This window comes from Bacteroidales bacterium, assembly GCA_016707785.1.
In the GTDB taxonomy this organism is placed as follows: domain Bacteria; phylum Bacteroidota; class Bacteroidia; order Bacteroidales; family UBA4417; genus UBA4417.
Genome location: JADJGZ010000060.1, coordinates 1 through 115,343, shown reverse-complemented (window position 1 = coordinate 115,343; position 115,343 = coordinate 1). Strand labels below are relative to the sequence as shown.

At 41.0% G+C, this 115,343-nt stretch carries 89 protein-coding genes and 4 pseudogenes (1 of these 93 running past the window's edge); 35 read left to right on the top strand and 58 right to left on the bottom strand.

Going from position 1 to position 115,343, the window contains the following annotated elements:
- Both IPH84_20260 and IPH84_20255 read left to right on the top strand, forming a co-directional pair.
- A protein-coding gene (locus tag IPH84_20260; protein ID MBK7175492.1) for a rhodanese-like domain-containing protein crosses the window boundary here: on the top strand, positions 1–136 show its 3' end. 416 nt of this gene lie to the left of the window's left edge; the window shows 136 of its 552 coding nt (coding positions 417–552); its start codon lies off the left edge, out of view; its stop codon occupies positions 134–136.
- Between the two features lie 85 nt (positions 137–221).
- Positions 222–866 (top strand): rhodanese-like domain-containing protein, encoded by a 645-nt coding sequence (locus IPH84_20255; GenBank protein MBK7175491.1) that lies wholly within the window; start codon positions 222–224, stop codon positions 864–866.
- A 24-nt stretch (positions 867–890) separates the two neighbouring features.
- On the opposite strand, the gene IPH84_20250 is transcribed toward IPH84_20255, so the two are convergent.
- The 8 genes and pseudogenes from IPH84_20250 to IPH84_20215 form a co-directional block, all read right to left on the bottom strand.
- Positions 891–1,739, bottom strand: coding sequence for a GntR family transcriptional regulator (locus IPH84_20250; GenBank protein MBK7175490.1), 849 nt, complete (start codon positions 1,737–1,739; stop codon positions 891–893).
- 62 nt (positions 1,740–1,801) lie between these two features.
- Positions 1,802–2,581, bottom strand: a complete 780-nt coding sequence (locus IPH84_20245; GenBank protein MBK7175489.1) for an SDR family oxidoreductase — start codon at positions 2,579–2,581, stop codon at positions 1,802–1,804.
- 109 nt (positions 2,582–2,690) lie between these two features.
- Positions 2,691–4,007: pseudogene (locus IPH84_20240) on the bottom strand (alpha-L-fucosidase).
- Positions 4,004–5,533, bottom strand: coding sequence for a response regulator (locus IPH84_20235; GenBank protein ID MBK7175488.1), 1,530 nt, complete (start codon positions 5,531–5,533; stop codon positions 4,004–4,006). Before IPH84_20235 ends, IPH84_20240 begins: the two are co-directional and overlap by 4 nt.
- A 218-nt stretch (positions 5,534–5,751) precedes the next feature.
- Positions 5,752–8,427 (bottom strand): PAS domain S-box protein, encoded by a 2,676-nt coding sequence (locus IPH84_20230; protein MBK7175487.1) that lies wholly within the window; start codon positions 8,425–8,427, stop codon positions 5,752–5,754.
- Between the two features lie 166 nt (positions 8,428–8,593).
- Positions 8,594–9,703 (bottom strand): DUF1624 domain-containing protein, encoded by a 1,110-nt coding sequence (locus tag IPH84_20225; GenBank protein MBK7175486.1) that lies wholly within the window; start codon positions 9,701–9,703, stop codon positions 8,594–8,596.
- A gap of 75 nt (positions 9,704–9,778) precedes the next feature.
- The gene (locus tag IPH84_20220) at positions 9,779–11,047 is read right to left on the bottom strand and encodes a PKD domain-containing protein (GenBank protein MBK7175485.1); all 1,269 of its coding nucleotides are present in this window, start codon (positions 11,045–11,047) and stop codon (positions 9,779–9,781) included.
- Positions 11,048–11,197: 150 nt separating this feature from the next.
- On the bottom strand, positions 11,198–13,108 hold the full coding sequence (locus IPH84_20215) for a hypothetical protein (GenBank protein ID MBK7175484.1): 1,911 nt from the start codon (positions 13,106–13,108) through the stop codon (positions 11,198–11,200).
- Positions 13,109–13,239: 131 nt separating this feature from the next.
- Between IPH84_20215 and tatC the strand changes: the two genes are divergently transcribed.
- The 3 genes from tatC (at position 13,240) to IPH84_20200 (ending at position 15,746) form a co-directional block, all read left to right on the top strand.
- Positions 13,240–14,073 (top strand): twin-arginine translocase subunit TatC, encoded by an 834-nt coding sequence (tatC, locus tag IPH84_20210; GenBank protein MBK7175483.1) that lies wholly within the window; start codon positions 13,240–13,242, stop codon positions 14,071–14,073.
- A 178-nt stretch (positions 14,074–14,251) separates the two neighbouring features.
- Positions 14,252–14,755 (top strand): PspC domain-containing protein, encoded by a 504-nt coding sequence (locus tag IPH84_20205; protein MBK7175482.1) that lies wholly within the window; start codon positions 14,252–14,254, stop codon positions 14,753–14,755.
- Between the two features lie 79 nt (positions 14,756–14,834).
- Complete coding sequence (locus IPH84_20200; GenBank protein MBK7175481.1) at positions 14,835–15,746, top strand: hypothetical protein; 912 nt, start codon at positions 14,835–14,837, stop codon at positions 15,744–15,746.
- Between the two features lie 33 nt (positions 15,747–15,779).
- Here IPH84_20200 and IPH84_20195 read toward each other — a convergent pair whose 3' ends face one another.
- Genes IPH84_20195 through IPH84_20180 form a run of 4 tightly spaced genes read right to left on the bottom strand, consistent with a single transcriptional unit; the run spans position 15,780 to position 18,742 of the window.
- Positions 15,780–16,553 (bottom strand): alpha/beta fold hydrolase, encoded by a 774-nt coding sequence (locus tag IPH84_20195; protein ID MBK7175480.1) that lies wholly within the window; start codon positions 16,551–16,553, stop codon positions 15,780–15,782.
- Positions 16,550–17,425, bottom strand: coding sequence for an ATP/GTP-binding protein (locus IPH84_20190; GenBank protein ID MBK7175479.1), 876 nt, complete (start codon positions 17,423–17,425; stop codon positions 16,550–16,552). The genes IPH84_20195 and IPH84_20190 overlap by 4 nt, the downstream gene beginning before the upstream one ends.
- Positions 17,426–17,432: 7 nt before the next feature.
- The gene (locus tag IPH84_20185) at positions 17,433–18,029 is read right to left on the bottom strand and encodes a toxin-antitoxin system YwqK family antitoxin (GenBank protein MBK7175478.1); all 597 of its coding nucleotides are present in this window, start codon (positions 18,027–18,029) and stop codon (positions 17,433–17,435) included.
- Entirely contained in the window at positions 18,029–18,742 is a 714-nt protein-coding gene (locus tag IPH84_20180; protein ID MBK7175477.1) for a pyridoxine 5'-phosphate synthase, read from the bottom strand. The genes IPH84_20185 and IPH84_20180 overlap by 1 nt, the downstream gene beginning before the upstream one ends.
- A gap of 160 nt (positions 18,743–18,902) precedes the next feature.
- Here IPH84_20180 and IPH84_20175 point away from each other — a divergent pair, with 160 nt between their 5' ends.
- The 8 genes and pseudogenes from IPH84_20175 (at position 18,903) to IPH84_20140 (ending at position 27,581) form a co-directional block, all read left to right on the top strand.
- Positions 18,903–19,550 carry a CBS domain-containing protein gene (locus tag IPH84_20175; protein ID MBK7175476.1) on the top strand — a complete coding sequence of 216 codons (648 nt, stop codon included), beginning with the start codon at positions 18,903–18,905 and terminating at the stop codon, positions 19,548–19,550.
- A 7-nt stretch (positions 19,551–19,557) separates the two neighbouring features.
- Positions 19,558–20,997, top strand: coding sequence for a hypothetical protein (locus IPH84_20170; protein ID MBK7175475.1), 1,440 nt, complete (start codon positions 19,558–19,560; stop codon positions 20,995–20,997).
- Between the two features lie 18 nt (positions 20,998–21,015).
- Entirely contained in the window at positions 21,016–21,894 is an 879-nt protein-coding gene (locus IPH84_20165) for an NAD kinase (protein ID MBK7175474.1), read from the top strand.
- A 158-nt stretch (positions 21,895–22,052) separates the two neighbouring features.
- Complete coding sequence (locus IPH84_20160; protein ID MBK7175473.1) at positions 22,053–22,868, top strand: hypothetical protein; 816 nt, start codon at positions 22,053–22,055, stop codon at positions 22,866–22,868.
- An 82-nt stretch (positions 22,869–22,950) separates the two neighbouring features.
- Complete coding sequence (locus IPH84_20155) at positions 22,951–23,697, top strand: isoprenyl transferase (GenBank protein ID MBK7175472.1); 747 nt, start codon at positions 22,951–22,953, stop codon at positions 23,695–23,697.
- Entirely contained in the window at positions 23,694–26,327 is a 2,634-nt protein-coding gene (locus tag IPH84_20150; protein ID MBK7175471.1) for a BamA/TamA family outer membrane protein, read from the top strand. The genes IPH84_20155 and IPH84_20150 overlap by 4 nt, the downstream gene beginning before the upstream one ends.
- 81 nt (positions 26,328–26,408) lie before the next feature.
- A pseudogene (locus IPH84_20145) lies at positions 26,409–26,979 on the top strand (OmpH family outer membrane protein).
- An 86-nt stretch (positions 26,980–27,065) separates the two neighbouring features.
- A complete protein-coding gene (locus IPH84_20140; GenBank protein ID MBK7175470.1) occupies positions 27,066–27,581 on the top strand; it encodes an OmpH family outer membrane protein in 516 nt (171 codons plus the stop codon).
- A gap of 47 nt (positions 27,582–27,628) precedes the next feature.
- Here the strand turns inward: IPH84_20140 and IPH84_20135 are convergent, their stop codons facing one another.
- From IPH84_20135 to IPH84_20070, 14 genes are all read right to left on the bottom strand, one after another.
- Positions 27,629–28,303 carry a zinc metallopeptidase gene (locus IPH84_20135; protein MBK7175469.1) on the bottom strand — a complete coding sequence of 225 codons (675 nt, stop codon included), beginning with the start codon at positions 28,301–28,303 and terminating at the stop codon, positions 27,629–27,631.
- 81 nt (positions 28,304–28,384) lie between these two features.
- On the bottom strand, positions 28,385–28,921 hold the full coding sequence (locus IPH84_20130; GenBank protein MBK7175468.1) for a gamma carbonic anhydrase family protein: 537 nt from the start codon (positions 28,919–28,921) through the stop codon (positions 28,385–28,387).
- 52 nt (positions 28,922–28,973) lie between these two features.
- Positions 28,974–30,572, bottom strand: coding sequence for an L-aspartate oxidase (gene nadB / locus IPH84_20125; GenBank protein ID MBK7175467.1), 1,599 nt, complete (start codon positions 30,570–30,572; stop codon positions 28,974–28,976).
- A gap of 102 nt (positions 30,573–30,674) precedes the next feature.
- Positions 30,675–31,367: a tRNA/rRNA methyltransferase gene (locus tag IPH84_20120; GenBank protein ID MBK7175466.1), complete on the bottom strand. Its 693-nt coding sequence runs from the start codon at positions 31,365–31,367 to the stop codon at positions 30,675–30,677.
- Between the two features lie 416 nt (positions 31,368–31,783).
- Positions 31,784–32,560, bottom strand: a complete 777-nt coding sequence (locus tag IPH84_20115; GenBank protein ID MBK7175465.1) for a glycosyltransferase family 2 protein — start codon at positions 32,558–32,560, stop codon at positions 31,784–31,786.
- Positions 32,561–32,601: 41 nt separating this feature from the next.
- Positions 32,602–34,647: a hypothetical protein gene (locus IPH84_20110; GenBank protein ID MBK7175464.1), complete on the bottom strand. Its 2,046-nt coding sequence runs from the start codon at positions 34,645–34,647 to the stop codon at positions 32,602–32,604.
- Positions 34,648–34,789: 142 nt separating this feature from the next.
- The gene (locus tag IPH84_20105; protein MBK7175463.1) at positions 34,790–35,107 is read right to left on the bottom strand and encodes a hypothetical protein; all 318 of its coding nucleotides are present in this window, start codon (positions 35,105–35,107) and stop codon (positions 34,790–34,792) included.
- Positions 35,094–36,107, bottom strand: coding sequence for a hypothetical protein (locus IPH84_20100; GenBank protein MBK7175462.1), 1,014 nt, complete (start codon positions 36,105–36,107; stop codon positions 35,094–35,096). The genes IPH84_20105 and IPH84_20100 overlap by 14 nt, the downstream gene beginning before the upstream one ends.
- A 1-nt stretch (position 36,108) precedes the next feature.
- Positions 36,109–37,533, bottom strand: a complete 1,425-nt coding sequence (locus IPH84_20095) for an MBOAT family protein (GenBank protein ID MBK7175461.1) — start codon at positions 37,531–37,533, stop codon at positions 36,109–36,111.
- A gap of 82 nt (positions 37,534–37,615) precedes the next feature.
- Positions 37,616–38,656 carry a flippase-like domain-containing protein gene (locus IPH84_20090; protein ID MBK7175460.1) on the bottom strand — a complete coding sequence of 347 codons (1,041 nt, stop codon included), beginning with the start codon at positions 38,654–38,656 and terminating at the stop codon, positions 37,616–37,618.
- Complete coding sequence (locus IPH84_20085) at positions 38,653–39,981, bottom strand: Coenzyme F420 hydrogenase/dehydrogenase, beta subunit C-terminal domain (protein MBK7175459.1); 1,329 nt, start codon at positions 39,979–39,981, stop codon at positions 38,653–38,655. The genes IPH84_20090 and IPH84_20085 overlap by 4 nt, the downstream gene beginning before the upstream one ends.
- Entirely contained in the window at positions 39,962–40,693 is a 732-nt protein-coding gene (locus IPH84_20080) for a class I SAM-dependent methyltransferase (GenBank protein ID MBK7175458.1), read from the bottom strand. The genes IPH84_20085 and IPH84_20080 overlap by 20 nt, the downstream gene beginning before the upstream one ends.
- A 242-nt stretch (positions 40,694–40,935) precedes the next feature.
- Positions 40,936–41,802 carry a glycosyltransferase family 2 protein gene (locus IPH84_20075; GenBank protein ID MBK7175457.1) on the bottom strand — a complete coding sequence of 289 codons (867 nt, stop codon included), beginning with the start codon at positions 41,800–41,802 and terminating at the stop codon, positions 40,936–40,938.
- Between the two features lie 41 nt (positions 41,803–41,843).
- Positions 41,844–43,445: a hypothetical protein gene (locus IPH84_20070; protein ID MBK7175456.1), complete on the bottom strand. Its 1,602-nt coding sequence runs from the start codon at positions 43,443–43,445 to the stop codon at positions 41,844–41,846.
- Between the two features lie 357 nt (positions 43,446–43,802).
- On the opposite strand from IPH84_20070, the gene IPH84_20065 reads away from it, so the two are divergent.
- A complete protein-coding gene (locus tag IPH84_20065; GenBank protein ID MBK7175455.1) occupies positions 43,803–45,896 on the top strand; it encodes a glycosyltransferase in 2,094 nt (697 codons plus the stop codon).
- Here the strand turns inward: IPH84_20065 and IPH84_20060 are convergent.
- The 11 genes and pseudogenes from IPH84_20060 to IPH84_20010 all read right to left on the bottom strand — a co-directional run bounded on the left by IPH84_20060 (position 45,890) and on the right by IPH84_20010 (position 60,859).
- A pseudogene (locus tag IPH84_20060) lies at positions 45,890–48,218 on the bottom strand (transglycosylase domain-containing protein). The gene IPH84_20065 and the pseudogene IPH84_20060 sit on opposite strands and share 7 nt — an antisense overlap.
- Before the next feature lie 8 nt (positions 48,219–48,226).
- The gene (locus tag IPH84_20055) at positions 48,227–48,739 is read right to left on the bottom strand and encodes a gliding motility lipoprotein GldH (protein ID MBK7175454.1); all 513 of its coding nucleotides are present in this window, start codon (positions 48,737–48,739) and stop codon (positions 48,227–48,229) included.
- Between the two features lie 22 nt (positions 48,740–48,761).
- Complete coding sequence (locus tag IPH84_20050) at positions 48,762–49,838, bottom strand: hypothetical protein (GenBank protein ID MBK7175453.1); 1,077 nt, start codon at positions 49,836–49,838, stop codon at positions 48,762–48,764.
- A 149-nt stretch (positions 49,839–49,987) separates the two neighbouring features.
- A complete protein-coding gene (locus IPH84_20045) occupies positions 49,988–51,187 on the bottom strand; it encodes a DNA polymerase III subunit delta (GenBank protein ID MBK7175452.1) in 1,200 nt (399 codons plus the stop codon).
- Positions 51,188–51,261: 74 nt separating this feature from the next.
- Positions 51,262–51,732: a GNAT family N-acetyltransferase gene (locus IPH84_20040; GenBank protein ID MBK7175451.1), complete on the bottom strand. Its 471-nt coding sequence runs from the start codon at positions 51,730–51,732 to the stop codon at positions 51,262–51,264.
- 66 nt (positions 51,733–51,798) lie between these two features.
- Positions 51,799–55,842 carry a T9SS type A sorting domain-containing protein gene (locus IPH84_20035; protein ID MBK7175450.1) on the bottom strand — a complete coding sequence of 1,348 codons (4,044 nt, stop codon included), beginning with the start codon at positions 55,840–55,842 and terminating at the stop codon, positions 51,799–51,801.
- Positions 55,843–55,969: 127 nt separating this feature from the next.
- Positions 55,970–56,494, bottom strand: a complete 525-nt coding sequence (locus IPH84_20030; protein ID MBK7175449.1) for a hypothetical protein — start codon at positions 56,492–56,494, stop codon at positions 55,970–55,972.
- 144 nt (positions 56,495–56,638) lie between these two features.
- Positions 56,639–57,415 carry a succinate dehydrogenase/fumarate reductase iron-sulfur subunit gene (locus IPH84_20025; GenBank protein ID MBK7175448.1) on the bottom strand — a complete coding sequence of 259 codons (777 nt, stop codon included), beginning with the start codon at positions 57,413–57,415 and terminating at the stop codon, positions 56,639–56,641.
- 160 nt (positions 57,416–57,575) lie between these two features.
- Positions 57,576–57,949 (bottom strand): annotated as a pseudogene (locus tag IPH84_20020) (four helix bundle protein).
- 241 nt (positions 57,950–58,190) lie between these two features.
- A complete protein-coding gene (locus IPH84_20015) occupies positions 58,191–60,131 on the bottom strand; it encodes a fumarate reductase/succinate dehydrogenase flavoprotein subunit (GenBank protein ID MBK7175447.1) in 1,941 nt (646 codons plus the stop codon).
- Positions 60,132–60,193: 62 nt separating this feature from the next.
- A complete protein-coding gene (locus IPH84_20010; GenBank protein MBK7175446.1) occupies positions 60,194–60,859 on the bottom strand; it encodes a succinate dehydrogenase cytochrome b subunit in 666 nt (221 codons plus the stop codon).
- A gap of 224 nt (positions 60,860–61,083) precedes the next feature.
- On the opposite strand from IPH84_20010, the gene IPH84_20005 reads away from it, so the two are divergent.
- Entirely contained in the window at positions 61,084–62,382 is a 1,299-nt protein-coding gene (locus tag IPH84_20005; protein MBK7175445.1) for an aminopeptidase P family protein, read from the top strand.
- Here the strand turns inward: IPH84_20005 and IPH84_20000 are convergent.
- Positions 62,379–63,263, bottom strand: coding sequence for a T9SS type A sorting domain-containing protein (locus tag IPH84_20000; GenBank protein MBK7175444.1), 885 nt, complete (start codon positions 63,261–63,263; stop codon positions 62,379–62,381). The genes IPH84_20005 and IPH84_20000 overlap by 4 nt on opposite strands.
- A gap of 83 nt (positions 63,264–63,346) precedes the next feature.
- The gene (locus IPH84_19995) at positions 63,347–63,664 is read right to left on the bottom strand and encodes a hypothetical protein (protein ID MBK7175443.1); all 318 of its coding nucleotides are present in this window, start codon (positions 63,662–63,664) and stop codon (positions 63,347–63,349) included.
- A 324-nt stretch (positions 63,665–63,988) separates the two neighbouring features.
- Here IPH84_19995 and IPH84_19990 point away from each other — a divergent pair, with 324 nt between their 5' ends.
- Positions 63,989–65,377, top strand: coding sequence for an aminopeptidase P family protein (locus IPH84_19990; protein ID MBK7175442.1), 1,389 nt, complete (start codon positions 63,989–63,991; stop codon positions 65,375–65,377).
- Between the two features lie 109 nt (positions 65,378–65,486).
- Positions 65,487–66,278, top strand: a complete 792-nt coding sequence (locus IPH84_19985; protein ID MBK7175441.1) for an alpha/beta hydrolase — start codon at positions 65,487–65,489, stop codon at positions 66,276–66,278.
- Positions 66,279–66,417: 139 nt separating this feature from the next.
- Here IPH84_19985 and IPH84_19980 read toward each other — a convergent pair whose 3' ends face one another.
- The 4 genes from IPH84_19980 to IPH84_19965 all read right to left on the bottom strand — a co-directional run bounded on the left by IPH84_19980 (position 66,418) and on the right by IPH84_19965 (position 69,754).
- The gene (locus tag IPH84_19980; protein MBK7175440.1) at positions 66,418–67,257 is read right to left on the bottom strand and encodes a transposase; all 840 of its coding nucleotides are present in this window, start codon (positions 67,255–67,257) and stop codon (positions 66,418–66,420) included.
- Between the two features lie 317 nt (positions 67,258–67,574).
- Positions 67,575–68,162: a nicotinate-nucleotide adenylyltransferase gene (locus IPH84_19975; GenBank protein MBK7175439.1), complete on the bottom strand. Its 588-nt coding sequence runs from the start codon at positions 68,160–68,162 to the stop codon at positions 67,575–67,577.
- A 132-nt stretch (positions 68,163–68,294) separates the two neighbouring features.
- Positions 68,295–68,867: a guanylate kinase gene (gene gmk / locus IPH84_19970; GenBank protein MBK7175438.1), complete on the bottom strand. Its 573-nt coding sequence runs from the start codon at positions 68,865–68,867 to the stop codon at positions 68,295–68,297.
- Positions 68,867–69,754, bottom strand: a complete 888-nt coding sequence (locus IPH84_19965) for a YicC family protein (protein ID MBK7175437.1) — start codon at positions 69,752–69,754, stop codon at positions 68,867–68,869. The genes gmk and IPH84_19965 overlap by 1 nt, the downstream gene beginning before the upstream one ends.
- Positions 69,755–70,183: 429 nt before the next feature.
- Between IPH84_19965 and IPH84_19960 the strand changes: the two genes are divergently transcribed.
- The 3 genes from IPH84_19960 to odhB all read left to right on the top strand — a co-directional run bounded on the left by IPH84_19960 (position 70,184) and on the right by odhB (position 75,743).
- Entirely contained in the window at positions 70,184–71,197 is a 1,014-nt protein-coding gene (locus IPH84_19960; protein ID MBK7175436.1) for a phosphatidylserine/phosphatidylglycerophosphate/cardiolipin synthase family protein, read from the top strand.
- 428 nt (positions 71,198–71,625) lie between these two features.
- Positions 71,626–74,412 carry a 2-oxoglutarate dehydrogenase E1 component gene (locus IPH84_19955; GenBank protein MBK7175435.1) on the top strand — a complete coding sequence of 929 codons (2,787 nt, stop codon included), beginning with the start codon at positions 71,626–71,628 and terminating at the stop codon, positions 74,410–74,412.
- A gap of 56 nt (positions 74,413–74,468) precedes the next feature.
- Positions 74,469–75,743 carry a 2-oxoglutarate dehydrogenase complex dihydrolipoyllysine-residue succinyltransferase gene (gene odhB, locus IPH84_19950; GenBank protein MBK7175434.1) on the top strand — a complete coding sequence of 425 codons (1,275 nt, stop codon included), beginning with the start codon at positions 74,469–74,471 and terminating at the stop codon, positions 75,741–75,743.
- A gap of 431 nt (positions 75,744–76,174) precedes the next feature.
- On the opposite strand, the gene IPH84_19945 is transcribed toward odhB, so the two are convergent.
- The 3 genes from IPH84_19945 to pdxA form a co-directional block, all read right to left on the bottom strand.
- Positions 76,175–78,025: a hypothetical protein gene (locus tag IPH84_19945; GenBank protein MBK7175433.1), complete on the bottom strand. Its 1,851-nt coding sequence runs from the start codon at positions 78,023–78,025 to the stop codon at positions 76,175–76,177.
- Positions 78,026–78,314: 289 nt separating this feature from the next.
- On the bottom strand, positions 78,315–80,801 hold the full coding sequence (locus IPH84_19940; GenBank protein ID MBK7175432.1) for a bifunctional UDP-N-acetylmuramoyl-tripeptide:D-alanyl-D-alanine ligase/alanine racemase: 2,487 nt from the start codon (positions 80,799–80,801) through the stop codon (positions 78,315–78,317).
- Positions 80,802–80,832: 31 nt separating this feature from the next.
- Complete coding sequence (gene pdxA, locus IPH84_19935) at positions 80,833–81,906, bottom strand: 4-hydroxythreonine-4-phosphate dehydrogenase PdxA (GenBank protein ID MBK7175431.1); 1,074 nt, start codon at positions 81,904–81,906, stop codon at positions 80,833–80,835.
- 444 nt (positions 81,907–82,350) lie between these two features.
- On the opposite strand from pdxA, the gene IPH84_19930 reads away from it, so the two are divergent.
- Positions 82,351–83,211, top strand: a complete 861-nt coding sequence (locus IPH84_19930) for a metallophosphoesterase (GenBank protein ID MBK7175430.1) — start codon at positions 82,351–82,353, stop codon at positions 83,209–83,211.
- Positions 83,212–83,473: 262 nt separating this feature from the next.
- Here the strand turns inward: IPH84_19930 and IPH84_19925 are convergent, their stop codons facing one another.
- Together IPH84_19925 and IPH84_19920 are read right to left on the bottom strand one after the other, a co-directional pair.
- On the bottom strand, positions 83,474–83,710 hold the full coding sequence (locus IPH84_19925) for a hypothetical protein (GenBank protein ID MBK7175429.1): 237 nt from the start codon (positions 83,708–83,710) through the stop codon (positions 83,474–83,476).
- 404 nt (positions 83,711–84,114) lie between these two features.
- Positions 84,115–84,864 (bottom strand): hypothetical protein, encoded by a 750-nt coding sequence (locus IPH84_19920; protein MBK7175428.1) that lies wholly within the window; start codon positions 84,862–84,864, stop codon positions 84,115–84,117.
- 208 nt (positions 84,865–85,072) lie between these two features.
- Between IPH84_19920 and IPH84_19915 the strand changes: the two genes are divergently transcribed.
- A complete protein-coding gene (locus IPH84_19915) occupies positions 85,073–86,197 on the top strand; it encodes a PD40 domain-containing protein (GenBank protein ID MBK7175427.1) in 1,125 nt (374 codons plus the stop codon).
- A 634-nt stretch (positions 86,198–86,831) separates the two neighbouring features.
- Here the strand turns inward: IPH84_19915 and IPH84_19910 are convergent.
- Entirely contained in the window at positions 86,832–87,332 is a 501-nt protein-coding gene (locus tag IPH84_19910; GenBank protein MBK7175426.1) for a TIGR00645 family protein, read from the bottom strand.
- A 119-nt stretch (positions 87,333–87,451) separates the two neighbouring features.
- Positions 87,452–89,122, bottom strand: a complete 1,671-nt coding sequence (locus IPH84_19905; GenBank protein ID MBK7175425.1) for a putative transporter — start codon at positions 89,120–89,122, stop codon at positions 87,452–87,454.
- A gap of 147 nt (positions 89,123–89,269) precedes the next feature.
- On the opposite strand from IPH84_19905, the gene IPH84_19900 reads away from it, so the two are divergent.
- Entirely contained in the window at positions 89,270–89,983 is a 714-nt protein-coding gene (locus IPH84_19900) for an SH3-like domain-containing protein (GenBank protein MBK7175424.1), read from the top strand.
- A 144-nt stretch (positions 89,984–90,127) separates the two neighbouring features.
- Here the strand turns inward: IPH84_19900 and IPH84_19895 are convergent, their stop codons facing one another.
- Complete coding sequence (locus tag IPH84_19895) at positions 90,128–90,775, bottom strand: phosphoribosylanthranilate isomerase (protein MBK7175423.1); 648 nt, start codon at positions 90,773–90,775, stop codon at positions 90,128–90,130.
- A gap of 72 nt (positions 90,776–90,847) precedes the next feature.
- Positions 90,848–91,468, bottom strand: a complete 621-nt coding sequence (locus tag IPH84_19890; GenBank protein MBK7175422.1) for a hypothetical protein — start codon at positions 91,466–91,468, stop codon at positions 90,848–90,850.
- A 409-nt stretch (positions 91,469–91,877) separates the two neighbouring features.
- On the opposite strand from IPH84_19890, the gene IPH84_19885 reads away from it, so the two are divergent.
- From IPH84_19885 to IPH84_19870, 4 genes are all read left to right on the top strand, one after another.
- Positions 91,878–95,006, top strand: coding sequence for a VCBS repeat-containing protein (locus IPH84_19885; GenBank protein MBK7175421.1), 3,129 nt, complete (start codon positions 91,878–91,880; stop codon positions 95,004–95,006).
- 58 nt (positions 95,007–95,064) lie between these two features.
- Entirely contained in the window at positions 95,065–95,688 is a 624-nt protein-coding gene (locus IPH84_19880; protein ID MBK7175420.1) for a response regulator transcription factor, read from the top strand.
- 306 nt (positions 95,689–95,994) lie between these two features.
- Positions 95,995–98,022, top strand: a complete 2,028-nt coding sequence (locus tag IPH84_19875) for a hypothetical protein (protein MBK7175419.1) — start codon at positions 95,995–95,997, stop codon at positions 98,020–98,022.
- 97 nt (positions 98,023–98,119) lie between these two features.
- The gene (locus tag IPH84_19870; GenBank protein ID MBK7175418.1) at positions 98,120–98,515 is read left to right on the top strand and encodes a hypothetical protein; all 396 of its coding nucleotides are present in this window, start codon (positions 98,120–98,122) and stop codon (positions 98,513–98,515) included.
- A 291-nt stretch (positions 98,516–98,806) separates the two neighbouring features.
- Here the strand turns inward: IPH84_19870 and IPH84_19865 are convergent, their stop codons facing one another.
- Positions 98,807–99,409 (bottom strand): hypothetical protein, encoded by a 603-nt coding sequence (locus tag IPH84_19865; protein MBK7175417.1) that lies wholly within the window; start codon positions 99,407–99,409, stop codon positions 98,807–98,809.
- A 523-nt stretch (positions 99,410–99,932) separates the two neighbouring features.
- On the opposite strand from IPH84_19865, the gene IPH84_19860 reads away from it, so the two are divergent.
- The 4 genes from IPH84_19860 to IPH84_19845 are packed head-to-tail and all read left to right on the top strand — an operon-like array spanning position 99,933 to position 104,964.
- Complete coding sequence (locus IPH84_19860; GenBank protein ID MBK7175416.1) at positions 99,933–103,466, top strand: PAS domain-containing protein; 3,534 nt, start codon at positions 99,933–99,935, stop codon at positions 103,464–103,466.
- Positions 103,467–103,468: 2 nt separating this feature from the next.
- On the top strand, positions 103,469–103,909 hold the full coding sequence (locus IPH84_19855) for a response regulator (GenBank protein ID MBK7175415.1): 441 nt from the start codon (positions 103,469–103,471) through the stop codon (positions 103,907–103,909).
- 4 nt (positions 103,910–103,913) lie between these two features.
- Positions 103,914–104,537 (top strand): class I SAM-dependent methyltransferase, encoded by a 624-nt coding sequence (locus IPH84_19850; GenBank protein ID MBK7175414.1) that lies wholly within the window; start codon positions 103,914–103,916, stop codon positions 104,535–104,537.
- Between the two features lie 16 nt (positions 104,538–104,553).
- The gene (locus IPH84_19845) at positions 104,554–104,964 is read left to right on the top strand and encodes a DUF2809 domain-containing protein (GenBank protein MBK7175413.1); all 411 of its coding nucleotides are present in this window, start codon (positions 104,554–104,556) and stop codon (positions 104,962–104,964) included.
- A gap of 168 nt (positions 104,965–105,132) precedes the next feature.
- On the opposite strand, the gene IPH84_19840 is transcribed toward IPH84_19845, so the two are convergent.
- Positions 105,133–105,729 carry a YdeI/OmpD-associated family protein gene (locus IPH84_19840; protein ID MBK7175412.1) on the bottom strand — a complete coding sequence of 199 codons (597 nt, stop codon included), beginning with the start codon at positions 105,727–105,729 and terminating at the stop codon, positions 105,133–105,135.
- Positions 105,730–106,125: 396 nt separating this feature from the next.
- On the opposite strand from IPH84_19840, the gene IPH84_19835 reads away from it, so the two are divergent.
- The 4 genes from IPH84_19835 to IPH84_19820 all read left to right on the top strand — a co-directional run bounded on the left by IPH84_19835 (position 106,126) and on the right by IPH84_19820 (position 111,140).
- On the top strand, positions 106,126–106,737 hold the full coding sequence (locus tag IPH84_19835; protein MBK7175411.1) for a short chain dehydrogenase: 612 nt from the start codon (positions 106,126–106,128) through the stop codon (positions 106,735–106,737).
- Positions 106,738–106,859: 122 nt separating this feature from the next.
- The gene (locus IPH84_19830; GenBank protein ID MBK7175410.1) at positions 106,860–108,293 is read left to right on the top strand and encodes a TonB-dependent receptor plug domain-containing protein; all 1,434 of its coding nucleotides are present in this window, start codon (positions 106,860–106,862) and stop codon (positions 108,291–108,293) included.
- Between the two features lie 346 nt (positions 108,294–108,639).
- Complete coding sequence (locus tag IPH84_19825) at positions 108,640–108,918, top strand: TonB-dependent receptor (protein MBK7175409.1); 279 nt, start codon at positions 108,640–108,642, stop codon at positions 108,916–108,918.
- A 329-nt stretch (positions 108,919–109,247) separates the two neighbouring features.
- On the top strand, positions 109,248–111,140 hold the full coding sequence (locus tag IPH84_19820; protein ID MBK7175408.1) for an aminotransferase class V-fold PLP-dependent enzyme: 1,893 nt from the start codon (positions 109,248–109,250) through the stop codon (positions 111,138–111,140).
- Between the two features lie 838 nt (positions 111,141–111,978).
- On the opposite strand, the gene IPH84_19815 is transcribed toward IPH84_19820, so the two are convergent.
- The 4 genes from IPH84_19815 to IPH84_19800 all read right to left on the bottom strand — a co-directional run.
- Positions 111,979–112,263: a hypothetical protein gene (locus IPH84_19815; protein ID MBK7175407.1), complete on the bottom strand. Its 285-nt coding sequence runs from the start codon at positions 112,261–112,263 to the stop codon at positions 111,979–111,981.
- A 22-nt stretch (positions 112,264–112,285) separates the two neighbouring features.
- On the bottom strand, positions 112,286–112,990 hold the full coding sequence (locus tag IPH84_19810) for a hypothetical protein (protein ID MBK7175406.1): 705 nt from the start codon (positions 112,988–112,990) through the stop codon (positions 112,286–112,288).
- 165 nt (positions 112,991–113,155) lie between these two features.
- A complete protein-coding gene (locus tag IPH84_19805; GenBank protein ID MBK7175405.1) occupies positions 113,156–114,271 on the bottom strand; it encodes a hypothetical protein in 1,116 nt (371 codons plus the stop codon).
- Positions 114,272–114,757: 486 nt separating this feature from the next.
- A partial coding sequence (locus tag IPH84_19800; protein ID MBK7175404.1) for a hypothetical protein occupies positions 114,758–115,343 on the bottom strand: 586 nt, incomplete at its 5' end.

The window sequence follows — 115,343 nt, the reverse complement described above, 5'->3', positions numbered from 1 at the left end:
TCATTGGTTCGAGACCATTATCAAAGGAGTTGAGCCATCAGTTACTGCTTCATCAAAAGAGAACGACTTGTACACTTTCCGCCTTGCTGCCCGCCAATATTTCATTGGTGCACCAGCATCAGGAGGTGGTTGTTAAAATATTTCTGAACTTCCGCTTTTAACATTGAATCATCAAGCAACAATTTGTCTGCCCCATAATAGCTATTCAAAATTTGCAGAAAATGAAAAAGTTTATCAAGAAAAATGCTCTTTTCCTGTCAGCCCTGGTTGTAGTAATCATTATCATCCTGATTATTGCTATATCCAATCGTCCTTCGGTTACTTACAAAATGACAAAAGATAACCTGGCCGGCTTATTGAAAGATAGCAGCCAGCTTATATCACCGGTTGAATTGGATGCATTGTTGGAGCAAAAGAAAGGTACCCTGGTTATGGTCGATATTCGTTCGTTCGAAGAATATAGTAAAGGGCATATAAAGGAGTCAGTTAATATTCCTGTGATGAACCTGTTGGATAAAAACGCCCTTTCTTTCTTTGACGAATTATCTTCAAAAGGACAGGAAGCCATTTTATACGGAGATGACCAGCTTCAGGCTAATGGCCCCTGGTTATTATTAAAACAGGTAGGAGTGAAGAATGTTAAAATATTGCAGGGAGGTTATCAGCTATACAAATTACTACCTCTTAACGATTCTCTTACAAGCCTTACTAAACACTTGGTCTGGGTAGAGAGGTCAATCATAGATACCTCGGCTCTGCGCAAAAAAACAACATTGGTTTCTTTACCGGTAGCTGGTAAACCAAAAGCAGAGAAGGAAAAAGTAATCCCGGTTAAAAAGGAGGAATCAGGTGGCGGTGGCTGCTAGACCCTGGTCTTATTATTCAGAAATTTAACTTTCCGTTGAGGGTTCAATTTTACTGATTCCGTTGTTACCGATACTGATCATCTTCATTTTATAAAGTGCACCTATTGCTTGTTTGAAGCTTTTCTTGCTCATTCCTAATGCTTTATAAATATCCTCAGCAGGGCTTTTGTCAGTTAATGGCAGGAAGCCTTCCTGCTCTTCCAAAGCGGTGAGGAGCACTTTCGACATACCATCAATTTTATCATAACCTTCCTTATGCAGCCGAAGGTCAATTTTACCATCAGGCCTGATCTTATGAATAAAAGCTTTCAGTTCCTGACCTTTTCTGAGGGTTTGAAAGACCTCATTTTTATATAATATTCCCTCATGCCTGTTAAAAATTACTGCCTTGTATCCAAGTTCTGATATTGCAGTAATCATTATTTCAACTTCATCTCCGGGGAGGTAATTTATGGGTTCATGGTTCAGAAATTGTCCCAGTTTTGCTGAAGCTGCTATCCTGTCAGTTTCTGCATCAATATAAATAAAGACCACATACGACTTACCTTCTTCCATGGGTTGTTTCTGCTCCCGAAAGGGTACTAACAGATCTTTCGGAAGCCCCCAATCAAGGAAGGCTCCAATCGGATTTACAGAGGCCACATTCAGATAGGCAAATTGACCAACCGTGGCATAAGGTTGTTCAGTTGTAGCGATGAGGCGGTCCTCTGAATCAAGGTAAATGAAGACTTCTATTTCCTGCCCAATCTTCAGATTTTCCGGAGCGTATCTGAGTGGTAAAAGAATATCGCCTTCAGGCTGGCCATCCAGATAAAAACCGAATTCTACCTTGCGAAGTACCTTCAGTGTATTGTATTTCCCTATTTGTGTCATAATCCTGTAGAAAGTACTGCAAAAGTACTCTTTTGTTTAACAGGCGAAAGAAGTTCAGTAGATTAGGCCTTTTCTGATGCCCACCTCACCATTGCAGGGACCAGTGATCGGGGCATGATGCGACCGGAAAACACCATTAATTTATTCATCCAGCCATGAATGGCAACAGTCCTTCCACTCATCATCGCCTGGTATCCATACTCAGCGACTTCTTTTGATGTGGGCAGTTTCTTCCCTTTAACGAGTTTCGATTCAGTTATATCAGCCGTTGCCTGGAATCCGGACGCTGTAGGGCCCGGACAAAGTGCTGTTACTGTGATCCCCGATCCCTTTAATTCATTTGATAAGGCTTCGGAGAATGAAAGTACATATGCTTTTGTTGCATAATACACTGCCATAAGCGGACCTGGGAAAAAGGAGGCGGTTGAAGCCACATTCATAATTCTACCAGTCCTTCTCAACGACATAGATTTGGCAAATTCTTTAGATAAATAAGTGAGAGCGGTCATATTCAGATTAATCATCTGTAATTCCTTCTCCCAATCTGTTTGAGTGAATAGACCAAAATCACCAAACCCTGCATTGTTAATCAATATATCAATAGTAAGGTTCTTTCCTAAGGTCGTTTTAACAACCATCATTGCTTCTTCAATATTTGAAAGATCCGCCTCAATAACAAGGCAGCTGATTTTATGCTTTGTCTCCAGCTGTAATTTTATTTCTTCGAGTTTCTGGAGGCTTCGGGCGACCAAAATCAAGTCGTAATTATTCTCAGCCAGGATACAGGCAAGTTCATACCCTATTCCTCCAGAAGCACCGGTTACTAATGCAAGTTTTTTCATTCTAAATGTTGTTTGAAAATTGTATCTGAATATTCAACATGTCTATAGCTCCTTTGTTAGCAGCCAGTCTGTTAAAAGATGATAAAATCCGGAATTAAGATTGAAAGACTCATCCAGGTAAAATTACCTGGAGGTTGTGAGAGGTCAATTTTCCTTTCAGAAGAACTGCGACTACTGTTACTTCTTCATCCAGGGATTCTTCAGGAAGATCAATATATAAAATACCAGGCACCTCGCTCCAATAGCTCTTCATCATCACTTCTGTCTTCAGTTTGGTGCCATTCCCCACAACCCACACCCTGTTGACCGGGTTTTTCAGGCCCTTTATCATCAGGGGCCATTAGGTTTATTAGTGATAAATAAATAGAGTGTTGTACTGTCTTTGGATAAAGCAGTCGGGCCATAGAAATAATCTTTCGGTATTCCCGCCTGTGTTCCGTAAATAGCTTCAGCATGTTTCTTTGTCCATCTGCCAAGTGCTTTGAGAATGGCTACCTGTTCGGAGGGAATAGTTCCATCAGGTTTCGGACCAATATCGAGTAGCAGGTTTCCACCCATGCTGATACAATCTGTAAAGATCCGGATCACCTGGTTGGAGGATTTGTAATTCTTATCATTGGGTTGAAATCCCCAGGAATCATTCATGGTCATGCACAATTCCCAATAGGGTTCATTTGGGGATGTAAGCGGCACTCCCTGCTCAGGTGTTGCATAGTCGCCATACCCATTAATCCTGGAATTCACAATTACTCCGGGCATCCATTCATTAATGAGGTTTCTCATTTCCTTCGATTTCCATTCATCGGCATTATAATCCCAGTCGCCATCAAACCAAAGCAGGTCGGGTTTATAAGCAGCCAATTCATGAATTTGATTTTTCCTGAATTCCAAAAAACGATTCCAGCGAATCGGGTCATTTTCGTATCTCGACTGGTTATTCAGGAACTTGGGGTAATCAGGATGTGACCAGTCGAGCATGGAAAAATACAGACCATTTTTGATTCCCTGTTTACGAAGGGCATCACAGAAAGGTTTCACCAGGTCTTTAGCGGCAGGTGTTTTCTTAATGACATTCAGATCACTTTGTTTAGTGTCGAAAAGAGCCACCCCCGTCATGATGTTTTGTCGTAAGAACCGCATACCTGGCACCGCTTTCCTTAATGAGGGAAGCCCAGGATTCAGGGTCATATTTAGAAGCAGTGAATCCTTTGGTCTGCTTCATGTATTCCTCATAGGGGAGGTAGCGATTATAGAAGGACCAGGATTCATCCACTCCTTTCACGGAATATATACCCCAATGTATGAATACACCTAATCGTGCTTCGGCGAACCATTTCATCCTGGCCTCTTTTTCTGCTTCTGTTTCTTGTCCTAAAATAATTAGTGGGAAGAAGATGATCAGAATCAGGAAAGAGCAGGTTTTCATTTTATCAGGGAGGTTTCTTCTTGTTTCAGGTGAGATTTTAGAAGGTCCATGAATTCATTGATGATAATGGGCTTTGCTATATATCCATCACATCCGCATTCGAAGGCTTTCAGCTTATCAGATTCCCGCGCATAAGCTGTTTGCATTATAATTGGTAAATGGGGAAATTGCTGCTTAATTATCCTGGAGGCTTCATAACCATCCATAACAGGCATTTTTACATCCATTAAAACCAGGTCAATGTCCGGGTTGGATTTACATGCATGAACCGCTTCAGCCCCATTCATTACCCTGATAAGGTTAAAATTCTGGTTGGCTAGAAGCTGATCCAATAGCATGAAATTCAAGTCTTCATCTTCAGCGATCAATAAATTCTTAGGTGCTTCAAAATTAAGAAAATTATCATTTTCTTTTTGTGTCTCTTTATGATGGCCGTTTCTAGCCAATTCAAAAGGAAGGGTAAAATAGAAAATAGAACCTTGACCGGGAGCTGATTTTAGCCAGATCTTACCTCCTAATAACTCAACATAAGCTTTTGAGATAGAAAGGCCAAGTCCAGTGCCTCCAAATTGCCGTGCAATAGTACTGTCAGCTTGTCTGAAACGGTCAAATATTTCAGTATGCATATGGGAGGGAATTCCAATTCCGGAATCTTCCACGAAGAATTCAATGCTGTGATCCTTAAGTGTATATCCAAAGGAAACATGACCATTCTTAGTGAATTTCATTGCATTCCCAATGAGGTTTGACATAACCTGTATCAGTTTCGTTTCATCTGTCTCCAGATTAATGTCAGAATCTGGTAAAGGTGTTTGACAATTCAGTTTCAAATTCTGACTGACTGCCTTAATTTCGAACTGGTTCTCCAGATTCCTCAGCATCTGGTTAATATTGACCTTGCTGGTCTTTATGGTCTCCTGGCCAGCTTCTATAGTAGCAATATTAATAATATCAGTTATAATGGAAAGCAGGTGATTGCTTGCGTTACAGATAATTTCTGTGAAATATTTCCGCTTATCTTCTGATAGTGTAGGATCATTCAGGAATCCGGAGAACCCGATAATGGCATTCATAGGAGTCCGGATTTCATGTGAAATATTGTTCAGGAAGGCTGTTTTCAGGCGGTCATTTTCTTCTGCCTTATTCTTAGCTCCTATGAGGGCTTCTTCCACCATCTTCCGCTCTGTAATATCCAGTAAGGTGCCAATCATTTTGGTAGCTTCACCGGATTCGTCAAAGGTTAGCTCTCCTTTTCCCCATACCCATCGTTCAACTCCATCATTTACCCTGATTATTTTATACTCTTTATTGAATTCAGATCTTTTTCCAAGTACTTCTTCAATCAGATAGTTTTGTATCTCATCTTTATGATCGGGATGAGTGAAATCAAGCCATGAGCGCAAAGTTTTAGGGGTTTGTGCATCAATTCCAAGGATTTCATCCAATACTTCGGAAGAACTCCATATATCATTAATGATATCAATGCTGAACGAGCCGATCCTGCCAACGCGCTGACTTTCACTCAACCAATACTGGCGTTCCCTGAGTAGTTCTTCTGCTTTTCTCCTATCCGTGACATTTCTTGAAACCTCCGCCTTATAAGGTGATAAACTTGCTATTTCTCATTCTTTTTATGCAATTCATACCGACTTACCCAGTTGCTTCTACCCAAACGGTTGAACCGTCTTTGCATGGTTGTTCGAGTAAAAGACTGTAATTTTCGAAACGTTCACCATTTTCAATTTTAGAAATAGCATCTTTTAAGAATTTCATTTGCTCTTCCTGCAGTTTCAGGTGTGAGGGATTCTGTAGAGGACTGCGCCATTGCTTCTTCGGCTGTATAACCCCTGAGGCGGGTAATGGATGGACTCATATAGGTATTCTTCCCATAAATATCCATTGTCCAGATTACATCAGATGCATTTTCAGCCAAAATCCTGAACTTCTCTTCACTTTTTTGCAGTGCTTGTTCAATGATTTTCCGGTTGGTAACATCTCTTCCAATTACCAGTAAACCGGCTCTGTTCCCATATTCATCAAATGAAGGAACTTTAATTACGTCAAAAGTTAATTCAGTGCCATCAGGGCGAGGGATTACTTCATCACCCCTCATTTGCTCTCCCTTCAGCCAGGTAATTTCATCTGATTTTTCGCAATTCAATAGGGCTTCTTTATAGAAATCATTGTATTCAGCCAGTTCGGAATCTTTCTTCCCCCTGTAGTCTACATCAGCTAATTCGAATAATTCAAGATCAAAGGAATTGGCTTCTAACCATCGTCCTTCTCCATCTTTAAAACAAACAATGTCCGGCATGGAGTTAATGAGTGTCCGGAGAGATTTCTCCCTTTCCCTCAGTTTTTCTTCAACCTGTTTGCGGACTGTTATATCGCGCATATGAACAAGAAGAAGGCTTTTATCCCCCATTAATACTTTGGTGAGATTGATGTCAACGGTAAACAGCTCTCCATTCACCCGGCGATGAACCCATTCAAATTGGTGACTCCCTTTCTCATAGGCGTTTTTAACCAATTCAATTGATTTTTCTAAGGAAGCTTGTCCATCAGGCTGGAATTCCGGGGATATTTGAGAAGGACTATATGCTCTAAATTGTTCTTTTGTTTCTAATCCAAGGATTTTTAAAGTAGCTTCATTACAGTCTACAAAATTCAGGTTTTCATCCAGTAATTGAATCGGGTCAGCAGCATTCTCATATAGGAGTCTGAATTTTTCCTCACTTTTCCTTACTATTTCCTCGGTATTCTTACGCTCAGTGATATCACGATGAGTGCCACGGAGCTCAAGTTTTCCGGTTTCCTCATTTAAATAGGCATATGCAGTGATTTCAGCCCAGATAAAGGTTCCATCCTTACAGGGTTGTTTAATTACCTGGGTATGATAAGTGCCTGTATTCTCTATACCTGATGAACAATCATTAATGATTTTCAACATATCCTTCTGCAGCTTTTCCCTGTACTCAGGGGCTACCATGGCATCCATGGTTACTCCCATAATTTCATCGGAAGAAAACCCTACCATACGCTTGGCAGACGGGCTGATATACTTGAATCGCAGGGTTTCAGGATCTAGAATCCAAACCACATCCTTCATGTTTTCAGTGAGCGTACAATATAAATCTGCACTTCTGCGCACCGAAATTTCTGCTTCCTTTCTCCTGGTAATATCCTGGATATAAAACACAAAGTACTCTTTCCTTTGAATTGAGCTATGAATCATTCCAGTAGAAACAGATGCCCAGATATCAGATCCATTCTGATGCCGGTACTTCTGTTCATTATTTGAATGCTGAATCTCTCCGGATGCCAGCCGTTGAAGTAATTCCATTCCATCTTTCCTATCTTCAGGATGAAGAATGTCCTGAAAATTGAGATTCATTAAGTCTTCCTTTGTATACCCCCAGAGATCACAAACTGCATTATTAACAAACATAAATTGACCTTCAAGAGTCATCATACAAACTCCGATGATGGCATTTTCTGAAGCTATCCTGAATAATTCTTCACTTTCAGCCAGCGCAGCCTGTGCTTGTTTACGGGCTGTGATATCTACAAAGGATACATATACATGCTTGAGTGTATTAAGACTATCAGGCCTGACAGATAATTTCAGGATCACATCCTTGTGCTCCCAATTAAAAGTCGATATAGGGATTTCGCATTCAAAGTAAGTTTTTCCTTCTGCAAGTGCAATAATTTCTTCTTTGAATGAAGGCCAGGATTCATCCAGAAATCCTGTCATTATATCATTTAAGATCTCATCTTTTGTTGTAGTATTGAAGAAACGAAGACTCTCGGCATTTATGTCAACTATCTTAATTAACGATGAACAACGAACAATTTCTTCAGGGTGTTTATCAAAATATGCACGATAATCTGTGATTCCTTGTTTCTTGATTTCGTCAAGCAATTCTTTAACTAAAGAAAAATCCTCTTCAAAAATTGGGACAGCTGAGTTTTCAAATAGTGACCTGTATCGTGATTCACTTTGTACAAGAATGGCCTCATAAGCTTCTTTCTCCCTGATAAGCGTTTTCTTTTCAATTGCCCCTTTAATAGCTTCACAAAGACGTTTTAGATTTTGTTTGATAATATAATCATCAGCACCGGATTTCATGCATTCTACAGCCGTTTCTTCATTCACTGAGCCGGTTACGAGAATAAAAGGAACGTTAGGAGCCAGTTCTTGCTGAATCCTCAATGCCTGCATACCATCGAATTCAGGTAATGCATAATCAGAAAGGATTATATCAGGATTAAATTCTCCAATAGCACGAATGAAATCCTCTCTTGTTTCCACCACAAGTTCTGTGAATTCTATTCCACATTTTTTTATCTCCCTGATAATGAGTTCACTGTCAGTCGTGGAGTCTTCAATCATTAAAATACGTAATATTGATACCATCTGGAAGATTTAGGATGAGAATACCAATAATTAATAGACTAAGAGTTAAAAAGTTATATGACTTTCCTGAAGATATTACCTGTAATTTATAAAAGTATAAACTACTGAGAAATAAGGCAAGTGAAAAAGCTTGTTCTGGAAAGAAGAAATACTTGTAAAATAATGATTATAGCTTAATAATGAGTTTCTTTCGATAGAGGATTGTAGCAATCCCTGCCCAAAAACCGGTATAAATCAAAGCCCAGATTAAGGACGCATTCAAAGGATGAAGTCCAATATTGCATAAACCTTTGAAAACCCATGTGTTAAAAGTGAAATTTTGGGATCCGAATACTGGAATTAGCCAAAGAGTCATAATAAGCAGTTCTGATCCAACATAAAGAGCCAGCGGATTCAATCCAAATGCTATTAAAAGATTAAAGTATTTCTTTTTGCCTTCATGATCAATAATTCTGTAGAATAAACCGAGTGTCATTGAAGCTAATCCTGTGGTATAAAGTACATAAGAACTGGTCCAAAGTTTTTTTACCATCGGGAACAATGGACTCCATGCCAGCCCGGCAGCTGTCAGTATGAATCCTATGAAGAAAAGGGTTATGGTTTTCTCATTACTACCGGTTGCTTTGGAAAACAGGAATGCCATCTCTATCCCTAGTATACCGCTGGCTATTGCCGGGAATGTGCTGAGAATCCCTTCCGGATCCATCAGTGGCATCAATGCCCATGTATGTTTTCCAAGAATGGATTGGTCAATCCAGGCTACCCAGTTTGTTTCATATGCAATGGTTGGAAATAGTGAAAGAGGAGATGGAATGTACTCAAGCAGTATCCAATAGCCAAGAAGTATTAACGAAGCAAGAAACAAGCGGGTATGCCGCTTAGAATAGATAAGCAATATTCCACAGGCAAAATTTACAATGGCAATTCGTTGCAAAACACCTGGGATTCTTAATTCAGCCAGGTTGTTAAATGGGAAAGCATTTAATATTAACCCTATCAGGAAAATGATCCCTGAACGTTTAGCAAGGTGGGCAAATAATTCAGAGTTAGTGGCTCCTTTCTGCTTCCTTCGGGTGGTTGACAGATAAAGTGAAAACCCCATGATGAACAGAAAGAAAGGGAAAACAAGGTCAGTAGGTGTGCAGCCGATCCATTCTGCATGTTGTAATGGGGGATAAATAGTACCCCAGTCACCTGGATTATTTACTATGATCATTCCAAGAATAGTCAGACCCCTGAAGGCATCCAGGGAGTTCAGGCGATGGGAAGCTGTCATCTGAATCGGATTAATAAAGCGAAAATACAATAATAGTATAATAATGTACCAATGAAAGTCCCGTATGAAGGGGAATTACCTGACTAAGGTGAATATTCCTTTCCGGTGGATTATCCTGGATTGAGATTCATGTGTTTCATTGTACTTTACAAGGTAAATATAATCACCCATGGAGCAGGGTTCACCTCTGAAAGTCCCGTCCCATCCCCAGCCCGGATCATTACTTTCAAAAATCAGGAGCCCCCATTGGTTGAAAATCTGTAAGCTGTAAGGAGTCAAGGAGTTGCTTTGTGAAATCGGTTTGAAAACATCATTTTTGCCATTTTGGTCAGGTGAAAAAGCATTGGGCAAATATAAGCCCGGTGTGTAATAATAGGACCAGTAAGCTGTGTCGTAGCACCCTTCTGCATTAGAAGCAATCATGATAATTGTATATGAACCTTCCTGGTTATATTTAATTTCCGGTTCAAAAAGTGACGAAGTTTCACCATTCCCAAAATCCCAGGAATACTCAGTAGCACCGTTGGATTGATTGGAAAAGGTCAGCAAACCATTGATGTTATTATAATTGTCAGTGCTTTCAAACAGGCTTTCGGGTGTGGGATTAACCGGAATCAGGGAAGTAATAGAGCCTTTACATCCGAAAAAGTCGGTGATTTCATGCACAAGTGTGTATGTTTGAGCATCTTCAAAAATTATTTTAACCGGATTTCCTTCATAAGTGTTTTGCGAACGGGCTGTTGAAGTCACTTTCCATTTATAGTTTTCAATGAGTGTATCTGCCGGGGTGCTCTGATCTGTAAACAATATTTCCTGGTTTTGACAAGGATTCTCCATAGAAAAATCAGCCTGCGGATGTTCATGAATCTTAACGTCTTTACTGATCGTATCGCTACAACCATATAGATTTGTAGCCACTAATCTCACCGGGAATGTTCCAGTGGTATTAAATATTGCCCTCGATTCAGCAGAAAGCTGCGGATTAACTACGGTTGCATTTACCGGGAACGACCAGTGCCATTGGTTAATATTCTCTCCTACAGAATGATCCGTGAACTGGACTGAATCAGAGATGCAGTTCTGGTAAACACTGAATTCAGCCTGTGGAAGGGGGATTACCCTTATATTATGGGAAGTCTCGGTGTGGCACCCCTGATCTGAACTCACTCTTAAAGTAACATTAAAGTTTCCTTCTGTTTTGAAATTATGAATGACATTGGTTCCATTAACGGATTCAGTATTTCCATCTCCCCAATCCCAGGTTCTGGAAACAATAATAGCGCCCTGAATATGGGATTGATCAGCAAAATTTGCTTCGACACCCAGGCAGGTTGTGCCCAGCACAGGATATTCGAACTCTACTGCCGGGGAGGGTTTAATGATTATGGGTATCAGTGAAGTTCTGGTGCCACAATCAACATTTGTAGTTATTACCTTCAGCGTATCAATACCTGATTCACTCCAGTTGATGTTAACGATATTCAGGTCAGCCGGTCACTGAATGGTTCCTTTCGCACTCAGCCAGCTAATATTTGTATAAGCTCCGTTAACAGCAAACTGGCTGGTACTATTGGCACACACCTGGCCTGGACCAGAAATGGGTGGTGAAAGGTTATTGTAAACAAAGATTGTGAAATTAGTTGAGGGTCCGATACCACATGACTGATTGGAACCTTTCACAGTAAGGCTATAAACTCCCGGTTGAAGAGTATTTGAAAATTGCTTGTAAAGCGTTGTATCAGGTGCTGTTTTCTCAAATGTCATCGAAACGCCTGGCCCGGTTAATTCCCAGATATATTTCTCGGCATGGGGTATACTTTGAGTTCTGAATATTGCTGATTGTCCAAAACATACCTGGTCAGGACCACTAATATGGCCAGTGGATGGACCCATATTGATTGTAAAGGGAAGACTTAAAACCTCGTCAGTGGAATAATACCACCATGAATTGAGGGTATTCTTATCGCCAAGGGTTGATTCTATGGTCCATTCATGACAACCGGAAACAGGAGCACTTTCTTCATAAATGCATCCTAAAGTTGTATTGATTGTTGGATTGGCAGCTGATGGCAATAACAGATCATCCCAGTAAACTTTCATTTTGGAAATGCCGCTTATTGGTATGGGCCTTTGAATATCAACCTTGAATCCTAAGGGATTATCCTCCACATCGAATAAAGGAAGATTTGATAACCCATTGAGGTATCGGATTCTTGCACCAATGATCGTTCCATTTGGAATGGGTTTACCAATGGCACTCATTCCATCCCAGCCGGGCAGAAGTATGTTGGTCCCCTGAACTACCGGGTAGCCTAGTTGTACATCTTCCACCCCAACAGTTCCAGGATTTGAAGGTGGTAAGTCCAACAGGATTTCAATGTTTCCTTTTTTGCTTACATCTGCAGTGAAGATGATTAGGGTGTCGCAATCTGCTGTGATTACATCGAAGCTATTCATTGTGCCCACCTGGCCCGACGGGTAAATCGACGGATCAGGGTCGTTGAGGAAGATTTTGTATTGAGGTGAAACTGTTGCATTTCCTATGATTGAACGTCTGCGTTCACTCCAGTTTCCGGCAGTGCTGCAACCATACTCATTGCTGTAAATTGCCCAGATTCCGCCGGCTAATCCATTGCAATCGAAACTGGTTACAATGCCATCATCCGAATAAATGTAGAAAATGGAATGGGAACTATTCACTTCCGAATCCACATTAGAAGAGCTTAATTGCCAGGTTTTACTCCACAGTCGGCCAGGGAGAGGATTCACTCCCGAAGCAACGGTTATATCAAAGTATTTGAAAACACGGGCTTCAGTTTGTCCCATGGATGGGATCTCAAATTCTATGTAGTAATCACCATTACGGTCTGGTATAATAATCAGAGGACTATATCCCGACAGGTTAGAGCCGGATATTTCAGGACCGGCATTGGCTTCATTCCTGGATTGTATGAATCCGGCCTCTCCCGGTGCATCTGGTAATGTCTTAAGGGAAAAACCTGGCACAATAATATCATCCGGATTCCGAACCTGGAATTTTACGTCTGAAATTATGACAGAAGTATCTTCAAAGTAATTGGTAATTTCTCCAAAACCAAGGTAGATTTTCTCCTTGGTATAATCCTTTATATTAATATTTAACCGGTAAACTTCATCGCATCCCACCAGAGCAAAAGGAATCCTGTAATCGGTTGTATTATTTGTAAGTGAAATACGACAATAAGATTTTAATGGCGCATTAACAGGTTCCAATTGTTTAGTGCCTTCTGCAGATAGACGGGATGAGGAAAAGCAAGTCAAAAGGACCAGGATAAAATACACATCTGCCCACTGTAAAGCAGGTAATAGAAGGGATTTATATGTGAGTCGAATATTCATTGATGAACAGTAAACAAATTTAGTCATCAATTAGATGATTGAGGAGGCCTTTTTTGTTCATTTTTTTTAAATATTCCTTTTAGTAAATTGAAGGTGGGTGATTTGAAGGCTAAACATACCTTTCAAATCATTACTTTTGCCGGTATCAAGTGATATAAATGTCATTAAAGGAAAAGATCTTTAAGGGTAAATCAGCAGATACAGGGAAAGAGATGACCTTCTGGGATCATCTTGGGGAACTGCGTAAGCGACTTGTCAGGATTGTGCTTGCAGTGCTGGTGATGGCTATTGCTGCCTTTTTGAACAGAGATATCATTTTCGACAAAATCATTCTTGCTCCTAAAGACGGGGAGTTTATTACCTATAAATGGTTGTGCCAGCTAGGTGAATGGCTTCATGTTGATTCACTTTGCATGACTGATACCCACATTGAACTCATTAACTTTAATTTATCAGGGCAGTTTACAACCCATATGACCATTTCTATGGTTGCCGGGCTGATTCTGGCAATGCCATACATCTTCTGGCAGCTATGGCAATTCATCAAGCCAGCCCTTTATGAAAAGGAACGGAAGTATGCCCGTTCTGCAGTATTTGTCATGTCATTTCTCTTCCTGGTCGGAATATTATTCTCATATTTTTTCATGGTACCCTGGACATTGAATTTCCTGGGGACCTACCAGGTAAGCACAATGGTTGCTAATCAGATCGCTTTGAGTTCCTATATTAGTACTGTTGTTTCAGTTATCCTTTCGGTAGGACTCGTTTTTGAACTTCCGGTGATCATATTTGTGCTTTCCAAAGTAGGGCTTGTAACACCTGCTTTTCTGATCCGAAACCGGAAATATGCTTTTGTGCTTGTCCTCATTATTGCAGCTATTATTACACCCCCTGATGTTTTCAGCCAGATCATTGTGACTATCCCTCTTTGGGCATTGTATGAGATTAGTATCCTGGTTTCAAAAAAAGTAACGCCAAAAGCCATCGAATAATTAATAGAGATTAGTAATAACCTATATTACAGTCTATTATCTCAATTTTCGGGGCAACTTATCTGACTGATTCCAGCTTTCTTCAAATTTTATTTCGGGGAAATTTATCTTCAGAACACAATTTTGTAACCTTGAAGAAAAGCTTGCGTCAGATGGTGAAAAATAAAGAAATTCAATCATGGAAAAGACTAATCGTTTATACCGTTCAACAACCAGTCGCGTATTCGGTGGTGTTGCGGGAGGAATAGCAGATTATTTCGATGTAGATCCCATTATCATCAGGATGTTATTCTTAGTTATTGCACTTGCAGGTGGGGGTGGAGTCCTCGTTTATATTATCCTTTGGATCGCGATCCCGCCACGACCTATTATGCCACCGTCTTTCAATATGGGAGGCGATACTACCACTCCTCCTCCTCCTCCTCCCGGTTCATCTGAATATTCAGCTGATAGTTCACAATCTTACCAGGCAGAGCCTATGCCTCCCTTTCAATTTGAGAAAGAAAAGAGTACAAGGGGCGGACTTATCGGTGGATTGGTGCTGATTACTTTGGGCTCTATTTTCCTGGCTGATAAACTCATCCCCAGGATTGATTTTGGAGACTTATGGCCTGTCATTCTTGTAGTTGTTGGAGCTGTGCTTATTATCACCAATTTTTCAGAGAAGAAGAAGCAATCATAATTGGATATCCTTCTTAAATCGTTCTGCCTGAAATTACAAGTAGATTTCTTCAAACAAACAAACCCTAACCATACATACAATGAGCTATCGTAAAATATTCTGGGGCATCCTTCTGGTTTTGATAGGCGTCCTGTTCATCCTCAAAAATACCGGTGCCATAAGCTTCAACTGGCATACCATGTGGAATCTCTGGCCGGTAATCCTGATTCTCTGGGGAATTTCTGTAATCCCTATCAAGGATTGGATTAAAGCAGTACTTTCAATTGCTACCATTATTATCACATTTATTGTAGTTCAACAATTTGGTAATAATGACCCCTGGAAATGGAAGTTCAATTACAATGACCGGGATGATAAAATTGATTATGCAGCCCCCATCTCCCAGAATCTCACAGAAGATATGGATTCAGTTGTAAAATACGCTTTACTGAACCTGAATATTGGGGTGGGGGAATTTACAATTAAAGACTCTACCTCCAAGCTTATTGAACTCGACAGGACCGGTTCTCAGGGACATTACTCAATGACCTCTGAAGATAAGGACAGTTTGAGAATTATTAAACTTTCCCTTGATAAAGCTGAATTTAAAGGTGAAGTCAGGAATACGGTTGAGTTGAAATTAAATAAAATTCCAACCTGGGATTTCGAGTTGAATGTTGGAGCAGCTGAAGTAGATTTTGATTTAAGTCCTTACAAAACCCGGAAAATCAATATTCAAGGCGGAGCCTCTGATATAGATATTAAGCTTGGAAGCGAAAGTCCGGAGTCTCATGTGAATGTTGAAGCAGGTGCTGCATCTATTACTGTAAGGGTTCCCAGGGAGGCAGGCTGTGAAATTACCACAAATACTTTCCTGGCCAGCAAGAATTTCAATGACTTCACTAAGATTGATAACCATCATTATAAAACTGAAGGATTCAATTCATCTGCAAAGAAAATTTATATCACGCTGGAGGCAGGAATGGCCAGCATTGATGTTGTCAGGTATTAATCATCCTCAGGAATGCATAGCTGAAAACTGAACTCAGCTATTAGCTAAAAATTCATTTACAAACGAAATCAATTCTTCCGGGGCATCTGCATTTACCCAATGCGTTGCCCCGGGAATTGTTTTTAGCGTCACATTTTGAAATATGCGTTTAATTGTAGGGATATCTTCCTCGATTATATAGTCTGAAAGCCCTCCTTTAATAAATAGTGTAGGTTTCGCAAAGCTTTGATCCGTATTGATTCCATCAAATAAATGATCAAGGTTGTGGTTAATAGCATCAAGGTTGAGCCTCCATGCCAATACTCCTGGCATTTTATAATAAAGGTTCTTTAAAATGAAGAAACGTATCCTTGGGTCAGGCATTTTTTCCTCAAGTATATGCTCTACCTCTGTCCGGGATTTCAAGACTGAAAGGTTTATCGAAAGCATCTGGCTGATTACCTGGGTATGAATACTCCTTTCAGGGTATTTCCTTGGACTTATATCTACAACGACCAGTTTACTCACCATTTCCGGGTGTTCCAATGCGAATGACATAGCAGCTTTCCCTCCCATTGAATGCCCGATCAGTATTGCGTCTTTTATTTGATGCTCTTCCATAAATTCAAAAAGGTCATCTGAGAGGGCAGGGTAGGTATGAACAGTAGCATGCGGGGATTGCCCATGATTCCTTTGATCAGGAATAAATACCGAAAATTTCTCTGCAAAACGTCGGCCTATGGAAACCCAATTATCACTCTGACCAAACAAACCATGAAGAATGATGAGGGGTTTGCCCTCTCCGAAATGCCTGTAAAATAGTTTCATAATAACTGGTATGCAGTCACGTGATTATCATTAAAAGTTGGTACCAACAGTAGTTTTAATTCCGGAATATATTCAATATCAGCTGCATTGATTCCTGAAGAAGTTGTATTTAGAAGAAGCTCCTTCTCAGCCCCCGAATGTGCTTTATATACCGAGCCTTTATAATCGCTAAAAAGGAACATTTCTTTCTCATAGGATTCCAATCCATCAATTGAGCCGGTCTGAGTGAATGCGATTTGTCGTTGCCCCGTGGTTATATCAGCCTTCAGGATTTTACCATCCGCTCCTATAAACAAATACCCCTGGCTATAATATAAACCGTTGCAACCTTTAAGGTCTTCTCCACTTATCCAAACGGTAGCTGTGTCATTATCAATGCGATATATACTTGAAGATTTCATGTCTGAACAAAAAACAGTGCCCTTTTCATCTATATCAATATCGTTCAGGAATTGTGAACCTATTGCAGGATATCTTTTTACGATTTCACCTTTCAGGATATCAATTTTCACAATCTCTGTAATATTACTCACATAGAGAAAGTCTTGAAAGATCCCCATTCCTTTCGGGGCGTCCAGACCTGTAATCCATTTTAAATCAATTATTTGTCCATCTAGCGATAGTTTAGAAATGAACCCGTTTCCATCTTTTTCAGAAGGAATTCCATTAATATTGGAAATATATAAAACCTTCCTGTCGGAATCATACTTAACAGATTCCGGAATCATTAACCCTTCCGGAGATTTCCATTTCTGTTGAATGGATTCATGAAGGAAATTTATTTTCTGCTGGCATTGAAGGGTGGGGACTACAAAAAAAACTGTAATCGCAATGATCCACCATCGTTTCAGTAAGAGAGTTGTGGATTTCATGATGTTCTTATTGATCAATAATCGTTTCACTGATTTGTGTTCCATCTTTATAGATCACTTCTTTCATTTTTTTGCCAGACTCATCCCAGAATAACCATTTCCCTTCTTCAAATCCTTCTTTGAAAATACCTTCCTTCATTTTTGTTCCATTGGGATGATAGAATACCCAGGATCCTGTTTCACGACAATCATTGAATACACCTTCGTTTTCTTTATTCCCGTTTTCATACCAATGAGTAGAAGGTCCATTCATCATACCACCTGAATAAATTTTCTCAAGTTCAAGCTGCCCGTTAGGATACCACTGCCTGTAAGGTCCATTAAAATCACCATTTACATAAGTGATCTCCATGAATTTCTTTCCATCCCCATACCAGGTTGTCTCGATACCTGACAGTTTCCCATTCAGGTAACCCGATTCAACCTGTTTCTGTCCGGGACGAAACCAGTGAACAGCATTTCCGGAGAACGGGGTCTTACTTCCCGATTGATAAGCAAGTCCGTCATGGGTTTCCAGTTGGGTTGCATCAATAATGGTTTGGGAGTAAACACTATATGTAAGAGATACAACGAAAAGGAAAAGAAGGGATTTTGAATGTCTCATTACTTCAATTGTAAAAGGTATGATTGAATAGTTTTCTCAAGTCCGAAATAAAGGGCATCACTAACCAGGGCGTGTCCGATAGAAACTTCAAGAAGTCCGGGGATATTACGTGAGAAATACCAAAGATTATTGAGGTCCAGGTCATGCCCGGCATTTATTCCAAGGCCAGCTTCTATTGCCGCATTGGCAGCTATGATATAAGGTTCAATGGCTGTTTCCCGGTTTATGGGATATAGGCGTGCATAAGATTCGGTGTATAATTCAATCCTGTCAGTGCCTGTTTCAACTGCTGCACGGATTATTTCAACATCCGGATCAACGAAAATAGAGGTTCTGATGCCTTGTGATTTGAATTCAGCAATTACTTCTTTCAGGAAATTCCTGTGTGTTTTCGTATCCCAGCCTGCATTGGATGTAAGTACATCATGTGAATCCGGGACAAGCGTTACCTGGTGGGGCTTAATTTTCAGCACCATCTCAATAAATTGAGGGATCGGATTCCCTTCAATATTGAATTCAGTCCTGATCATTGGGCTGATCTCAAATACATCCTTATACCTGATATGCCTTTCATCCGGCCGTGGATGAACAGTGATGCCTTCGGCTCCGAAAAGCTCACAATCTATAGCTGCTTTCAATACATCCGGCATATTTCCACCCCTGGCATTCCGGATCGTGGCTATTTTATTAATATTTACACTTAACTTTGTCATTGCCAAATCTTCTTTACTGCAAAACTACAAAACACAGGGATAGGATTGAGATACTATTGAAAATGGAAAGGGTTATTTGCTTTTACAGGTTGTTTCTGCTTAAATCTTTACTATTCCTTTATGTTACACTTAAAGAACTCGAGCTATGATTGCCAGGGATTTGATCACCAGAGACGTTCTGAATCTTTCACCAACAGATACAGGATTAACCGCATTGCATTGGTTCGATGAATTTAAAGTGTCACATCTTCCGGTTGTGGATGGAACCAATTACCTCGGACTGGTTACAGAAGACGAGATCTATTCAGCCAACAGCTTTGAGGAAACTTTAGAAAAGCATAACCTTAGCCCAAGTAAAATTGCTGTTTTGCAATCCAACCATGTCTATTCAGTTATCAGTGCATTTGCGGAATTCAAGCTCAGCCTTTTACCTGTGGTAGATGAGAATAATCATTACCTCGGCGTAATAACCCTGACAGGCCTGGTCGAAAATCTTTCAACTATTACAGCTGTCGATAATCCCGGAGGAATCATTGTCCTTGAACTGAATGTAAATGATTTCTCATTAATTGAAATTGCCCAGATCATTGAATCCAATGATGCTCGCTTGTTGAGCTTATATATGAAATCACAGCCCGATTCCCTCCGGGCTGAACTAACACTTAAGTTAAATAAAATGGATATACAGCCAATTATCCAGACTTTTCTGCGCTATAATTACACTATCAAAGCATCTTATTTTGAATCAGATTATTTTGATAGCCTGAGGGAGCGGTACAATATCCTGATGAATTATCTGAATATTTAATCACTCAATGAAACTATCCATGCGGGAATTTGCCAAAGTTCTAAGGATTATTCTTTCAGGCATGGCGTTTTTACTGGTTAATCAAGTTTCATTTGCAATATCCCATCCTTTTGACGCAGATCATCCATGGTTTGTTGTAAATAAAATCTCCTTCCTGGGTAATGCGATTACAAAAGATGTGATCTTATATCGGGAACTGCTTTTTAAAGAAGGCGATACCTTGTATAGCTCCGATTATGAGCAACGGATTGAGCAGTCACGCAAAAATCTCCTCAATACTTCACTGTTCAATTTTGTGTCAATTTATGAGGTAAAAAATGGGAATAGCCTTGATATCCGGATAGAAGTAGTTGAGAGGTGGTACATATGGCCATCACCAATCTTTGAACTCACAGACCGGAATTTTAATTCCTGGTGGAAATCCAGGGATTATTCCAGGGTTAATTATGGGTTTCGTTTGAAATGGAGCAATTTCAGAGGAAGAATGGAAAACCTGGATCTTTTGCTGAGGTTCGGGAAAAACCAGCATTTCTCATTAATTTATTCAATTCCTTATATTGATAAGGCAAAGAAATTAGGTACAGGAATCGAGATGGGATACCTGAACAGGAGAGAAGTGGGCTTTTCCACTATATCAGACCATTTGAAATACCTTTTTGATGAAAACCACCTGCTGAAGCAGATTTATGTTGCATGGCTCATATCCTACAGGAGAAACATTCATGTGATGCATAACCTGTCATTGAAGTATCAGTATGTTTCATTTGCAGATACCTTATTAAAAGCCAATCCGGACTATTTTTACAAGGAGTTTGGTTCTGGCAATTATTTGAGCCTCTATTATAAGCTGAAAGCGGATTACCGGGATGCACGGTATTATCCGCTATCAGGCTGGTATATGGATTTGGAAATACTGAAAGGAGGATTTGGACTGGCTTTCGAAAAGCCGGTTAATCAGTTTTGGATGAAATCAACCTCCCGAATATTTATCCCGATTTCAAAACGCTGGTATTATGGAGGCAGCCTGGTGGGTAAGATATCGGCAAACAAGCATCAGCCCTATTTCCTGATGCAGGGGTTAGGCTATGACCGTGACTATGTGAGGGGTTATGAATACTATGTTATAGATGGTACTCATTACCTTCTGACCCGCAATTCTATCAGGTTTGCCTTGCTTCCGGAAAAGGAAATTACCGTAGGTGCCATCCCTTCTCCAAAATTTGGTAAAATTCATTATGCGGCTTATCTCACAGCATTCGGTGATGCCGGCTATACATGGGCTGATTCCGGAATCGAAAGTGGGAATAAATTGCCTCAGACTTTATTGTTGGGCACAGGTATCGGACTCGACCTCGTTACCTATTATGACAAGGTGTTTCGAATTGAATACTCATTTAACAGATCCGGTGAAAATGGTATCTTTATACACTTTATTGCCGGAATTTGAAATTCAGGAGAAATGAAAATGACAGTTGCAATTTTTGGGAAGGCTTTTAATCAGGATCACCTGGACTATTTCCGCTTATTAATCGGTAAACTGGAAGACTCGGGTTGCAGTCTGATCATTTGGGAATCTTTCTACCAGTTTATCAAGGGAAATATTGTGCTGAACCAGGATATCCGCACATTTAATAACCATGATCAACTCAGGGGGAAGGCTGATTATCTTATTTCAGTAGGTGGAGATGGTACGATGTTGGATGCCGTTCAGATCGTCAGGGATTCAGGGATTCCTATTGTCGGTATTAATTTGGGCCGTATGGGGTTTCTTTCAAGTATCCCGCGTACGGAGATACTTCCCGCAATTTCCGATATCATTGAAGGGCGTTTTACCATAGAGAAAAGAACACTGATAAGTATTGAATCCCCAAAAACTTTATTCGGGGATTTGGGTTTTGCCCTTAATGAACTATCTATCAATAAAAAGGAAACCTCTTCCATGGTAGTTGTCCAGGTTTGGGTTGATGGTTTTTTCCTTAACTCATATTGGGCTGATGGATTGCTGATTGCAACACCCACCGGGTCGACTGCTTATTCACTGAGTTGCAATGGCCCTATCATTACTCCCGATTCCAGCAGTTTTGTCATCACTCCGATTGCTCCGCATAATTTAACTGTCAGACCCGTAGTTATCCCCGACAATTGTGTGATCAGAATTAAGGTTGATGGTCGTGAGAAACAGGCTCTTATAAGGCTAGATTCCAGGATGGCACTGCTTGACCAGGAAACAGACCTGATCATTAAGAAGGCCGGCTTTGAAGTGAATCTTCTACAAAGAAAAAATGAGAATTTCTTTTCAACCCTCCGTGCAAAGCTAAATTGGGGAATGGATATCAGAAACTAGTTGTGATTCAGCTGAATTTACAGCACTTTGATGCATCCGGGATTACAATAAAAGAGCCTTTTCTCAGTTAATTATGAGCATGCATGAATGGATTCATGTGGTGGAAACCATGTAATCCATTTAGATAAAAATAGTACTTTTGCCTGCCCGAAAAATTTATGCGTAAATCCTGTGTTTTTTTTGTGATTTTAATGCTTTGGACTCCAACGCTTTTTGCTCAGCGGACGGGGGATCTAGGCGTTTTTGGAGGGGTGTCCTATTACATGGGAGACCTTAATCCAAAGAAGCTCTTCCTTATGCCAAGACCGGCATATGGGGCATTGTACAGGTATAATATCAATCATCGGATGGCGTTGCAAGCCCATTATTTACATGGCAAAATTGAAGCCAGTGATGCCAGAAGTAAAGCCAATCCATCCAGGAACCTTAATTTTTCATCGCCGGTTGATGAAGTCGGAGTGCAGTTTGAGGTAAATTTCCTGGAGTATTTTATTGGCAGCAAAATGCATTGGTGGACACCCTATATTTTTGGTGGAGGTTCGGTGTTCTTTTTCAAACCTTATGGCAATGTGAATGGTGCCAAGATGGAATTAAAACCTTTGTCAACCGAAGGACAAGGTACCGGCCGTGATCCCTATCGATTATATGCATTTAGTATACCATTCGGAGTTGGTCTAAAAGTAAGTATAAATAAACTTATTGGGGTTGGCGCTGAATGGGGCATGAGGAAAACAACAACTGATTACCTTGATGATGTAAGCACAACCTATTATAAAAACCTGGCGGGTTCAAGTCCATCATCAGCATCTGTAGCGGAAATGGCTTCAGATCCTACTTTGAGTCATAATTCCGGTATGCAGAGAGGAAATTCAAAGGATAAGGATTGGTATTCTTTTGCAGGAATTACTTTGGTTGTTAAGATACGGATGTTGAGCAAGGAACGTTGTCTGGACCATCAGCGAGAAGGATATTAGCATTAAGAATAATTAACACACAGTAAGCCGGGCTGCTAAGTACAAACCCCTATATTTGTCGAGAATGGAGAAAACAAATGATATGCTCGAAAAGGTTGACCGAAACAGGCTTCCTGCGCATATTGCCATCATTATGGACGGAAATGGCAGGTGGGCCCAGCAAAGAGGCGAGCATCGGGTTTTCGGACATCAGAATGGTGTTCAATCTGTAAGAGAAACCGCTGAAGCGGCTGCTGAACTGGGTGTAAGATTTCTCACATTATATGCTTTCTCTACTGAGAACTGGAATCGCCCCAAAGAAGAAGTAAATGCCCTGATGCATTTGTTGGTGATTACCATTAATAATGAGATTAAGACATTAAATGATAACAATATTCGTCTTAGAGCCATGGGTAACCTTCATTGCCTTGATGCTAAGGTAAAAGAGGAATTAAAGGAAGCCCTTGACAAAACCTCTCATAATACCAGGATGGACCTGATTCTTGCTTTAAGTTACAGTGGACGCTGGGAGATAGTTGAAGCTGCCAAAGCAATTGCAAAATCAGTAAAAGAAGGTACCCTCAGCGAAAATAAGATTAATGAAAAATTGTTTTCAACCTACTTAAATATGCCGGATATTCCAGATCCGGAATTAGTAATAAGGACCAGCGGAGAATATAGAATCAGCAATTTCCTTATATGGCAGTCTGCATATTCAGAACTCTATTTCACCCCTAAATTATGGCCGGATTTCAGGAAAAATGATCTTTATGAAGCTATCGTAGATTATCAACACCGGGAGAGGCGTTTTGGCAAGACCAGCGAACAAATTATAAACTGTAAAGGATGACACTGAAGCGAAGCTTTTTTTATTTCCTGCTATTTTTTGCAATATCAATACCGACAGTCGCGCAGATTTCTATTGGTGAAGACCTGCCTGACGTGGAATATGGAGCACCTAAAAGCTATATCATTGGAGGTATCACAGTAACCGGGGTTCAATATCTTGATAATTCAGTACTCGTTACGCTTTCCGGATTAAGAGTAGGTGACAAGGTTGAAATTCCCGGAGAAAAAATTCATACTGCCATCGTTAAGTTATGGGAGCAAGGTCTTTTCGATGACGTAAAAATTAAACTATCCAGAATTCAGGATAACCAGGCTTTCCTTGATATTATTCTGGTTGAACGCCCCCGACTTTCAAAGTTCAGTTTTTCAGGAATCCGTAAAGGAGAAGCTGATGACCTGAGGGAGAAAATCAAACTGGTTGCCGGTGATGTTGTTACTGAAAATCTCCTGGTACGCTCCACAAACATAATTAAGAAACATTACATAGGGAAAGGGTTCTTTGATGTGGAGGTTGATATTAAACAACTTAAAGATACTGCACGGGCAAATTATACCATCCTGAAATTTGACATATCCAAAAATGGTCGTGTCAGGATTGCCAGTATCAATATAGAAGGAAATGAAAAAATGCCTATTCCTTCCCTGAAAAGTTCCATGAAGAAAACAAAGGAACGTGGAGCTTATAAAATACTTACACTTATTCAGGAAGTTCTCTTTGGAGGAGTTGAATATGCATTCACAGGCCGTGCCAAAGAGTATCCTGATTTTGTAAAGACCACTGTCGATAATAATTTCAGATTCAGAATTTTCAAATCGTCCAAGTTTATCCAGGAAGATTATGATGAAGATAAACTGAACCTGATCAGGAAATTTAATGATAATGGTTACCGTGATGCCCAATTATTGAAGGATAGCATATATAAAGTTGGGAACGGACTTATTAATATTGATCTTTCTGTTGTAGAAGGCAGGAAATATTATCACAGGGATATCAGTTTCGTTGGAAATACAAAGTATACTGCTGATGAACTGGCATTACTGCTTGGTATCAGGAAAGGTGACATTTTCAGGCAGGATCAGCTGGAAGCTGCTTTACAGTTCAACCCCAATGGAGTTGACCTCATGAGCCTGTTTGTTGATGACGGTTATCTTACTTGCCAGATCGAGCCTATTGAATTGAATGTAGAGAATGACTCCATTGATATACAGATCAGGATCAGGGAAGGGAAGCAGATGACCATCAACCAGGTTATAGTGAAAGGAAACACCCGAACCAATGATCATGTAATCATCCGTGAATTATATTCGGTGCCTGGCAGGTTATTCAGTCGTTCGGATATACTCAGGAGCAGGACTTCACTTGCCCAGATGAAGTATTTTGATCCGGAAAAAATTGATATTCAAACACCTAATATTAACCCTGCTGATGGAACTGTTGATGTACTCTATGGAGTGGAAGAAACCTCTTCTGACCAGCTTGAACTTAGTGGTGGATGGGGTTATGGAAGGCTGATCGGCACGCTTGGAGTGTCATTTAATAACTTCTCAGCGAGAAATTTCTTTAATAAAGGTGCTTGGCAACCTGTGCCTTCAGGTGATGGGCAGAAATTATCATTGAGGATGCAATCTTACGGTAAAGGATACCTTAGTTTCAGTACTTCGTTCACTGAACCATGGCTAGGGGGAAAGAGGCCTCAGCAATTAAGTGTATCAGCTTATGTATCTGCATTTAATAATGGATTGGCTACCTCATCAGCCAGTTATTATTCGTATAACATTACCGGTATGTCGGTTGTTTTTTCAAGAAGGCTGAACTGGCCCGATAATTATTTCAATCTTTCAAACAGTATCAGTTATCAGAGGTATAAGCTTAAAAACTATACTTCTCTTGGTACTACGATTGATGGAAACGGAAATTATCATAATCTTTCCTATACAGTTTCCCTGGGCCGTTATTCAACCGATGCCACGATTTATGCCAGGTCCGGTTCTGAGGTTAATTTCTCACTCGAATTCACACCACCTTATTCATTGGTAGCAAAGGAAAAATACCGTACCATGGATGAAAAGGATAAGTACAGACTCGTGGAATTTCATCAATGGAAATTTATGGGCACCTTCTATAAGCAGATTGTAGGCGACCTGGTGCTCATGGCCCGTACCAAATCCGGTTTTCTTGGAAAATATAATAATGACCTTGAAGTTACTCCATTCAACAGGTACTTCATGGGTGGCGATGGGATGACCGGTTATTCAGCCATTGATGGCAGGCAATTGGTAGGTTTCCGTGGGTATGCCAACGAAAGTATGACACCAAACTCTTACCTGAGCCAATCAACAGGAGGTATCATTTACAATAAGAATACCCTTGAATTGAGGTATCCTCTTTCACTGAATCCAAATTCCACAATTTATGGGATGGCATTTGTGGAAGCTGGAAATGCATGGTTGAAATTCAGGGATTATAGTCCTTTCGACCTTAAACGTTCTGCCGGGGTTGGGGTGCGTGTTTTCCTCCCGATGTTCGGATTATTAGGGCTTGATTGGGGATATGGTTTTGACGCTATTCCAGGCGTTCCCACAGCAAATAAGGGTCAATTCCATTTTTCAATTAACTCATCTATTGATTAATAACACTTTGATTTGGCAGGCTTTTTGCAGCATTGCTACGATAATTCAAAGAAATTAATAATTCTCACAACAACAACTGTTATGAAAAAGATCCTTTTGATCACCTTAAGTCTGCTTTTGAGTGCCGGAATTTCTATGGCTCAGAAGTATGCCTTCGTCGATACTGACTATATTCTCGATAATATTCCTGAATATGCCGATGCACAAACTACCCTGGACGAATTGTCTGTTCAATGGCAGAAAGAAATAGAAACAAAATTCGCAGAAATTGATAAGATGTATAAAGCTTTTCAGAATGAAGCTGTTTTGTTGCCGGAGGATATGAAGAAGAAACGTGAAGAAGATATTGTAAAAAAAGAAAGATGCCAAAGACCTGCAGAAGAAGCGTTTTGGTAAGGATGGTGATTTATTCAAAAAGCGCCAGGAATTGGTGAAACCCATTCAGGATAAAATATATACTGCAATAGAAGGGATTGCTACCGATGATAATTATGCCGTTGTGTTTGATAAAGCCAATAATGCCACATTAATCTATACCAATCCGAAATATGATATCAGTGAACAGGTATTGGATAAACTGGGTTATACCTACAAACAAAAGGAAAGTCCCAAAGGCGGATCTGACAAAGGGAGCTCTGACAGCAAAAAATAGTAGGAGGTTACAGCAGGGCATTTTCAATTGAAATGAAATTGTTTACCTTTGCGCCTCATTTTAGTTAACCATTTATTTAGAAAATGATGAAGAACTTAGTAAAAGTAATTGCCATTGTAGTATTGGTTGGTTTTACGTCCCTTGCTTACGCACAAAAGAGTCCGAAATTTGGTCATGTTGATTTTGGTAAACTGATCGAACAAATGCCAGGTCAGGATACTGTTAGAACTGCTATGAACAAGTATGCTCAGACTTTGCAGGATACTTATGGAGCAATGCAGACTGAACTCCAGACCAAAATTGATGAATACACCCGTAACAAGGAAACAATGTCTGCTATTATTAAGCAGACCAAGGAAAAGGAAATTGGTGATCTTCAATCGAGGATGGAATCATTCCAGGGCTCAGCTCAGCAGGACATTGCTGATCAGGAAACCAAACTAACGACTCCGTTTATTGATAAAGCTAAGAAAGCTATTCAGGATGTCGCTAAGGAGAATGGATTTACCTATATTTTTAACAACGTGGAAGGCTTCCTGCTTTATAATGAAGGTGGAGAAGATATTATGCCGCTTGTAAAGAAAAAGATGGGTATCCTGTAAAAAGGAAATGATAAAAAAAAACTCCGGTTCATCACCGGAGTTTTTTTTTAGTTTCTCCTGCCTGCGAAAATTGAAATATAGTAGAGCAATGTTGCCAAAGAGGCCAATGCTGCTACTACATAGGTATAAGCAGCCCATTTAAGCGCATCTTTTGCATATTCCTTTGTTTCCATAGTAGTGATCCCACTATTGGATAACCAGGCAATAGCCCTTTTGCTTGCATCTATTTCAACGGGTAATGTAATGAAACTGAAAAGCGTTGTCAGTGCAAACAGAATAATGCCTGCAAGCAAAAGTGAGGGAAAAGTGTTCACCAGGAGTATTCCGGCCAACAGCACCCATTGAATCCAGTTGCTTGCAAAACTTACGACCGGAACAAGAGCACTTCTCAGTTGCAGAAAACTATAGGCCTGGGCATGCTGAACTGCATGACCGCATTCATGCGCTGCAACAGCAGCTGCAGAAATACTGCTTCGGTTATATACATCCGGGCTGAGGTTAACAGTTTTTGTCTGGGGATTATAGTGATCACTCAACTGACCTTCAACGGAGACTACCTGAACATCGAAAATGCCATTTTCCCTTAGCATTTTAAGAGCGATATCCTTACCAGTCAATCCCAGGTTAACAGGGATTTGAGAATACTTGCGGAATTTTGACTTCAGTACCTGGCCAATGAGAAGGCTGAGTCCCATGAAGACAATAAAAATCAGAATGTACATCTTTGTTTATTATTGGTTTGATTACATTGATCAAACAGCTTGCCATAAACAAAGCCTGGACAATTTGTCAGTACTTATGATTTATTCAGTAATGGGCTGAATGGAAGGATCATGCCAGCTGGCATACATGGTATAACTCTTTGATATCCTGTTTACCTGGCCTTCGAGGAGGGACGGGTCCATACTCTTGATTTTTTTTGCAGGGACCCCGGCATAAACTGAACCGGATTCAATCAAGGTGCCTTGTGAAACAACTGCTCCTGCTGCAATAATGGAATTACTTTCCACAACAACACCATCCATAAGAATAGCTCCCATTCCAACCAGTACATTATCATGAATGGTGCATCCATGAATAATTGCTGCATGGGCGATAGAGACATTATTGCCAATAGTGACAGGAGCCTTCTGGTAGGTACAGTGAATGATGGCACCATCCTGGATATTCACATTATTGCCGATATGAATAAAATGAACATCCCCCCTGATCACTGCATTAAACCATACGCTGCAGTTATCTCCCATTTCCACTTCACCAACAATGGTAGCATTTTCGGCGATATAACAGTTTTTACCTATTTTAGGTTCTATTCCTTTGACTGCGCGAATGATTGGCATGGATCTTTGTTTTACTGTTGATTAGGCATGAATTAAAAGACTGTTTGTCAACTCAATCTTCCGGATTGAAGTAAATCGTTCCTTTTTCATTGGCTTTAGGGTAGTCGATGGAGAAATGCAAACCCCTGCTTTCTTTTCTTTCCTTAGCCATTCTAATGATGAGGTCAGCGACTTTTATCAGGTTCCGAACCTCACAGATTTTCTCTATCAGTATTGATTTTTTGTAGAGCATTTCAGTTTCCCTGTTGAGAATATCCAGGCGTTCGGAAGCTCTCTGCAAACGAAGGTTAGAACGAACAATCCCGACATAATTGGTCATAATCCCCTGCAGTTCTTTAAGCGTTTGAGTAATAAGAACCATCTCCTCATTCATTACCGTACCTTCTGCATTCCAATCGGGAATTTCTTCACAGAAATCGATCTCATCTAATATACTCGAAGAGTGTTCCACGGCTCTATGAGAAAATACAAGAGATTCCAGCAGGGAATTGGATGCAAGACGATTTGCTCCATGCAGACCGGTAGAAGCACATTCCCCGGAAGCATAGAGGTTTTGAATGGTACTTCTTCCCCATTCATCTACCTTGATCCCACCACAAACATAGTGAGCTGCGGGAACTACAGGGATCATGTCGCGGGTCATATCTATCCCGATGCTCAGACACTTTGCAAAAACACCCGGGAAATGACTCATTAATTCTTCTTTTGGCAGGTGGCGTGCATCCAAATAAAGGTGATCCTCCCCGCTGATTTTCAGTTCATTGTCAATGGCACGTGCAACGATATCCCTTGGTGCCAGTGAAAGCCTTGTATCATACTTTTGCATGAACTCATCCCCGTTGATATCTCTCAATACGGCTCCAAACCCTCTGAGTGCTTCGGTGATAAGGAAGGAGGGTTTTTCAGAAGGATGATAAAGTGAAGTAGGATGAAATTGAATAAATTCCATTTTCTCAAGAATCCCTTTAGCCCTGTATACCATTGCGATGCCATCACCTGTTGCAATCGACGGATTGGTGGTTGTTGCATACACATTCCCGGCTCCGCCTGATGCCATTAGTGTGACTTTGGCCAGTACGGTATCGATCTGGTTGTTATTCTTATTCAAGACATAAGCACCGTAGCAGGTAATTCCGGGTGACCTCCTGTTAACTTCCACACCTAAATGATGCTGGGTGATCAGGTCGACGGTGAAAAAGTTTTCCAGTATTTCAATGTTTGAATTTTCACGGACCTTGTTTAGAAGGGTTCGTTCAATTTCAAGGCCTGTTTGGTCTTTATAATGCAACACCCTGAATTCGGAATGGCCTCCTTCTTTAGCCAGGTCAAAACGTCCACTTTCATTTTTGTCGAACTGAACTCCGTATTCAACGAGCTCTTTCACTCTTTCAGGAGCTTCGGTGATGGTGATCCTGACAATTCTTTCATCATTCAGGTCATCACCTGCAATCAGGGTATCTTTAATATGCTTTTCGTAGGAATCAGGTGTATAAGTCACAGCAGCAATCCCTCCTTGAGCATATTTGGTTGCAGATTCCTCAGCCTTATTCTTTGTAACGATACATACCTTCCCGTACCTGGAAGCCTTTAAAGCAAAACTTAATCCGGCTATCCCACTTCCAATTACCAGGAAGTCCACATGTTTTCTCATTTTTCTGTCTTCGTTTGAATTACAAAGGTATGAATTCTGGAAAGCATCTATAAACGAAGTTCTGCATAGATGGAAGAACATATAACATTGAAAAAAGCAGGATTATGACTTTTTCAAACCGGAGGAGATCTTTCCAGCTATGGAATGAAGTAAATAAATATCTTTTTCATTCAGGAGAGCCATTCTTTCCAATAGTTTATACCGGACCAGGTCACCTTCTGGCATTTCCAATGCATCCAGAAGTACTTCCGTTTTCTTTTTCAGGATATTCCAACTTTGTTCATTCGGTTTCCCGGGAGCTTTCCGTGTCTTTTTCCCTGCCAGTACTGATAGTTCGTAGGCATAAACCATTACAGCCTGCGACAGGTTCAGAGAAGGGTATTTTGTGGCCATTGAGATGGTGGAGAGGATATCACACTGATTGGCATCTTCGTTGCTAAGGCCGCTTTCTTCACTGCCAAATACCACTGCTGTTTGAGAAACTGATTTTCCTTTGGAAGAAATCAAGCCTGGTATATCACTTAATAATACAAACCTGTTCCGGATTGTCCTTCTCCGGGCAGTTGTACCAATCACAAAATCAATATCTGTCAAAGCTTCTTTTAATGATGAAAATACTTTTGCATTCTCAAGCACCTCATTTGAAGCATGGGCGAGCATCCTGGCTTCTTTTGAAAGATGGTCGCAGGGATTAACAAGCCGCAGCTCACTGAATCCCATCGTTTTCATTGCACGGGCTGCAGCACCCACATTGGCTGGAACAGCAGGATTGACCAGGATGAAAATTATCTGCATGATTTTTCGAAAGTTTGGGTAGCTTAAAAATTTAAGTGCCGGGGTGCCGAGGTGCCAAGGTGCCGGGTGCTGAGTGCTGAGTGCTGGGTGCCAAAGTGAGTGCCGAGTGCCGAGTGCCGGGGTGCCAAGGTGCCAAGGTGCCGGGTGCCGGGTGCCAGGAGAACAATCAAAATCTAAATTCCGCCAGTTGGCGGACCAAGTCCCAAGATCCATCCGCCAGTTGGCGGACCCAATTCCAAAATCAAAGCCAAAGGCTCCCCCTTCGGGAAATTGTCGAATTGTCGAATTGCCGAATTATCGAATTATCGAGCCAAAGGCTTCCCTTCGGGAAATTCTCATATTCCGACATTCAAAATCCATCCGCCAGCTGGCGGACCGACATCCAAAATCCGACATTAGACATTAGACATCCGACATTAGACATCCGACATTAGACATCCGCCATAGACTTTCTTCCTATACATAGGTGATTTCATCAACCCCATTTTATTCAGGAAATGAACCAGGGAGGTTTTCAGAACGCCTATGGCATAAACCGTACTTCGGGAGAGGTTTATAGAGGATGCATCCTTGAAATACTTGGTTGGACAGGTTACTTCAGCCACCTGGAATCCCGCATAGATGATCTGGGACATCATCTGGTTATCAAAAACAAAATCATCACTATTGGCATGATAGTCAATAGTTGTGAGGACCTTTTTTGAGAATGCCCGATACCCGGTATGGTATTCTGATAATTTCTGATTTACAAGAATATTCTGAATGAGTGTTAAGCCGCGATTTGCGATGTATTTTATCATAGGCATACCACCTCTTAGGGCACCATTTCCAAGGATCCTTGATCCCAGAACTACAGGGTATACCTCATTGGCGATCAAATACGCCATGCTGTGGATAAGCTTTGGAGTATACTGATAATCAGGATGTAGCATGATGACAATATCACCTCCTAATTCGAGAGCTGTATCATAGCAGGTTTTCTGATTACCACCATAGCCTTTGTTTTTTTCATGGCGGATCACATGTTTGATACCCAGAGACGTTGCCTTGTCTACCGTGTTATCGCGGCTCAGATCATCGACCAATACGACCTCATCAACGATATCAAATGGAATTTCGCTATAAGTTTGTTCCAGGGTTTTTTCTGCATTATAGGCTGGTAAAACAATCACCAGTTTCTTGCCAATTATCATTTCTTCAGTGTCTTTATATATGTATACTTATGACTGATCTGTTATTTTATCCTTGTGAGTGTCAGGTCATCGAAATAGCATGGAGCATCAGTGCTATTCCAGAGGTAGAATTTTATTTTTCCCGGAGTGAAATTTTCAGGGATGTTAAGGTCAAGAAGAATTTTACTCCATCCTTTTTCATCAGTTTTCAGACTCTCCCCGTTTTGTTGATATAATTCCCCTTCTTTCACAGAGGAAGCAACCAGGAAAGAGGTTCCTTCCGGGCCTTTTCTCCATGCTGAGAATTTATATCGTTGTCCGGGTGTTACACTGTCAATTTCAATACTCATAGCAAAGGTATCACGATAGGGGAGTTTGGCAGCAAAGGATCCATTCCGCACTTGTTCGGAAGATTGATTTTTGCTGTTCTGAAATTTAAAACCTGGTTCCTGGAACCATTGTTCATCATTACTGATGTTTTCTGCTCCGCAATAGGCACTCCAAATTTCGGGTTTACCTACATCACTGAACAATTGGGATTTAGCCGTATCTACTTCATAGATTGACTGTATTCTGCCATAATAAATTTCTTTGAGGGATAGCCCAGCATTTTCAAGGGAGATCAATTCATCCTTTGACATCGGACCACCAACCAAGAGAATTTTAGGACCGTATTCCTTCACCAATTCTTCAACCGGCAAGGTAGCCTCCCAAAGCTGGAATCTATTAATCCGGATATCATAGAAGATTCCTTCAGGGTAAATTCTTTTAAGAGCATCGAGGTGGAGCTGTCTCGAATAGACACTCCCCCAGCGAAGCGCAGAATAAACATTGATAGAAACAGGGTAATAATAGGCTTTCACATAACCGGCAAATTCAGTCTTTAGCCTTGTATTCACTTTTTCTGTTTCCTGGTTACTGATGATGTAGCCATGATTTGCAGCTTCCAGGTAGTTCTTTGTTGAAGCTGCGAAAAGAATCATGATCACCAAAACACCCGGAGCCAGAAATTTGTGAATGCTAAGCGGGAGGAATGAAGGAAGTTCTTTAATGCTATGGATCGTGAATATCCAGAAAAGGCCAGTCAGGCTAATGCATGGGATGAGATAGTGATTCGTGTGATAATGTTTGGCAACCATCAGAATTCCCAGGAATTGTATAATCGCAATGCTAATGGCAAATCTTACCGGTTTGCTGCTTACCAGGTTTTTTGGGCCTTCTTTTACTATTACTAAAATACAAAGTGCTAATGCACCCAGGAGAGCTAGAGACATTGCCAGGTTATTCATAATTATTTCCGGCAGGCTTTTGAAATAGGCTCCAAAATCAATAAACCCTGTTCCTCCTTGTCCATAGGTGCCTGTATGAGTTGTCAGGCCAAGAAACCATTTTGCCATATGTGGGTACTCTGGAATAGCGGGGAAAGTGAAAAGTACGAAAGAAGGGATAATCACAGCCAGATAAAGGAGCTTATGTTTTCTTTGTCTTAATAATAAAACCGGTAATATGGCCAACGGGAGAAATGTTGCCTTAGTAGCTAAACCTGCACCGGAAATGATTCCAAAAAACACTGCGAAATTTTTCTTTTCCTTATCATAATCCACATAAAGTCGCAAGACCAGTAAGATCATGATCATGATGATGAAAACGAGCAATGGTTCAGGAGAAACTTTTGTGAACACAATTTCAAGCAGATTTGACGAAATAAAGGGAGTTGCCTGGAGGATAAGGCTTAACCAAACATTCCTGATGAGCAGAAGTGAAATTAGTCCGAGAAATAAAAGCATCAGCGCATTCATCGAGACCAATATTTTTCGTTCTAACTCTACATAATAATCCGGATTGCGAAGGATATCGGTTTGAAGTTCTTCTTTTTCTTTGAAATTTAACAGGTGAGCCACGCGCAAGACTACAGCGCTATAGATTTGCACAGGAGTTCCGGGGTTATCGGTATGTCCAACTGAATGCAGAGTGGCAATATTAATGCCATTCAACAGATACGCATATTCCGGATCACCACTAAAGGAAGTCCGGTTGAAATTCAGTCCAATAACCAGGAAGGTCACCGGCAGAATGATCAGGCTTAACTTAAGCAGTATTGTTTTCATCCGTAAATCAATTGTTATAAGAGGTTATCATGTATGCGCAAGGTATTTGCATTTTAAAATGCAGTCAAACAGGTGATTTCATAGTGACAGTGATTTATTAATCGAATAATTCTTCACGATTCTGATAGGCATATTTGATTATTTACCTGCTCCCATATTTGTTATCATAGATCCATCCGGCATCCAGTCTGATCATTTCTTCAACAGTTACATTTTTATCTATGGCTTTCTTTTTAATCTGCACCATGGATTCCGGACTGTTTCTAATTTGAGTCATAATTTCCCTGATAAGTTTTTCCTTTTCCTCAGGAGTCATTTTCACTGCATTGTTAGGATGAGTATAGGCTTTTTCAAGCTCATCCAGGAATCCATATGGAAACCTGTTCAGATTGGCCTCGGTAGAGATAAGGATAATAAAATCCTGCTTATTTACTGATTCTAAGAGGTCAATGTCCTTCACATTTTTTGGAACAGGCCATTTCCGGATTATGAGCTTCCTGGTTATAGAACCAGAATTCATTGTTAGAAAAGAGGCGTTCGCTGATTCCTGAACCCATAATATTCCAGTAGTAGCTATCGCCAACAACCAGTACTGACGGCTTAACCTGTCCGGGCACTTCGTTATAACGGATCCTTGGATAGGCCAATTCACCAGAACTAATTGGAAAGAGTAAATTCATGCCTTCTGCTACATCATCATCAGTATCCCGGGGAGTCCGGGAAAGGTCGATGCCATCCCAACCGAAATCAATCATAGGTTTACCAGACACATTTTCCATGTACCTAACCAGGGAGTCAACGGCTAATGCCACTCCATAAAGGCTCCAATGAATTCCTGTCTTTGAATAAAGTGGATAAGGGCTGGTTTTTTTCATTTTCAGGAACCAGTCGTTAAAATCTATATAATTGACTCCCAGTTCTTTGCTATTATTAATAAAACTGGCATAATTGGTAGGGCCTTGTTTAGTATTGCGATATCCTTCGGGAAAATATTCAGGAAAGTAGGAAGCTTTACCGGGAGCAAAAATGAGGAGGAAATGCTTGTTGTGTTCTTTCAATTTATCCTGGACAAACCTGGCTTTGGTCAGCTGTTCCCTAATCCTTGCATCGCCAATGTAATCAAGCCCAAGATATGCTTTAATGTAATTTGCTTCATAAAGATAGTTGTTCTTTCCAATGATAACCCCATTAGCCTGGGCTGTATCGAAGAGTGAAAATGCTACCTGGTTATTGATGCGAATAAGTGTCGGACGGAAGCCTATTCCCTGTTCCAGATAATCATCATACTTTTCCTGGAAGCTGGCATCAAACCATGATTTAAGTGTCAGATGCGGGCGGACAGGCTTCTCTATTGCCCCACTTAAGGGCTTTTCATGAATCAATCCGGTATACTGCTGTATTGCTGGCAGCACTAATGCCGTCAGCAGGATGAAGAACAGTATATAGCGGATGGTTTTCATGTCAGAACCGGAAGTAAATGAAGGGATTAAATCCAAATGCTGTAATAGAACTTATACAGATGAGGAGAAGGAAGATTGTTAAAATTGAGAGGGATAAATGTCTTTTTGTGGTATAATCATTGAAATAAATGGCATCCTGAATTTTTTGTCCGGGGTTTATATAGACAAAGAACGCAAACAGGAAAGCCAAAGCGAAGTAGAAGTATACCCCTTTGAACAGAGAAATGGAGGTACCTGATTCGAAAGCAAACATTCTGCCCAGGAATTGGAAGGCATCGGGCAGTGATTCGATGCGGAAGAAGACCCAACCGATAATGACTAAGAAGAAGGTGATCAATGTGCTGGGTAATTTCCCGATCCGATCATAGACTTTTAAAAGGAATACTCTTTCCAGTACCAGGAAAAGTCCGTGATAAGCTCCCCACACCACGAAACTCCATGAGGCTCCGTGCCATAGTCCTGACGCCAGAAAGACAAGCCAAAGGTTAAAATAAAGTCTCCATTTTGAGGATACCCTGTTTCCCCCGAGCGGTATATACAGATAATTACGCATCCAGGCACCCAGGCTCATATGCCAGCGTCGCCAGAATTCAGAAATACTTTGAGATATGTAAGGATTGTTAAAGTTTTCAGGGAATTTGAACCCGATCATCCTGGCGATACCTATGGCCATATCAGAGTATCCTGAAAAATCAAAGTAGATCTGGAAGGTATATGCCAGGATTCCAATCCAGGCAGTAAAAGTATCTAAATGGGCATAATCCAGGGCAAAAATGGCATCAGCCTGTTGGCCCATATGATTGGCGATGATTACTTTTTTTGCAAGTCCTAAAACGAACCTGTACATCCCGATAAGTTTATCATCCACTGTTTCATTTGCTGAACGGTCAGTGATTTGATCAGCCAGTTGATGATAACGAATAATAGGGCCGGCAATAAGCTTTGGAAAGAGTATAATATAGAGTTGATAATCCCAGAAGTTTTTTAGGGGCTTATGGATCTTTCGGTATACATCCACTACATAAGTAATGGTTTCGAAGGTATAGAAAGAAATTCCAATTGGTAATATCAGTTTTGTCCAATGCACGCCGGTCATGCCAAAAACAGAGAGAAAGGCATTGACATTTTCAACAAAAAAGTTGGAGTATTTGAAGTAAAAAAGAAGGCCCAGGTTAATGGAAACAGAGAGTGTCAGCATCAACCTTCTGTGCAGGGTAGTCTTTGTTGCTGCCATCCATTGTACGAGGTGGAAATCAAGAAAGGTAGTTCCCAGGATTACAAAGATGAACCTGGGTGCTCCCCAGGAATAGAAGAGAATACTGGCAATCAGGGTGAAATAATTCTTGAATTTTCCGGGCAGGATATAATAGATCAGCAGGAAAGCAGGGAGGAAATAAAGAATGAAAATGCTGCTGCTGAAAACCATGCCTGGATTTGAGGATTGATCATTTTATTGCCGCAAATGTAGGGAAAGTTCTGGTTTTATCCATTGGTAGGTTAGCCCGGACTTACATTTGGCTGCTTTCAGATTTCGTATCTGCGGTTTTATGGGGTTTAGGCGATGATGCAGGCTGTCGGCTGAACAGGTGAACAATTTCCAGGGAGTCGTCTTTCACTTGTTTCAGAGAAATGGGCATTGCCAGCCAGTACACCAGCCCGATAAGTCCACCCCACAGGAAAAAGGCACTGAAATGCAGGAGTGAAAATGAAACGGCGACCTCTGATGATAGCTGATAATAAGAGAAGAGCAGGACGAGTGAAGCTTCCCTTGTTCCGAATCCTGCAACAGATATTGGGATGATGGTTGAAAGGCTCATTATGCTCATGATGAATGCAACATCCACCAATCCGGGCTTTACTCTCAAAGAATGCATAATCAGCCAGGAGAAGAAGAAGTAAGCAAAGTATGCAACGATGGTTAGCGCCCACATTCGGAATGATTGTCGTGAGATTACGGCTAAAAAGCTTTCATACACAAATTGAGGTACTTTCCACCGATGGGTCCATTTCATTTTTACAATTTTGCCCAATAACCATAGTCCAAGTGTGTATGCGATAAGGATGAGGGCCAGCACTGAAACCATATATACCCAGCCCGGGAAAGTGCCTGGTATTTTGAGGTAATAGGCAAGTCCTGCAAGTCCGAACCAGCCCAGCATGGTGAAATCGAAAATACGGTCGGAAACGATGGTTTTGAAAGCTGAAAAGAAAGAGATTTCAGTCTCCTGCCTGACATAATACAGCCTTGCTATTTCACCAATCCGGCCCGGGGTAACAATTCCTATGGCATCACTCGACATATAGGCTCCAAAAGAGCGGCTGGCTTTATATGTAAATCCTTCATTGGCAACCAGGAGTTTCCAGCGGTAGCTTTTAATTCCCAGTACAATGACCACTCCGAATAATGAAAGCAGGTACATAGGAAGATCGATCCCGGCAAGGGTTTTTCTGAAACTGGCGAAGTCGAAATTTACCCGGGTAAGGAGGAAAACAAGAATAGCAGCGGTTATCACCAGTTTAACAATAAGTGATACCGTTTTTTTTGTCATGATTCCAGGTTGTTTCGTTTAATTCGGTAGGTAGATTTTTTCCAGATGGTCCTTGATTTCTCAAAGATCTTTCCAATCCAGGAGGGGGAAATCCTTTCAACCAGCCATCTTGCCGGAGCGGTTCCTAAAACCAAAAATAGTGAAAGTATCACTAGCTCCATGAAATATCTGCTCATTGGAAAATCTTTCAGCCTGTAGCCATAATCCGGGACAGCCAATCCAAGCATTTTCCGAAACCTGATTCTTATAAAAGAGCCTCTTTTCTTCAGGTCATAACCATGTGAATGCATGGTGATAGCTTCATTCAGATCTACAGGCTGTATGTTGATTGCACCATCGGCCTGCATTAGTTTAAGTATTTCTTCTCCCGGCAAACTCCTTGAAATTACCATGGAAAATCCTTTTCCTCTTTCTTCATAGGTAGGAGCCCAGGCGTCACCTCCGGAAATATCGGTGAATTCATTACTGAGGTCAGTGCATAGAAGGCTGTTTTTCAGAATATGAAAAGGGATCAGGTAGTTTGCATGGAATTTTGGCAATTCAATCACACGGCCATTTTTCATTTCCACCCTCATATTTCCCGGCCATTCCCCATGCCTGAAATACAGATGCTTAATCTGGGTATAGTCTTTCTCGCCATAAGATCTCAGGAATCCTGATACTGAAGAAAAATGCAGTGTGTTCCCATAGAAAGGGCCGAATATGTACTTTATATTTTCAACAGATGGATGTTTCAGCGCCTGTAATTTTCGGATGGATTGCACCTGTCCGGGTAGTCCTACATAAGCTAATCTCCCGTTAAATGCCTGAATCTCCGGTAAAATTTCATTGACAGAGGTGATGATATATTTGCTTTGTGAAGCGGAAAGGATCTCTTCACGACTTGTAGCTATAAAGGTCTTTGCCAACCAGGGTTCAGTTTCTGACATTCCTGTAACAACAGCACCTTCGATCATTTTTTTATCCAGCATCCAGATTAGAATCGCTGAAAGTATCCCCCCGCTTGCGGAAGATCTGCGGATGACAGGATCATTAGAAAAGCCTATGCTAATTTGCTGATAGGGGCCAGTGTAAGTATGAAAAGGAGTAGTTTCAGGGTAAAATTGTCTTCTGTAGCCAGGGAAATCAAAATTCCCCCCGGGACAAGCTTTCCAGAGCAATTCAGCAACATCATCTGAAGGTTCCTGAATGATGGCAGGCAGGAATTTCCCGGTGCGATCGGTGAATTGTATGGCACCATTTGAGAGGCCAACACAGGTTCCACACCGGTTGCACAGGTTATGATCAATAACAGACTGAAGACGGTCAAGACTTTTTGCAGACATAAAACTGGCGGATTCCTAATTCGGCAATGAAGGTACCTTGAAATTTTTCAATAATGGATTCTCCTGCTTTTTTTGCCCATTTTGGACCTACAGGGAGGAGAACAGTCCCTTTGTGGAGAGTTAATTCCCAGCCTGTTAGCTTTAACCATTTTTTAACTTCTTTTGAAGAAGGAAAGCGATGAGGACCTTCACCATGACCACCAAAAAGAGCAGTGTAAATGCGGTAGGGGATCTCGGAAGTTGCAGGCGGACAACTCAGGACCATTTTTGCATCCGGGATGGAGACCCTGTGAAGTTCTTCGAGGAAAAGAACCGGGTTTTCGACATGTTCCAATGTTTCAAGACAAAGTACCCGGTCGAATGATTCGTTAGCAAAAGGAAGTGTTGAATAGCTGTTGATCTTCACCTGGCTGATATCCGGGTTCAATGAAGTGGCAACATCCATCAGCTTTTGTGAGATTTCAGCATTGGTTACTTCAACAGAAGGCTCAAATTTGTTGATGTAGCTGGCAGCTTCCCCATCGCGGCTGCTGATATTCAGAACACGGGCACTGCAGTATAAGTCGAGCTGGGGAAGGCTGAAGAGGAAGCGCTGATCATGTGTATCTTTCACCTTATCGTTTTCTTTCACATACAGATGTGCCACCGCATCCCAGTGTGCTTCTACATCGGCATCGGTCCAGGGATTCTGAAAGTCCTCTTTTTGGTGCATGGGGGGTGTTTTGGATTTTGGTCCGCCAGCTGGCGGTTATTCATCGTTATTGCGTGTTTAATTTGGATTTCTGATTTTGGATTGCGGATTGTGAATTTTGGCTGCCAAATGTCGGATGGAATTGATTTGACTTTTAATTTTCAGCTTTATTAGGTATCTTGATTTTGAATTGGATGGTTTGATTCTTGACTCCTATCTTCTTCATACCCAATTCACTACCACCTAAATCAGAAATCCCCTACTCAGCTCTTCTTCCTGTTCAACAGCGCAATCTGATCTGCCAAAAGTCCAAAGAAAAACAGGAACATCCCCAGGGTAATGAGTATTATAGCGGAGTTTGAGAAGCGCTGAAAAGCAAGATAACCATACACGCCCCAACCAATGCCCAAGGCAGTGAATATGATACTGGCAGGGAAGAAAACTTTTAATGGATTGAATAGCATGATAATACGAAAGAGCAATAGCATTGTCTTAGTTCCATCTTTCAGGAATCTGACATTACTATTTCTTCCTTTGCGCTCTTCCACTTTGATGGGAAAGGTGCCAATGGTATAGCCTTCTTTTAGAAATGCCAGTGTTGAAGTGGTTGAAAAGCTAAATCCATTAGGCATTATGTGCAGCATAGAGAGGATGAGTTTACGATCGAACCCTCTGAAACCGGAGTTAAAATCGGGGAGTTGTTGTTCAACGAGGTATTCGCCGACTTTTCGGATCAGTTTTTTTCCTCCTTTACGATTCCGTACCTGGAAAGAGTCAATTCCACGTTCACCGATGACCATATCATGATTTTCGAGCAGTTCCATCGCTTTTGAAAGGTAAACCGGGTCATGTTGCCCGTCACTATCCAGAGTGATTACCTTTTCACCATTAGCTTTTCTAATGCCGGTTTTCAAGGATGCTCCATATCCTTTATTATTTCCATGATGGATTATCCTGATAGGAAATTGACCTGCAATTTCAGCAGTGCGGTCAGTAGAACCATCATCTACCAGGATCACTTCGTGCTTACTGCAGAAGCCTAGTTTGGTCATTTGTTCAAGGAAGGGGCCAATAACGGTTTCCTCATTGTAAGCAGGAATGATGATGCTGTATTCTGTAGTTTCTGTCATTGTCAATATTCCGGGTTTCTGAAACTTTCAATTTCAGTATATTATTCTTTTGCGGGAACAATGGTTCCAGCCTGAACTTTCATGTCATAAATACAAAGTGCATCAAGATACAACATTGAATCGAGTGAAATTCCCTGTGCAGCTGATTTATTCCTCACCATTTCGAGAAGTTCAGGTGATTCCATGATCTGCTTCCTGAAAACTTCAATTCCTTCTTTTCGTGTGAGTTTGCCAGTATACAATGGGTCAAGCACGGGTTTTGGGTAAATTCCCTGTTCTGCCAGCTTATAGTCGGGATATGATAGCAAATGAGGATATCGATCTGACTTTTTTATTTTCCCAAAGGACTCCCAGTATGATTCACGGGTATTGGATACATAATCGATAGCTCCTGTATGGTACTGTTCGATCTGAAAAAAATTATGAGCTGTAAAGATTAAAATGACTGTTATCACTATGGATTTAATCCAGATTTTACGATTTTCAAAAGTCCAGCTAATCATGGCCGCCATCGGAAGAGCCATAAGGCCGTATGAATCTACATAGGCCCGCAGTCCATAACTTCCGCCATACCACCATAACCACCAGGAAGAAATCACCCAGATATTCAATACGAGGAATACCAGGACAGGTGTGAATAAAGATTTTTTGTTCTTCCAAAGAAATATTAAACCGATCAATGCAAAAACTATGATGGGAGTATATACCAACCAGCCCTTCCGATAGCTGAAAAGTGAATTGATAACCTGGGGGTTCAGAAAGAAGAATTTCCCTTTATCACCATATGAGAAATACAAGTATTGGCCTGTGAAAGTCTTCCAATAGAGCATTTGGGGGAGCCAGGTCAATATAGCTGAAATCACCATGATCAGGATCCAATAGTATTTCCTCAGTAAAAACATTAACCTATTGAGCAATTCCTTCCAACTTGCTATACCCCAAAGTGGTAAAATAATGATAATTAGTATGTTAGTGGGTCTAATAAGGGCAATCAGCCCAGTTAGAAATCCAATTATCAAAGAAATCGCCAATCCCGGCTTTTCATACCACCTGATTGTCCAATATACAAAAGCTGTTAACAGAACAAAGTTGTATGAATGAGACATTGCAGGTTCATCCACTACATAAAACAACAGGTTAGTTGCCATTACAATTGTAAACATGCTGATGGCACTCACCCAGGGATTAAAATACCTTTCAAGTATTCGGCGAAGAAGGTGTAATCCAACGCAAAAGTAAAAGAGGGAACTTAAGATAAGAGCGAGTTGGTATGGCGCTGTGTATCCTGTTGCTTCATAACCCATCCAGGATAAGGGGTAGTGAATAATCAGGAAAAATGGAGTATACATGATTGAAAGCCCCATCGTGGTAACTATCACCCACTTCCCTGTTGGACTGGTAGCTGGCCAGAAATGCTTTGAAAAATTAGCCATGTTGGTTCTTACAAAACCCAGGCTTAAATCGTGATAAATAAAGGTTGCAGGTAAATATGCATAATAATGATTGATGTCATCCTTGATTATTTTATTGGGTTGATTCCATAAATTCCTGGAAACAGTCAATGAAATCACAATAATAATTATCAACCAGTAAACCAGGAATGTTGGTTTGGTTAGGCATGATTTAACGTTTCCTGTTGTCATTTTTCATCCGAATTGATTTCTGATAGAGCGAAAATAGTTCCATAGAAAAATGTAAACTCATTGAAGAAGACTCTTCTGCAGAGTGTGCAAAGTTTTTTGGAAAAGAGACAAACACTGATTTATTTACGACCAGCCTTGATAGGAGCCTCAATTTGATTGTAAAATTAGGGAAAGATCACATTCTTGAGTAATTATTTAATCAATTCGCACAGATCTTTGCTAATACAATGTATTCTGCTGCATTTTCAAAATAGTAAACCAGCGTAGCGGAATATTACAATATTACTTCACTGTCGTATCGACCCTGCTTTTTACCCTCGTGTATATTTCGTAATATTGCCATCCAATCAAGCAGATATGCAGTCACTTTCAATTATTATTCCTGCTTATAACGAAGCTAAGACCATTCACCTGATCCTTGACAAGGTCAGGAATGTGAATCTTGTAGGTGAATTGCGAAAAGAAGTGATCGTTGTAAATGATTGCTCATCGGATGCAACTGCAGAGGTTGTAGCTGCTTATTCAAAACTGCATCCTGATTTCAATCTTCGGTTGGAGAATCATCAGGTCAATAAAGGGAAAGGTGCAGCTATACACACAGGGATTAAAGAAGCAACCGGGCAATTTATTATTATTCAGGATGCTGACCTTGAATATGATCCTGAGGAATTCAACATTCTGTTAAAGCCTATGCTTGATGGAGTGGCAGATGCTGTTTACGGATCCCGCTTCATGGGGGGCAATCCACATCGTATCCTGTTTTTCTGGCATACGATTGGAAATAAGTTTCTGACGTTTACGAGCAACATTTTTTCCAATCTGAATCTTACAGACATGGAGACTTGTTATAAGTTGTTCAGAAGTGAAATCATTAAAGGCATACCATTACAGGAGAACCGTTTCGGCTTTGAACCGGAAGTAACGCAAAAGCTAGCTGCCATTGACAGGATCAGGATTTATGAGGTAGGGATTTCATACTATGGCAGGACCTATGAAGAAGGGAAGAAGATCAATTGGAAAGATGGTTTCAGGGCATTGTATTGCATTTTAAAGTATGGCCTTTCTCAAAAAAAGACATTTTCTAAAAAAAAAGCATCACCGGTAACCGGAGCTAAGAAAAAGTTAGGGCGAAACATAGGATATACGCTTGCATTTTTAATTTTCCTGGGACTGAATCTGAATTTTAGTCATACAGATTTCTACAAGCATAGCTACAGGTATGTTTTCAAAAGCGATGGGTTAGGGTATTATCAGTATTTACCTACATGGTTTATCCTCGATAACCTGGATAAACAAATGAAATATGCGATCAAGCTTCCTAATGGCAATATGTTCAATAAGTATACCTGGGGGACTGCCTTCATGCAGGCACCATTCTTCTTCATGGGACATGCTTATACATTAGCCAAAGGATTGCCTACAACAGGCTATTCAGCAGATTATGGTTTCTTCATTGCATTGGGTGCATTACTATATGCCTTCCTTGCTTTATGCCTGGTTTATCTTACTTTAAAAAAATATGTGTCCTCCATAATTGCCTTTTTTACAGTTCTTTTACTCTTTTTTGGAACCAACCTGTTTTTCTATACTGTGGCTGAACCTGCGATGTCGCATGTTTATTCTTTTTTCCTGATCAGTTTGTTTATTTATAAAGTCCCGGCTTTTCTTGAGAAACCCGGAATCATCAATTCACTTTGGATTGGGATTCCGCTTGCAGTGGCTGTGCTTATCAGACCAACCAACATAGTTATTGGGTTTTATCTTGTATTATTTGGAGTAACCAATTCCAGGTTACTGTGGGAACGGATAAAATTCCTTTTCAGAAGCTGGCCTTATTTAATTCTCATGTTCCTGGTGGCTGTTATTGTGTTTATACCACAAATGACTTATTGGCATCTTACAACAGGGGAATGGTTTGTTTATTCCTATAAATATTCAGCTGGTGGGAATGAATCCTTTATTTACTGGAATAATCCAAAAATATTCAAAGTATTATTTGGAGTAGTTTCCGGTTGGTTTATTTACTCCCCGGTAATGATTCTAAGCATGCTTGGACTCATCTTTATGATTTTCAGGAAGCATGTTCAGGGGATGGCAATACTGGTTGTATTCCTTGTAATTTTATATATAAATGCCAGCTGGTGGTGCTATACTTTTGATTGTGCTTTTGGATATCGCAGTTTCATTGAATATTATTCACTCTTTGCGATCCCCTTTGCGATCATTTTGCAACAACTGGTGCCAGATGGGTATATGATTAGGAAAGGCATTCTTATCGTGCTTGCTGTCTTCTTCAGCTACCTTAATATCCGGATGTCGATCTTGTATAACTGGGACCCATGCTGGTTCGGACCCAACTGGACTTGGAAGAATTATGAGAAAGTGGTAAAATCATCACTTAAAGGTGGGACGCTTCAGATTAACGTTCACAAACTGGAAGAAAATCAATAACGGTCTTCTTCTTCCTTCTTTTCGACTTCTGATGATTTTTCGTTGAAGGTTGCACAATTCAAATCTACTGAAAGCGGGGCTTCCGGTTTTTCGAAATCTCCTTTTGAAACCTGCAAGGTGGCGTCGGCATATACTCTTTTCATATAGAGTGCCCAAATTGGGAGAGCCATGTTAGCTCCCTGTCCAAGCGATGTTGAACGGAAGCGGATACTACGATCATCACCGCCAACCCAAACACCTGTTACCAGGTCAGGGGTAAGTCCCATGAACCAGCCATCAGAGTTACTTTGGGTGGTACCTGTTTTCCCGGCGATGGGATTAGAGAGCCCATATTTACCCCGCAACCTGGCACCAGTTCCGCTTTCTACAACACCTTTCATCAGGACCAGCATGAGGTAAGCTGTTTCCTCATTCATGGCTTCTTCCTGCCTGGGGGTAAATTCGGCAAGTACATTGCCATGCTTATCTTCAATACGCGTAATGAAAATGGGTTGGATATAAAGTCCTTTATTGGCATAGGTGTCAACAGCCCCGGTCATCTCATACAGACTGATATCAGGAGTGCCCAGACAAATGGAGGGAACTGCGGGTAAAGGGCTAACGATTCCCATTTTACGGGCAATTTTGACGACCGTTTGAGGAGAGAACCGTTTAATAAGATAGGCTGAGATCCAGTTGATGGAGTTGGCAAGGGCTTCCTTTAGGGTAACCATCTGTCCTTCCTTGTAATCGCTTGAATTTGATGGTGACCAAACTCCTCCATTGTTTTCAATGTTTACCTGGACATTGGGAACCTGGGAACAGGGAGATAGTTCTCCCATCCTGCATGGCAACAGTGTAAACAAAGGGTTTAAAGGTTGATCCAACCTGTCGTCGGCCAACCACCACATGGTCATATTTAAAATGTTTGAAATTGATTCCTCCCACATAAGCCCGCACGTAGCCCGTTTGAGGTTCCATTGACATGAGTCCGGCCTGGAGGAACCATTTATGATACTTAATAGAATCCATAGGACTCATGATTGTATCCAGCTCACCTTTCCAACTGAATACCCGCATTGGAATGGGGGTATTGAAACTTTTATCGATGGAATCATTTGATACTCCTGCTTTTTTCAGGCTGCGATACCTGTCGGAGCGCCGTTTGGAGGCGAGCAACATCTTATTGATCTCATTTTTGTCAGAGATATCATAAGGGGCATGCTTATTACCTTTCCAGTGGCGATAGAATTCAGGCTGAAGGTCTTTTGAAAGATGCTCAGTGACGGCCTCTTCAGCATACTTCTGCATCTTGGAATTGATGGTTGTATAAATTTTGAGTCCGTCTTTATAGAGATTGAATGATTCTCCTTCAGCATTCTTGTATTTATGAATCCAACCGTATGCAGGATTTTTCTCCCACTGAACAGAATCGGCAATATATTCCCCTGGATCATCATATGCTCCTTTTTCAGGTTTACCTGCCATCAGCATAAGCCGTATGTATTCCCGGAAATATGTGGCAGGGCCGGTGTTATGATCCTGCACACTAAAATGTGCCATATCAATCGGGATCAATTTCACAGAATCATACTCTTGTTCAGTGATATATTTATACTTCATCATTTGGTGAAGCACAACCTCGCGCCGTTTATTGGCCCTTTCTTTATTTCTTACAGGATGAAACCGGGAAGGAGCTTTCAATATCCCAATGAGCAGGGCTGATTCCTGCATATTTAATTCAGCAGGAGATTTATCGAAATAGGTTTTAGCTGCTGATTTAATCCCAAAAGCCTGGCTTCCAAAATCGACTGTATTCAGGTATAAAGCGGCAATTTCTTCTTTTGTGTAGTTTCTTTCAAGTTTGATGGCTGTAATCCACTCTCTGAGTTTTACATAACCGGTTCCAAAAATGGTGCTGAAGTTTCTCCTGGGGAAGAGGTTTTTTGCAAGCTGCTGAGTAATGGTACTTCCACCTCCTTTATCAGTATTTGTGACCATTCCAAACATCACACGCATCAAAGCTTTTCCATCGATTCCGGAGTGTTTTTCGAACCTCGCATCTTCGGTAGCAATAAGAGCTTTTACAATCCAGGGGGAGAGTTCATAATAATGGATATTGGACCTGTTTTCGATATAGAAGGCACCAAGCATTTTCTGATCTGCGGAAATTACTTCGGAAGCCAGGTTACTCTTTGGATTTTCCAATTCCTGGAGAGAAGGCATGAAGCCAAGCCATCCGGCTGATAAAGCGGTGAAAAAAAGAGCAATAAAAACCAGGGAAGCCAGGTATGACAGCCAGAACCGCTTTATCCAATCGTTCTCATTTAATTTCTTTTTCATGCTGTTCTTTATTTTCCTGATTTCTCAAGACGGATTCCAATATCAGAAACACCTGCCAGACTTTCAGTCCGCATTGCCTGATTTACGCCAATGGTATATTTCCCGGATCTTCTGAATTTGACACCTTTCCGGAATAAATACTGGGAATCACGGATTTTGCCATTGCCTTTTCCAAGCCATTCACCGTCGGAAGCAGCCAGGATACATTCAGCAGTATCTCTTGACCAGGTCTGATCGGGATACCAGGCTGTTATAAAGAGGTACAAATTCTGAAATTGGTAAGATGTAGTATTTCTGACAGAGAAACTGAGGTCGTAGGCTTGTAATGTGTCTGTTACTTCAAATTTGAAGAATAAGGTGTCTGATTCTTTCCAATCTGTTCCTTCTACATGTTGCATCTCTTCATAGAAAATGGAGCGGTCACAGGACGGTAAACTCAATAAGACACAAATAATCATGGCTAAAAACAAGCCTTTTCTGATCCCATTGTATTGTTTCAAGCCTGGTATGGTTGAATGCATGATTTAACGTTGTGTTGAGTCCCTATTTTTTATCGAATCTATGAAGGTCTTCAGTACTTGTTACCATATCGAGTGTAACTTTTTTCTCCTGTTTCCTTGCATAATCTTCCAACTTTTCAACCGATTTTCCCCCTTTATTCAGTTGGATGATCTCCTTTACTTTTTCAAGAGGAATTGCAAATAACTCTCCTTCATTTGTTTTATATGATAACCACATAATGCCACCAAAAACATCTATTTTCTGGACTGTAGCATCTCCTTTACGGGTTTTTATGACAATATTTTCATCCGGGAATTCCCTGATGGCATCAGCATAAGATTCAAATTCATAATTCAGGCAGCATTTAAGCTTTGAACATTGTCCTGCCAGTTTTTGAGGGTTAAGCGACATTTGTTGCACCCTTGCAGCTGCTGTTGATACAGAATGAAACCCGGTGAGCCAGGTGCTGCAGCAGAGTTCCCTTCCACACGAACCAATCCCACCAAGCCTGCTGGCTTCCTGCCTAACTCCAATTTGTTTCATCTCAATCCTGACTTTGAATTCTTCTGCCAGTATTTTGATTAGTTCCCGGAAATCGACCCTTTCATCTGCGGTATAGTAGAAGATTGATTTTGTTTCATCTCCCTGGAATTCAACATCATTCACTTTCATTTTCAATCCAAGGTTGGCAGAAATAACCCTACACCTGATGATGGCACTTTGTTCGCGATTGGCTGCTGTTATCCATTTCTCAATATCAGCAACTTTTGCTTTCCTGTAAATTTTCCTGATATCTTCCCGGTTAGGGTTTTGATTTTTTCTTTTCATCTGCAACCTCACCAATTCCCCGGTGAGAGTAACAATTCCGATATCATGGCCTGGAGAAGCTTCTACTGCAACGATATCTCCCATATGAAGGTTGAGTCCTGCCGGACAACGGTAAAAATCCTTCCGGTTGTTTTTGAATCGGATTTCGGCACAGTCGAATTTAACGTGAGAATCAGGTAAAGGCAAATCTTTCAGCCAATCAATGACATCCAGTTTTGCACAGGAATGGCCAAATTTTATTTCTTCAGAAGTCCCTTCAGTCTTGCCCCTGCAACAGCCTCGGGCAAACATCGGGTCCATAGATATATCGAGAGGGGTATTTTCTTCCATTTCAAAAAGTTAGTAGATCCTGCATAAGCCGCTGCCCTGGGCAATAACGACAGAATGGACCTGTTAGTATATTTAGGTTTGCCGTATGAAAGGCAAGTGAAAGGGCAAATTTACGTTTTTTTGGTATGGCTGTTGGCGGGAATTTTTATCAGTCGCGACATGATCAGTGACAGGTCGGTAAAAATGAAATTGGCATTGGCATTCCGCTCAATATGAAGGATTGCTTTATTAATTTCATCATCGAATTGACTTATATTCCTTGGGTGTACAAACGCCGAGAATTTTGAAATAAACTCCAATTCTTCCCCTGTTTTTTTTACAAGTTGTGAATTCCCGACATGGTATAGCATACATAAGCGAAGGATGTCGAGGGTATAAGTAAGGAATTCTTTTTGTTTTTCACGGCTGCCATCTCCGATCAGTCGGACAATGACCTCCATAAGCTGGTCAAATTCTTTCGTTTTAACGCCATACACATAAATTTTTCTCATCCAATCACGCAAAAGGATGAATTTTTCCTCATCAGGATCTGGTTCAGTAGAATCAGAATCATCCAGCAATACCCTGTCGAGAGCAAATCTCAGGTTACCGTTGGAAAGTAACGATAAAGCTTTGGCTTTTTCAGCCCCAAGACTGTAGGTTTCGTCCAGAAAGTGGGCCAGTGTTTCATCTTCCAGGGGCTGAAATTTAATGAGTTGGGTGCGGGACAGGATGGTACTGATTACCTGGTCATGATTCTCAGAAATGAGAACAAACAAGGTTTTATCAGGTGGTTCTTCCAGGTTTTTCAGTAGTTTATTGGCAGCCTGTTGATTCATCTTTTCAACCATCCAGATCACCATCACCTTATATTCTGCTTCATACGCCTTGTATGCAAGTGTGCCATTCACACTATCTGCATCATCGGCACTGATGAAGCCTTGTTTCTTTTCAATCCCGATTTTATCATACCAACCTGGCAGAGAAAGATAGCATTTGTTTTGAAGTACATACTCTCTCCATGCTACGATGAAATCCTTATAGGTAACCTTTTTTTCGTCAATTTCCTTGGTTTTATTAATAGGGTAAAGGAAATGAAGATCGGGATGGATCAATTTGCTGAACTTATTACAGGAGCTACAGGTTCCGCAGGAATCTTCGGGGGTGCGGTTTTTACAGTTAATGTACTGGGTGTATGCAATGGCCATTGCCAGTTTGCCAGACCCTTCAGGCCCCAGGAATAGTTGTGCATGGCTGACCCTGTTTTCCTGAACGGATTGAATAAGCCGCTGTTTTACTTTTTGCTGTCCGGGGATGTCACAAAATCGCATTGCATGGTATTTGCAACAAAGTTAAGGTTTTCCCTGATAATGGTATTCATGGGATGTGCTTCCTTAGCTTTTTATTATCCTCTTGAATATTCGAGCTTTAAGATCTTTAGCGATTGATTGGCCACCCATTCATAAGCCCTGGGAGCAAATCCCATATTTTCATAAAAACGGATCGCGGGAATATTCTCGGCACCAGTACTGACATTTACGATTTTTACCTCCGGATATGAAGAAAGCACCCATCGAACCAGGGTACCTGCAATCCCTTGCCTGAAATATTTTGGCGAGACACACAGCCTGGAGATTGTCAGGGAATCAGGGTTGTTCATTTCCAGTGCTATCAACCCTTTAACATCATCCTTACTTCCAATAATGATGAATACTTCTTCGCATACTAGTAATTCTTCGATTGACTCCACTAATGGGGGGATTTCCTGGAAACCAATCAGGTCAGCTTCAATTTGGTACGATTCCCTCTGTAATACCAGGACAGGTGCCGCCCAGGATTTATCTTTAATATCGATAATTCTTGGTAACTCATTCACTTTGAACACTTTTTCTGATTCAATTTGAACTATTTTTTTGATTTTGGAAACCGGATTTTGAAAGCATTACCTAACGGTCAATCGCATCAATTCCTTTCCTGAATGCCGGTTAATGATTAGAAGATAAATACCCGGAGATAGTCCCTTTATATCGATAGATTCATTGATATAGCCATGGGATATATTTCTTTCTTCGCATTTGATTAATTTTCCGCTTATGTCATGAATGCAGAACTTTATCATTTCCTGCCGTGGGGAGTAGAACTTAAGATATACGCTGCCTGATGCAGGGTTGGGATAAAGTATTCCATCCCAGATATTAACTTTTTCCTGAGTGTCATTACAATTCAAAATCTCGATCAGGTGATCTTTGAGCAAGGTATTGGTCCCGTTGTGATCGGTTACTGTGAGTCTTACACCGTAAAATCCCGGATCTGACCACCGACATTCCGGGGCAGATTGGAAAGATTCTGCAGGGTCACCCTCTTCAAATTCCCAGTGGTAAGTGAGGGGCTCACCTGCACAAAAAGGTTCGAAATGTATATCAAGCCCCGGGCAGGAAGAATAGTTACTTGCATTGAAATTTGCAGCAAGGGCTTCCGGATTGGCACCCAGAAAACTGAGATATTCCTTCATGATCAATTCACGGGTAGTTTCAGCATAGGGAAAAATTCCACCAAATTCTACTGAAGAGGCAATGGTCCGAAAAGTATTGGAATCATTGGCTACAGTAAAAATATGCCCTGTGTTCTTGTCATGGAAAAGCGCGATCGCTGGTTCTTCCGGAATGAGATTATAGATCATCAAGCTATCTCCTTTGTAGTGATACTGAAGTCCATCCATGATTGTAGAGGGTATGCCTAACAGAGTATCAGGCCGTTGTGTCCATGCTTGAGTATTCCCGCTTACCCTGAACTTTTCAATCGCACTATAAGAGATTGATGTACCAAACATTACACCACTTTCCAGGTAAACATTTCCCCCTTGTTCAAGGTAATGGTTAAGTAATTCATTTTCCCCGCTTAATAAAAGATGCATAAAAGGTTTCACTCCCAGGCAGACAAATACCTGGGAGAAGCTAAAGATATTACTGTCGATACTGGTTTGCATAGAGGGCATTATCCCTAGTTTTGAAATAGAAGAGGCAATATGAACAGCAGAATTGTGATTTCTGTCGAGATCGATGATTAGGATTTTAGTATCCCCGATGGTAACACTGAAATTTTCCTGAAGGGTATCAAATTGATCAGAGATTGCCATCAATTGAAGAGTAGCTGTATGTCCCTGCGGCGTGTTAGGATTAATTGATAATTCCCATTCTGCCTGATCATAAGAGTTATTGTTTAATTTCAGGAAAGGATTTCCGATAGGTGGAGATAAGCTAATAAATGGATCAGTGGAGCTTAGCAAACCATTAAAATCCGGAACAGGCTTTTTCCCGCCGTTGGATAAACGAAAGATTAGTCTGCAGGATTCACCCGGATCAGGCTGGTTGTTTTGTTGATCGATAATGAGGGGGCCGGAAATGCTGTAATTTAATTTGCAGGCAGTATAGTTCAGGAGTTTTTGCACCTGGTGACCGTCCCAATTGATTTGCAATAGAAAAGCAATTTCATAATTCCTGGAGATGGTATCTGAAACAATGAAGCTGAATGCCTGCTCTAATGAAGATGTACTTCCTGGTGCTAAGGAGTTCAATGTTACTATGGAATCGGTTACCTGGATTACAGGAGAAACAGGTCTCAGAACCATTTGAATATTTTCATATACCCCTGAAGAATTATTCGTTAGTCTCAGGGATACTTCTGCTTCTTCCCCGGCTTCAATCATTTGATCATCACCTGAAGAAATCTCTACCTCCACGTAAGGTCCATTGGAAAGGGAATACTTTTTTTCTTTTTGAATATGCCTCCCATCTGTCAATACAACAGTAAAATCTGCAGTAAAATCTCCTGTTATAGTCTGTGTGGAAATTAAACCTGCTTCAGATATTTCTGTCCCTTCCGGTAGTTGTTGGGGAAGAAATGAAATCAATCCTGCTGGTGTATTCTTATTCCATGTCTGTACCTGGAAATTAGTTCCGTCTCCATCTGAAATTCCGGATATTCCCGGATTTTCCAGAAGGGCATTCAGGTCACCGAATGATTGTTCAATTTTACCATCAGGGTAAAGAGTAATGCTAAAATTGTTTGATTGATCCGGAGTTAATTCGCTACCCAAAACCCATGTGACGATTACTTTCCCATTATCAGAGTTCACCCATACTCCATGTTCCGGCAGGGATATCTGTTGATGCTGATTCATGAACACTCCGATCCCATTAATCTGGCTCAGGTAGAGTGCTTCATCCTGAAGATAGGGATAGGGAGCATTCATAGCTTCAAAGAGCAGGTAGCCATCGGTGTGAATGATCAGGGTGTCGTAGGTCTTGCCATAGAATGGAAACGAGAAGGGCAGAATCAGCATAGAAATACCTTCCTGTGCGGTACTGATTGGAAGTTCAGAGCCACCACCATGTATGAAGGCAGTTGAACCGACAAGCCTTGAATATTCTCTTTTAATACTCCATTTGAGAGGAAGCTGAGCTTCTGTTGCTGAAAGCTGAACACTAACCGGTAAGCCTGCAACTGCAGTGGGCATTGACTCAGGAGAAATCGTTATGTCAGCCATTTGCTCATGAAGATTCACATAAAGTATTGTGCTTCCATTCCCCATCAGTTGGAAAGGGGTGTCAGGACATGTGAATTCTTTTGGACTATTTTCTGAGTAGGAGAGAATGGAGAATTGTTTAATACTGCCTGTTCCTGAACTCAGCGGGTCGTTTTCATCCACGAGCAGGAAGAATCGCCCTGTATTTCCATTTTTCATGGCTCCCACCAGGGGTGTGATATCGAGGCCAAGTTCAAGGTCTTTGTCATCAGGACCATATCCCCCTCGCATATTAAATTCGCCACCCTGGAAATTGAAGACAGGGAATTCCATAATTTTTTCGGGATAAGATGCAAGAGTATCGGCACTTACACCAACTCTCAGCCTGATCATGCCCCGTTTGTTATGATTGATAGTGGCTTTCAGTGTAAGTAAAGGTGTATATCCGGGTTCGACTGTAATGACGTGAGCCGAGTTATTCCAAATTCCTCCATACCCATACTTCGTTGCCAATGTGCTATAGAGTGCATAGCAATACCCACTGTCGGCAAAATAAATTCCATATGAATTGGCCAGTTTTACTCCCCCTATTTCCCAGTCCTTCATGTCAATCAAACCATCTGAATTGATATCCAGATCATTGGTAAATAAACCGTCTGAATTCATATCATAACAGATGGAATCATGATAACCCACTATTGTCATTGCATGTGTTGCGATGGGATCCCATGTTGTAACCACTTGTTTACCGGCTTCGGGAGAATCTGGAGGGAGAGAATTGGTAGCATAGTAACCAATATAGATATTTGCAACCCCACCTGTTAATGAGCCGTCAAGGTGGTCATTCAGCCAGTTTTTCAGGGTAAGCAGCCCCCTGGTATTGCTTAGGTTGATCGAGTTGACTTTACTGATTCTGTTGTGCATGGCTTGATAATATTTTTCATAGCCACTCATCCAGAAATATGGGTTTTCCATGGTTATAGGCCCAAAAGTAGCTTCATTCGGGCATCCTAATTGCCTTAGAATTTCAAAGCTATGGAAGTAACTAACCCCAACTCCGTAATATGTACCGGCATTCATGAAATTCCAGGTAAAATGACTTGGGTATTGATTGGACGCCTCATTAGATGGAATGTTCCTGGCACGGTTGATCTCATAACAGAAATTGTATGCCAATCCTGCAGCCTGTCCACAGGAGGCCCCCTGTTGCTGGAAGATAGGCCTCATAAATGGATGAATGGAATTATCTACTATATAAGGCAGCTGCTTCCCAATATAGTGATCAGGTAGTTCAAGAGGAGGGTAATCAGGATCTGTAAGCCCATTTTGGTAGGAAATACCTGGCGATGCTTTAAGTGTAATCCTGGAAGTGGTTCCTGGAAGAGATAATTGCTGTGCTATAAGTTCAGAACCAATAATAATAATGGTAAAAAACAGCAGTACAAGTCGGGACAGGGACATGACAATGATATTTCAGACTCAAAGTTAAAGAACAATTAGTCTGATTATGAATTCTTTTTTTGAAATTGAAATTTTGACGGATACTCACCCCTTGAATCTATCTAAAATGGGTTATGGTATGAGGTTTTTATTCTTCAATTTCCGAAATCAGCTTTTCTAATGCATCAATTTTTTTAAATGCACACCATTTCATTTTTCCCAAATAGGGTTCTGAATAGGCCATACCCTCTAAATCCACCATGGTAATACCGATTAGTTCTTTCTTATCGTTAAAGAATTCAAAATAGTAATGCACCTCTGGAGTACCTAGTTCCCCCCATTCATAATTTGAACTATCATTTAATAATCTCAGTAGTTCTTGAATCTCGTATTCTGACAATTCATTCTTTGTCTTTAAAAATTTTGTGTTTTCTGTAAGAATAACTTTGCCGGGTTTTGTTCTTGGGAATTTTTTTCTTTCTATATCTTCATAACCTGAAATTTCGTTGTATTGTTCAGGCATAGCGGTTTCAGGGAAATAATCATAATAAAATTTTTTATCAATTTTAATATCAGCAAACAGAGGGTTGAAATTTATTCTGGGTATATAGTATATCAAAGCCAAGATAAAAATGAATAACAGGGAATAGAGTGTGAGTTTTATTGTTTTCATTTTTTTTGTGAGGTTATTTTTAAAATTTCATTCAGCTGAATGATAACCTCAATAGTGCAATTTTTTAATTAAGTAAACTCAATACCTATCAACCACATGCTTATTCATGTGGGGTTTTCGTTAAATTTAAGTTTACAATTTCTTTCAGAATCCTCCGCCAGAAGAAGCACTTTTCTTTTGAGCCCCGATTTTTGCTCCCAGGAACTCCCGGTTCATCCTGGCAATATTATCAATAGAGATTTGTTTAGGACATTCTGCTTCACAGGCCCCGGTATTTGTGCAATTTCCAAAGCCTAGCTCATCCATTTTTTTAACCATTGCCTGTACCCGTTCAGTTGCTTCCGCTTTCCCCTGTGGAAGGTAGGAGAGGTGGGCTACTTTAGCCGAAACAAATAGCATTGCAGAAGCGTTTTTACAAGCTGCAACACAGGCGCCGCAACCGATACATGCAGCTGCATCCATTGAATGATCTGCATTTTCCTTTGGGATCAGGATTGCATTGGCATCCGGAATTCCGCCGGTATTTACTGAAATAAATCCCCCGGCCTGTATGATCTGGTCAAAGGCCTCCCTGTTGCAGATAAGGTCTTTAATAACCGGGAAAGGACGGGCTCTCCAGGGTTCAATGACTATGGTATCTCCATCTTTGAACTTTCGCATATGGAGCTGGCAGGTAGTAACCGCATCATCAGGACCATGAGGACGGCCGTTGATATACAGGCTGCATGTGCCACAAATTCCTTCACGGCAATCGTGGTCGAAAGCTACGGGTTCTTCACCCTTCACCACCAGTTGCTCATTCAGGATATCAAGCATTTCCAGGAATGAACAATTCGAGGAGATGTCGTTGATTTTGTAGGTCACAAATTTGCCTTTTGCTTTAGCGTTCTTCTGTTTCCAGATTTTTAATGTGAAGTTCATATCAGTAGATTTTGCGAATAGCCACTAGAGATCAGTGAATAGTGACTAGTAACTAGTAACTAGTGGTTTTTCTTTTACGATTGTTATTATTCAAATCAGAATGATATTTAAACTTAACCATAACATAAGTTTGTATCATTCTTTTTCTTATTCAATTTTTTTACACTGAGTTTTTCTTGTTTTCCAGTTTATGAATGAGGGAATTCAGCATTTTCCCTGATTCAGTTATGAGTTGGTTAAGTGGTGTAAGTTCTTCTTCCGACAAGTAATTCAATTCTTTTGCAATGGTCAATTCAGTTTCTAGTTCCATGAGCGATCCACGTGAAATTCTAAGCGATTGTACAAATAATCCAGTTGTAGATCGTCCCCAGCCTTCTGCTATATTGAGGGAACAGTAACAGCAGCTCTGCGAATTTGTGATGTCAGTCCATATACTTCATTTTTAGGGAAGTTGTTTGATACTAAGTAGGTGTTTTTTACCAATTCCATAGACCTTTTCCAAACTTCAAGGTCTTTATAAGTCTGAATTGACATAATGTTGCGAGAAATAATTTACTCAATTATTTATTAATGGACAGTCATTCACTAATCACCAGCCACTTATCATGTATCCCCATAGACCAGTCTTAATCTCTAATGTCTAATGTCTGATCTCTAATGTCTAATGTCTAATGTCTGATCTCTAATGTTTAATCTCTAATCTCTAATCTCTAATCTCTAGTCTCTAATCTCTAGTCTCTATTACCTATTTACTAGTCACTAGTCACTAGTCACTCTACTTATAATTCCGCTGTTTCACCTCTATAGACTCATATTCAAGCGATTCCTTATGTAATTCGGGGGTAGAATTGTCGCCTTTATACTCCCATGCTGCCACATACATGAAATCATTATCATTACGGAGGGCTTCGCCTTCAGGAGTCTGGAATTCTTCCCGGAAGTGACCACCACAGGATTCTTCGCGGTTCAGAGCATCCATTGCCATGAGTTCCCCTAATTCGAGGAAGTCGGCTACGCGTCCGGCTTTTTCCAGTTCAGGGTTTAAGCCTTCAACATCTCCAAGGATACGCACATCCTTCCAAAAAGCTGTTTTAACTTCCCTTATCATTCCTAATGCCTTTTCTAATCCGGCTTTATTGCGGCCCATCCCAACATAATCCCACATGATTTTGCCCAGCTGCTTATGAAAATGATCCACGGTTTTCGTGCCATTCACTGACATTAGTTTCTGGATTCTGTCTTTCACTTCCTTTTCAGTGGTATCAAATTCAGGCCTGTCGGTGGTGAACCTAGGAACATTGATCTGATCCGCCAGGTAATTCTGCAGGGTATAGGGGAGTACGAAATAGCCATCAGCAAGTCCCTGCATCAAAGCAGAGGCTCCCAGGCGGTTTGCACCATGATCGCTGAAGTTCGCTTCTCCGGCAATAAAGAGTCCGGGGATGGTAGATTGAAGTTCATAATCGACCCAGAGTCCACCCATGGTATAATGCACCGCAGGGTAAATCATCATTGGGTTTTCGTAAGGGTCTTCATTAACGATTTTGTAATACATCTGGAAAAGGTTTCCATAACGTTCTTCTATGGTATTCTTTCCCAGTCGTTTAATGGCTGCTGCAAAGTCCAGGAAAACGGCCAGGCCTGTTTCGCCGACTCCAAATCCTGCATCACATCGTTCTTTTGCTGCCCTTGAAGCAACATCACGAGGGACTAAGTTCCCGAAAGCAGGATAACGGCGTTCGAGATAGTAGTCACGGTCCTCTTCCCTGATATCGACCGGCTTCATTTTTCCATGACGCAGCGCTTCCGCGTCTTCTTTCTTTTTGGGTACCCAGATGCGTCCGTCGTTCCGGAGACTCTCACTCATCAGGGTAAGTTTGCTCTGGTAATCGCCATGAACAGGAATACAGGTTGGATGGATTTGGGTATAGCAGGGATTTCCAAAGAGGGCCCCTCTTTTGTAGGCTTTCCAGATTGCTGTAGCGTTGGAGCCCATAGCATTTGTTGAAAGGAAAAAGACATTGCCATATCCTCCGGTTGCTAATACAACGGTGTGTGCTGCAAAACGCTCAATTTTTCCATCAACCAGGTTACGGGCAATAATGCCACGGGCACGTCCATCGATGAGTACAAGATCCAACATCTCATGACGTGCATACATTTCTACATTGCCCAACTTTATCTGGCGACTTAGAGCGCTGTAAGCTCCAAGCAGCAATTGCTGACCTGTCTGGCCCCTTGCATAAAAGGTCCTGGAAACCTGGGCACCGCCAAATGAGCGGTTGTCGAGTAATCCGCCATATTCCCTGGCGAAAGGTACTCCCAGGGCTACACTTTGATCGATGATATTGCCGCTAACTTCAGCCAACCGGTAAACATTGGCTTCGCGGGCACGGTAATCTCCTCCTTTGATGGTATCATAGAATAAACGATAGATGCTATCGCCGTCGTTCTGGTAATTCTTGGAGGCATTGATCCCGCCCTGGGCAGCGATACTATGTGCCCTGCGGGGACTGTCCTGGTAACAGAAGGCTTTTACTTTAAAGCCAAGAGCACCAAGCGATGCTGCTGCTGAGGCCCCGGCCAGCCCGGTTCCTACCACAATAATATCCAGTTTTCTTTTATTGGCAGGATTTACAAGGTTGATATGATCCTTGTAATTTGACCACTTTTGTGATAAAGGGCCTGCTGGTATTTTAGAGTTAAGCTTGCTCATCGCTTAAGATTATATGGCTGGTTGATCTGGTATGAATAAAGACTTTAGAAAAGTGTGATTCACTACTTGATGAACAGGAAGTAAGCAGGAATCAAGGCAAATCCGAGTGGGATAATAATGGAATATATAGTTCCTGCCCATTTCACCACAGGAGTATATTTACTATGATTCAGTCCCAGGGTTTGAAATGCGGATTGAAAGGCATGATTCAGGTGAAATGCCAGGAACAGCATCAGTACGATGTATAAGATGGCATAAAAATTATTCGAAAAAAGCAGGATAGCCATTTGGTAGAAATCTTCCCTTTCCAGTCCTGCCGGTGGATCTACAATCCCTAGTTTAACAAAATAGAAGTTAAAGAAATGAACCAACAGGAATACAAAAATGATGGCCCCTGTATGGATCATGTATTTGGAAAAGAAGGAGGTATGGGAGAATCCTTCTACCTTATATCTAACCGGCCTGGCCATCCAATTATAAATCTGGATAATAATCCCCAGCAAAATATGGATAGCGAATCCTCCAAAAAGGAAAATTTCCATGAATTTGATAATGGGATTCGTCCCCATAAAGTGAACCGCTTCACTGTAAGCGACCCCGCCATCAGGTGATAGTATCAGGAGGTTGATGATCAGGTGCAGCACAAGGAAGGTGATGAGGAACAACCCGGCAAGTGCAAGGATTACTTTTTTAGTAATGGAGGAATAGAATAATGCGATATGGCTCATATGGCTGGTGATTTACCTTATTTGCTGGAAAGGACAACGAGGTAGATAAAGAAAAATGTTACTTTTGACTACGTAACGCTCAGAACAAAAATAGGAATATTTGTTTCTCTCAGACCTAAATAACTAATTTTTTAGATGTTTTAGACAAAAGATTGAAATTCAGCATGAAGGATACTGCTTTCAGACCAGATTAATATTTTTAACTTTTTAAAAGTTACTATACCATGAGATATCAGCCCCTTTCCTCAGAACTCTATATCCGGAATCGCAGCAAATTATTGCGAATGATGAAACCTAATTCAATGGCTATCGTTAATGCCAATGATGAAATGCCCAGGAGTGGCGATCAGACTTATTCCTTCAGGCAGAATTCTGATTTATTTTATCTCACCGGCCTGGACCAGGAAAAATGTGTCCTGACGCTTTGCCCATCTCATCCTGTAGAAGCTCTACGGGAAGTTATATTTACTGTTAAAACCAGCGACCTGATGGTGACCTGGAATGGTTATAAATACACGCTTGAGGAAGCCAGGGCCATTTCAGGGGTGAAAACCATCAAATGGCTCGAAGATTTTGAACTAACTTTAAGAGATCAGATGAGCCGGGTTCAGACGGTGTATCTCAATCAGAATGAATATGTTAAATTCATCACTGAGGTATCCTCAAGGGACACTCGTTTTGCAGAAAAAATGAAGAGGGATTTCCCAGTCCATTCCTATGAAAGACTTGCCCCTATGATTACTGAATTGCGAAAGGTTAAAGAATGGGAAGAGATTGCTCAAATGCAGAAGGCATGCGACCTCACGAAGGATGGTTTTCTAAGAATACTAGACTTTGTGAAACCCGGCCTGCTGGAATATGAAGTTGAAGCTGCATTTACACATGAATTTGCAAGGAAGGGATCAGGCCATGCCTACCAGCCAATTGTTGCCTCCGGGAAAAATGCCTGCGTTCTTCATTATGTCAGCAATGACCAGGAGTTAAAAAGCGGGGATCTGCTTTTATTGGATGTGGGTGCCGAATATGGAAATTACTGTGCGGATATGAGCCGTACCATTCCTGTTAATGGAAAATTCACTCCCAGGCAGCGTCAAGTCTATGAGGCCGTTTTGCGTTTACTTAAGGCTGGTATGGAAATGCTGGTCCCGGGAACTACCAATGAGAAATGGCATGCCCAGGTATGTAAGCTCATGGAAAAGGAATTAATCGGGTTAGGGCTGATCACGGAAGAAGAAGTGAAAAACCAGGACCCTGCTTCTCCGGCATTTTTCAAATATTACATGCATGGCACAGGCCATTTCCTGGGGTTGGATGTGCATGATGTAGGAAGCAGGCAGGATGAATTTGTAAGAGGCATGGTGATGACTTGCGAACCGGGAATTTATATACCTGAAGAAGGCATTGGGATCAGGTTGGAGAATGATGTAATGGTGGACCATATCCCTCTGAATCTTATGGCTGATATCCCTATTGAGCCGGATGAAATCGAGGAATTAATGTCGAAAAGAAATATCGTGGTCTAGTGCCTGATCAGGAACTTTTTTACAGAAAAGGATTTTCCATCCATAACTTTCACTGAATATATTCCTGCAGGCAGATGACTTACATCGACAGATTCCTTATTATACCTGTTGATTTTCAATACAACTCTGCCCTGAGCATCAGCGATTTCAATGGAACAGGATTTTAAGATTTCCTTGAGTTCCAAAAAGAAATAATTGGAAACCGGGTTTGGATAGATTTTTATTCCTTCAGCATTATTGGGTTCAGGGATTCCTTCTGCCCAATCTTCGAAGTGCAGGTTATCAAACATAAGTCCATCCTTCTGGGTATCAATCCCATCACTCACAAAAGTAAATTTATAGAGGACGGTATCTTCATATTCCATTGTTGAAGGAGGACAAATGCAATATGAAAAGGGTTTCCAGTCGTAAGAATTACCCGTTAGTACTGGTTTGTCCTGAATTGCACCCCAGGTGCAGCATCCATTATATTGTGCACTATCAACGCTCAGCCAGGTGATTCCGTGATCCAGTGAGAATTCGATGAAACCATAATCCGTAAGACTATCAGAATTAACATAGTACCAGCCGGTTATATCTATTTTCGGATAAGCAAAATGCCAGCCATCACCTGCAAGATGAGTAATAATAAAAGATGAGGTATCATTTACAGGGTAAGCATTTACAGTATCGGTAACCATCACATTGACAGGCGAATATGCTGTGTTGAAAACTGTTTTTTGTGGATGTCCGATTTGCCAGCAATTAATGCCTGAAGTTTCTGGTTGGAGAATGACTTTGCTTAAATAGGCAGGATCATCAAAAGTAATATCCCACCAGGGTTGACACAAGCCAATTAATGCTGTAAATGAAAACAGCATGATCAAAATAGATTTTTTCATAAAAACGCAGCTAAATAATAGATAGTTAAAACAGGGGAAAATATATTACAGATGTTTAAAAGTATATGTTATATTGCTTGTCTTCAACTACATGCGAATTCTTTAATTTTTGCATCAGCTCCTTTAAAACCTAGTTCCTTAGCTTTTTTCAGGTCAAGGCACCCATCATGATTCGGATATGCATCCGAAGGGAGTTGGTACCATGAGTTTGCCCTGTTATAGTAAGCTTCTCCCAGCTTCGGATCTAACTCAATGGCTTTGGTAAAACTTTCAAAAGCCTGTTTGTATTCCATTTTTTTGAAATGGTCGATTCCTTGTTTGTTCCATTCCTTAGCTGTTTGACCAGAAACAAAAGCAATAAAAATAAAAAAGAAGAGAATAGCTGTAAGTATCTTTTTCATGATGAAGTTTTTAGTGTGTTTTACAATTAATAAACAATTTTCTTCAATGAATGGTTTTATTTCTTGGGCTCAAATCCAAATGATTATTTTTGCTATACCGAATCGTGGTAGATTTGCGAAAATAATGCAATTCCTTCTCTCGGTATAACTCATTCTAAGCAGTTTTGCTTTCGCAAACCTGCCAAGCATGAGTATAAATGCAGAATAGGTATTATTTAGATTGAAAGTATAACAAAGATAGTACTGTATTACTGTAAATATGCATAATGACTCCATGAAATTTGCCATTTTCCAATAAATATTCATCTTAGAAAAACAAATATTATGTTCTCTACAGAAACTTATATCCAGCGTCGGAATGCCCTTCGCAAAGAACTTACAACAGGGATTGTTTTACTTCCAGGTAATACTGAGGCGGCTTACAACTACCCGGCAAATACTTATTCGTTCAGGCAGGATAGTAATTTCTCCTATTTTTTCGGTCTGGACCATCCTGATTTTGCCGGAGTTATTGACCTTGATAATGGGGTGGATTATATTTTCGGGAATGATATTGATATAGATGATATTATTTGGATGGGGCCACAACCTTCAGTCAGCAAGTTGGCCGAAAAGGCAGGGGTTAAAAATACAGCCGGCTTTGGTCAGTTGGCAGAGTTTATTACAAATGCCATCAAAAAAGGCAAGCAGATTCATTTTGTACCAGCATACAGGGCTGAAACTACACTGCTTCTGAGTGACCTTCTGGGGATTAAACCTATGAAGCTGAAGAATTATGTATCGATGGCCCTCATAAATGCCATTGTAAAGCTTCGTTCCATCAAAAGTGAAGAAGAGATTGCAGAGATCGAAAAGGCGGTAGATACTGCGTACCTGATGTTTACCACTGGAATGAAAATGGCTAAACCAGGCGTGAAGGAGCAGGAGATTGTTGGAACCATGGAAGGAATTTCAGTAGCACATGGCAGGCCTGTTTCCTTTCCTATTATTTTAAGTATCAATGGACAAATATTGCATAACCACCACCATGAAAACTTTTTAAAAGAGGGAAGGATGCTGGTAATGGATGGTGGGACTGAATCAAGTCTGCTTTATGCCAGCGATATCACACGGACAGTTCCTGTTGGGGGGAAGTTCAGTCAAAGGCAGAAAGAGATCTATGAGATTGTTCTTGACGCCAACCTTCGCTCCATTAAAGCCACCAAACCCGGAGTGCTTTACAGCGAGTGTCATAGGGTTGCCTGTGAAACGATTGCTAAAGGGCTGAAAGAACTTGGATTGATGAAAGGAGATGTTCAACAGGCTGTGGATGCAGGTGCTCATGCCTTATTCTTCCCACATGGATTAGGCCATATGCTGGGACTCGATGTTCACGATATGGAAGGCCTGGGTCAGATCAATGTTGGGTATGATAAAGAAATTCAACCCAGCAGCCAGTTTGGAACAGCTTACCTCCGGATGGGCCGCCGACTTCAGCCGGGATTCGTGATCACCAATGAACCGGGAATATACTTCATTCCTGAATTGATTGATCTCTGGAAATCAGAAAACAAGTTCCCAGAATTCATCAACTATGAGAAAGTTGAGGAATATCGCGATTTTGGTGGTATACGAATTGAAGATGATATACTGGTAACTGAGCATGGATGCAGGATTTTGGGTAAGCCTATTCCAAAGACGGTTGCTGAAGTGGAAGCTACTATGGGAATGTAGTTCTTGTTGGTAAAGTTTACTGCTTTTCTCATTGTCATTTTTGGCTATATGACTCTGAAAGGAGGCATTAGATTGTCTGTTTTTTCTACATAAATACTATAAACAGGAAATGAAAAAAGAGCTGGAGATTGATGGGAAAAAAATTTCCTACCACGAACTGGGAAGTGGCAGCACCATAGTGTTACTTCATGGATTCATCGAATCGGGCCAAATCTGGAACTCATTTGCCTCAAAACTTGCTGAGCAATTTAAGGTAGTTGTTATTGATTTACCCGGTCATGGAGAGTCAGAGGTACTTGCTGAAGTTCATAGCATGGATTTGATGGCAGATATCGTGAATAAGGTACTTCTTCAGGAAGGTATTGTAGCGGCAGTTGTTGTCGGGCATAGCATGGGGGGATATGTAGCCCTTGAATTTGCCCGGAAATATCCTGAGCAATTGAAAGGCATTGTATTGTTTCATTCCCAGGCATCCACAGATAGTGAAGAGGCACGTGAAAACCGGCGCAGGACTATCAACATCGTTAAACAAAACCGGGCCGGATTTATCAAGCAGTTCATCCCGGATCTTTTCGATCAGCGTTATGTGGGAAACTACCAGGAAGAAATTGCCGGACTACTTGAGGAAGCATCAAAGATGAGTCCCGATGGAATTGTTGCAGCCATTGCAGGAATGAAGGATAGGAAAGGAGGATTACTTTTCCTGATGAATACGGATAAGCCGGTATTATTTATTATTGGAAAACAGGATTCAAGAATTCCTTATAACCAGGTACTGGCACAGGCTGTAATTCCTGCGCATTCTGAAGTGCTGCTTCTCGATCATGTAGGAACATATGGGTTATATAGAAGCTCCACGGGTTACTTTCCAGGCAATTCGACATTTTGCCATGAAGTGTAATGAAAGAATTGATTAAAACCTTTCTTCAACATTTTCGAAAAATAACAAGTTTCTTTCTTTGTTGCCTTTTCCATGTTCAGAGGTCTTAACCCGAACTAAAATGGCTCCTGAATAAAGGTTTACCAGGAAGGTTCTCCCATTAAATATTAAACCTGTCTTTATTCCAGTTCCTGGGGTTATTGATGATATATTGTTGAATCCTTTTATGTGCTTCTTCATCCCTAACAATGCGGTCGAAGAAGCGCTCCTGCCATTCACAATCAAGGCCAAGGCGATGCACATGTTTTGTGACGGATGACTTAAATGATCCCAATATTGAGGAAATGGTGTTTTTGCCTTGATTTTGAAACCGTTTTTGTCCAATCGTTTCACCGGGAATTTTTTCGGAATGTATAGCATGTTCCGATGGATAGTTCGTAATGTGATAATAATTTGTTGTAGGGAGCGATTCGATATCCATGGGTGGGTCGGATAATGGTTCGGTATCCGGTGTGGGTTCGAAATCCGGGGTAGATTCGGTGTCCGGGGTAGATTCGGTATCCGGGGTAGATTCGGTATCCGGGGTGGGTTCGAAATCCGGTGTGGAACGGGATTCCGGTGTGGAACGGGATTCCGGTAGAGACAAGGCATGCCTTGTCTCTACCGGGTTAAAAATAACCCCGTCACGTTCCGGGTTATGAATAACCCCGTCATGGTCCGTGGATTTATCATGATGAATGATAATTATTCCATGCAAATGATTCGGCATTACTACAAATGCATCCAATAAAATATGTTCGTGATGTTTTACTATTTCATACCACATAATATCGGCAATAATACCTACATGGGATAAAACCATTTGTCCATTTACTACCTTTCCGAAAAAATGTTCCTTGTTGTAGGTGCAAATTGTGATGAAATAGGCGGCATCCCATCCATAATCCCAATTTTGCAAGCGGGTTGAGGGAATCCTGAATTTGTTGTTGAATTTTTTCATAACCTAAGTCTTAATAGTGAATAGTGAATAGTGAATAGTGAATAGTGAATAGTGAATAGTGAATAGTGAATAGTGAATAGTGAATAGTAATAGTGAATAGTGAATAGTGAATAGTGAATAGTGAATAGTGATTAGTGAATAGTGATTTGTGAATAGTGAGTAGTAAAAAATTTTAAGTTAAAAGTGCTAAATGAAAAGATAAAAAAGACTTGCTTTTTGAAAGAATGGATAATGAATGTTTTTTGTTTGGAGGTGTTGGCTGATTTTTTATTTGAAATACTAAATAGATAATAGTTGATTAAGTAAGGTCAGGATATTTATTTCTCATAGAAATGCATCTCCCTGATATAATCATAAACTTTTTCGGGAAGGAAATATCTCATATCTTTTCTATCCCTGAGCCCCTGCCTGATAAAAGTTGCAGAAATTTCAACCTGGGGCGCATTAAATAGTGTGACCGAAGGATGTGAAATCAGTTCATGATCCTCACTCCCTGGCCTTGGATAGACATAGAACTTGTAGAATTCAAGCAGTTGTTCCCAGTTTTTCCATTTATGAAAGGTCGGGAAGATGTCGGTCCCGGTGATCAATACGAATTCCCGCCCTGGATATTTTTCCTGTAAATAGGCAAGGGTATGAATGGTATAGGAGGGCCTGGGAAGGTCGAATTCAATATTACTGGACCTGAAGCGGTAATCATTCTCAATGGCAATATTTACCAGCATCAGTCTGTGATGATCGGCCAGCAGGCTGTTCCTTTCTTTAAGCGGATTCTGGGGAGAAACTACAAACCACACTTCTTCCAGGTCGCTGAATTCCAGCATATAACCGGCAATAATCAGGTGCCCGATGTGAATCGGATTAAATGATCCGAAAAGAAGTCCGGTTTTTTTTGAGTTCACCATTCCAGGTTCGTTTAGGTTTATTGTTGCTCTTTTGGGTGTAAATTTTAGACTCTCTGCATTTTCTTAAAATCTGAACGATCATTCTTTCACCAGGAGAATGTGAATAAATTTAATGATCTGGATTTCACCATTTTATTGATTCAAAAATGTCCTGGTTAAATTCTCAGCTTCAGCCAGGGCTATCTCTAATTGGTCATTAATAATGACTTTATCGAATTTTCCTGCAAATTCGAGCTCCCAGCGAACTTTTTCCAAACGCTTCCTGAGGCTCTCTTCTGAATCGGTGGCACGATCACGCAAACGTTTTTCAAGAACCTCAATAGCGGGAGGTTTTATAAACAAAGCCAAAGCTCGTTCTCCGTACATTTTCTTAATATTCAACCCGCCGACCACATCCACATCAAAAATAGGATAATGTCCGGAAGCATGAATTCTGTCGACTTCTGAAACCAGGGTGCCATAGAAGGAACCAGGGTAAACTTCCTGCCATTCCAGTAACTCACCTGCTTCAATCTTTTCTCTGAATTGATCTGCCCCAATGAAATGGTACTCGCGTCCGTCGATTTCCCCGGGACGAATAGGCCTGCTCGTGGCTGAAACAGAGAATTCAAGTCCGAGGCTGCAATTCAGCAGGTGCCGGACTATGGTACTTTTTCCTGCGCCGGAGGGTGCAGATACGATGATCATTTTAGAAATGGATGTCATTAAAGGATATTGCCTAATTGTTCCTTGATTTTTTCAAGTTCATCTTTCATTCGGACCACGATTTTTTGAATATCTGCATCACTGGCTTTGGAACCAAGAGTGTTTATCTCCCGACCGATTTCCTGGGTGATGAACCCTAATTTTCGTCCATTAGATTCATTGCTTCCCAGCGTTTCATTGAAGTAAATACAATGTTTCTTCAAGCGTTGTTTTTCTTCAGTGATATCCAATTTTTCGAGGTACCAGAATATTTCCTGTTCAAAGCGGTTTTCATCAAATTTCTCCATATTTGGGCGATTATTGACAAACTCAGCCTGGTTTCGTTCAAATCTATCCCGGAGGTTCAAAATTCTTGCTTCCTCATAAGGTTTAACTTCGTCAAGGTATTGCATAATGGTATCTATCCTCATATGCATATCAGTTTCCAGATGTGAACCTTCTTCAATCCGGAAGATATCTGCTTTTGAGAGCGCTTCATCAATGGCTTTTCTAACCAACAACCAGTCTTCTTCATCAAGAGTTTCTTTTTCCGATTTTAATACATCCGGGAGTTTAAGGATGGAAGTAATAAGATCATCACCGATTGGAGCATTCAACTCTTCAGCCAATTCAAGAATTTCCTTGTGATACTGCTTTGCAAGGGCTTTGTTTACCCCTGAAACAGAGGCTTCTGAATCATGGTCAATCGAAATGGTAAAATCGACTTTGCCCCGCTCCAGCACTTTATTGATGGCTGCCCTGATTTCAAATTCTTTCTCTCTGAAGAGTTGTGGTAGTCGGGTATTAAGGTCCAGTTGTTTACTGTTCAGGGAGCGTACTTCCACGGTGATGGTCTTACCACCCAACTCAGCAATCCCTTTGCCATAGGCTGTCATCGATCTGATCATGATCTTTATTTTAATCACAAAGATATATTGAATCTTGTCAGGTTTGCGAAGCAAAGATGATTAGATTCAGTTATACTGAGCATGTTCCGGCGAATAAATATAGCAAACCCGTTCAGCCGAAGTATAACAATGAATCCCTTGCATATCTTATGCTGTAAAAACTACTCCTGCAAAGGCAAGTTGTTTAGTATGCCTGTATTTTTATTTATACCGTTGCTAGATGAGTTTGCGAAAAATCGAAACTTGTACGCCCCGGTATAACTGAATCTATGCCAAAATGACTTCGCATATTAGCTAAGATTCAGTATAAAACTCTGATGTAAAAATGGAATTACTAAATTTACATTCCAATCTCTGAATATTATTCGCCCGATCGACCATATCACCGGCTACAGGTTATTTGATAAGCCTCCGTTGTTTTACCAGGCAATGCTTATCGATATTGAGAAAGCTACGCGTTATATCTACCTGGAAACCTATAAGTTTGGGAATGATGAAACAGGCATCCAGTTTCGGGAAGCCCTGGAAAAAAAAGCACGGCAAGGTGTGAAGATCAAACTCATGGTAGACTCCTGGGGTGTTACCTATAATGAAACCTTCTTCAGTGAATTGATCCGGTTAGGTGCGGAGGTAAGGTTTTTCAGAAAGATCAGACTTGCTTTCGACTTTTTCACCCGGAATCACAAACGTAACCACCGGAAGATGCTTATCATCGACGATCAGATCCTTTATATCGGATCTGCTAATATTACAGGATATTCCCATGCCTGGAGGGAGTCGGTGCTAAGAATAACAGGTGGGATGGCAGAAGTTTTCAAACGATCATTCCTTGATAGTTTCAAGATTTACAATAAGTATATCCTAAATAAATTTTCATTCAAGAAGACTATTTCTTTTCATGAATTTGAAATTGTTCAGGATAACCCCTCCATTTATCGTCAGCAGGTCAAATCGAAGCTGGAAAAGTTAATCAGTAAAGCTAAAAGGGAAGTGTTGATTGAAACGCCTTATTTCCTGCCGGGATACAAGTTAAGGAAAATACTTGCAACAGTTGCCAGGAAGGGTGTCAGTGTTACCATTATTCTGCCGCAGCACTCAGATGTAAGAGCTGTTGATCTTCTGCGGAATAAGTATATGGGGTACTATTATAATAATGGAATCCGGGTCGTATTCTATACACCGAATAACCTGCATGCAAAACTGATGCTGATTGATGATGAAATTTTTGGACTCGGTTCCCCGAATTTTGATTACAGGAGTTTCCGGTATCAACATGAGATCATGTTATTTGGTAAGCATAAAGGCATAGTTGAGGAAGTGAAACTGCATGTAAATGAAACACTGGAGCATTGTCTCGAATTTGACCATCATGCCTGGTTACGCCGGCCGAAATTCGAGAAACTACTAGGTTGGTTACTGCTTCCTTTCAGGCATTTATTCTAAAAAATGCTTCCTTTTTATTTTCTGAATTCTTCAATGGTATTTCTCCTGTTTTTAGTGATTTTCGGCTCCTGTTGGGCTAATTGATCCCCTGCGCCGCGCGGGCGGGGGGGGCCCGGGGGGGGGGGGGGGGGGCGAAGGGGAGGGGGGAAACCGGGGCCCGGGGGGCGGGGGGGGGAGAGGAAGGGGGGGGGAGGGAGGGGGGCGCGGGCGGGGGGGGACCAGGGGCGGAGGGGGGGGGGGGAAAAAAGGGGGAGGGGGGGGGAGGAAGGAAGGAAGGGGGAGGGGGGGGCGGCGGGGGAAGGGGGGGGGAAAGGGGGGGGAAACTTCAATTTGATCGTAATGAAGAATATCCTACCTTTGATCAAACAAAGCTGTTAAATCAATGTTTTTTAAAAGGGTTTAGCAGTAAGCTTTTCAACCCGGTTTTTATGGATCCATTGTCCTATCTCAATAATGCAGAAGGTGAAGCAATAGAATCGCTTTACCAGCAATTCAAAAATAATCCTGAATCAGTTGATACAGGCTGGCGTCGCTTTTTTGAAGGTTTCGAGTTTTCCGGTCGTATTGGTACCAATCCCTTTGCTCATAAAGAGTTCAAGGTCCTGGAGCTGATCAACGAATATCGTAAAAGAGGCCATCTCTTTACCCTTACAAATCCTGTCCGCACCAGGAGGAAATACCTTCCAACCCTTGACATTGACAATTTTGGGCTTGATGCATCTGACCTGGATGTGAAGTTCGAAGCGGGGAACGACATCGGAATAGGGAAAGCCAGTCTTCGTGATATCATTTCCCATCTGAATCAGACGTATTGTCATTCAATTGGAATAGAATATGCCTATATCAGGCGCCTGGAAGTATACGATTGGCTTAAGAATCGCATGGAGAGTACGCGAAATGCTCCCGATTTCGATGCTGCCAAGAGCCTGTCCATCCTTGAACAACTTTCCAGGGCTGTACTTTTCGAGAAGTTTCTGCATAAGAAATTCACCGGGCAAAAACGCTTTTCACTTGAAGGCTGTGAATCCCTGATCCCGGCACTGGATGCAATCATTGAAAAAGGATCAGAAAACGGAATTCAGGAGTTTGTGATCGGGATGCCTCACAGAGGTCGGCTTAGTGTGCTGGCTAACATATTGGGAAAGCATTACCAGGATATCTTTAATGAATTCCAGGGCAAGGAATTTGAAGATGAATCATTGCTTGGGGATGTAAAATATCACCTCGGTTTTTCATCTGAACGTACTACCCGCAATGGGAAAACGATCAGCCTGAGCCTTGCTCCCAATCCTTCTCACCTCGAAACAGTAGGACCGGTAGTTGAAGGAATTGCCCGTTGTAAAATTGACCATGAGCACTCCAGGGATCATAAGGCAGTTGTGCCAATTATTATTCATGGTGATGCTTCTATTGCCGGACAGGGTGTTGTATACGAAACCCTGCAGATGTCAGAATTATCGGGATACTCAACAGGTGGAACTATTCACCTCGTAGTAAATAACCAGGTAGGCTTTACTACCAATTACCTGGATGCCCGTAGTTCGGTTTATTGTACGGATGTAGCCAAGACTACGCAATGTCCCATATTTCATGTGAATGCCGATGCCGTTGAGGATGTTGTATTTGCAGTAGAATTGGCAATTGAATTCCGTCAGAAATTCCATAAAGATGTATTTATTGATTTATTGGGGTACAGGAAACATGGCCACAATGAAGGGGATGAACCACGGTTTACCCAGCCCATATTGTATAAAATCATTGAAAAGCATCCGGATCCCCGCTCAATCTACATTTCACAGCTAATTGACAAGGGCACTATTTCCCAGTCGGAAGCTGATGTAATGGAGAAGACATTTTTCGATCAGCTGGAATCAGAGTTGCAAGCTTCCAAAGCCGATGAAAAATCAAGGGTGATGTCATTTCTGCAATCATCGTGGGATAAGCTGCGTTTCGCTGAGCCCGGGGATTGGGATACACCAGTAGCCACCGGGGTAGAGAAAGAGTTCCTCCTGGAGATGGCTAGGAAAATCACCCATCTTCCTGAAGGAAAGCCCATTTTCAAAAAGATGGCTAAACTTACAGAAGATCGTCGTCAAATGGTTGTTGATAATGGCATGTTCGATTGGGCAATGGCTGAATTGATGGCTTATGGAACCCTGACAACAGAAGGTATTCCGGTGAGGTTAAGTGGCCAGGATTCACAGAGGGGTACTTTTTCGCATCGGCATGCTGTTCTTACTATGGAGGATTCTGAAGAGAAATATACACCTCTGCAAAATATCAGTCCTGGCCAGGCCTCTTTCGAAGTATATAATTCACCTCTGTCAGAATATGGCGTACTAGGATTTGAATACGGATATTCCCTGGCTTCACCTAATGCATTAACAATATGGGAAGCACAATTTGGGGATTTCTTCAATGGAGCCCAAATTGTAATTGACCAGTATATCAGCAGTGCTGAAGAGAAATGGAGGGTGATGAACTCCCTGGTGATGCTTCTGCCTCATGGATATGAAGGACAAGGCCCGGAGCACTCGAGTGCCAGGATTGAACGCTTTCTGCAATCCTGTGCCGAAAATAATATGCAAATTGCAAACTGTACTACCCCTGCTAATTTTTTCCACCTTTTAAGGCGGCAGGTTCACCGCGATTTTCGAAAACCTTTGGTTGTATTCACTCCAAAGAGCCTGTTGCGCCATCCTCAATGTGTATCTCCCATTGAAGACCTGGTTTCAGGTCATTTTGAGGAGGTGATTGATGATGATAAAGTAAAAGCTGAAGAAGTTACCAGGGTGGATTTCTGTTCAGGTAAGGTTTATTATGATCTGATCGCTGAAAGAGAAAAAAGAGGACGTTTTGATGTTGCATTTATCAGAATAGAGCAACTCTATCCATTGCCTGTTGAGAAAATGAAGGCTGTAATCAGCAAATACAAGAATGCTTCTATCTTCTCCTGGGTGCAGGAGGAACCAGCCAATATGGGAGCCTGGTCATTCATTCTCAGGAATTTCAAGGAGGTGAAACTATTATTGGTAGCCAGGCCCGAAAGCGGTAGTCCGGCAACAGGTTCCCCTAAGCTGCATATCCTGAGGCAGGCGAAGATCATTGATAAGGCTTTTGGTGATTGTACCTGTGAGAATCGGAATAAAGCCTGTAAAATGTTATGTGCCCCAAAGGAATGGCAGGCCGTGGAGAAAACAACCGGCTCCAGGTAAGCCCTTTATCTTTGAATTTTGCTGTATATTTACTACTGAAATAAAGTTAAATCATTATGCTCATTGAGGTGAAAGTCCCGAGTCCGGGGGAAAGCATTACAGAAGTCCAACTTGTGAATTGGCTGGTAAAAGATGGCGATTATGTTGAAAAGGATGCCGAACTGGCAGAAATAGATTCTGATAAAGCTACATTAACTGCCAATGCTGAAGCTGCAGGAAAGATTCAGATCCTTGTAGAAGCAGGTGAAACAATTGCTGTGGGATCGGTTGTAGCCCGGATCGATACTGATGCGGTGGGTTCTGCTCCTGTAAAGCCGGTTACGGTGAAGGAAGTAGAAGCAGCTCCTAAGGAACCACAAGTGAAACAGGAGGTTACAAAACCCACTGAGGTAAAACCGACTGAGTCAAAACCTGCTCAGGTTGAATTTGCTGAAAAAAGCCTGCATCTTTCACCACTGGCAAGGAAGATGATGGAGGAAAAGAACCTGAGTGAGAATGAAATCATTGAACATATAAGGATCACAAGAAGAGATATTATGGACGTGGCTGAAAAAAAGGCCATAATTCCTCAGAATGTGCCCCAGCCATCATGGGGTGGAACAAGAGATCAGGACCGGAAGAAAATGACCACCTTGAGGGTAAAACTTGGTAAACGATTGGTTTCTGTTAAGAATGAAACAGCCATGCTTACCACTTTCAATGAGGTGAATATGTCGAATATCATGGGACTCAAGAAGCAATTCAACGATACCTTTAAAGAGAAATATGGTGTCGGGATTGGTTTCATGTCATTTTTTACAAAGGCAGTTACCCAGGCATTGGGGCATTTCCCCCAGGTGAATGCTATGATAGAGGGTGATGAACTCATTTACAGCAAGTATGCTGATATAGGGATTGCTGTCAGTGCTCCTAAAGGGTTGGTTGTTCCTGTGATCCGAAATGCTGAAACTCTTACCCTGGCCGAGATCGAATTAAAAATAAAAGAGCTGGCCACTAAAGCGCGCGAGAATAAAATCTCTCTTGATGAGATGAGTGGAGGTACATTCACCATTACCAACGGGGGTGTATTTGGTTCCATGATGTCAACCCCGATTTTAAATCCACCTCAAAGCGCGATCCTGGGAATGCATAATATCATTGAACGCCCGATTGCTCAAAACGGACAAGTAGTCATCGCCCCGATGATGTACATTGCCTTAAGTTATGATCATCGCGTGATTGATGGCCGCGAATCGGTTAGTTTCCTTGTCAAGGTAAAGGAACTCCTTGAAAACCCTGTAAAGATGCTTTTCGAAGGCAATGACCCGGTGAAGGTGTTGTTGGGGATTTAGTTGTTATTTAAGTGCTGAGTGCCCCGAAGGGGAGCCTTTGGCACTGAGCCTGCATGTCTGAGGGAATCTAGCTCAATAGTGATCACTGTTGGGGAGGTTGTGAAATGCAAAATGCAAAGTGAAAAGTGCAAAGTGCAAAGTGCAAAATCACCCCCAGGTTTATAATTTATATTGCAGGGGTAAATAATAGAACACGAATTGCACGAATCCGTCAATTGACGCACGAATTATCACGAATGAATTCTCTTCATTTAAGACCCCTCTTCAAACTCCCCATTTCTAAATTTCGAGCTAAAGGCTTCCTTGGGAAATTGCCGAAAGGTCAAATTGCCGAATTGCCGAATTGCCGAATTGTCGAATTGCCGAATTGCCGAATTGCCGAATTGCCGAATTGCCGAATTGTCGAATTGTCAAATTTTCAAATTTTCAAATTATTCAATGGGTTCCCATGCTTCAACAGTGAAATCATCAATAAGCATTGGATTTTTGCCCTGGAGCCAGAAATAGACTTTTAGCAGATCCTCTTTAGAGCGTATATCGGGAGTGAGATAATCAAAGCTAACCAGGTTCCATTGGCCGGTTAATACTTTATATTCTGTTTTGCCAATGGATTCGGCCTGGTATTTATACACTCCTCCCTGGTGTTCAAAACTGGCCACAAGGGAAGCGGAGGGCTCTTCCAGCGGTTGTATCGGAAACACCCTGATACTAACCCTGATCCAGGCATAATCCTGCTGCGTTATTTCCTGGTAGGGTATGGTAAATCCTCCGGCGAACGGTGATGCTGTTGTCATCCGCAGGGAATATTTACCAGAAAAAGCAGTGTCACTCATTGTCAGGCCTTGTTGCTGAGCGTTTTCGAAATCATCGGAAAACAACTTTTTATAGCGGAGGCCCGACTTATCATCCGGTATGATTTCAGGAGCCAGTTTGTCGATCATTAAGAGTTTTCGGTCTTCGGGAGTTGCCTGGGTTTTGCCGAAAGTAGCGAAGTAATATGCTTTTGTCATGCGTGTCCTGTCAATAATCCCATGTGCCCATTGCCAGGTCTGGAATAAATTCAACAGGAGTAATAAACTGATCATGCCGACCCCGGTCCATCGGATGAATGCCTTCTGCTTCCACAGCCATTGCATGAAGTACCCCAGGGGCAAGGCCAATAAAACATAGGCTGGTAACATTGCCCGCTGGCTATAGCTTCCTCCTCCGTACCACCAGGCAGTCCAGCTGGAGACGACCCAAAGGTTAATAAGGAAATAGATCAATACAGGAAAGAAGGCAGCTTTTTGACGTTTATTGAGCCCGATCATCCCGATAATTGCAAAAATCATGATAGGGGTATAGATAAACCATCCTTTCCGAAATGAAAAGAGAAATTTCCAGGTATAAGGAGCAAGCAGGTCAAGCCCTTCACCAGGGTTTTGATAGGTGTAATAAATCCAGTCACCTGTAAGATATTTCCAATAGGCCAGTTGAGGCAATCCCCCAATGAATACCATGAAGATCAATATCAGTAAGTGTTTCCAGTGGAGAATCACTTGATTCCATTTATTTCTAAGACTTTCAAGATCGTATATCTTCCAAAATAATGGAATTATGATGCAAACCAATTCAGATGGCCGGCAGAGAATTGCCAATCCTATACTGAGTCCTAATCCTGCCGCATACCACATTTTTGGTTCCTGGTGCCAACGGATAGTAAACCAAAGGATAAAGGCATACAAGGTAAATGTATAGTTATGTGAAAGCATTCCATCAAATGCGGTGAGCTGGAAATGATTCGTGCCGAGCACGATTAGTATTAATAGAATGCTGCTGGTGATTTCGTTGAAAAATTCCAGCAATACTTTTCGGAACATAAACACCCCTAAACAGGCATACACCAATCCGCTAATGGCAAATCCATATTGATAAGGAAGTGAAAATCCATCCGTTGCAAAGCCTGATACCATTGCATACAGATGGGCAAGGAAAAAAGCCGGGGCATTGAGTACCGCCAGTCCGATACTTTCTTTGATCACCCAGTTCACTTCCTGTACTTTATAAAGCTGGTACAAAGTTTCGGTAGGCTGGTATTTCTCCATGATCATATTCACCCATGAAAGATCATTTATCTTCAGGTCATGGTATATGAATTGTGCAGGTAAATAAAGGTAGTAGCCGAAAACATCCCATGAGAGTATCGCAACAGGCGGATAAACAAATCGGAAGAAAACAATTCCACAACAAAGGATCAAGCCGGTGATCAGGGAGGGAGACTTGAGGAGTTGTTTTGTTGTCATTGTTCGTTGTTCGGGATTGGAGTTTTTTAGCTCAAATGGCAATTAAAATTATAATGAAAAATGCAAAACGAAAAATGCAAAATGAAAAATGCAAAATGAGCCGAAGGCTCCCCTTCGGGGAAAAAATCAAAATGAAAACTTAAAAAATAACCAAGAAAATAAAAAAACTTATCATATTGACTTAACTATTAACACACTCTAACCTTAACACACTCTAGCTCACTCTAGTTCACTTAAGCTCACTCTAGATCACTTTAGCTCACTTTAGCTCACTTTAGCTCACTTCTTCTCACTCCTCAAAATAAACACGTTTCACTCGCCGGGAAATGCCGGTAAGGATCTCATAAGGGATGGTACCCATTTCATCCGCAAGGCGTTGGATGGGCATTTCCTTGCCAAAGACAATCACTTCATCCCCTTCCCGGGCATTGATTCCGGTGATATCAATGAAACACATGTCCATACAGACATTACCGATAATTGGAACCACCTCTCCTTTTACCATCAGGTGGCCCTGTCCATTGCTTAAACGCCTGCTGAGTCCATCTGCATAACCTATTGGGATAATCCCAATTGTGGTATCCTTATCTGCAGTCCAGGCCCTGTTATATCCTACTGATTCATTTGCTGATACATATTTGATCTGGGAGATACTCGATTTGAGTGTACTAACGGTATGCAGATAATGTTGATCTTCAGGTATGGGTGAAATACCGTAAAGCCCAATTCCAAGTCGAACCATATCGAACTGAGCATCAATCAGACGGCTGATAGCTGCTGTATTGCCAATATGACGAAGAATAGGATAGTCAATCGATTGGCTGATTTTTTCACTGGCTTCCCTGAAAATAGCTAATTGTTGAAAGGTGAAATCATCCAGTTCCGGATTGTCGCTGGCAGCAAGATGAGAGAATACAGAAATGACCTTTATCATTGGATTTTCCTTCAGATGAAGGAGTAAAGCATCAACTTCTGCAGGGTCAAACCCAAGTCGGCGCATGCCTGTATCAATCTTGAGGTGGATACCAATCGAAGAATGCCCGGCTGAGATTCGGGTAAGTGATTCTTCCAATAACCGAAGTGTACGGAAGCTATAAATTTCTGGTTCAAGTCCATGTTTAATCATGGAATCAAAACTCTCCTGGTCGGGGTTCATGACCATGATGGGCAGATTGATTCCGGCTTTCCTGAGTTCTACTCCTTCGTCAGCATATGCAACAGTCAGGTAATCAACATGATGGAATTGAAGAAGGTTGGCAATTTCTGAACTCCCGCTTCCATAGGAAAAGGCTTTCACCATTGCCATTAATTTAACCCCGGGCTGTAATTGTGATTTATAATAATTGAGGTTATGAACCAGGGCATTGAGATTGATTTCCAGGACTGTTTCATGTGTTTTCTGCTGCAGCAGTTCACTGATCTGTTCAAACTCAAAAATACGAGCTCCCTTCAGAAGAATTGATTCACTCTGGAAGGATGAAAGCGGAAACTTTGCGATAAAATCAGCGGTTGAAGGGAAGAACAATTTCTCCATGTTGAAATGAGAAGTTTGTTTCCCAATGGCCTTCCCAATGCCGATGATCCGGTCAATATTCTTCATGTCCAGCAGCTGGGCGATTTCCTGGTACAGGTAATTATCGCTGCGGCCACTCTGAAGGATATCTGAAAGAATTACTGTCTTTTTCCTGTGCTGTTTCTGTTGATTAAGGAAATCAAGGGCGATGGCAAGTGAATCAATGTCACTATTATAACTATCATTGATGATGGTGCAATTATTAATGCCTTCCTTCATTTCAAGCCGCATTGCAACAGTCTGCAAGAGCCTCATCCTGCGGGCAATAACCTCCTGTTCGTATTCAAGTAACAGGAGAGTAGCCCAGCAATGGATTGCATTTTCCACAGAAGCTTCATCAATGAATGGTATGGTGATTTCCAGGAACCTGGAGTGATAAAGTGCAGAAATTGTGGTGGAATGAGTAGAATGAGCAACCGACTTAATAGAGAGGTCGGCTTTTTCGTTCCTGCTCCAGGTGAAAGTCCTGATATTTTTTAAAATACCTGATTTCAGGATGCCTTCCTGAATCTCTTTCTGATCCAGGCTATAGATGAGCATTTCTACCTTGGTAAACAGTTTGAGTTTCTCGCCTGCTTTCTGATTACGGTTAATGAAATTCTCATCATGTGCATGACCAAGGTTTGTGAATATCCCAATGGTAGGTGAAATGATTGGCTGGAGGCTATCCATCTCATCAGGTTCCGAGATTCCGGCTTCGAAAATAGCTAACTCATGGCTATCATTCATCTGCCAGACCGACAATGGTACACCGATCTGGGAATTAAAACTTTTAGGACTTCTGACAATGCTTTTATCTTCATACATCAGTTGATAAAGCCACTCCTTAACGATCGTCTTTCCGTTACTGCCGGTAATACCAATTACTTCGCAATTGAACTTTTTACGGTGATAAGTAGCTAATAACTGCAATGCTTTCAGTGAATCCTTTACCAGGATGATGTTGGCTTCATACAGCAAAAGAAGATTTTCCGGCTCCCGTTCGACTACAAAATTTCTAACACCCTTATTATAAAGGTCTTCAATGAACCGATGCCCATCATTCCTTTTACTGGTCAGGGCAAAGAAAAGGCATCCTTCGGGCGATACCAGCCGACGGCTATCCGTCAGGAGCTCAGTAATCACAGACCCATCACTGGCGCGCTGGATAAAACTGCCTTTAACACTGCTGAGTACTTCAGTAATTGGATGTCCTATATCCATTATAAAAATTTGATAGTGAAAGAAAAGAAGTTTAATTCTCCTTTTCCATTTTCCCTATTGCCAGGGGGTTCTTAGTAATTTCATCCCACATCAGCCGGTTGTTGAAAATGTCACATGCAAGGTAAATAGCTGCCCGCATTGAATCTGCTGATGCTTTATCCTTACCCGCAATGTCATAAGCCGTACCATGGTCAGGGGAAGTCCTGATGAATGGCAGGCCTGCCGTATAGTTTACTCCATTTTCAAAAGCAAGCGTCTTAAAAGGAATGAGTCCCTGGTCGTGATACATTGCCAGTACTCCATCAAATTCTTTATATTGATGAGCAGCAAAGAACCCATCAGCCGGATATGGTCCAAACACCAGTGATCCGCTGTTTATTGCTTTATTGATGGCCGGTTGAAGGATGTCCTGCTCCTGGGTACCAAGTAGCCCCTGGTCACCAGCATGCGGGTTTAACCCAAGTATAGCGATCCTGGGTTTGCGAATGGCAAAATCCTTTATCAGGGAGGCTTCCATCAGGGCAATTTTCTTCAGGATAAGTTCAGTGCTTATCGCCTGTGTTACTTCAGAAAGTGGAATATGTCCGGTTACCAGTCCTATTCTGAGGTTATTGGATACCATCAGCATCAAAGGCTCATTTGCTCCCATTTTCTGTGCCAGGTATCCTGTGTGTCCGGTAAATGGTTCGTTTGAGACAGATTGAATATTGTTTTTATTCACGGGAGCTGTTACCAGGACATCAATCGCCCCTTTTTTCAGGTCTTCTATGGCCATATTCAGCGACAATAAGGCCAACTCACCGGCAATTGGAGTCGATTCTCCCAAATCGATTTTCACATCCTTATCATGCATATTCAGCAGGTTAGGACGCTTGATATTTGCCTGGTCGGCACGATGGATCACATTGAAGCTGAAATCAGGGATATTCAGTAGTTTTCTGTGGTAGGATGCAACCTTGGAGAGCCCGTAAACGACAGGTGTGAAAAGTTCCAGTATGCGTTGGTCAAGACAACTTTTAATAATCACTTCATAACTTATGCTATTGATATCACCATGGCTTATGCCCACTACTATCCTGTTCTCATTTTCGGGTGTCCTGATCATCCTGAATATTTTTAGTTTAGCAAAGATACTGTTTTGGCGGAATGGAAGGAAAAGGGCGTTGGAAAAGATTAATTAAGTCAAATAGCAAGATGCAAAATGTAAAATGAAAAATGCAAAATGCAAAAAGTAAAATGCAAAAAATTGTAAGAAAGAGCAAAATGAAAAAGTAAAAAAGCAAAATGAAAATGCAAAATGAAAAATGCAAAATGAAAATAGCAAAATGAAAAAAGTAAAATGATTCAAAGACTCCCATTGGGGCAGAGACCGCCTGACTGAGGGCGTGTTTAAAATTTGAATGAATATTTACTCAGTCGGCCAGGTGTAAATAACATATTTAAATTATTAAATTTGGTATCCCTGTCAGATCTTTTTAACACCTCAATTTGCAATTTGAACTAACTCTGCTGATTCTTAAAATGGATAAGTGTTCTCAAGAAACAAACCATGAATAAATGCTTCTTTGTCAGCGACCTTCATGGCAGTATGAGCAGGTTTGAAACCCTTACCCGCAAAATCAGGCTTGAAAAGCCAGACTTTGTTTTCCTGGGGGGAGATCTCCTCCCTCATAAAAGTATCGTTGGAAGAGAAGGTTTTCAGCAAATGACCGATTTTGGTAAAGATTTCCTGCTTCCAAAGTTCAGGAAACTCAAGCAGCAAATGGATTGTGCTTACCCCGATATTTACCTCATCCCTGGCAATGACGACCGTAAAGATCAATGGGGTCCAATTGCTGAAGGTGAGAAAGAGGGTTTATGGACTGATCTGAATATGAAATGCAAGGTGATTGGGAAATACAGGTTCTATGGATATGCTTATGTCCCGCCTACACCTTTCCGACTTAAAGATTGGGAGAAATATGACGTATCCAGGTATGTCGATCCGGGATGTCTTTCACCCATTGAAGGACTCAGAACCGGACCCGCCGATGGTGACCCTGAATGGGATACCATAGCAAAAGACTTATCTGCATTAGTTGAAGGCGACGATCTGACATACAGCGTTTTACTCTTTCATTCCCCTCCCTATCAATGCGATCTTGACAGGGCTGACCTGGATGGAAAGTCTGTGGATCATGTTCCCCTGGATGTTCATGTCGGAAGTATTGCTATCCAGCGTTTTATTGAAGAAAGGCAACCATTTATCACACTGCATGGTCATGTGCATGAATCTGCCCGTATCACTGGAAAATGGCAACAGCTGTTTGGAAGGACAAACGCCTTCAGTGCCTCACATGATGGACCGGAATTAAGCCTGGTGATTTTTGAATTGCATAATCCGCAATGGGCAGAGAGGATTTTGATCTGATTTAATTAGTTCAGTCACAATCAGGATATTCCGCGTCTGTGCGGCGTCAATAAGCAATTATACCGTTGATGAATCATTTTGCGATCCGCCGGCTGGCGGAGGATACTTGTGCGCCCCGGCATAACTCTATCTGCAAGAATCTTGCTTTGAACCAAAGGCTCCCCTTTGGGGCAAATTCGTTGCGATTGAGTATAGAGTAAATTTTTTCCTGAATACGGAAGAAATGGCCTGAGAAAGTAAGAGATGGATTTCAGGCAATGGATTAATTGTTCATTCCGTCGTGACTTTCCTGTTCGTCTTTATTTAACATGAAGTTTTTGGCAATTGAATAGCCGGCTGATAAAATCAATAAAATGGCGACTCCATGGCCAATGGTGGATTCCATACCAAATGGTTGTCCGGTAAATACCTTTGAGGAAATTTGAATAGATAATTCTGCGGGGATTAAGCTAATGATGGCTGCCAGGAATAATGTGCAAAGGATAATGGCCTTTTTCATAGAGTTGGAATAAATGAGTTAAATTGAAAAGAGTTCCCTGGAGAAATGGTAGAATACGAGCAGTAATTCAGAAACATTTATTCATTTATTGCCTCATAGTAAAATAGTAACTTTTTTATTTTCCCGATTCATCAACCAGATAGGTTTAATAGCAATCAAAAGGGGTAAAATCGCCTGAAAGGATAGCTCTTATAATGCTCTCCTTCAAGCATATCCTTGAATCCGGGAATTGAATTACAGAGAGTAACCCACAGGAATTGAGGGTATTTATTTATACTCATTCTTGGCAGGTTTGCAAATGCAAAGCTGATTAGAATGAGTTATACCGAGTGTTGTATTTCTCCTCCGGTTGGTGGATCGCAAACCTATTCCGCTTCGGAATAGAATGAAACTGAGTTGTTACTTCAGGATTGAATACCTTGAAGGACAAGCCGGGTATCCTTTACTTCAAATCTGCGAACAAGACGTAACAGGAATCTCAAAAACCGGGACGACGGAACCCGGATTTGATGGGCCAGGATCGATGTTAATTCATCCACCTCCCTGATAGCATTGATCCTCATTGTTCCTTCCGTGAGGGCTATTGCCTGGGCAGTTCTCCACGATTGTTTCCTGGCTTCAGCCATACTGAAATTGATAATATTTTCATCGTGCCGTTTCCCGAACCAGTCAAGCAGAAACATAGCACGCGACACTTTACCCAAATTGTGTTGTAATTCATCAACAATAGATGCAAGGATATCATTCACTTTCATGAAATCTTCTTTGATATCTTCCAGGTCCTGCCCATTCATCACCATGCCCGCTGTAACCCCAAGGTCCAGGTTTATATGTGCATTCATTCCCAGCATAATATGCTGGACAATACTAAGCTGATCATGCCTGGCTGAGAAGGCAATATTCCAGCATTTACTGCATAACCTGTTCATCCTGAAATTCTGATAAGCTTCCAGGTAGAAGTTTGCAAAAACTACATCAAATTCCTCCATCCGACGGTTGTCATTGAACACCCCTTTTACAATATTATCTCTTATTTCAGCGGTGGTTCTGCGATAGATATATGCAAAAATCCCATAGGTGTCATTATCAAATACCGACTGTTTTATAATCTTATCTAATTCTGCGATAACTTCTTCAATAGTAGTGCAACTCATAACCCGAAAAGTAATGTTTATTAGGTGCTTAACTCCAGTGGTTTTAATTTATCATGACCATTATTTGGAAGAGCTCAATGGTCAAAAAAAATCCCGGAGTTGGAGAATTGATTGCTTTGTAAACTTTTTATAGTCGTTTTTTGTTCATTTATGGTATAAAAGTTAATAATCAATTAAATCTCATTCTTCTTTAATACTTCAAACTTCAATGAATCGACTTCGCTTCTCTGCTCTTTTCAATCTGATCTGCTCTCTTACACTTGTTTCTTTTTCCCCCTTAACATCTTTCAGTCACGGCCATCCACACGGTGCTGCAACTTTAAAGGCTGATACTACGGTTCACTATGCCAGTGAAAAACATTTAAAAAATATCCGGCAACTCACACAAGGAGGTGATTATGCCGAAGCATATTTCAGTTTCGATGATACAAAGATCACTTTCCAGGCAAAAAATCCTGAATGGAAGGCCTTTTGTGATCAGATTTATTGTTTTCCTTTCAGCGAAGGACATATGAAGGACCATATTCCTCAGCTTATCAGCAATGGAGTTGGTAGAACAACCTGTTCCTACTTCATGCCGGGTGACCAGTCTATTTTATATGCTTCAACCCGCTCAGGAGGTGATGCTTGTCCGCCGGAACCCCAGCGCAGAGCCGATGGGAAATATCTTTGGCCTCTGTATAACGACTTTGATATCTATGTAGCCAATTTAAAAGGAGAATTGATTGATACCCTGGTATCAGCCCCGGGATATGATGCAGAAGCAACTGTTTCGGCACAGGGTGATAAAATTGTTTTCACTTCCGATCGTTCCGGGGACCTTGAATTGTATGTATGTAATATTGATGGAAGCAATGTAAAGCAGGTTACTTTTGAATTGGGGTATGATGGTGGCGCTTTCTTTTCACCCGATGGGAAGAAGCTTGTTTTCCGTTCATCCCGGCCTAAAACTACTGAAGAGATCAGCGAATACAAGCAGCTGCTATCAGAAGGGCTGGTTGCTCCAACAAATATGGAAATATACACCTGTAAGGTGGATGGATCTGAATTGACGCAAATTACGCATTTAGGAAAGGCTAACTGGGCTCCTTTCTTCCATCCATCCGGAAAGAAAATCCTGTTTAGTTCCAATCATGCCGGTAGTCATGGATTCAATTTCAACCTGTTCATGGTAAACCTTGATGGAAGTGGTTTAGAGCAAATCACTTTTGATCCTGTATTTGATGCATTCCCTATGTTCTCCTACGATGGGAAAAAGCTGATTTTTTCTTCGAACAGGAATAATGGTGGAACCAGGTATACAAACCTGTTTATTGCTGATTGGGTGGAGTAGGGGATTACAATTTGAAAATTTGAAAATTTGAAAATTAGGAGATTAGGAGATTAGGAGAATAGGAGATGTGGAGAAAAGGAAATGGGGTGAATGGGAGAGGGGGTGAATGGGAGAGGGGAAGAATGAGATTTTGATGTCACACTGAGCTTAGTCGAAGGGTAGACAAGGCGATTTGGTTAGAAAAAATTTGAGTATTGATCAATTTCCCGAAGGGAAGCCTATGGCTCGACGATTCGACGATTCGACAATTTGACAATTTCCCGAAGGGAAGCCTTTGGCTTGGAGATGAGGGAATTAGTCAATTTGAAAATTGAGAGAAGGGAGATAGGAGATGGGGGATGGGGAGAAAGGAAATGGGAGAGGAAGAGAATGGGAGAGGGAGAGAATGGGAGAGAGGAAGAATGAGTTTTTGATGTCACACTGAGTTTAGTCGAAGGGTAGACAAGGCGATTTGGTTAGAAAAAATTTGAGTTTGATCAATTTACAGAAGAAGCCTTCGACATTCAACATTCCACATCCGACATCCGACATCCGACATCCGACATCCGACATCCGACATCCGACATTCAACAATGAGACATTTGCTTAGTCAATCAAAAGTGCAATCTAAAAGCAATTCACAACATTTTTGGAATTAATGCGCCTTCTGAATTTTATCCGTCCAGGCCAGCAGTAATGCCGAAACGATGAACACAAGATGGATGGAGATTTTTAAAATGACTTGTTCAGTGGTAAAGTTCTTGATGTTGATGAAAGTCTCGAGCAAATGCACCCCGGAAATACTGACCAATGATACGATAAGCTTAATTTTAAGACCACTTGCAGTCATTTTACCCAGGTAGTCCAGCTCATCTTCATCTTTCGAGAGTTCAATTTTGCTCACAAAGGTCCAGTATCCTCCGATAATGACTACAAACAAAAGATTTATCACCATTGATATGTCTATCAAACCCAAAATAGCCATCATGAAGGTAGTTTGGTTATAGGTATCAAATGCAGCAATTACTCCAATCAGTTCAATAATGAAATGAATTGAATAGGCTACTGATGCAATAATGAGCCCAAGATATATAGGTGCTTGCAGCCATCGGCTGTAAAGAATGAATTTTTCAATGCTCTTTTCAAATGCTTTCATAGTATTTTGCTTCGATCAGTGGATGAAGTACTTGATTAAATATAAATTCAAATGTTTAAATAATGCTTAGGTCTGAAAGCATAACACAAACCTCAATGGATTTGTTTAAATCAGACTCTCTATGAAAAGGCCATAACCAGGAGCTGTGCAGATATGATTCTAAGGAACATCACAAGCGGATAAACAGTGGCATAGGCAACTGCCGGGGTTTCCGATTGTGTAATGGAATTGGCAAAAGCAAGGGCCGGAGGATCAGTCATACTGCCTGAAACAAGTCCGCAGACTTCAAAGAAATCTTTTTTCAAGATCATTTTGGCAATCAGTCCAACGATTAGAATAGGGAGCAGGGTGATGACGGCTCCATAACCCATCCAGATGAATCCATCGCCTGAAAGTAAGGTCGGGATGAATTTCTCCCCGGCTTTTATCCCGACACTGGCAAGAAAAAGTACGATCCCTACTTCTCTTAGCATCAGGTTGGCACTGGGTGTGGTGTAGGAGGTGAGGGAGAGTTTATATCCGAATTTGCTAAGGAATATAGCTACAATTAAAGGTCCGCCTGCAAGTCCAAGCTTTATGGGTGTAGGAATTCCCGGGACTGCAAAAGGGATGCTCCCGATCAATACTCCAAGCAGGATTCCAATAAATATCGGGAAAAGATTAGGCTCATTTAATCGTTTCAAAGAATTCCCAAGTACCCGGGCCGCACTTTCAATAGAGCTTTCTTCACCTACGATAGTCAGTTTATCGCCCAACTGAAGCTTCAATCGGGGAGAGGCTACCAACTCAATGCCTGACCTGTAAATCCTGGTAATATTGATCCCAAAGCGGGTCCTCAGTTTGAGGGATTCAAGTGATCGGCCGGAAATGGAAGGGTTGGTTGCCAGGACCTGCTTTGACATGAGTCTGCCAGGCTGACTGGAAAGGTCCAACTCACTTTTTTTTCCAAAAAGCTTTATAAGTGTTGGGATATCACCTTTTTTTGCGACCATCAGTATGATGTCATTCAGTAGTAAGGTGGATTCGGATTGTGCGGATTGTACTTCACCTTCCCTGAAAATTCGTGAAACTACGGTGTCGTTGGCTAGTAAAGGTTTAAGCTCTGCAACTTTTTTACCGGAAATCATTTCATTGGTAACCACAATGCTTACCTTCTCCGGTGCCGATTCTTCCGGAAACTGATCCTTGTTATACTGCTCTATTTCAGCTGCCACATCAGCATGTGAAACCTTCCGGATTATCAGCATGGTAAGTATGATTCCAACAACACCAAAAGGATAAGCAACCGCATATCCCAGGCCGATATTCGGGAATTCTCCTGCAATCCCGGTGGATGAAACATCCTTAAGCGCTTGCTGAGCGGCACCCAGGCCCGGCGTATTGGTAACAGCACCGGAAAGTATGCCTACCATCATTGGCATGGAGATTCCTGTGAGATAATGCAACACAATGGTAACGGCTACACCAAGGAATATAACTGCCATTGCCAGTATATTCAGCGTGAATCCCCCTTTGCGGAAGGAAGAGAAAAACCCGGGCCCGACCTGTAAGCCTATCGAAAAAACAAAAAGGATTAACCCAAAATCCTTTGCAAAATCAAGAATTTCATGATTCACGGAAAACCCAAAATGTCCGGCAGCAATCCCTGCAAACAACACAAAAGTGATCCCGAGGGAGATATTGTAAAATTTTACTTTTCCCAGGGCGACTCCTATTGCAATTACAAAACTGTAAAGGATAATGGTTTGGGCAACAGATTCCTTCCAAAGCAAGTCATTCAACCATTCCATACTACTGAATTCTTAAGATCTCAACAAACTTACCTTTTTGCAGGAAATATGGCTCTTTATAATCCCATTTCTTAACTTCTTATTGTATCTATACATACATTGAGATTTATAAATATCTTTGTCGTCCAATATAAATCAATAAATCATATGAAATTAAATACAACGATTACTCTCCTGGTCATAGGAATCCTTATGGTCATGGTATCATGTAAATCTAAAAATAAGGGTGATGAAGTGGCGCTTGCCCCCGGAACCCATAAGATAGAGGTGGAGGAAGTCCTCCAAACAGGCAACTACACTTACCTGAGGGGCACTGAGAATGATCAGGAATTATGGATTGCTATTACCAAACAGGAAGTCAAAAAGGGCGGGACTTACTATTATGTGCAAGATATGCAGATGGATAACTTCACATCCAAGGAATTGAAAAGAACTTTTGAAAAGATCTTCTTTGTACAGACATTCAGCGATCAACCCATAGCAATGTCCAATGGAAAGCCAGCCGTTTCCCCCGGTTCTCAGAAAGCAGCTCCCGAACAGGTAACTGTTAAAATTGAACCTGTAGAGGGTGGAACTACCATTGCACAACTCCTTGAAAAGAGAAATTCTTTCTCCGGCAAAACCATTAAGGTTAGCGGACAGGTTGTGAAGGTGAATACACAGATTATGGGCAGTAACTGGCTGCATATCCAGGATGGAACCAGTTTTGGTGGTGAGTACGACCTTACCGTTACTACACCTGATGAAGCCAGTGTGGGTGATTTTGTTGTGGTTGAAGGACCCATTACCCTCAATAAAGATTTTGGTGCCGGATATTCCTATGCTGTCATCATGGAGAAAGCAAAGGTTGCCAAAAAGTAAACCGGTAGTTTCTTAAACTATCAGCATGAATAGGCTGTTTCAAAAGTAAATGATGCTTTTGAAACAGCCTGATTTTTTTGATATGTCTTTTATGTATATAATTCGATCAGGAGTTTAGCCTGAGATCATCCTATTACTCCTTCTTCACAAGCCGGCTGCTTTAATAAAAGCTTCAAGTTTTAATTCATCCAGCATTCCATTGGTTCTGACACCACTGCACACATCTACCCCAAAAGGTTGAACAATGTCAATGGCTTCTCTGACATTATCAGCATTCAGCCCTCCTGCAAGAAATACAGGGATAGGCGATTGTTTTACGATTTCCCTGCTTAATAACCAGTTATGCACCCTTCCTGTTCCTCCCAATTCCTTAATTGCCAGGAATGGATTGCCGCTATCCAGCAGAAGGGCATCCACATGCTGAGTCATAAGTAGTGCATCTTCAACAGATTGCTCATTCAACACATGAATTACCTGCACAATCCTGATTGCTGGCATTTCCTCTTTCAGCAACGGGTATTCCCCAAAAGAGAGGGTGTCAACCAACTGAATAGTATTTGTATGGGTCCTGCGATGATGAGCAATCACAGCTTCTGCATTTGTTTCACTTGTGAGAAGAAAGGAGGAGAGTCCGGGCGGAATAACCCTGGCAATGCCAGCAATAGTTTCATCGGGGATCACTCCTGGTCCGCTGGGCATTTTACCGACAAGCCCAAGGGCATTTGCGCCCAGAGCGATGGCCATCCTGGCTTCTGAGACGGAACCAATGCAACATATTTTAATCCTAGTCATGTTCTTGTCTATTTATTTTGGATCTCCAAAATAAGTATTTTCCACGTTTACCCGGCTCTTGACAGAAGTTTGTTAAAGACAGGTGGTTATTGTTGCACAATTCTTTTCGTAATATTCAATCAGTTCATCAATGGTTAGAGGTAGGAAGGTCTTATCCTGAATATCTTTTGACATTGTACTGCACTTATATTTGAAAATTACTTTAGCTGCTTCTTGAAAGAATTGTTCTGCATGCTTCCGGAATTGATTCCTGAAATACCATCCTTTATTGACCATATGAATATGAATTGCACTGTCATTACCTGGCATATGTATGTAATAGTTCAAAATATTTGATTTCTGGCACACAACATCAAATTCACCTCGATAGTAAAGTGAAAACCATGTCTTGGATTGATCCATATAAGAGTTTTTGATATTTGAATAATGAGATGTCGGTTGTAATTTTAAATAGGTGATGTTTTCACCTTTATCGTTTATGAACCGGATTTCTTTTAGTTGTTCACTTTTAATATTCTTACTTTTCTCTCCAGGAATAGATTTGAAATTAACATCACTTTTCCTGGCGTCCTCAAAATATTTTATATAGCCTTTCTCTATGGTGCCGTCTAAATACAGCACACTACCTTCATACCATTGGGCTTTGGCAAATGCAGAAAGAAATAAAAATACAATTATGAATGAGGTTTTCATGCGAAGGAGGTATAGAATTCGAGGATATTTGATTATTATGATTGAAAATCGATAGTAAGTGTTGAAAATGAATACCAAATATAAGAATCTTTCATTTCTCTTTGAGTCAATATTTATACATTTGAGGATGGCAACCAGGTTATTCGTTTTGACAATATTGTTATTATAAGAGTCCTGAGAAATGCGAATTAGATTTCTTGTATTTTCATCTTCAATGGGTGCAACTGTTTTGAGCAGGGGTTTGTTACTATTTGTTTGTTGTCTGTTTATATTGTCAAATAAGACCTATTCTCAAGGCTTCAAAAAAATCAATTCAGGTACCAAAGCAGATATTCAACAGTGTTTTGTTGATGATCAGAAAAATTGTTTTTTTTTAACCGATAAAATATATAGATGGGATAGTACTGATTTGCAGAAATTAAATTTCCCTGTAAATGGTAAGATATTCAGGTTTTACCCGGTTTCAAAAGATGATATATGGTTCAGTATCAGTCAGGAAACCTACACATCATTGCTCTACCATTATCATGATGGCATTCTTGAAAATATTCCATCTCCATTTACTAATGTCATTAGTTATATACATTTCCACGATAAGGATTTTGGTTTATTCTGCTGCACCTCTGAGGTAGCTTATTATAAAAATGGAGTTTTCGGGCATTTGGCACCCACTCCAACCAGAAACAGCATAGAAAAGATTTATGGTGAAGATGAATCCAAATGCTGGGCATTAAGTTTTGCAGGTGAATTATACTTGTATCAAAAGGGTAGCTATAAACAATACTATCCCGGAGAAGTCGTAAGGGATTTCTCCTTCAGAAATAGTGATGAGGGCTGTTTATTGCTGGAAAATAAAATCATCCGGTTGAGAAATACCGTTCCGGAAGTCCTGGTTGAAGATAAACGCATTAAACATGCAAGGAAGATACTGCTTACAGCGTCAGGTGATATAATTCTTGCTGGTATTGATGGAATAATACTTGAATTTAAGAATGGCCAACTTCGTCAGTTGCCTTCTAACTGCAATGAAAATTTTGAAAGTATTTCAGAATCAGAAAATGGAGAAATATGGGTGACGGGTTCGAATGGCCGGATACTTTATAGGGGAAACACCAACTTCCCGGCTTATATTCATGATGGTAAAGGATTTTCAGCACAGAAGCTCCTGGTTTATAATGTTAGTTCAGACAATGAGTATGGAGTCGCCATTGCTGATTTCAATGGAGATAGGAAAAAGGATGTGTACGCTGTTTGTATTTCTAATGTCAATCGGCTTTATATCAACCATCTGGAGGGAAATGATAATAAAAAAACAGGTAGCCGGTTTTTCGAAGAGGGTGAAAAAAGAAGGGCTACAGGATCCAACCAGCCGGGGAATGAACAATCCCTGACAGAGTTAAAAATTGGGGTGAATTCTGCTGATATTGATAATGATGGAGATCAGGATATCTATCTGAATTACCTCAACATTAAAAACAAATTGTTATTGAATGAGGGAGAAGGCTTTTTTAGAAATGTTTCCACCCAAAAGGACCGTGCATGCGAATTTTATCAAAGGTCTAATGCCAGTGCCATGGCGGATGTTGACCTGGATGGCGACCTGGATATTTTCCTTACCAGCGAGGAAGGTTCGAACCATTTGTTATTGAATGATGGAACAGCTCATTTTAAGGATGTAACCAGGGAAGCAGGATTGGAAAGCCAGGGAGGTGGAATGTGTGCCTCTTTTGCTGATATTAATAATGATGGCTACCCCGATCTTTGTGTCTCCTTCTGGTATCCGGGTAATCGATTATATCTCAATGAAACTTCAAAAGGACAGTTGAAGTTTAAGGATATTTCCCAAAGCACTGATATTTCCAAAGTAGTACCCGCTAAAAGCAATGCGGTTGTATTTGCCGATGTCAATAATGATGCATTTCCCGATCTTTTCATCGGTAATCGGAATTCTCCCAATAACCTGTTCCTGAATGATGGAAAAGGTGGATTCACTGATCGTTCCGTAGATTTCCTGCCATCGGAAGTTCTTTACACGAACGGAGCCGTATTTGCTGATTTTGACCTGGATGGTTTCCAGGATCTCTATATTACCAATGTGGGGGATAATGTGCTTTACCGGAATCTTAACGGAAAGGGTTTTGAAAATGTAACAGCTCTCTTTGGCGCAGAACTGAGTGGCTATGGAACCGGCTGTGCTGTTGGAGATCTTGATAATGATGGCGATCCTGATTTGTATGCCGCCAATTATGTGAAAGGGAATAGTACACTGTTTCTGAATATCTCGGAACAATCTCAGTCGGTGAGTTTTAATTTGTCAGGAAGCCGTTCAAACCGTGATGCCGTTGGAGCTAAAGTCTGGTTATACCTTAAATCAAAGCTGCCTGGCATAAGAGATTCTTTATTAGGATACAGGGAAGTTACCGCAGGAAACGGGTATTGTTCCGCTTCCGACAAAACCCTGATATTTGGAGCCATTGCTTCTGGCCAACTTTATGCAAAAATCAAATTCCCGTGTTCAGCCGATACCCTTGTAATTAAAAACCTGAAAGTCGGGGAGTCCTATAAAGTGTTTGAAGAAGAGGGTTTCAAAGCCTTGCTTTCAGATTACAGGAAAGCCTTATTACGACTCATCATTGATAAGGAACGAAGGCCTGAAATCCTGAAGTTTATCGTTGTAATGTGCCTCCTTTTAGCCTATGCTATTGGAACCCGGAAGATCTCAGATCGGTTGAACTGGATAAAGTTCTTGTCAGTAGTTGCGATTTTTATGGTATTTATCCTGGTAAACAGCTTCTTTCTTTTTGAAGCATTTTCTTATAAGTTCTTTATAAGCCCAATCATCGCGATGGGTTTATTACTGATCCTTCACCTTTACTTTGTTCAATTTGTGTTGAAACGTCGTTCGCTCAAAGAGAAAAGGGAACTGAGGGAGAAATTATCACGTGATCTGCATGATGACCTCGCTTCCACCCTGGGAAGTATCTCTATCTATTCGAGTACACTTGAAGGAATGCTGGAACCTTCCCAAAACGATACCGGACGATTGACCAAAAAAATTACCAGTCTAACAGGCAACGCCCTGCAATCCATTTCAGATATTATTTGGATGACCTCTCCAAGGAATGATTCATTGCAAAGCCTTCTGGTAAAAACAGTCAATGATATGATGGAATTATTGAATGATAATGGGATTTCCTTCCATCCAGATGTAAAGATGCCGGAAGAAGCCATTCGCTTACCTGAAAATATCAGGAATGATTCTTATCTCATCTTGAAGGAAGCATTGCATAATACTATAAAGCATTCGGGTGCAAAAAATGTTGTTTTGACTGCGGGATGCAGAGACAGGGTTTGTGAAATCAGCCTGAGTGATGATGGCTGCGGATTTGAAATTCAGAACATGTCTTCTTCTCATAACCGCGTTGCTCATGGGAATGGGCTTGTCAATATGAAAAAAAGGGCGGAAGAATCAGGTATTGAGTTGAAAATTATTTCACTGCAAAGGGGAATTCAGGTTTCTTTGAAATTTAAAATATGACTTAAACAGGTCATAGGAAGTCTTTTCAACAGTCCTAAATTGCGTAAAAATCAAGACGATGGAAATTAAGGTAGGAATAGTTGAAGATCATGCAGAATTCAGGCAAAGCCTTGGCTTCCTGATCTCTTCTTTTACTGATTATAAAGTGAGCTGGGCTTGCTCGTCGGTAGAAGAGGCTCTGAATATGCAAAGTGTTGATGTTCTTTTACTTGATATTAATTTGCCGGGAAAATCGGGATTGGAAGCAATCTCACTGTTTAAGGCGAAGTCATATGATCAGAAGATCATTATGCTCACTATCCTGGAAGATGAATATCACATTCTTACTGCTATTAAAAGTGGTGCGGATGGTTACATCCTGAAAAAGACGCCTCCGGCAAAAATACTGGAAGCCATTCTTAATGTTTATGAAGGGGGAGCCGCACTTACACCAATGGTAGCCCGGCTTGTACTATCCAGTTTTAATCCCGGCCCCCGCAATCCCGGCCAATCGGAACTCACTCCCAGGGAAAAGGAAATCCTTGGATTGATCACTGAAGGGATGTCTACTGAAAGGATTGCTGAGAAGCTGTTCATCAGCCAGCAAACGGTTCGGAACCATATCAAGAATATCTATGAAAAACTCCAGGTGCACTCAAAAGCCCAGGCTGTTGCAAAGGCGCTTAAAGAAAAGCTTGTCTGAAGCATCGGCATTCTACTCTCAGGGTTCAACTTAATAATTCTTCATTCGTTAATCCCCATGATTTAAGAATTGGGATCAACCCTGCCTGCATGATTTAGTCAGGCAGGGATTTTTGATTTTAGAAGTGTCTGACTTCATAATTCTTCATTCGTTAATCTTCAATCATCATTCCTCCACTTAGCCCCTTAACAAAAAATGACCTGTTCAGGCTATTGCAGTGTCCATCTTATCATGTCAATTTTGCTTTGAATTGCTAATCTCAATTCAAAATTTTGATTTCATTCCAATCTGTTAAATTCATCTGACATGAAAAACCATCTGTTTGCTGGCTTCGGCTTCCTGATCATTCTGGGCTTAATTCTCATTCTCTCCAATGGTTGCAAAAAGGACGATGCAACCCCTGAACCTACTGACCCCGAGGAAAATGTTATTGAAACTACCTCTGGGATCATCGGCCAGGCAGGAGGTACACTTGAACTAAAAGATGGGGCCTCTGTGAATATTCCTTCTGGTTCCTTGTCAGGGGATGTAAGCATTACATTCAGCAAAATTGGGAATGATCAGTATTTTAATCAAACAAAGCGGAATGTATACGAACTTTCAGGTATTGAGACCGGCACTTTAATGAATTTATCATTTCCTTGTCCTGCAGGCTTGAAATCCAGTTTCGTTGGAGTGTTTAACTACGACCAAACTAAAATTGAAGGAACAGCAATGGATTTTGCTTATGATAGCATATCCGGAGGTGTGAAAGTAGCCAGTTACCAGCATCTGAAACACCTGAAAAGTGATGGTAATTATAAGAGGTGGATTGTTGAATGGGGAACTCCTCGTGAGTTTGTGGATAAAACGGTACTCATTCCGATGCCATTTTATGAACAGATAGGAGGTAGCTGCTGGGCTACTGATGTTACTATGCTGACCAAAGCATACAGCCCTTATGCCGATCGTGAAGCTGAAACTGAGGTTTACCACTACCTTAAAGCCATCGGCCTGGGTATTGATGATGGAATCGGTATCTATAATTTTATGAAAGTTCTGGATAAAAAATTCCATTTATACAGTAATGGGGCCGGTGCACTTACTGAAAGTTATTTTAATAAGAATAACCTGCTGAATGCAATCATCGAAAGGCTGGATGAAAAAAGGCCGGTTGTCCTTTATATGCCCAATCATGCTCATGCTGTGCTGGTTGTCGGCTACCGGACTTACCTCAACCTGAACGGATATGATGAAACTGACCTGATCATACACGATAGTAAAGGAACAAACCCTCCTACAGCAGATGAGGGCTGTATGTATACTTCCCGCAAATGGAGCTGGTTTCTGAAAGATGCATGTGCCCAATCTTTATTCCTGATGCTTACTGCAGCAACAGGGGTGAATGAGTCGCGTGCTTTGCAAACAGTGGGCTTGCCAACTTTCCCTTCCGGTAAAACAGAGATGTCGTTCTCCTATTATAAAACAGCTGGAGGCAGTAAAGGAACCATCAGCCTCACATGGGATCCGAATCATCCGGATGGCTATAAATGGACGCAGAATGACCTTCTTACATTTGAGAAACTGCCGCAAACTGTCAGCTCAATGAATTTTAAACTGCAGCTTTTCAATGCAGATATGGATGCAAGTGAAAATGTAATTCTGAATATAAAAGTATCGAACCTCACCAAAGGAAAAAATACCTTTATGAGGGACTATCCTTTAACGCTTCCGAACTCTCCAAATCCGTACTATTTCGAACTGGCATTGGATACTTCAGAATGGCTTAAGAATTTTGGTGATACTGCAACTATGGATTACACTATTCAAACGAGGCTTTCTAATAGTTCAGGCATTTACCAGGATGGTTGGACCCTGAATTTCAAAGCTTCCACCGCAATTATTGCTGTTGGACAGCCCTACCAGGGTGGAATCATATTCTATGTGGATAATACCGGGAAGCATGGCTTGATCGTCCAATCCACCGACACTTACCAAAATGCACCCTGGGGATGTGAGGGAACATCGATTCCGGGTACATCCACTGCCATGGGCACAGGGCAAGCCAATACGACCAAAATTGTGAATGGATGCAGTGATGAAGGTATTGCGGCGCGCATCTGTAATGATCTTGTACACAATGGTTATAGCGATTGGTATTTACCATCCAAAGATGAATTATATCAACTCTACCTTCAACGAACCGTTATTGGAGGATTAGGACCTTGTTTCTATTATTCTTCCTCCGAATTCGATAAAGATCAGGCCTATTTCCAACAGTTCGATGTATATGAACAGGAATCCTGTCCGAAGGCCAATACCGGCGTTGCTATACGGGCGATACGGTCTTTTTAATTCAAGTGTGCTAAAATTGGGGTTGGACTTAAAATGACCTGTTTGGGCTATTGACGGGATTTATCAGTTTCTCCATATTTGTCAAAATAGTATTGCTATGATTAAGAAAACATTTCTTCTGTTTGTTCTGAGCTATTTACTAGGTATCGGATTTTTGTTCCATTCAACAGGCTGTGATGATGGTTGGAGGCCTGAGGATGTGTGCGATGGTCCGGCTGCACATATTCCTGATTGGATTGAAAATCCGACTGGAATGATTCATGTTGGGGACTCCGTCAAGTATACCTATTGGGGACAGGATGAACTAGGGAATGATTTTGGTATATTCTGGGAATTTGAAAAAGGGGTTCCTGCCTGGTCAAAAGATGAAGTAGTTTGGGTAAAATATTATTATGCCGGATGTTGGGATGTAAAACTCACTATGAAACCCCGTTGTAAGGATGCTGACCAACCATTCAGACGTAAAAGCCCCGGTGTTTGTGTTTTGGAATAGACTGAGAGAGCATGGCGGATTGGAGATGATGAATCTCAATCAGGCAGTTGAATAATCGCAAACCTATTCCGATTCGGTAAAAAAGGCATGAAAAGTAAAGCCAAATCTATTCTTCTTCCCACTAGAACAATAATTTGGTGATTTTTATATTTGATTCATCCAGACAGCAGGGAAACCTGCTGTCGTGTTTTTTATACTGAATCATTGTGAAAATAAAGTTTGGAGTTCCATTGCAGAGAGAAAAAGATAGAATTTGCCTACAATCTGTTTTATTGCTTTCATAGATTCTGGTTAAAGACTGGCAGTAACTGTTGCACAATTCTTTTCGTAATATTCGATTAACTCATCAATGGTTTTAGGCAGGAATTTTTTGTCTTCAATAGCCCGGGTCATCTCGCTGCACTTTTCTTTAAAGATTTCAATGGCAGCCTTATGAAATGCATCTAATGTAAGCTTGTTACCACTTCCATGATAGTCAATTTTTATCCTGACGGCTGAATCAGTTCCGGGAAGATGAATGTATTGGTTCAGTATTCCTGTCTCCTGGGTAACAACATCAAATTCACCCCTATAATACAATGAAAACCAGGTATAGGATGATTCGGTCAGAAAATCAAAAAGAGGAGCTCCTGGTGTAACCGGCTTCAGCCTTACATATGTAATAGTTATCGCCTGGTCATTTATAAACCGGATTTCTTTCAATTTTTTACTATCAATATTTTTTCGTTTTCCATCGGGTGATTTGAAGAATATTTCATCTCTTCTAGCATTATCAAAATACTTAATGAATCCTTTTTCAGAAGTGCCATTTTTGTAGAACAATGTACCTTCATACCATTGACCTTTGGCAAATGCAGAAAGAAATAAAAATACAATTATGATTGAGGTTTTCATGCGAAAGAGGTATAGAAATTGAGAATATATGTTTGAAACCAGGAGGAAGAACAGACTGTCATTTGATGGATCGAAAAACTGTTACAATTCGGCAATAAATCGATAGTAGGTGTTGAAAATGAATACCAAATATAAGAATCTTAAATTTCTGCATGGCTATGAATGATAATTCTAATTCTATTATTTAAACCTGTTTATTAACTATTCTTAAATCAGTGGAAAAGCAATCTTCTGCATAGAAAAGAAAAAGGTTAGAAAAAAATAAGACAAGTGATGCTGAAATAAATTTTCTATCTTTACTAGAGGAGGAATAAATCGAGAGATTACCTCCGGGGATTGAAAAATGAATGAAATTTTTTTAGTGTTGCCAATAAGAATGCAGTAATCTGACATCAGATTTTGGGATTTGGCAATGAATATTAAGACTGATATAAAGAATTAGAACTCTTCCGGAAGGTTTTACCTATTGGTAAAGCTGGATGCGCATTTCGTTTCCTAAAGTTAATCTTGAAACTGGCGACCTATGGGAATCAATCTTTTGAACTTAATCGATTTTGAGGAAGTAAATAAACTGCTGGAAGGATTCAATCAATCCACAGGCTTTGTTACAGCTATTCTTGATCTCAAAGGGAATGTGCTTTCAAAGTCAGGATGGCGGCAAATTTGCACTCAATTTCACAGGGTTCACCCCGAAACAGCCCGGAATTGCAGAATTAGTGATACTGTTTTGGCCAATGAACTTAATAAGGATGAAAAATACCATTTCTATAAATGCCACAATGGCCTGGTGGATGTAGCAGTCCCGATTGTGATAAACGGTGAACATATAGCGAATCTATTCTCAGGACAGTTCTTTTTTGATGAGCCAGATCTGGAGTTTTTTAAAAGCCAGGCCAAAACCCATGGATTTGATGAGCTGAAATACCTGGAAGCACTTAAAAATGTACCTGTTGTATCTAAGGAGAAAGTAAAAATTGCCATGGACTTTTTACTGAATATGACTCAGCTTATTAGCTTGATCACTTTTCAGAAAATGGAACAATTGCAATTGAATGAAGCATTAAAAGCAAGTGAAGAACGTTCCAGGAAGGCACTGGATCAAATGCTGGAAGGTTGCCAGGTCATTGGGTATGACTGGAGATATATCTATCTGAATCAGACAGCAGAGATTCACAATCGAAGGCCAAATGCTGAATTGCTTGGTAACAGGTACATGGATATGTGGCCTGGAATTGAAGAAACGGAAATTTTTAAAATTATAGAAAAGGCCCTCAGGAATAGAGTTTTCAAGCATTTTGAAAATGAATTTGTGTTTCCGGATGGGAGCCCTGGCTGGTTCGACCTAAGTATACAACCTGTTCCGGAAGGTGTTTTCATACTATCTATTGATGTCACCGAACGTAAGAAAGCTGAGATAGCCCTTCGCACCAGCGAGGAAAAATACCGCCTGGTTTCTGACAATTCAGATGACTGGATATACTGGGTCAGGCCTGATGGCTTTATTCATTATGTATCTCCTGCTTGTCAAAGGGTTACAGGATATTCGCCCGAAGAATTTATCAGCCATCCTGAATTAATTCAACAAATTGTTTTCGAAGCGGATCAGGAATTGTTCAGGAATCATGCCCATATTCAAGAATATGATGATACACCGCATCAGCTGGACTTTCGTATTCGTACAAAAGAAGGTGAACAGCGCTGGATCAGTCACAGTTGTAACCCGATGCTTGGAATTAATGGAGAATACCTGGGACGTCGCGCAACCAACAGAAACATCACTGCACGAAAACAACAGGAAGAACAGCTGTTTGAGAGTGAATTCAGGTTTAACAAATTATATGAAAATGGCCCCTTTGGAATGGTGATTGCCGACCTGGGATTCCAGTTTAAAAAGGCAAATCCCCGTTTCTGTGAGATCATGGGATATAGTGAATCTGAACTAAGGGACTTTACTTTTAGGGATGTTACTCATCCTGATGACCTGAAAAAGGATCTGATATCCATTCAAAAGCTAATCAATAATGAAATATCGGTTTATAAAACTGAAAAACGTTACATCCGCAAGGATGGGCAGGTGATCTGGGGCTCATTGACAGTGAATACCACCTACGATAGTGAAGGAAAGTTTCTGTATTACCTGGGGATTATTGAGGATATCACCAGGAGAAAACTGGCAGAAGAGGAGCTGAAAAAGAGTAAGGAATTGCTATCTGAAACAGAAATCGTTGGCAGGGTTGGAGGCTGGGAGTTTAACATGGATACGATGCAACAAACATGGACGGATGAAGTCTACAGGATCCATGAAGTTGACTTTGACTACAACCCTAATGTTGATAATGGAATAAGTTTCTACTCTGCCAAATCAAAGCCACTCATCGAAGAGGCTGTGAAGCGGATCATTGAGACAGGTGAGCCCTTCAACCTGGACCTGGAAATCGTAACAGCCAGGGGCAATCATAGAAATGTTCATACGATCGGGAAAGCTGATATGCAGCATAGACGGGTATATGGATTTTTTCAGGATATTACTTCAAGGAAACAGGCTGAAGAAAAAATCAGGGAACTCAACGATCGGATTGCTACCGCTACCAGGTCAGCGCAGGTGGGAATTTGGGATTGGGATGTTAAAAATAACTTAATTAGCTGGGATGACCAGATGTATGCGCTCTATGGGTTGAAGAAGGATGACTTTACCGGTGCTTATGATGCATGGCTAAGTGGACTTCACCCTGATGACAGGGAGTTTGCCCGCAATGAAACCCAAAAGGCATTAACAGGTGAAAAGGAATATGACACCGAATTCCGGGTAGTATGGCCGGATGGAACAGTGCGGAATTGTAAGGCAAAAGGAGAGGTGTTTCGAGATGAGAACAGTAATCCTGTGAGGATGGTGGGAGTAAACTATGACATCACGGAGCAGAAAAAGAAAGATGAAAAAATCAGGGAAAAAGACCTTGAGTTTAAAAAACTCTCTGCCAATGTGCCCGATTTGATCTTTCAATTCACTCGACGACCAGATGGATCTTATTATGTTCCCGTTGCTTCAGAAGGGATTCGAAATATTTTTGGATGTGCACCGGAAGATGTTATTGACGATTTTACTCCTATCAGTCGGGTAATTTTTCCCGAGGATGCTGCACGTGTAATCCATGATATTGAGCACTCCGCTGAGAATATGAGCTATTTTACCTGTGAATTCCGGGTGCATATACCGGGTAGGGAAATCCAGTGGATATACTCTAAATCTACACCTGAACGCTTGCCGGATGGTAGCATTACATGGTATGGTTTTAATACTGATATTACCGAAATAAAGAAATTAAATGAAACTCTGGAACAAAGGGTCATAGAACGTACCTCTCAACTCGAATCTGCCAATAAGGAACTGGAGGCTTTTTCATATTCTGTTTCTCACGATTTACGGGCCCCGCTCAGGCATATCAATGGCTATGTCGAATTAATAAATGATAGGTTCAGGGATAATTTACCTGAAAAAGCCCAGCATTATCTGGCTACAGTAAAGGATGCTTCAAGACAAATGGGCAACCTGATTGATGACCTGCTTCATTTTTCAAGAACAGGCCGACAAGAGTTACGGAAGGTAAAAGTTAATATGAATGCATTGGTAAAAGAGTTAATTGATAAATCTAAACCGGATATCACTGACAGGTTAATCAACTGGTCAGTTCAGGATTTGCCGGATGCCTTCGGTGATTATTCATTGCTCAAACAGGTATGGGTGAACCTGATCGATAATGCTGTGAAATATACCCGAAAAACAGAACAGGCAGAAATCTCAGTAGAATCCGTCGAAGAAAAAGGATTTGATATTTATATTGTACGTGATAACGGGGTGGGTTTCGATATGAAATATTCACATAAACTTTTTGGAGTATTTCAACGCCTGCACACTCAGGCTGAATTTGAAGGAACCGGGATAGGACTGGCAAATGTGCAGCGCATTATCTTCAAACACAACGGCAGAGTTTGGGTAGAAGCTGAACTCAATAAAGGGGCTACTTTTTATTTTAGTTTACCAAAAAATCAGGAGGAATAATTATGATTGAATTGAAAACCATTTTGATGGCTGAAGACAATCCACGTGATGTAGAACTTACACTTGAAGCCCTGGCAGAAAATAACCTTGCTAACCAGGTTGTAGTTGTCGAGGACGGTGTTGAAGCCATGGAATACCTTAACTGCACAGGGAAATTCAAAGACCGTAAAAAGGGGAATCCTGCCGTTTTGCTCCTGGATATTAAGATGCCAAGAATGGATGGTATTGAAGTGCTGGCTGCCATCCGCGAAAATAAAAATTTAATGTCGCTGCCGGTTGTAATGCTGACTTCCTCACGCGAAGAACCAGACCTGAAACGTTGCTATGAACTCGGGGTAAATGCCTATGTGGTGAAACCTGTCAATTTTAGGGATTTCCTGGAAGCAGTTAAAAATATTGGCATATTCTGGGCCATATTAAACGAGCAACCTCCAGCTACCTGATGAAATGAACGACAACTGGACAGATAAATGGAATAACCGGTATAGGGCAGAGGAGTTTGCTTATGGTGTAGAGCCAAACAATTATTTGAAAAAACAATTGAATCAACTGACTGTGGGCTCAATCCTTTTTCCGGCTGAAGGTGAGGGTCGGAATGCCGTTTATGCTGCAATACTTGGATGGAAAGTGTATGCTTTTGACATAAGCATTGAAGGGAGAAATAAAGCCTTGCGATTGGCAGAAAGAAAGAAAGTTGAAATTGATTATCAAATAGGTGATTTAAAAGAATTGAATTACAGTGAAAATCAGTTTGATGCAATTGCCCTGATCTATGCACACTTCCCGGCAGAAATTAAATCGAAGGTGCACAGGGAACTCGATCAATACCTGCGAAAAGGCGGAATGATTATTTTTGAAGCTTTCAGTAAAAAGCATACTGAATATTTAGCCATTGATGATAGGGTGGGTGGACCAAAAGATGTAGAAAGTTTATTTTCCGAAGCAGAGATAATGGCAGATTTCAATAATTATGAAGTCATAGAATTAAGAGAAGAAGAAATCGAATTGAATGAAGGATCGGTGCATGTTGGGAAAGGTTCAGTCATCAGGTTTGTTGGTAAGAAAAAATAATACCTTCGGCTTTTTAATGAAAGAACTCCAAATGAACAGAAGCCGTTTCCTGTATTTTCTCTTTTTTGTTGCTACAGTAGCATCCGGACTGGCGTCCCGTCATTATTCCGGAATACTGCCCAATTGGGTGAATTCATACCTTGGGGATACGCTTTGGGCCTTAATGGTCTTTATCCTCCTTGCCATCCTCTTCCCTAAGAAAAGTAGTGTCTGGATTGCCTTACTTGCACTGCTTTTTTCTTTCAGCATCGAATTGAGCCAGCTTTATCATGCCTACTGGATAGATAATATCAGGCATACCTCCATAGGTGGACTTGTTCTCGGATTTGGCTTTTTATGGAGTGATTTAATCTGTTACACCCTTGGGATCGCGTTCGGATATCTTACAGAAATCCTGAGGACAAAATGGATGCGCTCTAAAGAGTAAAATGACTTTATTCAATCTTTAGTAAAGACTCTTTTGAAGCTGAGCCATTATTATATACTGAATCTTAGCAGGTTTGCGAAGCAAAGCTGGTTAGATTCAGTAATACTGGGCATTTTCCTTACCTAATAATTCGTAAACCTATTCTGCCGCAGTATTACATCAAATTGATCAGCATTTGTATTTATCATTCAGCCCCATTCCGGCCAGAATTTGTGGAATGCATTTCTCTATGCGCGATTCCCTGGTCAATGATTGTTTAGGCTCTGCAAAATGCCTGCAATAATCACGCTGCCGGCCCGGAGTCAGTTTATTGAAGGATTCCATAAGGTCAGGCATGGCCTCCAGCCGGGCTTTGAACTCTTCCGGAATGGTCATTTCATCACTCTTTTTAAAAGCAACCTTTACCCCGGCTTTCTCAAGTTCTATCATTTCAAACAGGTATTCCCGAAGGATCTGCTCATGCTCCATTACCTCTTTTATATTACAGAACTCAATTTTCCTTAAGGCCTGTGTATTTTCGGAAGAAGCCAGCAATACCTTGTGTGAATCCTTCAAAAGGGCACCGTTATTGAACCATATGGCAAGATGTTCCTTAAAGCCTCTGATTCCTGCTACATTTCTTCCCTGGAAAGTATATATCGGACTGCCCCACTTATATTCCTCATCCAGTCCACAGCTCAGCAGGATCTCGCGAAGAGCCCGTAATTCCTGCTGCCATTTATTCTCTCCGGAGAGGTATTCATCTACTTTAGGGTGGAGTTTCATTTTTAAATGGATTTATTGGCGAATGATTTAGACAATATTAACTGTCGGGGTGATTAATTGTTTTCATCTGAGATAATCTATTGAGGGAGAAAATAAATGTGAGTGCAGTGGATTTGCTGATTTTATGATTTGCAAAATTGTAACCTTTTTGGCATAGTAATATCTTATTTTTTTAGAAATGAGGGTAAATTTACAGATGCGATTGGGTGACCTCTGTGGCTACAGAGAATCAATTGCAAATCCTTTCAGGAAAGACATCGAAAAATTGTTTCTTGTACTTTTGAAACCTGGTGCTTTGGTAGCATTAAAAACCGGCTTTCAAAGATAACTTTTTAGGAATTAATTTACCCATTTGCCAATGGCAACCACTTTTTAAAATACACCAATATCGACCAGATGAAAATCATTATTATAGGAAATGGAACTATTGGAGGTGCCCTCAGCAGCTACTTCACCCCAGCCAACGAAGTGATCACTGTTGGCAGAAATAGTGGCATGCTTCATGTCGACATAAGTAACAGCAAGTCCATTCAGCAACTATTCCACGAAACCGGCAATGTCGATGCCATTATCTGTGCTGCCGGAGAAGCCCGCTGGTCCCATTTCAGTCAGCTAAGTGAAGAGGATTATACCCACGCCATCCAAAGCAAACTTATGGGCCAGGTTAACCTCAGCTGTATTGGAAGCAAATATCTGAACCCCGGGGGCTCTGTCACGCTTACCACAGGCATACTGGCGGATCATCCCGTTGCAGGAACCAGCATCGCAGCAATGGTTAACGGAGCCATCCACAGCTTCATAAAGGCTACCGCACCCGAAATGCCTGATGGAATGCGACTTAATGCCGTTTCCAGCGGACTCGTGGAACCAGCCGCCGAAAAATACGGGAAGTTCTTCCCCGGACATCAGCCTATCCCTATGTCTGAAGTCCTCGAAGCATACAGGCACTGCATCATGGACAATATCACCGGAGAAGTGATCCGGATTTATAAATTTTTGAAAACTTAGAGATAAGAATCCAGGAATCCAGGATTCATCTGCCTGACTAACAGAATATACAGGCAATCTCTTAACGCTGGCAATACACTCAAAGTGGCCCTTCATGCTTAAATTTGCTTTAAAATAAGCTTATGACTAAAACCATTCACTTCATTCGTTATTATGCATTTTTTGTTTTTCAATTATCCTTCTTATTGTCGGAAGCACAGCAGCTAGCCGGAACTTTACCGGATGCGGATTCTGTTGCAATTAAAAGCCTGTCTGAGGTTGTGATCACCGCCAGTAGATCCGAAACCATCCTCATGCGAACTCCTGAAGCCATCAGGGTAACAAGTAACAAATCCATCAGGGACCACCAGCTGCGAACCTCTCCTGAAGCGCTGCAACATGCCCCTGGGGTGTTTATCCAGAAGACTAACCATGGCGGAGGTTCACCTTTCTTAAGAGGCCTTACAGGGAACCAAACCCTACTGTTGATCGATGGCATCAGGCTCAGTAATGCCACTTCAAGGTATGGACCTAACCAGTATTTTAATACCATTGATGTGTTTAGCCTCGGCCGCATCGAAGTACTCAATGGAAGCGGCTCTGTTCAGTATGGTTCTGATGCCATAGGCGGAACCATCCAGGCATTCAGCAGGGAAGCCGCTACCACCGAAAAACCTGAGTGGGGAGCTGAACTACTCTCCAGGTTCGGAACTCATGGTATGGAACAAAGCCTGCATGGAAATTTGAGTTTCAGTGGTAAAATGATGGCCTTTATTGCCGGGAGCAGTCTGAGGAACTTCGGCGATCCTGTTGGAGGTGATACATCAGGGCGACAAACACCAGGGAGTTATAAGGAACTTGATATTGATTTTAAAGGACTTATTGCTTTATCCTCCAATTCCAAACTCACTTTTGCCTGTCAACGTGTATTTCAGGAAAATGTATGGGTGTACCATAAAGTTGCCCTCGAAAACTACTCCATCAATAAAATGAATCCTCAAATGCGCGAGTTGGCTTACATCAGGCTAAATCAGAAATTTAACAAGGGAGTTTTCAGGCATGCCACAATCACAGCCTCACTCCAGCGATCAGAAGAGGGAAGGGAACTGCAGAAAACCGGTTCCGATATTTTAAGGCTGGAAAACGACAAGGTAAATACATTCTCTGTTACAGCTGATCTGTTTACTTCTGCCGGTAAAATTTGGACAGCCAGTTCGGAGTTGAGTTTTACAACGACCTTGTTCGCAGTACCCGTACCGATAAGAACCTTACCTCTCATGAAACGCTTGCAAAACGTGGCTTATACCCCGATGGCGCAACGATGGCAAGCCTTGCAGTATTCAGCCTGCATATGTTCGATCTTCAATCATGGAAGATCACTGCGGGAGCAAGGTATAATACTTTTATCATCAGGGTGGATGATGAAATCACAGGCAATACCAGGCTTACACCTTCAGCTTTGGTGGGCAGCCTGGCAATTCAACGGATTATTAACAGTGTATCTTTTCTGTTTCTTTCCGCCAATACAGGATTCAGAACTCCCAATATCGATGATCTTGGAACCCTTGGAATTGTAGACTTCAGATATGAAACTCCGAATTTTGACCTTGAACCGGAACATTCATTCCAGTACCAGGCCGGATATAAATTTCAAAATCCCTCAGTGAAAGGTGAAATATACCTGTACCGGAATGAACTGTATAACCTGATAGTGCGAAACAGGGTGGAAGGGGATACCCTTGAAGGATACCCTGTGTATATGAAGGAAAATGTTGAACGGGCTTATATACAGGGTATTGAAACCAACTGGAATTGCCTCATCCATAAGTCATGGCAGGTTTCCGGAAGCCTCACTTATACCTTCGGCCAGAATCTCACCAGGAATGAGCCATTACGACGGATCCCCCCGCTTTTGGAGAAATATTGCTGGAATATTCCACAGGGAATTTCCGGGCAGGCATTGGATGGCAGGCTGCAGCAAAACAGGATCGGCATGCAGCGGGTGATAAATCTGACAACCGTATTCCCAATGGGGGAACCCCTGGCTGGAGTGTGTTTAATATTGATATGAGCTATTCTGTGAAATTCCTGAGGTTCGATTTGAGCCTCCTGAATCTGCTAAATAAAGATTACCGCTACCACGGATCAGGAATCAATGGTTACGGCCGATCAGCTTTTCTTACTGCAAGCCTGAAATTGTAATACTAACAGTCAGGATGGAATGAATAGTTGGAAACAGTCTTGAAATAATTACTGATTCCACTCATGCCCGCCTCAGTATGATGCCATATACTGGATTCTTTTTAGTTGATCTCCTGAATTCTGACTCCTGACCCGCCTGACCTGGAGGATTATTTTTAGTTGAAATCTATTTCTGGTCATTCGGGCAAGCTCCGCATTCTGTATTCTGTATTCTGTATTCCATCCCCTCATCATTCAAATACTCTGGACTCATTCTAAATTAATTGCACTATTGTAACCTATGTTCCCTGCTTGTAGTCTAATGATTTTTAATTTATTCAAAAGATTTCATGGATCCATTTCCCCTTCTCGAAACCGGCATCTGGCGTGCCCTTGAAACCTATTCAAATGTGCATCGCGGGAGCGGGCACTATTCAATGGTTACCACCGAATTATTCGAAAAAGCACGCGAAATTGTGCTCAGCTATCTGAAACTACCGGTAAAAGGATACACTGTTATCTTTTGCACACCCTACCGGGCAAAAGCTTTCATAAAACAATTGGATCCGGGAACCTGGAAAGAACTTTCAGCCCTTAGCATTGGACTTTCACTGGGCGTAAATGCAGTGGCAGTCGAAAGGGCTGCACTGAAGAAAATTAAGCTGTTTCATACCGGGGGAGGAACTACCAAGTTAATCTCAAAAGAGTGGATTATCTGGGCTGATGCCCCCGATAAATTTGAAGCCGGAACCCCGGCAGTTATTAATATTATTGCTTTTGCCAGGGCGTTGAAGATGATGTATACAGGGGGGAAGGAATTGTTCAAAACTGCTGAGCCGGGTAAGATGTCAGTGCAGGAGATACTGTATAACGATGCACTGATTCAGCAACAGGAGAAGGATCTGTTCCTGTACTTACGTGAGACCATGATAGGGCAGGGGGTGCAGGTTCCAACGCTAGGTGGGACAAAGCCATTCATCAACTTCGATAACAGTGCCAGTACACAGGCATTTCTCCCCGCCTGGGATGCTTTTCGTAATACCCTGAAACAACCAGCAGATGTGCAGAAAGCCGTGGTTGAAGAAGTGAAATCCATATGTTCCCGGGTATTGGGGGCTCCCGGGGAAGTCTACGACATTACCTTCACATCCAATACTACCGAAGCCATAAACTTCGCAGCCCAAAGTTTTGGAAATACTCATCCTGCTTCAGTGGTGGTGAATACACTGCTCGAGCACTCCTCCAACGAAATTCCTTGGCGGATGCTGCCCGGACAGAAACTCATCCGTTTGTCGGTAAGCCCTGAAGGATTCCCTGATTTAAAGGAACTGGAAGTGCTGCTGAAAGAATATAATACAGAACAAAAATTTGGGAACCAGCAGATTAAGCTGGTATCAGTAACCGCAGCCTCCAATGTATTAGGCGTTTGTCCCGACCTGGAAGCCATTTGCAGCCTGGCCCATCAGTATGGTGCGGAGGTAATGGTGGATGCGGCCCAGATGGTGGCCCACCGTAAAGTGGAGATGCAGGCATGGGGAATCGACTACCTCGCTTTCTCAGGACATAAAGTATATGCTCCCTTTGGATGTGGCGTGCTTATTTCACGAAAAGGCAAACTGAACTTCAAAGAACAGGAATTGCAGTTAATCCGCTCATCAGGAGAGGAAAATGCTGCAGGAATAGCAGCTTTAGGGAAATCCTTGCTGCTGCTCGAAAAGGTGGGGATGGAACGTATCCATGAAGAGGAAACAGCCCTGCATAAGTTGCTCCTGCAGCGGTTGGCAACGGTACAGGGATTAAAGATTTACGGAATACAATCAGCCGATTTGCCGGGCTTCGAAAATAAAGTAGGTGTTGTGGTTTTTAACCCCGGAGGACTGATGCCATCCAAAGCAGCGAAGGAACTTGCCTTCAGGGCAGGGATCGGGGTGAGGCATGGTTGCCATTGTGCTCATATTATCATGAAGCATATCCTGGGGGTCGGGCCTTTCCTTGAGCAGTTTCAGCGCCTTATCCAGCACCTCTTCCCGAAATTCCGCTTCCTGGGGCTTGTAAGGGTTAGCCTGGGAATAGGAAATACGGCTGAAGAAATTGAGATTCTTGCAAAAACAATGGATGAGATCATCCGTTCAAAAACAGAAAAACAATATCGCCTTAGCCCTGAACAGAAATCAGAAATAAAAAGGCTGATGGGGCAGTTTGAAGCGGAACGGGCAGAGAAGGTGTATAAGATTAGTGAATAGTGAATAGTGAATAGTGAATAGAGAATAGAGATTAGTGAATAGTGAATAGTGAATAGTGAATAGTGAATAGTAAATAGTGAATAGTAAATAGTGACTAGTGAATAGTGAATAGTGAATTATTAGTGAATAGTAATTGGTGATTAGTGAAAGTTAAATAGTGAATAGTATTTAGTAAAAAGTGAATAGTAAATAGTGAATAGTAAATGAATATGAGGGATTATGCCAGGAACAGGGATTTTCCTTCACCAGATAAGATGCGAATCTATACCTTTCAGGTATGAATACTTACCTCCACTTCGGCTCCACCGGAAGCCTTTCTCCATCAGCGGTTGTGTATTCTTCCAGGGAGTTTTCCTTCGACTGAACCACCATATATATTCATTACCTCATCGGAAGAAGTGTCCACCCGTTACCTTTTAACGACAAACAGCCTCATCCACCGAATCCCTCCGGACGGCACTGGGTTAAACGAAATCAGTCCCGCGATTTTGGCTTCCTCCCTCCAACCCTTACCCCGGGCTTTTTCATTGTAATAAATGGAGTTATTTATTTTTACTCCCCGGCTTGTAAAAGTAGGATTTATTTAAGAGTGCTGGATTTCCACTCTTTTATTCGCACCTACTGATTATTAATATTGTCTCACTATGCCTGGCATAATGAATGTGAAATTCAGAACCTTTTTTAAGCTGGTCGTAAAGTGCTTTATCTGCCTCATACCTGTTGCCCTGCGAATAAAGATAATATAACTTATTTTCTTTCATATTCTGTCCCCATAATTTTGGAAACAGATTACCGAGGATCGGGATATGTAAAGATCCGCTTCCTACTTCATATGAATTCACTTCCTCTTTTTCTCCAGTGTTTTAGTATGAATTTCCTTCTGATTGTCCTTAAGGTCAAGGTTTAGCTTTCGGTTTGTGCGGTGACAGACAGTATAGGCCAGAAGGATAATTCCGAGATCAATAAGGCCTGCCAGCAGCAGGTTCGGATGGACTTTGTTAAGCAAAAAATAAATGAGATTAAAAAATCCGCCAAAGCTTAGGATAAGCCCTGCAAACACATATCCAATACGCTTTTCGTACTTTAAGAATTTCCGGTCCTGTTCGGTAAGTGATTGGGTCATAGATAAGCGGTGTTAGGTGCAGTTAATCTAGTCTTCTAATTATCCTGTTGTAAATTCTTTGAAATAAATTTTGATAATAGGTGTATGAGCAACCTCCGAATGAATAGAATTTAAAATCTAAGTTTTTGAGAATCTTTTTTCGCTTAGCATTTGTGTTTAATTTATTTTGAAGAAACTGATCTAATGCTGTAAGCAGAGAATCTGCTTCAAAATATTCGATATCACATTTATTAGATTTATAGATAACACCAAATTCCCCATGATGAGTAGGTAAAGCTATCATGTCTAGGTATAAGGTGTCAAGATTTTTTAAAAACAAGCTTGTATCTGCTAATTTCAATAATTGATTACAATTGATTCCTCTAATTTCATACAGTTCCTGTTCACTCAAATGTACGCTGTAATTTTTTATTTCCCCCCAATTTATAGCTTCATCACCAGATGTTTCAATCATTTCGTAAAGCCAAAGTATATAATATCCTTCGGAGATCCCTTTTTCGTTGAACAAGAATTTAAATATTTCATTCCTTCTATTATAAAAAACTAACGATTCTTCATTTTGCTGATAATTATACCTTTCATTTATAACGCTTTGAACATTGGTGTATATTAGTATTTCTTCTAAATCTTTACTCAGCATTCGATATGCAATTGAGTCATTGCTAATTTGCGAAAATGCCGAAATAGTCATAAATAAAAATGCAAAAATTAATAAAGGCACATTCATATTCTGTTTTATATATTAAGACTGCATTTAGCGTTTGGTACATAATGAGAGGTGGATTTCGGAGAGCGCTCCTGCCCGAAGGAATGGGAACTGTGAAACGGGAATCCGCAATTGGCGCACCACCAAACAATGCCTTACAAAATGTACAATGTAAGCTAAATTGCTTTAATTATTTTCAAATTTCATTATCATTTCTGTTGTCAGTTCTAAAATTCTCATTGGATATTTATCCCGAACTTCTCTTTGCTCTTTATTATTAAGCCATTCGTATTTTTGCGCATATTTCCATTGTGAATATTCTTCTCTCAGTTCGCGTATTGCTTCTGTTGATTTCGATAAAACCATAAAATAACTGGAGAAATTTATGCTATCATGGATATTATACTTGATAAAATAGTCTGTGTTACTTTTAATCAACGACTTTATTGTCGATTTCAAACTGGCAATTTCAACTGCATTTTCATTAACCATTATTAAGCCTTTTTCGCCTTGTTTAATTTGAATGATATTAGGTGTTTCATTTATTTCCTGCCTAATTTCATTCAGTTTAGTCATATCTGAATACCAGTTGGGTATTTTTGTCGGGAATGATACATCTGGATAGTACTGAGTGTCAAAGTTGGCATTCGATGGAATTACAGCATATGATATGCTAGAAATACCCGAATTAGATAATTCTGTTATTAATTTATTTATAAACTCCATTTTAACATCACAATGAATGTAAAGACGATAAACCATAAAAGGAATTTCAATCTCGTCTCTCATTGATTGCCAATCACGGATTTTGAATTGCAAACTGTCTAATGGAATTCTTTTATTTTCAACTACAATAATTGGTTTCGAACTTTCCACTCCATCTTTCGAAAACACAACATGAATATCCTCAATTAAAGAAGGTTTTTCTGATCTTTCATAAATTGCTGAAAACGGAAGATCGAGTATATATTGATAATGGATGTTTTTACTGAGAATATTTTTATTGATGGCTTTATAATTTGTCAGATTTATTTTTGATAACCCGAATGAAAAGACTGAGATACTTATTATGGAAGCCAATAACCATTTTAAACTTTTACGAATATAAGTTGACCTGATTGTGTTCCAGGTTTGAAGGAATAGTGTGATAATAATAAGGATAAATACATAATTATAGTTAGGATAGAGGCTGAAAAGATGCCAACTTCCCTGAAAAGTGAATCCGAAAAAGAGTCCAAAAGCGACAGCTAATTTTGAAAACCAACTTAAGAAGTACCAGTTTAAAAATCTTTGGTCGTTCACAATTGCAGTCTTTCTGTGATTGCAAATCCCAAATATCTTTTTAGGTTGGTCAAACCAGAAAACGAAACACACGGATTGTCCTATGATAAGAGATATAAAAGCAAAGAATAGATTGTAAAAATTTACCTCTTTGTCTGTAAGAACCCACAAGTCATATTTATCTGTTACAGATAGAATCCTAAATGTTTCTCTAATGATATAAAGGAATGAATAGAAGGAAAATGAATAAAGCAGTCCCACGATTACTCTAACTATCAACCTGAATCTTGATAGCACTATTAAATCGGGTTCTTTATGTAATAAGTTCTTACTGCTAATCATTTTGGGTTTCTTTCAGCATGGGTGCTACCGTTCCGCAGCTACCCGCTGCCAGGCTTTTATTCAACCAACTTCCCAAGAAGCACAGAACACGAATTTAGTAATAGTTTTCAAGAGAAGCACGAGCGAAAGCCTGGTGGTGGGTAGGTGCTGTTACCGCCAGTATTATTATTTTCTGTCATAGTTATCTGGTAACTTTTTTCCAAATTCTTTCATTTTAACTCTACTTATTTTATTGGTAATTTCGTAATTATCTCTTAAAAGATATTGAATCATTATAGGATAATCATAACTTGGATTAACATTTACTAATTTGTAGTTCTTGAAATTATAAATGTTGAAAAGCCAATAATTATGTGACTTATAACTTTTCAGGTCCATCGTGATTATTTCAAAATTACTATCTCCGTTAAAATCCCTTTCAACCCTTCCATTCTCATCCATCTTATCATCAAATGATATTTTTGTGAATGTTCCGTTAGAATTTTGAAATAGAAAGATTACTCTAACATTCATTGCAGCAAGCCCGCATCCATTATATGATGAGATCAATTTGACATCTAAGAGATTATCACCATTGATGTCTGCTATTCTAGCCGGTTCATATAAATTGTTAGGAGACAGACTCATTGGCTCAAAGATCTTCTGTAATTGCTTTTTATTCTTATATATTCTGATGAATGAACTATCCCAATTAGTTGTGAAAGAAGTTAATTGAATAGTTAAACTATCCTTTTTTGAATAAAATGCTGGA

Bases quoted from the DNA above. Each gene is read 5' to 3' on its own strand.
- IPH84_20255 (MBK7175491.1), top strand. From the start codon at position 222: ATGAAAAAGTTTATCAAGAAAAATGCTCTTTTCCTGTCAGCCCTGGTT.
- IPH84_20250 (MBK7175490.1), bottom strand. From the start codon at position 1,739: ATGACACAAATAGGGAAATACAATACACTGAAGGTACTTCGCAAGGTA.
- IPH84_20245 (MBK7175489.1), bottom strand. From the start codon at position 2,581: ATGAAAAAACTTGCATTAGTAACCGGTGCTTCTGGAGGAATAGGGTAT.
- IPH84_20230 (MBK7175487.1), bottom strand. From the start codon at position 8,427: ATGGTATCAATATTACGTATTTTAATGATTGAAGACTCCACGACTGAC.
- IPH84_20225 (MBK7175486.1), bottom strand. From the start codon at position 9,703: ATGACAGCTTCCCATCGCCTGAACTCCCTGGATGCCTTCAGGGGTCTG.
- IPH84_20215 (MBK7175484.1), bottom strand. From the start codon at position 13,108: ATGACTAAATTTGTTTACTGTTCATCAATGAATATTCGACTCACATAT.
- tatC (MBK7175483.1), top strand. From the start codon at position 13,240: ATGTCATTAAAGGAAAAGATCTTTAAGGGTAAATCAGCAGATACAGGG.
- IPH84_20205 (MBK7175482.1), top strand. From the start codon at position 14,252: ATGGAAAAGACTAATCGTTTATACCGTTCAACAACCAGTCGCGTATTC.
- IPH84_20200 (MBK7175481.1), top strand. From the start codon at position 14,835: ATGAGCTATCGTAAAATATTCTGGGGCATCCTTCTGGTTTTGATAGGC.
- IPH84_20195 (MBK7175480.1), bottom strand. From the start codon at position 16,553: ATGAAACTATTTTACAGGCATTTCGGAGAGGGCAAACCCCTCATCATT.
- IPH84_20190 (MBK7175479.1), bottom strand. From the start codon at position 17,425: ATGAAATCCACAACTCTCTTACTGAAACGATGGTGGATCATTGCGATT.
- IPH84_20185 (MBK7175478.1), bottom strand. From the start codon at position 18,029: ATGAGACATTCAAAATCCCTTCTTTTCCTTTTCGTTGTATCTCTTACA.
- IPH84_20180 (MBK7175477.1), bottom strand. From the start codon at position 18,742: ATGACAAAGTTAAGTGTAAATATTAATAAAATAGCCACGATCCGGAAT.
- IPH84_20170 (MBK7175475.1), top strand. From the start codon at position 19,558: ATGAAACTATCCATGCGGGAATTTGCCAAAGTTCTAAGGATTATTCTT.
- IPH84_20165 (MBK7175474.1), top strand. From the start codon at position 21,016: ATGACAGTTGCAATTTTTGGGAAGGCTTTTAATCAGGATCACCTGGAC.
- IPH84_20160 (MBK7175473.1), top strand. From the start codon at position 22,053: ATGCGTAAATCCTGTGTTTTTTTTGTGATTTTAATGCTTTGGACTCCA.
- IPH84_20155 (MBK7175472.1), top strand. From the start codon at position 22,951: ATGCTCGAAAAGGTTGACCGAAACAGGCTTCCTGCGCATATTGCCATC.
- IPH84_20150 (MBK7175471.1), top strand. From the start codon at position 23,694: ATGACACTGAAGCGAAGCTTTTTTTATTTCCTGCTATTTTTTGCAATA.
- IPH84_20140 (MBK7175470.1), top strand. From the start codon at position 27,066: ATGAAGAACTTAGTAAAAGTAATTGCCATTGTAGTATTGGTTGGTTTT.
- IPH84_20135 (MBK7175469.1), bottom strand. From the start codon at position 28,303: ATGTACATTCTGATTTTTATTGTCTTCATGGGACTCAGCCTTCTCATT.
- IPH84_20130 (MBK7175468.1), bottom strand. From the start codon at position 28,921: ATGCCAATCATTCGCGCAGTCAAAGGAATAGAACCTAAAATAGGTAAA.
- nadB (MBK7175467.1), bottom strand. From the start codon at position 30,572: ATGAGAAAACATGTGGACTTCCTGGTAATTGGAAGTGGGATAGCCGGA.
- IPH84_20120 (MBK7175466.1), bottom strand. From the start codon at position 31,367: ATGCAGATAATTTTCATCCTGGTCAATCCTGCTGTTCCAGCCAATGTG.
- IPH84_20115 (MBK7175465.1), bottom strand. From the start codon at position 32,560: ATGATAATTGGCAAGAAACTGGTGATTGTTTTACCAGCCTATAATGCA.
- IPH84_20110 (MBK7175464.1), bottom strand. From the start codon at position 34,647: ATGAAAACAATACTGCTTAAGTTAAGCCTGATCATTCTGCCGGTGACC.
- IPH84_20100 (MBK7175462.1), bottom strand. From the start codon at position 36,107: ATGAAAACCATCCGCTATATACTGTTCTTCATCCTGCTGACGGCATTA.
- IPH84_20095 (MBK7175461.1), bottom strand. From the start codon at position 37,533: ATGGTTTTCAGCAGCAGCATTTTCATTCTTTATTTCCTCCCTGCTTTC.
- IPH84_20090 (MBK7175460.1), bottom strand. From the start codon at position 38,656: ATGACAAAAAAAACGGTATCACTTATTGTTAAACTGGTGATAACCGCT.
- IPH84_20085 (MBK7175459.1), bottom strand. From the start codon at position 39,981: ATGTCTGCAAAAAGTCTTGACCGTCTTCAGTCTGTTATTGATCATAAC.
- IPH84_20080 (MBK7175458.1), bottom strand. From the start codon at position 40,693: ATGCACCAAAAAGAGGACTTTCAGAATCCCTGGACCGATGCCGATGTA.
- IPH84_20075 (MBK7175457.1), bottom strand. From the start codon at position 41,802: ATGACAGAAACTACAGAATACAGCATCATCATTCCTGCTTACAATGAG.
- IPH84_20070 (MBK7175456.1), bottom strand. From the start codon at position 43,445: ATGACAACAGGAAACGTTAAATCATGCCTAACCAAACCAACATTCCTG.
- IPH84_20065 (MBK7175455.1), top strand. From the start codon at position 43,803: ATGCAGTCACTTTCAATTATTATTCCTGCTTATAACGAAGCTAAGACC.
- IPH84_20055 (MBK7175454.1), bottom strand. From the start codon at position 48,739: ATGCATTCAACCATACCAGGCTTGAAACAATACAATGGGATCAGAAAA.
- IPH84_20050 (MBK7175453.1), bottom strand. From the start codon at position 49,838: ATGTTTGCCCGAGGCTGTTGCAGGGGCAAGACTGAAGGGACTTCTGAA.
- IPH84_20045 (MBK7175452.1), bottom strand. From the start codon at position 51,187: ATGCGATTTTGTGACATCCCCGGACAGCAAAAAGTAAAACAGCGGCTT.
- IPH84_20035 (MBK7175450.1), bottom strand. From the start codon at position 55,842: ATGTCCCTGTCCCGACTTGTACTGCTGTTTTTTACCATTATTATTATT.
- IPH84_20030 (MBK7175449.1), bottom strand. From the start codon at position 56,494: ATGAAAACAATAAAACTCACACTCTATTCCCTGTTATTCATTTTTATC.
- IPH84_20025 (MBK7175448.1), bottom strand. From the start codon at position 57,415: ATGAACTTCACATTAAAAATCTGGAAACAGAAGAACGCTAAAGCAAAA.
- IPH84_20015 (MBK7175447.1), bottom strand. From the start codon at position 60,131: ATGAGCAAGCTTAACTCTAAAATACCAGCAGGCCCTTTATCACAAAAG.
- IPH84_20010 (MBK7175446.1), bottom strand. From the start codon at position 60,859: ATGAGCCATATCGCATTATTCTATTCCTCCATTACTAAAAAAGTAATC.
- IPH84_20005 (MBK7175445.1), top strand. From the start codon at position 61,084: ATGAGATATCAGCCCCTTTCCTCAGAACTCTATATCCGGAATCGCAGC.
- IPH84_20000 (MBK7175444.1), bottom strand. From the start codon at position 63,263: ATGAAAAAATCTATTTTGATCATGCTGTTTTCATTTACAGCATTAATT.
- IPH84_19995 (MBK7175443.1), bottom strand. From the start codon at position 63,664: ATGAAAAAGATACTTACAGCTATTCTCTTCTTTTTTATTTTTATTGCT.
- IPH84_19990 (MBK7175442.1), top strand. From the start codon at position 63,989: ATGTTCTCTACAGAAACTTATATCCAGCGTCGGAATGCCCTTCGCAAA.
- IPH84_19985 (MBK7175441.1), top strand. From the start codon at position 65,487: ATGAAAAAAGAGCTGGAGATTGATGGGAAAAAAATTTCCTACCACGAA.
- IPH84_19980 (MBK7175440.1), bottom strand. From the start codon at position 67,257: ATGAAAAAATTCAACAACAAATTCAGGATTCCCTCAACCCGCTTGCAA.
- IPH84_19975 (MBK7175439.1), bottom strand. From the start codon at position 68,162: ATGGTGAACTCAAAAAAAACCGGACTTCTTTTCGGATCATTTAATCCG.
- gmk (MBK7175438.1), bottom strand. From the start codon at position 68,867: ATGACATCCATTTCTAAAATGATCATCGTATCTGCACCCTCCGGCGCA.
- IPH84_19965 (MBK7175437.1), bottom strand. From the start codon at position 69,754: ATGATCAGATCGATGACAGCCTATGGCAAAGGGATTGCTGAGTTGGGT.
- IPH84_19960 (MBK7175436.1), top strand. From the start codon at position 70,184: ATGCTTATCGATATTGAGAAAGCTACGCGTTATATCTACCTGGAAACC.
- IPH84_19955 (MBK7175435.1), top strand. From the start codon at position 71,626: ATGGATCCATTGTCCTATCTCAATAATGCAGAAGGTGAAGCAATAGAA.
- odhB (MBK7175434.1), top strand. From the start codon at position 74,469: ATGCTCATTGAGGTGAAAGTCCCGAGTCCGGGGGAAAGCATTACAGAA.
- IPH84_19945 (MBK7175433.1), bottom strand. From the start codon at position 78,025: ATGACAACAAAACAACTCCTCAAGTCTCCCTCCCTGATCACCGGCTTG.
- IPH84_19940 (MBK7175432.1), bottom strand. From the start codon at position 80,801: ATGGATATAGGACATCCAATTACTGAAGTACTCAGCAGTGTTAAAGGC.
- pdxA (MBK7175431.1), bottom strand. From the start codon at position 81,906: ATGATCAGGACACCCGAAAATGAGAACAGGATAGTAGTGGGCATAAGC.
- IPH84_19930 (MBK7175430.1), top strand. From the start codon at position 82,351: ATGAATAAATGCTTCTTTGTCAGCGACCTTCATGGCAGTATGAGCAGG.
- IPH84_19925 (MBK7175429.1), bottom strand. From the start codon at position 83,710: ATGAAAAAGGCCATTATCCTTTGCACATTATTCCTGGCAGCCATCATT.
- IPH84_19920 (MBK7175428.1), bottom strand. From the start codon at position 84,864: ATGAGTTGCACTACTATTGAAGAAGTTATCGCAGAATTAGATAAGATT.
- IPH84_19915 (MBK7175427.1), top strand. From the start codon at position 85,073: ATGAATCGACTTCGCTTCTCTGCTCTTTTCAATCTGATCTGCTCTCTT.
- IPH84_19910 (MBK7175426.1), bottom strand. From the start codon at position 87,332: ATGAAAGCATTTGAAAAGAGCATTGAAAAATTCATTCTTTACAGCCGA.
- IPH84_19905 (MBK7175425.1), bottom strand. From the start codon at position 89,122: ATGGAATGGTTGAATGACTTGCTTTGGAAGGAATCTGTTGCCCAAACC.
- IPH84_19900 (MBK7175424.1), top strand. From the start codon at position 89,270: ATGAAATTAAATACAACGATTACTCTCCTGGTCATAGGAATCCTTATG.
- IPH84_19895 (MBK7175423.1), bottom strand. From the start codon at position 90,775: ATGACTAGGATTAAAATATGTTGCATTGGTTCCGTCTCAGAAGCCAGG.
- IPH84_19890 (MBK7175422.1), bottom strand. From the start codon at position 91,468: ATGAAAACCTCATTCATAATTGTATTTTTATTTCTTTCTGCATTTGCC.
- IPH84_19880 (MBK7175420.1), top strand. From the start codon at position 95,065: ATGGAAATTAAGGTAGGAATAGTTGAAGATCATGCAGAATTCAGGCAA.
- IPH84_19875 (MBK7175419.1), top strand. From the start codon at position 95,995: ATGAAAAACCATCTGTTTGCTGGCTTCGGCTTCCTGATCATTCTGGGC.
- IPH84_19870 (MBK7175418.1), top strand. From the start codon at position 98,120: ATGATTAAGAAAACATTTCTTCTGTTTGTTCTGAGCTATTTACTAGGT.
- IPH84_19865 (MBK7175417.1), bottom strand. From the start codon at position 99,409: ATGAAAACCTCAATCATAATTGTATTTTTATTTCTTTCTGCATTTGCC.
- IPH84_19860 (MBK7175416.1), top strand. From the start codon at position 99,933: ATGGGAATCAATCTTTTGAACTTAATCGATTTTGAGGAAGTAAATAAA.
- IPH84_19855 (MBK7175415.1), top strand. From the start codon at position 103,469: ATGATTGAATTGAAAACCATTTTGATGGCTGAAGACAATCCACGTGAT.
- IPH84_19850 (MBK7175414.1), top strand. From the start codon at position 103,914: ATGAACGACAACTGGACAGATAAATGGAATAACCGGTATAGGGCAGAG.
- IPH84_19845 (MBK7175413.1), top strand. From the start codon at position 104,554: ATGAAAGAACTCCAAATGAACAGAAGCCGTTTCCTGTATTTTCTCTTT.
- IPH84_19840 (MBK7175412.1), bottom strand. From the start codon at position 105,729: ATGAAACTCCACCCTAAAGTAGATGAATACCTCTCCGGAGAGAATAAA.
- IPH84_19835 (MBK7175411.1), top strand. From the start codon at position 106,126: ATGAAAATCATTATTATAGGAAATGGAACTATTGGAGGTGCCCTCAGC.
- IPH84_19830 (MBK7175410.1), top strand. From the start codon at position 106,860: ATGACTAAAACCATTCACTTCATTCGTTATTATGCATTTTTTGTTTTT.
- IPH84_19820 (MBK7175408.1), top strand. From the start codon at position 109,248: ATGGATCCATTTCCCCTTCTCGAAACCGGCATCTGGCGTGCCCTTGAA.
- IPH84_19815 (MBK7175407.1), bottom strand. From the start codon at position 112,263: ATGACCCAATCACTTACCGAACAGGACCGGAAATTCTTAAAGTACGAA.
- IPH84_19810 (MBK7175406.1), bottom strand. From the start codon at position 112,990: ATGAATGTGCCTTTATTAATTTTTGCATTTTTATTTATGACTATTTCG.